At 64.0% G+C, this 115,343-nt stretch carries 85 protein-coding genes, 1 tRNA gene and 3 pseudogenes (1 of these 89 running past the window's edge); 39 read left to right on the top strand and 50 right to left on the bottom strand.

Annotated elements, in window-relative coordinates; genetic code table 11:
• Positions 1-235 carry the final stretch of an XdhC family protein gene (locus tag ACVIGB_RS18730; protein ID WP_456725141.1) on the top strand. Its footprint begins 602 nt before the window's first position, so the window shows 235 of its 837 coding nt (coding positions 603-837); the start codon falls outside the window, past its left edge; its stop codon occupies positions 233-235.
• An 8-nt stretch (positions 236-243) separates the two neighbouring features.
• Positions 244-756, top strand: a complete 513-nt coding sequence (locus tag ACVIGB_RS18725) for an SRPBCC family protein (RefSeq protein ID WP_456721523.1) — start codon at positions 244-246, stop codon at positions 754-756.
• Between the two features lie 164 nt (positions 757-920).
• On the opposite strand, the gene ACVIGB_RS18720 is transcribed toward ACVIGB_RS18725, so the two are convergent.
• On the bottom strand, positions 921-2,150 hold the full coding sequence (locus tag ACVIGB_RS18720; protein WP_456721524.1) for a tyrosine-type recombinase/integrase: 1,230 nt from the start codon (positions 2,148-2,150) through the stop codon (positions 921-923).
• Between the two features lie 161 nt (positions 2,151-2,311).
• Between ACVIGB_RS18720 and ACVIGB_RS18715 the strand changes: the two genes are divergently transcribed.
• Both ACVIGB_RS18715 and ACVIGB_RS18710 read left to right on the top strand, forming a co-directional pair.
• Positions 2,312-2,434 carry a hypothetical protein gene (locus tag ACVIGB_RS18715; RefSeq protein ID WP_456721525.1) on the top strand — a complete coding sequence of 41 codons (123 nt, stop codon included), beginning with the start codon at positions 2,312-2,314 and terminating at the stop codon, positions 2,432-2,434.
• Positions 2,435-3,270: 836 nt separating this feature from the next.
• On the top strand, positions 3,271-3,594 hold the full coding sequence (locus ACVIGB_RS18710; protein WP_456721526.1) for a DUF736 domain-containing protein: 324 nt from the start codon (positions 3,271-3,273) through the stop codon (positions 3,592-3,594).
• A 158-nt stretch (positions 3,595-3,752) separates the two neighbouring features.
• Here the strand turns inward: ACVIGB_RS18710 and ACVIGB_RS18705 are convergent.
• The 4 genes and pseudogenes from ACVIGB_RS18705 to ACVIGB_RS18690 form a co-directional block, all read right to left on the bottom strand.
• Positions 3,753-3,907, bottom strand: a pseudogene (locus ACVIGB_RS18705) (Y-family DNA polymerase); the annotation flags it as partial.
• Between the two features lie 65 nt (positions 3,908-3,972).
• Positions 3,973-4,698, bottom strand: a complete 726-nt coding sequence (locus tag ACVIGB_RS18700) for an SOS response-associated peptidase (protein ID WP_456721527.1) — start codon at positions 4,696-4,698, stop codon at positions 3,973-3,975.
• A 3-nt stretch (positions 4,699-4,701) separates the two neighbouring features.
• Entirely contained in the window at positions 4,702-5,151 is a 450-nt protein-coding gene (locus ACVIGB_RS18695) for a hypothetical protein (protein ID WP_456721528.1), read from the bottom strand.
• 47 nt (positions 5,152-5,198) lie between these two features.
• Complete coding sequence (locus ACVIGB_RS18690; protein ID WP_456721529.1) at positions 5,199-5,594, bottom strand: hypothetical protein; 396 nt, start codon at positions 5,592-5,594, stop codon at positions 5,199-5,201.
• A gap of 145 nt (positions 5,595-5,739) precedes the next feature.
• Here ACVIGB_RS18690 and ku (ACVIGB_RS18685) point away from each other — a divergent pair, with 145 nt between their 5' ends.
• Together ku (ACVIGB_RS18685) and ACVIGB_RS18680 are read left to right on the top strand one after the other, a co-directional pair.
• A complete protein-coding gene (gene ku / locus ACVIGB_RS18685; protein WP_456721530.1) occupies positions 5,740-6,663 on the top strand; it encodes a non-homologous end joining protein Ku in 924 nt (307 codons plus the stop codon).
• Between the two features lie 35 nt (positions 6,664-6,698).
• Positions 6,699-7,376 carry a hypothetical protein gene (locus tag ACVIGB_RS18680; protein ID WP_456721531.1) on the top strand — a complete coding sequence of 226 codons (678 nt, stop codon included), beginning with the start codon at positions 6,699-6,701 and terminating at the stop codon, positions 7,374-7,376.
• Positions 7,377-7,390: 14 nt separating this feature from the next.
• Here ACVIGB_RS18680 and ACVIGB_RS18675 read toward each other — a convergent pair whose 3' ends face one another.
• Positions 7,391-7,648 carry a hypothetical protein gene (locus ACVIGB_RS18675; protein WP_456721532.1) on the bottom strand — a complete coding sequence of 86 codons (258 nt, stop codon included), beginning with the start codon at positions 7,646-7,648 and terminating at the stop codon, positions 7,391-7,393.
• A gap of 955 nt (positions 7,649-8,603) precedes the next feature.
• Here ACVIGB_RS18675 and ACVIGB_RS18670 point away from each other — a divergent pair.
• From ACVIGB_RS18670 to ACVIGB_RS18660, 3 genes are all read left to right on the top strand, one after another.
• The gene (locus ACVIGB_RS18670; protein ID WP_456725142.1) at positions 8,604-10,616 is read left to right on the top strand and encodes a chromosome partitioning protein ParB; all 2,013 of its coding nucleotides are present in this window, start codon (positions 8,604-8,606) and stop codon (positions 10,614-10,616) included.
• Positions 10,617-11,324: 708 nt separating this feature from the next.
• Complete coding sequence (locus ACVIGB_RS18665) at positions 11,325-11,636, top strand: DUF736 domain-containing protein (protein ID WP_456721533.1); 312 nt, start codon at positions 11,325-11,327, stop codon at positions 11,634-11,636.
• A gap of 876 nt (positions 11,637-12,512) precedes the next feature.
• Entirely contained in the window at positions 12,513-13,895 is a 1,383-nt protein-coding gene (locus tag ACVIGB_RS18660) for a serine hydrolase domain-containing protein (protein ID WP_456721534.1), read from the top strand.
• Between the two features lie 64 nt (positions 13,896-13,959).
• On the opposite strand, the gene ACVIGB_RS18655 is transcribed toward ACVIGB_RS18660, so the two are convergent.
• Entirely contained in the window at positions 13,960-14,355 is a 396-nt protein-coding gene (locus ACVIGB_RS18655; protein WP_456721535.1) for a hypothetical protein, read from the bottom strand.
• Positions 14,356-14,434: 79 nt separating this feature from the next.
• Between ACVIGB_RS18655 and ACVIGB_RS18650 the strand changes: the two genes are divergently transcribed.
• Positions 14,435-14,665, top strand: a complete 231-nt coding sequence (locus ACVIGB_RS18650) for a helix-turn-helix domain-containing protein (RefSeq protein ID WP_456749180.1) — start codon at positions 14,435-14,437, stop codon at positions 14,663-14,665.
• Positions 14,666-15,071: 406 nt separating this feature from the next.
• Here the strand turns inward: ACVIGB_RS18650 and ACVIGB_RS18645 are convergent, their stop codons facing one another.
• The 7 genes and pseudogenes from ACVIGB_RS18645 to ACVIGB_RS18615 all read right to left on the bottom strand — a co-directional run bounded on the left by ACVIGB_RS18645 (position 15,072) and on the right by ACVIGB_RS18615 (position 27,438).
• Positions 15,072-15,434: a hypothetical protein gene (locus tag ACVIGB_RS18645; RefSeq protein ID WP_456721536.1), complete on the bottom strand. Its 363-nt coding sequence runs from the start codon at positions 15,432-15,434 to the stop codon at positions 15,072-15,074.
• 332 nt (positions 15,435-15,766) lie between these two features.
• Positions 15,767-17,065, bottom strand: coding sequence for a hypothetical protein (locus tag ACVIGB_RS18640; RefSeq protein ID WP_456721537.1), 1,299 nt, complete (start codon positions 17,063-17,065; stop codon positions 15,767-15,769).
• 757 nt (positions 17,066-17,822) lie between these two features.
• Complete coding sequence (locus tag ACVIGB_RS18635; protein ID WP_456749179.1) at positions 17,823-18,098, bottom strand: hypothetical protein; 276 nt, start codon at positions 18,096-18,098, stop codon at positions 17,823-17,825.
• A 74-nt stretch (positions 18,099-18,172) separates the two neighbouring features.
• Entirely contained in the window at positions 18,173-22,153 is a 3,981-nt protein-coding gene (locus ACVIGB_RS18630) for an nSTAND3 domain-containing NTPase (RefSeq protein WP_456721539.1), read from the bottom strand.
• A 64-nt stretch (positions 22,154-22,217) separates the two neighbouring features.
• Positions 22,218-25,196: a TrlF family AAA-like ATPase gene (locus ACVIGB_RS18625; protein WP_456721540.1), complete on the bottom strand. Its 2,979-nt coding sequence runs from the start codon at positions 25,194-25,196 to the stop codon at positions 22,218-22,220.
• Positions 25,197-25,215: 19 nt separating this feature from the next.
• Positions 25,216-25,890 (bottom strand): annotated as a pseudogene (locus tag ACVIGB_RS18620) (DUF4143 domain-containing protein); the annotation flags it as partial.
• Positions 25,891-26,880: 990 nt separating this feature from the next.
• Positions 26,881-27,438: a hypothetical protein gene (locus ACVIGB_RS18615; protein WP_456721541.1), complete on the bottom strand. Its 558-nt coding sequence runs from the start codon at positions 27,436-27,438 to the stop codon at positions 26,881-26,883.
• Between the two features lie 474 nt (positions 27,439-27,912).
• On the opposite strand from ACVIGB_RS18615, the gene ACVIGB_RS18610 reads away from it, so the two are divergent.
• Positions 27,913-29,673 carry a UvrD-helicase domain-containing protein gene (locus ACVIGB_RS18610; protein WP_456721542.1) on the top strand — a complete coding sequence of 587 codons (1,761 nt, stop codon included), beginning with the start codon at positions 27,913-27,915 and terminating at the stop codon, positions 29,671-29,673.
• A gap of 128 nt (positions 29,674-29,801) precedes the next feature.
• Here ACVIGB_RS18610 and ACVIGB_RS18605 read toward each other — a convergent pair whose 3' ends face one another.
• From ACVIGB_RS18605 to ACVIGB_RS18595, 3 genes are all read right to left on the bottom strand, one after another.
• Positions 29,802-30,491, bottom strand: coding sequence for an AbiU2 domain-containing protein (locus tag ACVIGB_RS18605; RefSeq protein WP_456721543.1), 690 nt, complete (start codon positions 30,489-30,491; stop codon positions 29,802-29,804).
• Between the two features lie 465 nt (positions 30,492-30,956).
• Positions 30,957-31,032: transfer RNA gene (locus ACVIGB_RS18600), tRNA-Ile, on the bottom strand.
• Positions 31,033-31,236: 204 nt separating this feature from the next.
• Positions 31,237-32,205 (bottom strand): Bug family tripartite tricarboxylate transporter substrate binding protein, encoded by a 969-nt coding sequence (locus tag ACVIGB_RS18595; protein WP_456721544.1) that lies wholly within the window; start codon positions 32,203-32,205, stop codon positions 31,237-31,239.
• Between the two features lie 119 nt (positions 32,206-32,324).
• Here ACVIGB_RS18595 and ACVIGB_RS18590 point away from each other — a divergent pair, with 119 nt between their 5' ends.
• Positions 32,325-33,293 (top strand): TAXI family TRAP transporter solute-binding subunit, encoded by a 969-nt coding sequence (locus tag ACVIGB_RS18590; RefSeq protein ID WP_456721545.1) that lies wholly within the window; start codon positions 32,325-32,327, stop codon positions 33,291-33,293.
• 139 nt (positions 33,294-33,432) lie between these two features.
• Here the strand turns inward: ACVIGB_RS18590 and ACVIGB_RS18585 are convergent, their stop codons facing one another.
• Positions 33,433-34,644 (bottom strand): ABC transporter substrate-binding protein, encoded by a 1,212-nt coding sequence (locus ACVIGB_RS18585; protein ID WP_456721546.1) that lies wholly within the window; start codon positions 34,642-34,644, stop codon positions 33,433-33,435.
• Between the two features lie 183 nt (positions 34,645-34,827).
• On the opposite strand from ACVIGB_RS18585, the gene ACVIGB_RS18580 reads away from it, so the two are divergent.
• Positions 34,828-35,949, top strand: coding sequence for a molybdopterin-binding protein (locus ACVIGB_RS18580; RefSeq protein WP_456721547.1), 1,122 nt, complete (start codon positions 34,828-34,830; stop codon positions 35,947-35,949).
• A gap of 9 nt (positions 35,950-35,958) precedes the next feature.
• A complete protein-coding gene (locus ACVIGB_RS18575) occupies positions 35,959-37,908 on the top strand; it encodes a molybdopterin biosynthesis protein (RefSeq protein WP_456721548.1) in 1,950 nt (649 codons plus the stop codon).
• A gap of 866 nt (positions 37,909-38,774) precedes the next feature.
• Here ACVIGB_RS18575 and ACVIGB_RS18570 read toward each other — a convergent pair.
• Positions 38,775-39,110, bottom strand: coding sequence for a hypothetical protein (locus tag ACVIGB_RS18570; RefSeq protein WP_456721549.1), 336 nt, complete (start codon positions 39,108-39,110; stop codon positions 38,775-38,777).
• 532 nt (positions 39,111-39,642) lie between these two features.
• Positions 39,643-42,204: a fused MFS/spermidine synthase gene (locus ACVIGB_RS18565; RefSeq protein ID WP_456721550.1), complete on the bottom strand. Its 2,562-nt coding sequence runs from the start codon at positions 42,202-42,204 to the stop codon at positions 39,643-39,645.
• Positions 42,205-42,436: 232 nt separating this feature from the next.
• Between ACVIGB_RS18565 and mobB the strand changes: the two genes are divergently transcribed.
• The 4 genes from mobB to ACVIGB_RS18545 all read left to right on the top strand — a co-directional run bounded on the left by mobB (position 42,437) and on the right by ACVIGB_RS18545 (position 45,644).
• A complete protein-coding gene (gene mobB / locus ACVIGB_RS18560; RefSeq protein ID WP_456721551.1) occupies positions 42,437-42,964 on the top strand; it encodes a molybdopterin-guanine dinucleotide biosynthesis protein B in 528 nt (175 codons plus the stop codon).
• A 56-nt stretch (positions 42,965-43,020) separates the two neighbouring features.
• A complete protein-coding gene (locus ACVIGB_RS18555; RefSeq protein WP_456721552.1) occupies positions 43,021-43,290 on the top strand; it encodes a sulfurtransferase TusA family protein in 270 nt (89 codons plus the stop codon).
• A gap of 333 nt (positions 43,291-43,623) precedes the next feature.
• Positions 43,624-45,276 (top strand): OFA family MFS transporter, encoded by a 1,653-nt coding sequence (locus ACVIGB_RS18550; protein WP_456721553.1) that lies wholly within the window; start codon positions 43,624-43,626, stop codon positions 45,274-45,276.
• An 89-nt stretch (positions 45,277-45,365) separates the two neighbouring features.
• On the top strand, positions 45,366-45,644 hold the full coding sequence (locus ACVIGB_RS18545) for a hypothetical protein (RefSeq protein ID WP_092116219.1): 279 nt from the start codon (positions 45,366-45,368) through the stop codon (positions 45,642-45,644).
• Positions 45,645-45,961: 317 nt separating this feature from the next.
• On the opposite strand, the gene lon is transcribed toward ACVIGB_RS18545, so the two are convergent.
• The 3 genes from lon to corA all read right to left on the bottom strand — a co-directional run bounded on the left by lon (position 45,962) and on the right by corA (position 49,951).
• A complete protein-coding gene (lon, locus tag ACVIGB_RS18540) occupies positions 45,962-48,337 on the bottom strand; it encodes an endopeptidase La (RefSeq protein ID WP_456721554.1) in 2,376 nt (791 codons plus the stop codon).
• An 11-nt stretch (positions 48,338-48,348) separates the two neighbouring features.
• The gene (locus tag ACVIGB_RS18535; protein WP_092116215.1) at positions 48,349-48,756 is read right to left on the bottom strand and encodes an Hsp20/alpha crystallin family protein; all 408 of its coding nucleotides are present in this window, start codon (positions 48,754-48,756) and stop codon (positions 48,349-48,351) included.
• 178 nt (positions 48,757-48,934) lie between these two features.
• Positions 48,935-49,951, bottom strand: coding sequence for a magnesium/cobalt transporter CorA (corA, locus tag ACVIGB_RS18530; RefSeq protein ID WP_456721555.1), 1,017 nt, complete (start codon positions 49,949-49,951; stop codon positions 48,935-48,937).
• Positions 49,952-50,215: 264 nt separating this feature from the next.
• Here corA and ACVIGB_RS18525 point away from each other — a divergent pair, with 264 nt between their 5' ends.
• Entirely contained in the window at positions 50,216-50,491 is a 276-nt protein-coding gene (locus ACVIGB_RS18525; RefSeq protein WP_092116213.1) for a hypothetical protein, read from the top strand.
• Position 50,492: 1 nt separating this feature from the next.
• A complete protein-coding gene (locus ACVIGB_RS18520) occupies positions 50,493-50,657 on the top strand; it encodes a hypothetical protein (RefSeq protein ID WP_171947520.1) in 165 nt (54 codons plus the stop codon).
• 9 nt (positions 50,658-50,666) lie between these two features.
• On the opposite strand, the gene ACVIGB_RS18515 is transcribed toward ACVIGB_RS18520, so the two are convergent.
• The 6 genes from ACVIGB_RS18515 to ACVIGB_RS18490 all read right to left on the bottom strand — a co-directional run bounded on the left by ACVIGB_RS18515 (position 50,667) and on the right by ACVIGB_RS18490 (position 55,018).
• Positions 50,667-51,428 carry a slipin family protein gene (locus ACVIGB_RS18515; RefSeq protein ID WP_092116211.1) on the bottom strand — a complete coding sequence of 254 codons (762 nt, stop codon included), beginning with the start codon at positions 51,426-51,428 and terminating at the stop codon, positions 50,667-50,669.
• Positions 51,425-52,822: an NfeD family protein gene (locus tag ACVIGB_RS18510; RefSeq protein WP_456721556.1), complete on the bottom strand. Its 1,398-nt coding sequence runs from the start codon at positions 52,820-52,822 to the stop codon at positions 51,425-51,427. The genes ACVIGB_RS18515 and ACVIGB_RS18510 overlap by 4 nt, the downstream gene beginning before the upstream one ends.
• 119 nt (positions 52,823-52,941) lie before the next feature.
• A complete protein-coding gene (gene dapA / locus ACVIGB_RS18505; protein WP_456721557.1) occupies positions 52,942-53,883 on the bottom strand; it encodes a 4-hydroxy-tetrahydrodipicolinate synthase in 942 nt (313 codons plus the stop codon).
• Positions 53,884-53,895: 12 nt separating this feature from the next.
• Positions 53,896-54,150 carry a hypothetical protein gene (locus ACVIGB_RS18500; RefSeq protein ID WP_456721558.1) on the bottom strand — a complete coding sequence of 85 codons (255 nt, stop codon included), beginning with the start codon at positions 54,148-54,150 and terminating at the stop codon, positions 53,896-53,898.
• 114 nt (positions 54,151-54,264) lie between these two features.
• The gene (locus tag ACVIGB_RS18495) at positions 54,265-54,540 is read right to left on the bottom strand and encodes a hypothetical protein (protein ID WP_092116205.1); all 276 of its coding nucleotides are present in this window, start codon (positions 54,538-54,540) and stop codon (positions 54,265-54,267) included.
• A gap of 13 nt (positions 54,541-54,553) precedes the next feature.
• Complete coding sequence (locus ACVIGB_RS18490; protein ID WP_456721559.1) at positions 54,554-55,018, bottom strand: hypothetical protein; 465 nt, start codon at positions 55,016-55,018, stop codon at positions 54,554-54,556.
• Between the two features lie 495 nt (positions 55,019-55,513).
• Here ACVIGB_RS18490 and ACVIGB_RS18485 point away from each other — a divergent pair, with 495 nt between their 5' ends.
• From ACVIGB_RS18485 to ACVIGB_RS18455, 7 genes are all read left to right on the top strand, one after another.
• Positions 55,514-55,603, top strand: coding sequence for a K(+)-transporting ATPase subunit F (locus tag ACVIGB_RS18485; RefSeq protein WP_016846764.1), 90 nt, complete (start codon positions 55,514-55,516; stop codon positions 55,601-55,603).
• A gap of 119 nt (positions 55,604-55,722) precedes the next feature.
• Complete coding sequence (gene kdpA, locus ACVIGB_RS18480; RefSeq protein WP_092116200.1) at positions 55,723-57,426, top strand: potassium-transporting ATPase subunit KdpA; 1,704 nt, start codon at positions 55,723-55,725, stop codon at positions 57,424-57,426.
• A gap of 24 nt (positions 57,427-57,450) precedes the next feature.
• Entirely contained in the window at positions 57,451-59,562 is a 2,112-nt protein-coding gene (gene kdpB / locus ACVIGB_RS18475; RefSeq protein ID WP_456749178.1) for a potassium-transporting ATPase subunit KdpB, read from the top strand.
• 113 nt (positions 59,563-59,675) lie between these two features.
• Positions 59,676-60,281 (top strand): K(+)-transporting ATPase subunit C, encoded by a 606-nt coding sequence (locus ACVIGB_RS18470; RefSeq protein WP_092116196.1) that lies wholly within the window; start codon positions 59,676-59,678, stop codon positions 60,279-60,281.
• Positions 60,282-60,320: 39 nt separating this feature from the next.
• On the top strand, positions 60,321-63,032 hold the full coding sequence (locus tag ACVIGB_RS18465; RefSeq protein ID WP_456721560.1) for a DUF4118 domain-containing protein: 2,712 nt from the start codon (positions 60,321-60,323) through the stop codon (positions 63,030-63,032).
• The gene (locus tag ACVIGB_RS18460) at positions 63,029-63,718 is read left to right on the top strand and encodes a response regulator (protein ID WP_092116192.1); all 690 of its coding nucleotides are present in this window, start codon (positions 63,029-63,031) and stop codon (positions 63,716-63,718) included. Before ACVIGB_RS18465 ends, ACVIGB_RS18460 begins: the two co-directional genes overlap by 4 nt.
• 252 nt (positions 63,719-63,970) lie before the next feature.
• Positions 63,971-64,210, top strand: a complete 240-nt coding sequence (locus ACVIGB_RS18455; protein ID WP_456721561.1) for a DUF6496 domain-containing protein — start codon at positions 63,971-63,973, stop codon at positions 64,208-64,210.
• 115 nt (positions 64,211-64,325) lie between these two features.
• Here ACVIGB_RS18455 and ku (ACVIGB_RS18450) read toward each other — a convergent pair whose 3' ends face one another.
• A complete protein-coding gene (gene ku, locus ACVIGB_RS18450; RefSeq protein ID WP_456721562.1) occupies positions 64,326-65,213 on the bottom strand; it encodes a non-homologous end joining protein Ku in 888 nt (295 codons plus the stop codon).
• A 124-nt stretch (positions 65,214-65,337) separates the two neighbouring features.
• Between ku (ACVIGB_RS18450) and ligD the strand changes: the two genes are divergently transcribed.
• On the top strand, positions 65,338-67,962 hold the full coding sequence (gene ligD / locus ACVIGB_RS18445) for a DNA ligase D (RefSeq protein WP_456749177.1): 2,625 nt from the start codon (positions 65,338-65,340) through the stop codon (positions 67,960-67,962).
• 163 nt (positions 67,963-68,125) lie between these two features.
• Here ligD and ACVIGB_RS18440 read toward each other — a convergent pair whose 3' ends face one another.
• Positions 68,126-68,290 (bottom strand): DUF3309 family protein, encoded by a 165-nt coding sequence (locus ACVIGB_RS18440; protein WP_456721563.1) that lies wholly within the window; start codon positions 68,288-68,290, stop codon positions 68,126-68,128.
• Positions 68,291-68,456: 166 nt separating this feature from the next.
• On the opposite strand from ACVIGB_RS18440, the gene ACVIGB_RS18435 reads away from it, so the two are divergent.
• Entirely contained in the window at positions 68,457-68,765 is a 309-nt protein-coding gene (locus ACVIGB_RS18435) for a polyhydroxyalkanoic acid system family protein (protein WP_092125961.1), read from the top strand.
• Positions 68,766-68,774: 9 nt separating this feature from the next.
• Here ACVIGB_RS18435 and treY read toward each other — a convergent pair whose 3' ends face one another.
• The 6 genes from treY to ACVIGB_RS18405 are packed head-to-tail and all read right to left on the bottom strand — an operon-like array spanning position 68,775 to position 82,802.
• On the bottom strand, positions 68,775-71,561 hold the full coding sequence (treY, locus tag ACVIGB_RS18430) for a malto-oligosyltrehalose synthase (protein WP_456749176.1): 2,787 nt from the start codon (positions 71,559-71,561) through the stop codon (positions 68,775-68,777).
• A gap of 4 nt (positions 71,562-71,565) precedes the next feature.
• Positions 71,566-73,320: a malto-oligosyltrehalose trehalohydrolase gene (gene treZ, locus ACVIGB_RS18425; RefSeq protein WP_456721564.1), complete on the bottom strand. Its 1,755-nt coding sequence runs from the start codon at positions 73,318-73,320 to the stop codon at positions 71,566-71,568.
• Positions 73,317-75,389, bottom strand: coding sequence for a glycogen debranching protein GlgX (gene glgX / locus ACVIGB_RS18420; RefSeq protein WP_456721565.1), 2,073 nt, complete (start codon positions 75,387-75,389; stop codon positions 73,317-73,319). The genes treZ and glgX overlap by 4 nt, the downstream gene beginning before the upstream one ends.
• A 3-nt stretch (positions 75,390-75,392) precedes the next feature.
• The gene (glgB, locus tag ACVIGB_RS18415; protein ID WP_456721566.1) at positions 75,393-77,540 is read right to left on the bottom strand and encodes a 1,4-alpha-glucan branching protein GlgB; all 2,148 of its coding nucleotides are present in this window, start codon (positions 77,538-77,540) and stop codon (positions 75,393-75,395) included.
• Positions 77,537-80,842, bottom strand: a complete 3,306-nt coding sequence (treS, locus tag ACVIGB_RS18410) for a maltose alpha-D-glucosyltransferase (protein WP_456721567.1) — start codon at positions 80,840-80,842, stop codon at positions 77,537-77,539. Before treS ends, glgB begins: the two co-directional genes overlap by 4 nt.
• Before the next feature lie 10 nt (positions 80,843-80,852).
• A complete protein-coding gene (locus ACVIGB_RS18405; RefSeq protein ID WP_456721568.1) occupies positions 80,853-82,802 on the bottom strand; it encodes an alpha-1,4-glucan--maltose-1-phosphate maltosyltransferase in 1,950 nt (649 codons plus the stop codon).
• Between the two features lie 203 nt (positions 82,803-83,005).
• Between ACVIGB_RS18405 and malQ the strand changes: the two genes are divergently transcribed.
• The gene (gene malQ, locus ACVIGB_RS18400; protein WP_456721569.1) at positions 83,006-84,952 is read left to right on the top strand and encodes a 4-alpha-glucanotransferase; all 1,947 of its coding nucleotides are present in this window, start codon (positions 83,006-83,008) and stop codon (positions 84,950-84,952) included.
• An 18-nt stretch (positions 84,953-84,970) separates the two neighbouring features.
• Complete coding sequence (locus ACVIGB_RS18395; RefSeq protein WP_456721570.1) at positions 84,971-86,779, top strand: glycoside hydrolase family 15 protein; 1,809 nt, start codon at positions 84,971-84,973, stop codon at positions 86,777-86,779.
• A 43-nt stretch (positions 86,780-86,822) separates the two neighbouring features.
• Here ACVIGB_RS18395 and ACVIGB_RS18390 read toward each other — a convergent pair whose 3' ends face one another.
• From ACVIGB_RS18390 to ACVIGB_RS18355, 8 genes are all read right to left on the bottom strand, one after another.
• Positions 86,823-87,629: a Cof-type HAD-IIB family hydrolase gene (locus ACVIGB_RS18390; RefSeq protein WP_456721571.1), complete on the bottom strand. Its 807-nt coding sequence runs from the start codon at positions 87,627-87,629 to the stop codon at positions 86,823-86,825.
• A complete protein-coding gene (locus tag ACVIGB_RS18385; RefSeq protein WP_456725143.1) occupies positions 87,626-88,114 on the bottom strand; it encodes a gluconokinase in 489 nt (162 codons plus the stop codon). Before ACVIGB_RS18385 ends, ACVIGB_RS18390 begins: the two co-directional genes overlap by 4 nt.
• 54 nt (positions 88,115-88,168) lie before the next feature.
• Positions 88,169-88,921, bottom strand: coding sequence for a 6-phosphogluconolactonase (gene pgl, locus ACVIGB_RS18380; protein ID WP_456721572.1), 753 nt, complete (start codon positions 88,919-88,921; stop codon positions 88,169-88,171).
• Between the two features lie 2 nt (positions 88,922-88,923).
• Positions 88,924-90,417, bottom strand: coding sequence for a glucose-6-phosphate dehydrogenase (gene zwf, locus ACVIGB_RS18375; protein WP_456721573.1), 1,494 nt, complete (start codon positions 90,415-90,417; stop codon positions 88,924-88,926).
• Positions 90,418-90,437: 20 nt separating this feature from the next.
• Entirely contained in the window at positions 90,438-91,421 is a 984-nt protein-coding gene (gene gnd, locus ACVIGB_RS18370; RefSeq protein WP_456721574.1) for a phosphogluconate dehydrogenase (NAD(+)-dependent, decarboxylating), read from the bottom strand.
• 12 nt (positions 91,422-91,433) lie between these two features.
• Positions 91,434-94,280, bottom strand: coding sequence for a bifunctional transaldolase/phosoglucose isomerase (locus tag ACVIGB_RS18365; protein ID WP_456721575.1), 2,847 nt, complete (start codon positions 94,278-94,280; stop codon positions 91,434-91,436).
• 218 nt (positions 94,281-94,498) lie between these two features.
• Entirely contained in the window at positions 94,499-94,948 is a 450-nt protein-coding gene (locus ACVIGB_RS18360) for a DsrE family protein (protein ID WP_456721576.1), read from the bottom strand.
• A gap of 41 nt (positions 94,949-94,989) precedes the next feature.
• Positions 94,990-95,607: a hypothetical protein gene (locus tag ACVIGB_RS18355; protein WP_456721577.1), complete on the bottom strand. Its 618-nt coding sequence runs from the start codon at positions 95,605-95,607 to the stop codon at positions 94,990-94,992.
• Positions 95,608-96,105: 498 nt separating this feature from the next.
• Here ACVIGB_RS18355 and ACVIGB_RS18350 point away from each other — a divergent pair, with 498 nt between their 5' ends.
• The 5 genes from ACVIGB_RS18350 to ACVIGB_RS18330 all read left to right on the top strand — a co-directional run bounded on the left by ACVIGB_RS18350 (position 96,106) and on the right by ACVIGB_RS18330 (position 102,427).
• Entirely contained in the window at positions 96,106-98,049 is a 1,944-nt protein-coding gene (locus ACVIGB_RS18350) for a PrkA family serine protein kinase (protein ID WP_456721578.1), read from the top strand.
• Positions 98,050-98,160: 111 nt separating this feature from the next.
• Positions 98,161-99,429, top strand: a complete 1,269-nt coding sequence (locus ACVIGB_RS18345) for a YeaH/YhbH family protein (RefSeq protein WP_229167870.1) — start codon at positions 98,161-98,163, stop codon at positions 99,427-99,429.
• A gap of 4 nt (positions 99,430-99,433) precedes the next feature.
• Complete coding sequence (locus tag ACVIGB_RS18340; protein ID WP_456721579.1) at positions 99,434-100,978, top strand: SpoVR family protein; 1,545 nt, start codon at positions 99,434-99,436, stop codon at positions 100,976-100,978.
• A 72-nt stretch (positions 100,979-101,050) separates the two neighbouring features.
• Entirely contained in the window at positions 101,051-101,194 is a 144-nt protein-coding gene (locus ACVIGB_RS18335) for a hypothetical protein (RefSeq protein WP_456721580.1), read from the top strand.
• A 42-nt stretch (positions 101,195-101,236) separates the two neighbouring features.
• Positions 101,237-102,427, top strand: coding sequence for an ABC transporter substrate-binding protein (locus ACVIGB_RS18330; RefSeq protein ID WP_456721581.1), 1,191 nt, complete (start codon positions 101,237-101,239; stop codon positions 102,425-102,427).
• Positions 102,428-102,863: 436 nt separating this feature from the next.
• Here ACVIGB_RS18330 and ACVIGB_RS18325 read toward each other — a convergent pair whose 3' ends face one another.
• From ACVIGB_RS18325 to ACVIGB_RS18310, 4 genes are all read right to left on the bottom strand, one after another.
• Positions 102,864-103,919 carry a 2-oxoacid:ferredoxin oxidoreductase subunit beta gene (locus tag ACVIGB_RS18325; protein ID WP_456721582.1) on the bottom strand — a complete coding sequence of 352 codons (1,056 nt, stop codon included), beginning with the start codon at positions 103,917-103,919 and terminating at the stop codon, positions 102,864-102,866.
• The gene (locus ACVIGB_RS18320) at positions 103,916-105,763 is read right to left on the bottom strand and encodes a 2-oxoacid:acceptor oxidoreductase subunit alpha (protein WP_212310675.1); all 1,848 of its coding nucleotides are present in this window, start codon (positions 105,761-105,763) and stop codon (positions 103,916-103,918) included. The genes ACVIGB_RS18325 and ACVIGB_RS18320 overlap by 4 nt, the downstream gene beginning before the upstream one ends.
• Positions 105,733-107,532, bottom strand: coding sequence for an FAD-dependent oxidoreductase (locus tag ACVIGB_RS18315; protein WP_456721583.1), 1,800 nt, complete (start codon positions 107,530-107,532; stop codon positions 105,733-105,735). Before ACVIGB_RS18315 ends, ACVIGB_RS18320 begins: the two co-directional genes overlap by 31 nt.
• A 289-nt stretch (positions 107,533-107,821) precedes the next feature.
• Positions 107,822-108,493 carry a hypothetical protein gene (locus ACVIGB_RS18310; RefSeq protein WP_456721584.1) on the bottom strand — a complete coding sequence of 224 codons (672 nt, stop codon included), beginning with the start codon at positions 108,491-108,493 and terminating at the stop codon, positions 107,822-107,824.
• Between the two features lie 195 nt (positions 108,494-108,688).
• Here ACVIGB_RS18310 and ACVIGB_RS18305 point away from each other — a divergent pair, with 195 nt between their 5' ends.
• From ACVIGB_RS18305 to ACVIGB_RS18295, 3 genes are all read left to right on the top strand, one after another.
• Positions 108,689-110,989, top strand: coding sequence for a caspase family protein (locus ACVIGB_RS18305; protein ID WP_456721585.1), 2,301 nt, complete (start codon positions 108,689-108,691; stop codon positions 110,987-110,989).
• 80 nt (positions 110,990-111,069) lie between these two features.
• The gene (locus ACVIGB_RS18300) at positions 111,070-112,569 is read left to right on the top strand and encodes a DUF1800 domain-containing protein (protein ID WP_456721586.1); all 1,500 of its coding nucleotides are present in this window, start codon (positions 111,070-111,072) and stop codon (positions 112,567-112,569) included.
• Between the two features lie 15 nt (positions 112,570-112,584).
• Positions 112,585-113,778 carry a DUF1501 domain-containing protein gene (locus ACVIGB_RS18295; RefSeq protein ID WP_375788149.1) on the top strand — a complete coding sequence of 398 codons (1,194 nt, stop codon included), beginning with the start codon at positions 112,585-112,587 and terminating at the stop codon, positions 113,776-113,778.
• A gap of 150 nt (positions 113,779-113,928) precedes the next feature.
• On the opposite strand, the pseudogene ACVIGB_RS18290 reads toward ACVIGB_RS18295, so the two are convergent.
• Positions 113,929-115,285, bottom strand: a pseudogene (locus ACVIGB_RS18290) (amidohydrolase family protein).
• Positions 115,286-115,343 lie beyond the last annotated feature (58 nt).

The raw sequence follows: 115,343 nt of genomic DNA, 5'->3' as shown, positions 1-115,343 counted from the left end.
GGCAATCGATGCGGCCTATCACGCCTTTGTCGGCAGCAAGCGCAAGATGGCGGCGCTCCACGACAAGCTGGTCGCCGCGGGCCTCGAGCCAGCCGCGATTAATCGCATCAAGGCGCCGGCCGGGCTCGATCTCGGTGCCATCACGCCGGAGGAGATCGCGATGTCGATCCTCGCTGAAATCACCGTCGAACGCCGCCGTGGTCAGCGTTCTGTCAACCCTGTTGCAAGGAGCTGAGTGCCAATATGCAGATGAACGACAGTCAACGGATTCCGGCCACAAGAGAAAAGGTGTGGACTGCGCTCAACGATCCCGACACCCTCAAGCGGTGCATTCCCGGCTGTCATTCGCTCAAGATGACCTCGCCCAATGAAATGACCGCCACCGTCGTGCTCAAGGTCGGGCCGGTGAAGGCGACGTTCAGCGGCAAGGTCACGCTATCCGATCTCGATCCGCCCAACAGTTATCGCATTTCAGGCGAGGGCGCCGGCGGCATCGCCGGTTTCGCCAAGGGTGGCGCGACCATTACGCTTTCGTCGGAAAGTTCTGCTGCGACTGTTCTCACTTACGCTGTTGATACACAGATCGGCGGCAAGCTCGCGCAGCTCGGCGGCCGGTTGATCGACTCGACCGCGAAAAAACTTGCTAACGAGTTTTTCAAGTCCTTCAGTGAGATTGTTGGTGGCCGAGCGGACGAGCCCGGAGCCTTGGAGGGTTTCAGCGGCAACGACGATGTTTCCACCGAGAATGTGCGTTGAGCTTCCGCACCCGCGCGCGAACGGCTGCTTTCGGCGAACTATCGAGGCCCGGCGTTCCAAGCTGGGCTGCTCCCCGGTAAGAAAACAGGGTCTCAAATAGTGGGTTTCGTGATGTGGTGGCCTCCCAATTTCGAGCCCCCACAAAGGTTGGAGGAGCGTATTGTCTACCGCTGTAGTGGGAGCACTTTGTCTGGAATTCCCCCGTTACGCTCGGCTCTCATTTCGCGCTTGCCTATTTTCCCGACCGCATCAGAAAGATAATCAGGGTGATGATGGCCGTAGGTGTTGAGTAGAACTTCCAGCGACATTCCCAAATAGCCGGCCGCCTGCCACGGGTCCGCGCCGCGCTGCATCAACCAGGTCGCTGCCGTGTGCCGGAGTGTATGAGGCGAGATGCCTGTGCCCAGGCCAGCCAGTCGCACTGCGCTCTTGAAGGCCGTCTTTACAGAGGTTACAGGCCTTCCATTGAATTCGACGAAATGCTTGGCATGGGCGTCGGTTCGGTGCCAACGGCGAAGGTGCGTGAGCAGGCGCGGTGGGATCGGGACCGGTGGTTGCCGCTTGTTCGTCCTCGCGTCGCCTTGTCGTCGTCGATAATAAATGCCGCGATCCAGATCGACAAACGCGCGACCGACAGCCGGGATCGGTGAGGCCGCCGCGATCGCACCAGCTCGGGAGCCGCTGTAAATGCCGATCAGGATGAATCGTGCCAGATGCCGCAAGGGCCGCTTCCCCGTCGCTTCCTTTTCTCCCTTCCGCGGGCCGCGTGACATCTTCTGTATCTCTCGATAGCGGCAACAGGCCCAGATCAGCTTCGCGGCATCGGATCTTGTGAGCCATTTGTCGCGAGGTTCGCCCTTTGCGGGCAGTGTGATCTTGACGATTCCCCGATGATAGCCTTCGCCTGCGTGGTGATTGATGGCTGCGCGCAGATCTTCGAGGTCACGTCTTGAGCCGCCTTTGTTGCCGCGTTCTTTCGCGTATTTGCGGCACTGCTCGCCGTCAACATCGGCAAGCATTGTCGCGCCCCACCAGTCGTTCAGCCGCCCGATCCGGTTCTTGAATTTGCGTATGCCTGGAATTGTCTCTTCATCGTCTTCAGTGACCTTGAATCGATCGCGGAGCTTGGCGAGTTCCGCGTCGAGGTAGATGGACAGCACATCCCCGATCGGAATCGATTCAATGTCCTGGGCCTTGCGTTTGGGGGTGTATTTCGACGCAATGTAGTCTTTCAGCGCTTGCTCGGCGGCCGTAATTTCATCTGCAGCGCAGCCTGTGCTGATATCCCTGCCGCTGTCTCGGATGATCCACGTTGCTCTGTGAGTGATCCTGTCAGCCTTGTCCCGTCGAGCGGCTTTGAGTTGGAGCCTGGCCCCCTTGCTTCGACGCGGCATAATTCCCTCATTCTCTCTATATGAAAGAGTGTCGTATAGTCCTTGCCGGCAATACGCTCGATGATGAGCCTTCCGCGCGCGTTTTCTCTGCGCAATCCGGAAGCTGTCATCGAACCATCGGGAAATGCCACGGCCGCTGCCACAGAAAGACGGAGTGGGTCGTGCAGGCCTATGCGTTCCCGGCGCTTTGGCAGATCGATCATTTTAGCGACATCGCGATCTGCGAAGCACCAATGATGACCGAGTTCTATGTGATCGAAACCGTTGCCTTTCTAACCGTCTGAATTGTGTGTTTGTCTTGAGGTCTCGAGCGGCGACAGAAGTTGGGAATATGTGGCAGCGCCGATCGAGGATAGCACTCCACTTAAAGCGACCATTTTGAAGGATCGTTCCAGGTGTGCTGGACGTATCGAGATCGTCAGTGCCCATTGGCACATACAACCAACCCGTGGGTGACAACTCAATTGCGACAAGCAGCAGCTTGAGCCGGCATGGGCGGGCACGGAGAATGCGAGGGACGGTCGCGCCAACATCATCCTAGGTACGGATATCGATCACTTTTGCGATATGCCTCATTCACGTGTTGCGGTCCAAGTGAATTTGTCATTGACCAATGCCCGCAGCCGTCGCTCGCGCAGACGAAATACGTGGGCCATCGATTGGCCGCTGACTGCGAACCATGCGCCAGCCAACAGACCTCACCAGTCCCGTGCAGCGATATTCGTCGGTTGCTGGACATAGCTCGCGGGATTCTATTGGGCCGGATGTCTTGCCGATACTGGTAGATTTGACAGGTGGTGGATTGGCCTCGACGAGCCGCGTGGGATGCCTCGGTGCGGGGTCTCCCGATGCGGTCAATGTCTGTCCCGTGGCTGCCTCCGTGGACGATTCCCTGCTTATGGACGTGACGACCTATGGGAAGCGCCCCGCCATCTGAAACCCTCGCCAGCTCCTTTTTTCCCCGCCGGCAAACCGGCTCCTCGCGGCCGCTTCGCTGCAAAAAAAGCGCGAGCTCGGGTGCGCCGCTGCGCTTCGCCCCTGACGGGTTCGGTGGCGTTTCGCTCCCCATGACGGTCTCGCCATCGCAGGGGATCGGCCCTGCGGAACAAGGAGACAGACCATGACTGCGATCGGATTCGTCACCCGTACGGACAATGGCGGCTTCAGGGGTGAGCTCAAGACCTTGTCGATCCGTGCCCACATCGACATTGTCCCCAACAGCGGTAAGTCGACTGGGGCTCAGCCGGATTTCCGCATCATCGCGCAGGGAGTCGAGATCGGAGCCGGCTGGGTCCGGCGCGGCGAGAGCAGCGGCAAGGATTACGTCAGCCTGTCACTTGCGGCACCTGAACTTGGGTCCCGCAAGCTCTACGCTAACCTTGGCCGAGCCGTCGGCTTGGGCGATGACAACGGCTTCTTCCTGATCTGGAACCCTGGAGACTAGCTCAAGATTTTCGGCTCCCGCGCTCCACGCGGGAGCCCTTTCTTGTCTCCTGGAGGACAGCGATCGACTGACGTGCCCGTGGACCGAACGAAATTTTCTGCTCGATCGCGCGTTCCGCGCGGGTGCTTTGGAGGAGTTTTCCCATTCTTGTCCACCATGACTGACGGCATGGCCGAACTCACCCGCGAACTTCTTGGCCTCATAGTTGGCCGTCGCTACGACGCCGCGTTTTGCGGGACGATCCAAGGGCGACCGGCTTGCCACGGAGGTCTGGATTGTCCCGTTGTTCAACGGACGCATAAAGGGCGTCCATGTCGATATGGATGATCTTGCGCTGCCGGACCGGCGCAGTTGCCTGGTCGTCATCGTTCTCGATGGTCACGTCCCTAGCCCGGCTGTATCTTCCTTGACGCCGCGGGCGACGATTTGGAGGACTCCGTCGGCAAGCGGCCGCTGCAACTTCAGTGCCTCGTCCGGAGGTGCTGTCATCCAGGCCTCTACCTCGTCCGGCGATGTGAGGATCGCCGGCATCGCTTTCGGGTGAATGGCGCTGACCTCTGCATTGGGCTCCGTCGTGAGGAACGCGTAGAGGTCGTTGGTCGTCTCGCCTTCCTTGACTTTCCGAACGGACGTCCAATTGGTCCAGATACCGGCGAAGCAGGCGAGCGGACGAGTCTCATCGAGCGCGAACCAGATATCGCCACCCTCGGCCTTGTTGAACTCGCTGAAGGAGTTGAAGGGTACCACGCAGCGGTTTTCGGTTCCTAGCCATCTCGTCCAATGCTTGCTCTTCACGTTGCGGATGTTGGTCGTGCCGCCGTCCGGCTCCATTCGAAGCAGCTCCTTGAAATCAACCGCCTTACCCTTCGCTTCGAGCTTTACCACACGCTTCTTGGTTGCTTCCATCAGGGCGTGCTGCGATGACGGCATTCCCCACCGCGCCATCATGAGTTCGCGGCCATCGGCTCCATTGCGCACGATCGGCGCCTTGTAATCGGGAAAAACCCCGGGCATCGGCGCCAGATTACCAACATATCGGTTCACGACGCGAAACAGCGCGCTGATGGCGGCCTGGTTGGTCGTGATCGAGTAGAGATTGCACATCGGTCAGGCTTCGGTCCGCGGGTGGTGCGGTTGCGTAGCCAGTTGTACCAGAGTTGCGGAGGGACGCCGGCCCACCCTGGCACATTTGCGGCAGCGCAGCCGGCTTGCAAGATCATGCACGAAGGTGGTCGGCGGATGCTTCATTGCCGCGAGGTCGGCGTCACTTGGCGTCTTGCAGCGTTCGCATCTGATTTCGAGCCAAGGAAAGCCGCCATTCACGGCCTGGTCGATCGTTGGAGACGGATCGATCGGCTCTCCGTCGGACCACATGCGTTCGTTCCAACTCTCGCATAGCAGCTTGTCCGCCTGCTGGATGAGTGCTTTCCCCTTCGCCCGCATTTCTGCCGATCGGGTGGCCAGTATGATGGCCATTGCTCGCGCCTTGCCAAGCTCTTTGTTCAGAGCCCTGCGGTCGCCGCCCGACAGGGGCGTAGGGTGATACTTCGGGGCCATCCAGACATCCCGGTGCAAAGAGATCAGATCGGCGACCTGGAGCGGGGCTACGGCGTTTCGAATGCCGGCCAGCACCCGTCTTCCTCATGCCTGCCGGTTCGTTGCTGGCAGGTGTTGTCGAGCAGCCGGTGCGCGACATCCTTCCAGATCGCGTTGCGGCCATACAACCGGACTGCATCGGCGGTCTGGATTTCGACGATCCGCTCGCAGCGGTGGCAGGAGATGCGGAGGACGTGGCGCCGAACGTCGGAGAGACGTCGTTGCCGCATCTGGGCATCGGTCGTATCGGCACGAGGATCCTTGAGGACCGATTCCCAGTACTCGGCCGGGAGGGGTGCTTCTGGAGCCGAGGCGGGAATAGCCGGCCTGCGGGCGGCCTCGGCGGCCAGTTTTTCCATCTGCTTCGGGGTCGGCATGCGCCAGCTCGCGGGTCGGTCGGTCATGCCGAATTAGAACATAACAAGAACAAAAGTCGAGTCCGCTCAGGCGGTCGCGGAGAAAAATCGTCCCGTTGGGGACGTCAGGATGTCGGAACCAAGGCCTGCGGATCGTCTTGAATCCGGTATCAGTATCGGAGTTCCCACCACCATGGCCCCCCGCGCTAACTGGAAAGGCTTCCTGCGTCTTTCCCTCGTCACCTGTCCGGTAGCGCTCTATCCGGCCACGTCGGAATCCGAAAAGGTCTCGTTCAACCAGCTCAACCGGAAAACAGGCCACCGGATCAAATATGCCAAGGTCGACGCCGACACCGGCGAGGAAGTCGCCAACGAAGACATCGTCAAGGGCTACAAGGTCGACACCGACACCTTCATCGAGGTGACGAAGGAGGAGCTTGAGAACGTCGCGCTGGAATCGACGCGAACCATCGAGATCGACGAGTTCGTCGACCGCAGCGAGATCGATCCGCGATATCTGATCCGGCCCTACTACCTGTGTCCTGATGGCAAGGTTGGGCACGATGCGTTTGCCGTGATCCGAGAAACCATCCGCGAGATGAACAAGGTCGCTATCGGACGCGTGGTACTGACCAACCGTGAGCACATCATCGCCCTCGAGCCCATGGACAAGGGCCTGATGGGAACGCTGCTGCGCTATCCCTATGAGGTGCGATCCGCGGCCGAATATTTCGACGAAATCCAGGATGTCAAAGTCACCAAGGACATGCTCGATCTCGCCAAGCACATCGTCAATCAAAAGTCGGGTCGCTTCGAGCCTGAGAAGTTCGAGGATCAGTACGAAACCGCCCTCATCGACCTCATCAACAAGAAGCGGGCCGGCAAACCGATCACCGCGAAGGAGCGGCCGCGCGGCGAGAACGTCGTCGATCTGATGGACGCGCTGCGCAAGAGCATTGGCGGGGAGAAAGCAGCAAAAAACTCCAAACCGGCCAAGAAGCCACGCAAGGTCGCAAGCGGTCAGAAGGAAATGCTGATGCCGATCACCGGCAAGAAACCGGCGAAGGAAGCTGCGGCAAAGAAGCCGGCGGCAAGGCCGCAGCGGAAATCAGCGTAGGCCGTCCTGCCGAATTTTGCTGATATAGGTACGGCATGGCATTTCGTGTCCTGATCATCGGCGGCACGGGGCAGGTGGGCGCTGCGGTGGTGCGAGCCCTGGCTGCGGAGCCGTCCTGCGCTGAAGTCGTGATGGTCAATCGACGGGCGATCTCTGTGAGCGCTGATCCCCGTGTGCGGCAGGTGGTGCTGGATACGGCAGCTGCCGAGTTTCCGTCAGATGTGACCAAGCTTGTCCAGAGCATGATTGCGCAGGGCGATCCCGTCTTTGGCGCATGCTGTGTTGGTGTCGGTCAAGGTAGCCTGAAATGGAGCGAGGAGGAGCTAAAGGCGCTTGAGATCGGGGTGGTCGGTGGCTTTGCCCGCGGTTGCCGGGCCGGAGGTATCACGCGGTTTGCTCTGCTCTCGGCCGTGGGAAGCACCTCGAAAAGCAGGATTCGCTGCGTGCGGGTCATGGGGCTCAAGGAAGAGACGGTTCAAGCGGTAGGCTTTCAACGTCTTGCGATCTTTCGCCCGGGAATCATCGCGGGCAATGCGCACACGCCGAGCTATGTCGCCTGGCTCGGCCGTTTGATTCCGGGGAGGTTTGGCGCGATCGAGCAGGACGATATCGCTCGCGCCTTTGTCGCTGAGTTCGTCGGTGGGTCGACCCAAACCGGGGTCGTCCATTTCGAGAACGCGGCCATAAGACAGATGTCTCGTACGCTCAAATAGCCATCGCTTCCCGATCAGGGGCATTCCGGGCAGCTATCGCCGATCGAGTCCAGCACGTCGCGAACCTCTGCCACCGCTTCGTCAGCGGAGATGCCCGCTGGTGGATCTTTACGGGCGAAATCGATGGCGCGATCCCGCGCATGCGGATCGGCGCGATCCTGCATCCAGCCGTGCTCCTCGCACTCGCGGATGGCGCCCGCTTCGTGGAGCACGTGGATCGCCCATCCGCGCAACGTCGGTATCGCCGGCCTTCGTTCGCTCGTCATCAACATTGAAACCGCTCCTGACAGACGAATCGCTGTGTCCGCCATTCGTTCCCTTCCTATCACATGGCTGGGATTCGCGACGACGCGAGCTCGAGGATTGAAGTCCGATGAGCAGTGGCGCTCCGTTCGCTTCAGTCTTGCGCGTCTGCAGTCGATAACGACCGAAGACCGACGCTGCGAACCGGGAAAGCACCAGGCCAGGTGAGAAAGAGTTGAAGAGATTCCTTTCCAAGGCGCAAATCAGTGACGCGACGACAATGGCTCGCAACGAGATCCAGATTCGTCAAACTTGGTCATGGTGCCTTTGTCCAGGCGCGTGCGGCGATGGCCGCACCGGGCTCTTGTGAACCGAGCCGCGTGGCGTCTCGGCCATCCGGCTTCGATCCCTCGCGGAAACACATGACGATCACGTGCGCGATATATCGCAATATATAATGTGTCGCTCGCCGGAGGCACTCGCCCGCGGGCCCCGCCGTCATTGCATGCCGGCGTCGCTATCACTGTCCCGCGTTCGGGCGCCTTGTTAACCGGTCTCGCGACTGCAGTCGCCTCGGTGCCCGCGGTCATTGCATGCCCGCGTCGCTATCACTGCCCTGTCGGCGGCTGCCTTCCTGATTTTCTCACTCTTGCCTTGGGCGTCTTCTCTCTCGAGCTGCTCGCCACTCTCATGGTTGAGATCTCAGGGGCTCCGCCCCTCGCGCGCACCAGGGTGAAGCGCCGTCTGGCGCCGGCGCCGCCCCGAGCGGTCTCCCCGGTCTTCCGCGCTTTTCTCACTCCGCCGACTTTGGACGACAATGCGCGCGCTTGTGCAGACCCGCTTCTCGCGAAGCGGCCCTTATCGGGCGGGTGAACCCCCTCCGCTCGGGTCGCCCTGGCACTTGCTACCCCCGGTCTCGCCGACGGGCAGGGGCGCAGGCGCGGAGTGCGCCCTGCACCCATGGAAGCAAAAGGAAGAATGATCATGTCGGCAAAATCAGTTGAAATCATCTCCGCGAGCGGAACGGAGATTTTCATTCCGCTCAACAAGCTCAAGAAGTCGCCGAACAATGCGCGCAAAATGCCGCACAGCGAGACAGCGATTGAAGGCTATGCGGCGAGTATCGCCGCCAAGGGCATCCTTCAGAATCTGGTGGTTGAGCCGGAGTTCGATGGAGAGGGAGCGGCTACCGGGTTCTATCTCGTGACCATCGGGGAGGGCAGGCGGCTTGCTCAGCTCCTCCGGGTCAAGCGGAAGGAGATCAGGAAGACGGAGCCGATCCGCTGCATCGTCGATACCGCGAACGATCCGCACGAAATCAGCCTGGACGAGAACGTCACCCGCGAGAACATGCATCCCGCCGACCAGTTCGAGGCGTTCAGGAATCTGGCGGAAGAACGCGGGCTCGGCGTGGAAGAGATCGCAGCCCGCTTTGGCGTGACGGCGCATGTCGTGCGGCAGCGCCTGCGGTTGGGGGCGGTTTCGCCCAAACTGGTGCAGCTCTATCGCGAGGGCGATCTGACCCTCGAGCAGCTGATGGCCTTTGCCATCGTCGACGATCATGCCCGGCAGGCAGCGGTCTATGATCGGCTGTCTTATGACCGGGATGCCTCTACGATCCGTCGCCTGCTCACCGAAGCCCATGTCGCGGCCACGGATCGCCGCGCGCGTTTTGTCGGGCTCGAGGCCTATACGGAAGCGGGCGGCACGGTGCTGCGCGACCTCTTCACCGAGGATCGCGGCGGCTATCTGGAAGACGTTTCACTGCTTGATCTGCTGGTGACGGCAAGGCTTGGCCGCGAGGCGGATGCCTTGCGGGCGGCGGAGGGATGGAGGTGGACGGAAGCCCATCTCGACTTCCCGCATGCCCACGGCATGCGGCGCGCCTACCCGCATCCGGTCGAGCTTTCGGCGGAGGATGAGACCGCCCTTCAAGCCGCCCAAACCGAGTTCGACCGGCTGACCGAACAACATCAGACGGCCGAGGAGCTGCCTGACGAGGTGGACGCGCGGTTTGGCGAACTGGAAGCCGAAATCGAGCGGCTGGAAGCAAAACGGCAGGCCTACGATCCCGACGACGTCGCGCGCGGCGGCGCGTTCGTGGTCCTCAATCACGACGGCACGGTCCGGATCGAGCGCGGCTTTATTCGTCCGCAAGACGAGAAACCCGAGGCCGAAACCGGGCCGGAAAGCGATGCCGAGGCGCGGGATGAGGACGACCGGGGAGGCGAGGAAGCCGCGCCGGATGGCGAAGACGACGAGGGTGCGAGCGACGAGGAGGACGAGGACCAGCCGCTGTCCGATGCTCTTGTTCGCGACCTTACCGCGCACCGCACCTTGGGGCTGCGCCTCAATTTGAGTGAGCAGCCTGACGTCGCCATCGTGGCGGTCACCCATGCGCTCGTCGCGCAAATGTTCTATTTCGGGGCCAATGCCCATGTGGTCGCCATCCAGCCGGTGAAGACCGATCTCGCTGTACACGCGGACGGGATCGAAGACACGCCGGCAGGCAAGGCGTGGTCGGATCGCCATGCCAATTGGGCACGGCAGATGCCCAAAGACGTTGCCGGACTGTGGGATTTCGTGACCGAACTCGACCACGACAGCCGCATGGCGTTGTTCGCGCATTGCGTCTCCCTGACGGTCAATGCGGTCAAATTGCCATTTGACCGGAGGCCGCGTGCTCTGGCAGCGGCCCGCCGTTTGACCGAGGCCGTGGCCCTCGACATGACCTCCTACTGGCGCCCGACGGTGCGCAGTTATCTCGGCCGCGTCACCAAGGCGGGTATTCTGGAGGCCGTCCGCGAAGCCGTCAGCGAGGAGGCGGCCGAGCGTATGTCGGACATGAAGAAGGCCGACATGGCGCAGGCCGCGGAGCAGCTGTTGGCCGCAACTGACTGGCTGCCGTCGCTGCTGCGGACGACCGCGCCGCAGGGGCAATCCGCAATGCAAAGCGAGGCGCAAGGCGGTGTATCCCAAGCGGAAGCTGCGGAGTAAAACCAGAGCTGGGGCCACGTGCGTGGCCCAGCAAAGTCCAAATTTGCGGCCGCGCACCTGACGGTGCGCGGCCGATTCCTTGGATGCAAAGCGGCGATTTTCCACGCAAGCCCTTCCTTCGATCGGGCACGATTCCCGATCACCGCCGATTGCTGCAGCCGTGGTGGCTGTATCCCGGCTCCTTCGACCTTTACCGACGAGGCGTAGATCGGGCCGGGAAGTGCGGATCTTGGTCTTGCCGGCGCGCATCGAGCGCCCATTCCGGGGTAATTCTGGTGGTGCGATCGGTTCCTGTGCGAATATGTGGCCGGGTTCCTCGCGGTGATCCAGCTGCGTCCTCACTGCGATTGATGCGCGGACATTGGCTTTTCTTCGACCGATCCAGCCGCTGTCTGATGCTGCGAGGGGGGCGGTCGCCACGAAAATCTCGTTCAGATCAGTCATGGGCTCGCGTCCAACGCAGTCTCGATTGGGCTGATCAAGCCCGAGGGGCGGCAAGGGCCTCGATCGCCTTCCCGCAACGGCTGCGCCTGCTTTTTTCCCCTGCCGCCAAGCGGCGGCATTCCTCGCGAAAGACAAAAAAGCAGGCTTTCGCCGTCCTCCGCTGGCGCTGCGGGCCTTGTGGCTGCGGGCCGATCGCTCCCCGGGCAAGGGATCGCCATCGAGGCTGCGATGGACGCGGCCCGAGCAAAACAGACGGAGATTATCATGGCGACCATCGGCACTTTCACCGCTTCCGACACCGGCTACGCCGGCTCGATCAAGACGCTGACGCTCAACATCAAGGCAAAGCTCGTCGCATCCGAGAAGGACAACGACAAGGCTCCCGACTACCGCATCTTCGCAGGCGCAACCGAGTTCGGCGCCGCCTGGAAGAAGATCGCCCGCGACAGCGAGCGCGAATATCTCTCGGTCAAGCTCGACGATCCGAGCTTCCCGGCCCCGATCTACGCCTCGCTGGTCAAGGTCGAAGGCGATGAGGGATTTACCCTCATCTGGTCCCGCCGCAACGGCGACTGACCCTGACGGATCATCGGCCCCGCCTCCTCGGAGGCGGGACTTTTTTGCGTTTCTTGCGCCGCTTTGAAGGAAGGCAGAAGGGTATTCTTGCGTTCAGAAAAAGGGGCTTCGCCGCTCGAAATAATGCGATCGACCGGATCGATTTTGGGGCAGTGTCTTCGGCTGAGTGATCGGAATTTTGCGTCGGATCGAGCTCTGATTTTCGATTTCCACGCGTGCTATTTCGCTGGTCTAACGAGCCACCATGACGTGTCCACTCTTGCTCCGAGAGCTCGAATTGTCTCTCGTTTGTCGAGTGAAAGGCCTCAATTCATGTCGGTCCGACTGAACGTAGGGTGGATCGACTTGGCAATTTGAGCAAAGCCTGACCAACGAAGCCTGAGGAGGGAGCAGGTTAGGGCGCATGGCAAGATAAAAGCACTGTCGCCGAAGTCCGGCTAGGTGCTTGTCTGCACATCCAAGAGTTGTCGCCATTCGCGCGCTACGTATCGCCACAGCGTGCTCAAGTGGTGCAGTCTTTTCGTGAAATTCGTCTGCATGTTCCGTTAGGGTTTGTCGTGCGGAGAATTCCGGAATCTCGCCGGTCGCGGCGCAAGCGAGTATCTCGGAATGGGCCCTTCATGTCGACAGAGTGCGCCGCGCAACGGTCGCCTCCACGCCACGTCCAACTGTTCTCAGGACCGTTCGATCGGTCGCCAGGGTATGGCACCCCTCGAATCTTCTCGGAGTTGGCGTGCGGGCGCTCTTTGAAGGGCCGAGGGAACTAGAGTGATGAGACGCGGGCTTGAATCGATCGCTTGACCGCGCGTTCGATCCAGCCTGCAATATGTCGTAGAACGGCCCGTAGGCTTCACTTCCGATAGGTTCTAGGCATCCATGTCAGACTGGCTCTCTTCCGCGCTCGATTACATCCCCGCATGGATTGACTATCAGCGGGAACTATTCGATCAGCCCGGTGTTTCGCTGGCGATCGCTCACAAAGGTCAGGTGCTGCTCGAACACGCGAGCGGCATGGCCGATCTCGCAACCCGCGAACCACTTACCCCCCGTCATCGCTTCCGCGTCGCCTCGCACTCGAAGACGTTCACGGCGGCCGGGATCATGTTGTTGCGCGAGCGCAATAGGATCCGGCTTGACGACCGCCTGGGTGAGTATCTGGCAGATCTTACGCCGGAGGTTTCCGACGCCACCATTTCGCAGCTGCTCTCGCATGCCGCGGGCCTGACCCGCGACGGGCCCGACAGCGGTCAGTTCTCGGACCGCCGGCCCTTCCTCAGTGAGACGGAGTTTCGCGCCGATCTCTCCGCGCCACAACCGCTCGCGCCCGGCGTCACGTTCAAATACTCCAATCACGGCTTCGCGTTGCTAGGCAAAGTCATCGAGAAGGTGACCGGTGAGCCATATGGTCGGTGGATCTATGATCAGGTCGTCGTCTCGGCCGGCCTGACGGAGACGACACCCGACTTCGATCCGACCGTCTGCCGTCCATTCGCCCGTGGCCACTCGACGCGCCAACCCTATGGTCGGCGCTTCGTCATTCCCGGGGACAACGTGACGAATGACATGGCCTCGGCCACAGGCTTTACGGCGACCGCCGGCGACCTCGCGCGGTTTTTCGGCCAGCTTTCTCCCGGCGCCCAGTCGAGCATATTGACGGTGGCAAGCCGCCGCGAGATGACCCGGCGCCATTGGCGCGATGCCCACTCTCAGCTGGAGCGCTACTACGGTCTAGGCACGATTTCCGGTCCGCCGGGGCCGTGGAGTTGGGTCGGTCATGCCGGTGGTTTCCAGGGAACCTTGACGCGCACGGTGGTTCTGCCGGAGCAGGGTATAGCGATCAGCATCCTTACCAACGCCATAGACGGTCTCGCGAACGTCTGGTTCGAGAGCGTGATCCACATACTAAAGACCGTCCACGATCTCGGAGTCCCCGGACTCGAAACCGCTCACTGGCGTGGCCGCTGGTGGACCCTGTGGGGGCCGTTGGATTTGGTACCCGGCAAGGACAAGGTGTTGGTTGCGACGCCAGGCCAACTGTCTCCATTCCTGGATGCGACCGAATTGAGCCCGTCTGGTATCGACAGAGCGATCGTTGCGTCGGCGCAGGCATTTGGCGATCTCGGTGAGGCCTGCCGCCTAGTCCGCGGGCCTGCTGGCAACATCGAGGCAGTCAGAATCGGCAGCAAGCACCTGGTGACTGAACACGCGATCAAATCTGAAGTGCAACATCGGTATCAACCGAGCTCGCACGCAACTTAGACAGCGATCCGTTGTCGTTCCATCGCCTGTAAGGCTTCCTGAAGGCGAGGTCGGGTCAATAGTTTTATGCCCGATCTATGGCAGATCTTACCAAGGCTATCGCGCGTTCGAGCCGGCTGAATAGAAGTGCGAGGTCCTCCGGAGTTGCCTCTTCCATTCGCAGCGTTTCCGCACTCAACGTGTTTCTCACGAGTTCATCAATCGAAACGATGTTCTCCGTTGCGTCGCCAACTTCACCAAGAACATTCGATAGCTCTGGGACAATCTCGCCACGTGGCGTGATGCGTACCGACAGCCTAGTTTTCGAGAGTAAGATTTTCTCGACAGTCTCTGCCGGCAGATCGACGGCCGAAACAACTGCCCCGTCCAATCGATACCCAAACCGGTACACACCGGCGTGCAGCGAAGCCACATCGGGTGCTTCAATGAACGGCTCTAGGTCTGACACCTGAGGCTTCATGACGTTTCGATAGTTGCGCGCTGTCCATATCGCAAAAAAGAGACAATATGGACTATATTCCCTAGAGACTATATGCCCCATGGTGCCCGATCCTGCAATGCAGGATTGGTGCAGCATCGTAGGGGGAAATGTGCGACGGCTGCGGCAATCGAGGCGCATGACGCAAGAGGAACTCGCATTCGAGGCCCAAATAGATCTAACGTACGTCGGTGGCATTGAGCGGGGCCGTCGAAATCCCAGTTTGTTGGTTATGGCGAGAATCGCGCGGGCGCTCTCCGTTCCCCTCACTAAGCTATTTGTGGAATCCTGAAATCGGAAAAGGCAGCGAGGTTACGTGCACCTCTGCCGGACCTTGGTTGGCGCGCGCGCTACGTTTGTTCTCAAGGGGGCCAGGGTAGGCCTCCGAAAGCACGGGAGCTTTATTGGGTGGTTCGGTAGAAGGGGGGGCCTGTCCAGAACGCCTCACTCACGCCAGCGCTGGCCCCCTTTTTTCTGGATTGGCGTAGGGGCGATCCGCGGTAATTTTATCGGCGCCCGCGCTTTTCAATGATGAACCAAGCAAGCACCGCTGACGCACCAGAGGCCAAGGCACTTTGCTCAGTATGGGCGCGATCAAACGGTGAGAATGCCACCAGCAGACACATTAGAGCAAACCAAATTGCCCCGATGGTTTGGGCTGGGGCGCGCGGAACAAGTTTCATGTCAGCTCTTCTCGATTAATACGTTATATCCGCGCTCCTTTGACGGGCTATCCTGCGGGACAGATGCAGGATCGTGTTCGATGCGCTTTGATATGAATAATCATCTACGGAGTAGATGTAGGAGCCATCCTGAATCGTCGCCCTCTTGATAAGCTTTGCGCCCAAAAAGGTCGCTAAGTTTACCATCGTTTCTTCGAGCTTTTCGCGCTGTGGAATCCGTGCGTTCTCTGTAGTGGCTGCATATGTGCCTTCCATAACCACGACGATTTTTGCGCTTCTCTTCGCACTCACGTAAGCAACACTCCTCCGGGAAATAGCATCTGATGCCTGCGCCTGATCATCCCCAGCAACATACCGGCGGCTTGCGGCCATCGTCATCGCAACTTTTGTTCGATGAGGCATGAAGCCGCAATGGTCGGGCGAAAACCCTAACCATCGGATGTCACCGCGTAGGATCGAAAAGGGCGGCCGAGGGGAGTCGACTGCCCTAGAATTGTTCACACATGCGGCTCCGGGATCTCGATCCTGTGACGCTCGGCTAATCGATTACTGGCGGCGGTAATGGCACAGCCGCTAGAAACTTCATTTCCAAAAACATTCGTCAAGGGCGGAGTCGTCTTGGCGAGGCACGACGATATCGTGCTTGCTGCGAGTTACGGAATTTGGTGGGCGACGTCGAGGCCGCGGATATATCGAGAGGAATTGCGAATCTAGAGGGGAGCTACCCAGATGCCGTTGTTCAGTGCTTGCTTTTGGACGACGTCTATCCCGATTTTTAGATCGGCGGCCAAGTCGTAGACATCATTTTCCGTGAGGCGACCTCGATGGGCCTTCGCTCGGATTAGATTGCGCGGCGCCGTCAGTTCGGCAGCGAACGCGCGATTGGCTTGTTGGTCGCGGGTGACTGCAGACGTGAGGAGCCGACTTTCATTCTGTGTGTCAGCTGCCCAACCCGAGAAGATGGCGCGCGCTGCGGCAAAGCGCCTCTTGCTCTCGGTCCCTTGCAGAAGCGCCACCTTCAGCTCACACTCGTCGCGCGTGACCGCACCGGTAACGGTCAACTCATCGTCGTTCCGGATGCCTTCGGATCGGCGGCGGGTATCGACCTGGAGCAGCTCGAAAACTTTGCTGGCGCCGGAAGGATCGGTGTCTTTGATGTTGAACCTCCGCCTCAGTAGCTCGGCGGCACGAACTCCGCGACGATACGCCGGAGCCTCCACGACATCTTTAGGTGCTTGAAACGTCCCTAGCGGCAATAGCGTGGATATCGAGGCGTCCTTTGTTAGCGCTACAGCACGCTCCGCCACCGTCGCAACGGCCTCAAACGTTTGCTTAGTACAAACGAGGCAAAGGTCCATCAGTAGCCGGTCGCCTAGGGTCGGCAGCAATCGTTCGATGAGCTTTGCGGTGCGTTCTTCAACGTCATAAGGTGACAATCCGAGGGCGCCGACGTATCTACAGAATTCCGCTTCATCAGGGTCGGTACTGGAGATCAGATGCCATGCATCTTGCAGGTAGGTATCTTTGATTCGGAAGTCGTCAAGGCGAGCAACTACGTCGCCGACGAACTTTGCTAGTACTGTTTCAACAACGTCGCGCGGAAGTGTCTCGCGTGCTCCGTGCAGGAAACGAACGTCAGCCAGCTGAACGTCTCTCGCGCCCGCAGAAATTTGCACCGAGCGACCCATCGGGACGATCAGAAGCCGTGGAAGCGCGAAGCCGTGCTGTGCTGTGAGCAGCGAGTGACGCGAGAGGAAGTCAACGTTCGGCTCATCGTCCTCGCTCTTTCGAGGCTCCCAGAGCAGGGGCCACCAGTTTTCCGCGATCCATTCGGCAAGATAATACGCGGGGATTTCTAGGTGGCGGGACCGCTCACCATCGTCTTCCCTGAACTCGGTCACGAAGTGGCGTTCGAGCTGGATCTCGAGGCGAGACATAGTCGCCTCCGTTTCCGACATCCTGACATCGGAGGAAGGCTGCAACCACGATACGGAAATCTCAAAACTCATGCTGCAACCCTACCGGCAATCCGGCCGGCTCTACGGGGTAAGCGTGGTAGGTGCCGGCGGTTCCGGTATTGGTACAAGCTTCGTACCATTGATCTCCCTCCCTGTGCCAGACACGTCTTGGAAAGCCGTTAACCCAGTCCTCCGAGACGCGGCGAGCTCGTATAGCCTCCCGTAGGGCTCTCCCTGCCTCCGGCAGGCTAAATATCCGCGGGCACGGGGTCGCAGGCTTCACCCGACGGCGAAGCCGGCCGTTTTCAGGGCAATGGTACGGGCTGGGAGCATACTTGGCCCCTACAGCGGCAGTTTCAAGCTCCGTATCTGGCACCTGCCTAGCCAAGATCTTGTGTTTGTTCGGGAATTGCCCAATTCTTTGCTTTGGTCGTTTCACAGGCGTGTTCCACCCCACTCCAACCACCATAGGGTGCATGTTGGAACCGCTCCGGTAAAGCGGAATAAGAGCCGCGTGTGCAACCGTCTTTGGTATGCCGCGCCTCCGTATTGCGTATTGGGAAACTTTGGAAATTAAGGGAAATCTTACGTGCGGCACGCTGCCGGATCGAAATTAGTTCTAAGTGCTTGGTTTTGCTTCCGACCCTCGGAATCGAAATCCGTGGGTCGGCCGGCAGCTAGATCGCGTTGGATCGTTGGGAAGCCTGCCCAAAAGGCACTTAGTTGCCGGAAATGCACCCAAGCTCATCATTTACCTCCGCACCGTTGAAATCACCTAAAATGTGGTCCACTCCGACGGCTCCACAAATCACGCCATAGCACCTCCGCTCAGCGTGAAGCCCGCCCAACATCTTCGGTCTTGAACAGGCGGAAGCACCTCAGGGCTGAGCAGCGTCGCCTCGAACATTCGTTCGGTTCGTGAGCTGTGAAGAAGAGTTGGATCGGCGAGCGCGGCCTTCAGACGAGGCGCCGCATCGGCGAGGAATTTTTCGGCCGAAGCCGGATAGTTGAGGCTCAACCCGTGCCGCTGGGCGAACCCGGCGGCCAAGGCCAGCAGGTCGAAGGCCTTTTGAGGTCGATCCATGACTGCCGCGCCACGCAACACCTCCCTTCATTGTTAGGGCGCAGGCTCTCGCCGGGCTGAGAACGACGGGGGTTTCAATCCTTTGCGACTTTATCCTTGAGCCAACCGCGAACAGCCTTCCGAAAGCGGATATGGCCAAGATCGTCGAGCACTGTTTTCGGCAGCTGCTCGCCGTCGGCGAGATCGAGTAGCCGCCGCGCAGGGTGATCTGCTCCGAGTAACGCCAGCAGCCCGAGCGCGGCTGGGCGGTCGCGGTCGGCGAGGCCGCATGCGCCAAGCAGCAACAGCACGCGATGCCTTGCCGAGCATGCGACCCGCTCCATAGCTGCGACCACAGCTTCGACCCGACCATGAGTCGCGAGCAGGACGCAGGCGGAGGCAGCCAAAGGCGGCGCCAGTCGCAGAAGGAGCTCCGCCGTGATCCCATCGACGATCTCACTCTCGACCACATTGGATCGACTCAATGCGTCGATGGCGTCGACGCGGACCCAGCGGGGCTGGTCGATGAAAGACAGGGCCCAGATTTTCTTTCGGATTGCGGGACCACAGCATTGCGCAGCCGTGTCGAGCGCCACAATACCAAGTGAGCGGTCGTTCGTGCGCTCGGCCCGAGACAACAGGGCTTCCCCGATGCCATCCGAGAGGCTGCCGTAGGCGGCGAGCCCGCCAACCGCCTCGCGTGCAATCGGGTAAGATGGTTCTTCGTTGTGAAACGCTTCGGCATCCGACCAATCATCGTCGAGCAATTTGAGCAACACGCTCTGATGTTCGGCGCACAGCCGCGTCGCAAGGATCCGGACCAGGGCGCGCCTGGACCTGCTCCCCGGATCGCTCGACAAATCCAGCAGGCGCGGCGGAAGGGGATCTGGCAGGCGGCCCGCGAGATAGGGGACGGCAACTTCGCGAGCGTCTGCTCGAACATGACTAAGCGCTAGCCAGACCAATGCATCGTCCGCGATACGAATGGCCGCCTCAGCGGCGGCCTTTGCGAGACGATGGTCCGTGGTCTCAACGAGCCAACGCCGGATGGCCCATGACGGGGCGCCGCCACTGGCGATCATGATCGGCACAATCCCGCAGAGTACGGTGGGCGTGGCCGTTTCTGCCGCTCGGTCCAACAGGGACAGGGCCTCTGGGCCAACAGCCAATGGAGGCTTGTCGTTGACGGATAGGGCCCGGAATATCTCGGCGGCCACACCCGGAAGTGTCGCCAAGAGCTTTCGCATTCGCCGCGCACGTCTCTTGCTCGAAATGCGGCGCTGCGCTGCGTGCACGTCCACCAGAAGATGCGCAAACGAGGCGGGTGTTACCGCCAAACGGTCGAAGCAGCGGGCCAGCACGGCCGGCGCTTTGATCAACGCGCAATAGGCGAGCGCGCCGCGTAAGCTCTCGTCACCCGGATCGGAAAGGATCCGCTGTTCGAGGTCGGCGGACAGCGGAGCCTGCCAACGCTCGCGTGCGGCCTCCCAGGCGCGGTCTTCATCATCGGTGTCCAGCGTGACGGAGATGACGGCTCGAATTTCTTCCAGCGGAACCAATGCGCCTGCTCGCGCGATGTCATCGGCCCAAGCGCGGCCCAGCTCAGAGATCCGGGGATGAGCTGTCAGACTCGGCCAACGGCCGAGCAATCTGACTTGCCTTACATAGGCATCTACGAAAACGCCCGCCGCATAGCCGTCGTCCTCGTGTTGGGATTGGTAACCCTCCTGAACGGCTGCGTCGCATTCCCCGTCCTCGATTGCACGCCATTGTTCCTTGCCCTCCCGCTCGTAGGATCGACGAAGGCCTTTGAGCTCATCGAGCGCCGCCTCAAGAACTTCTTCATAGTGTTCGAGGTCTCGCACCGCACCCGCCGCCACCGCGCCGACATTCCTGTCGAAGCCGGAGGCGACCAGCTTGCGTGCCGCGGCGAGGAAGGCTGGCGTGAGGCCGGTCGCAATTCGATCGAGCTTGATTGGAAAACTGTCGCCAAAGCCGTCGCGCTCTTGCGGCAATTGCTCACGAACAAATCGATCGGCGATTGCGAACGAGCGCGGATCGGCCGCGACCCGTGCATACCAGGCGTCGTCGAAGTCCGGTGGCCGCCAGTTGTCGAGGAAGAGCTGGCCGCCGCGGCGCACACCCTGGATGAACCAGCGTGCAAGTTCCGATGGGGTTGATGCCCGCGTGCCGACGTCTGACGCCAATTGAAGCAGGGGGCGGAAATCGGCGCGCGGATCAACCAAGCCTTCTTCCAGCCAAGTATCGATCACAGCGCGACCGGCGCTGTCTGCTTCAAACTCCGCACCAAGGCCTTCAGCGCCGGCGACGAGATCGCTGATCGCCTTGAGCGAGCGGGCCGCAGTCTCGAGCGCCCAATCGCGTTGCGAACCGCTGAGTCGCGTTAAGGCGAAGATCAAGGACGCGAAGGCCGCTTCGCTCCGCGCCCAATTCTGCTTGATAAAGATCTCGAACCCGGCACGGACGCTTGGGTGCGAGAAGCTGACGGTCTGCCCGGGCTGGCGCAGATGGCGCGTCGAAACAAGCCGGTTCACCAGCTTCTCCAGCCCGTCAGCAAAAGTCGGCTCGGCGATCCGAAGTTGTCGGCCAAGCCCAATCAGCTGGCCGCGGTCAAACTGCGACCTTGCTGCAAGCAGCGCCCATATGATCGCCGAGCAGCCGGTCTGATCACTGGCATTCAGATAGGAAACGACGACGCCCTCTACGGCGTCGCGATGGGCCAGCGAAAGAAGCCGTCGGAAGAACATAGGATCGACTTCTTCCCGCTCTGGGCCATCTGCCATGTAGGTAAAAAATAGATCGATTTCGAACGGTGTCTCAAGCGCTTCCAGGGCATCGGAGCGGAAATCCAGCGCCTTGGCCTGGAGGTCCGTCGCCAGCAATTCCAGGCGTTTGTCGTAGATTCGTGCGAGCTCGCCATCTCGATATTGGTCCGCATCGAGCACGGCGGTCCAGCGTTTGAGACCCTCGTCAGCTTTGGCCTGACCGAGCATGTCGGTACGAGACGTGATAACGTACTGATGTCCAGGGTGTGCCTCGCGCAACAGCCGGGGCAGTTGCTCAGTCCAAGCCTCGGCGCCACCCCGCAGGCTAAACTGACCCCACGGATCCTCGACGTAGAAGAGCTTCGACCCAGTGTCGATCAAGGGCCGCGTGCTCGACGGGCCGTTGCTGACGTTGACCTGGATAATCTCAGGGGCGGAAGGCCGCCGGCGCGCCTGATCGACAAGCGCCAGCGCCGTCCAGGTTTTGCCCGTGCCCGACGGTCCGGTGATGACGATCCCGTTCCGCCGATCCAATAGAGCGCTGAGGGCCTGGTAGTTTGCCGGTGGCACGAAAGCCTCGAGTTGGGGTGCGCTCGCCAGATAGCCGCCGCAGCCTCGGATGACGCTCAGCAAGTCCTCACGCGTCCACACGCCTGGGCTCGTCCCGCGCATCCGCCGCTGAGCCTCATCTCGTAGCCGCGTGCGACACTCCGCTTGTCGGCTCTGGGGCACGCGCAGAAGGGAACCGAGGATGTCGTTGATCTCCAAATCTAGGAGACGCTCGGTGAGGACGCCCCAAATGGCGATCCGACCTTCAGGTCCATGGGGGAGCGTTCCCGACAGGCTGGGAGGAAAAACTTGCTCTTGCGGCCATTCCTCGAGGCCTTGGACCAGCAGGTCGCGGGCCGCGCCGGTGGCGTCGGCGTTGGTGATCAGCAGATAGCGCGTCCCTGGATCGTCGAGGTGGTGTTTGGCCGGTCGACGGGTCGTGCCGCGTTTCAGCAAGGCCTCAAAATCGGCGATGGACCAGGGACCGCTGTTGCGCAGCTTCACCTGCACGACGAGCTTGTAGCCGTCCGCGACATTCGCGCTAGGTTGAACACGGCCAGGTGTCGCCGGTTCGAGGTCGGACTCCAGATCTTCCGCGTCGGCCGGTTCGAGTGTGATCCGGCTCGCCGATTTGGTGATGAGCATCAACCGCAGCGCCGCCAACACCGAGACGCTGAGCTGGTACTCGTAACCGTCGAGCGCAGCCTTGGCTCCGCCTGTCGCAGATGCTGGAGACACCATGGTCAAATCTCGACGTCCATTTGCCGCGCTTCACTGGCCCGCTCGCCGGCGAGGTTTGCCGTGCTCACCGCTCCAGCCTCACGCGCAATCTTCGGGCCCGTTCGCGGAACGCGGCCTCGCCGCCCTCTAAGATGTCGCACACCGCCTTGCGGATTTCCGCGCTCTCAAGACCGCCGGACGCATAGGTGATCGGCGGCAGGCCGCCCGAAGGATGCGGACCCGCCGATGCGACGATGATCTGGTCCGCATCTGTGTTGATGACGAGATTGGCGTTGTGCGTGACAATGATGACCTGGCGCTTCGCCTTAGCCGCGATGAACAGCGCCACGAGCTCGTCGAAGACGGACTTGGGATCGAGGTTCTCCTCGGGTTGGTCGATGATCAGCGGCCTGTCGTCGGTGTCGTCGAGCGCGAGATAGAGCAACAGGAGCACAATGCCGCGCGTCCCGGGCGACAGCTTGCGAATATCGACGCTGTCATAGGAGATTTCGTAGCGGACGGTAATGTGATCCGTGCCGAAAAGCCAGTGCGCGAACTGCTTCGACCAAGCGCGGAACTCAGCCTGCTGCGTCGGCGCATACGGCGCATGGGATAGAAGGTCCCGCAGATATCTCGCCATGAAGGCCGTCATGGCGGCTTGGACCTCGGCCGCCGATCCGGTCTCCCATGCAGGTTTGAGCGCTTCTTTCGCCGCCGCGATCAGGGAGCCGCGGCCATAGAATGGCCCGGTCTTGCGTCGGTCGAGAAGGTCCTCCTCCGCGACAGTGCCCCATGCCTGGACATCGGCGATCCTCCGGACCGAGAAGCTGAGCTTCCTCAGCGTGCCCGACGATGCAGCCAGCCGGGCCATGAGCGGCTGGTAGAGGCCAGCCAGCGCATTCTGCTCGTTGATGATTGCCTCGAACACCCGGCCGTATGTATCATCGCGCTCGGCTTGGAGATCCTTCCGGCGCGTGGCGGCGCTTTGTGCATCGGTCAGCCGGGTTTCGAGGGTTTGGAGCGCGGAATTTTCCTGGGCGATGCGTCCGGTCAGCGCCGCGTATTGATCCCGCACGAGCTTGTCGGCGCTGAACAGCGCCTCCAGACGCGTCATCTCGGCGGTGATTGGTGCGAGCGGTAGCGTCGAGACATCGGTAACGTCGGCGACCAGCGCGACGTTCGGATCGCCTGGCGTTGGCGGTACGCCGTTGAGCTTACGAACTTCACCGTCTGCCCAGGCAATGTAGGCCGTGAGGCTCTTGTCGACGTCGCCCTTGTAGATCAGCAGGAAGTCGTCCCACTGCTTGGCGTTGAGGCCGCTGTTGGTGTGCCGGGATTGGGCCTGACGGAGCATTTCGGGCGCGCCGGTCGCCCGCATGCTGCGGACCTCATCCTGCAAGGCGACAAAAGTGCGGCGTTGGTTACCGTAAGACTGGATCCTGTTGCGAAGCTTCTGGGCCGCCTCGCTGAGCTGGGTGTGGCGGGCAACCTGTGCCTCAGTGCCCTTGACGACAAGCTTCGCACGATCGGCCGTATGGTCCGCGATCAGCTTCTTCTTCTGTCCGACCTGGGTGGTAAGCGAGGCGACAAGGCTCTCCTTTTCGAACTCGGTCGCGATGCGATTTGAGATGTCTCCGATCGCCTCGGCTTCGCGCTCGCGGGCCTGGCGAAATCGGGTGGTCTGCTGCTCACGCAGTTCTGCGAAATCGAGCGCCCACTCGCGATCGTCCTGCGAGTGCGACTCGAAGATCACGCGCTCGATCTCGTCGACGAGACCGTCGGAAACGCCCTTTGCAGAGCAGAGTTCTTCGACAAACTGCTGGGACAGATAGCGGGCACGTGGGAACGACATGTGGCCGTTGGCGTCGCTGCCGTTAAGCGCGCGTGTCACAATTGCACCACCAGCCCAGGTTAGCGTCGTCGTTGCGTTGCCGACAAGCCTACGCGCCCGAGCCAGGAACGATGGGCTGATGTTCTCGTCCGCGTCCCAACCGGCTGACGTAATCGCGTCGCAACCCGCCGCGATCACATCCGCCAATGCCGTCTTTCCCGACCCGCGCGCGCCGATGATGGCGACGAGGCCGGGGTTGAGGGGAATGTCGGGCGTGGTTGCCCAATCCGCGTCGTCGATCCGGACGTGCGAAATTACCTGCGACGGCATAGCCGAGCTTGGCGGCTGCTCACCGACATAGGCGCGCCCGTCGGGATCGATGCACGCCTGACGGAGCGCGTCGAATTCGAGTTCGCCCTTGATCCACGAGAAACGATTTCCGAATGGCGACGCCACGTCGTCGAGCTTGTGGGCGTCGCTCCCATGCAAGCACGGCTTCAGGCCGCCGTACCGGGCGCGGATCTCATCGGGCCCCAGGTCCTTCTGCCCCAGCCAGAATTCGCGCTGCGCTGGGCTGCCCGCAAGGATTACGTGGGCGAAGCCCTCGATCTCACGGCGGATCGTCTGATCGGCCGCTTCGCGCACGCCCGAGGTGCCATCCGTCGCGCCGCCGGCCACCGCGATCAGGATGTTCTTCTTCGCCCATCCGCTTTCGGAGAACACCTCGCGGAGCTTCTGGAAATTGACCTTGAACTGATTGACGCCGTAGGCCAGCGCGGTCCGCTCGTCCGTGATCGTGGAATCGGCTTTCCTGCCGAGCCGGATGAGATCGGCGCGCGTGCAATCGAAACGATCCTGCATGACGTTGAACTGCAAGCGTGACAGCAGGCGCCGCAGCTCCTCGAGATGCTGCGGGTCCTCCGGGCTAACGAACAGGTGGAGATTGACGAAGCCCCCTTTCGCCGTCGCGACGTCAAGCCGGAGCTCGACGTTCGGAAAGACCAGCTTGGCGCTCGGTAAACGGCCAGCGGCCTTGTGCCGCAACACCTCTTCGTAGGTATCGGTCACGTAATAGTCCGTGACAGCGATCGCCTCGATAGCCGGCGTAGCCTGCTCAAGCGCGGTCAGATAATCGCTCCAGGCGTTCGGGCCGTTGAACTGATTGTTCATGACCGTACCTGGCGCGTGAATATGCGGTTCCCATCTCCGCCATTCTGACCCTCTGCTGAGCATCGCTTCCCCCTTCCGCCGGCTAATTCGACTTGCCAGTCTTGTTCGCCTGCTTCTCTCCGTTCCAAAGACTCGACAAGGGTGCCGCCGCCAGCTTGTTGCCGAACGGCACGACGTCCGCGCTGTCGTAGAGGACGACGGCAAAGGCGAAGCGGTCTCCACACGTCTCGGCCAAGGCCCAGAGGCCGCCGAAATCACCGGTTTTGACCGTGGCGCTAGCCTTCACCTCGATGCCCGCGAGCATCCTGTCATCGCGCTCCAGCACGGTGTCGACCTCCCGCATGTCCCGATCGCGGAAGTGATGAACCGTCAGTCGCAGGTCCGAGGCCGTCATTAATTTCAGCACCTCCGAAAATACGAAGCTCTCAAGTAGTGCGCCGAACGCGCGGCGATCCGCCTTCACCCGGTCGAAGTTGAGTCCGCGCACACTTGCCAGCAGGCCGGAGTCGACGAAATGCAGCTTGGGTGTCTTGACGATCCGCTTCAGCACGTCGGTGAACCAACGCCGCATCGTCGCGATCAGGAACACCTGTTCGACCAGCTCGACATGGCGTTGCCCGGTTTTGTAGCTCACGTTGATCGCACCGCCGAACTGCGAATAGTTCACCAATTGGCCGGAGTGCTCGGCCAGCAGGCGCACGAATTTCGGAAGCTCGGTCAGCTTCTCCACATCGGCGATGTCAGGCAGATCGTGGGTCATCTCGAAGCTACGTGTTGACGATACGCGTCGATCATCGCGGTCGTGACGTCATGCGGGTAGCAGATCGGAGCCGCGCCGCCCGGCCGTGAGTAAGCGCTCCTCGCACCACAAGAGCGACCGTTGCGCATTGTGTCATCCGGACATGCGCAGGGCTTCCCCGTCGCATGGTACTGATCCCGGCTCGCCTTGATCAGGATCGCGATGATGGCGGCGGCGGTCAGTGCGGCCTCGACCTTGCGCTTGGGCTCGGGCCGCGGCGCGACCTTATCAGGTGGACTGCCCGTGTTGGCTGGTGCGGAACTTGGGATGGATGATGGCGGCGATGCGGTGACTGTCGCCATTGGCGGTGCGGCAACGACCGGTGGAGCGGTGAAGGCGAGGGGCTTCGCTATGGCAGCGGACCGCTGCGCAACCGGAATCGTGGGCGCGCTTGTCGGCGCACCCTGACGACCAATCGAATACGCTCCGAGGGCCGTAACGGCCAAGAGCAAAATAAGAACCCCGCCCCGCATAGTTCCTCATTGAAGCGCAATCGAACGAGCTACGCAAGCTGAGGTTGAGACCCGTTGTCCCCATGCTTCTCCGGATATGCGCTCGTATGGTCCCGCACTATGTATGCCGCGCTAATGGACATTCTGCGTGAATTGATTTTTATCTGGGGACTTCGCGGTTGTCGTCGCGGTCGCTGTGGCAGGCCGGGGCCGCAATCCGCTTGGTTGGCTCATCCTCGCCTGCGTCATCCAGCCGTTGCTTGCTCTCCGAGTCTGACGAGAAGTTGCCAAGTGGCTGCGAACGACATCCGCAAGGCTGCGGCTATCGCTACGCTTGATTGGCTAGGGATCCTCCGCGACCGGACGAAGCCTACTTCGAAGTTGTGGACGTGTTTTTGAAGCGAGCAAAATCGCCGACATACTGATGCTTGGCTATTTCGAGTTTCGCTTACTCTAGAGGCTTAGCCAGTGAGCTGTGGCCGCCCGATATCTTGCTTCAGTTCTCGCAGGCGCGACGAACCTCGGACCCTACGCGCTGCTGCAGATCGTTGGGATACTGGCCGTCCTTCTCAAAAGCGATCATGCCGGCGCGCGTGAGGTTGGCCGTAAAAATCGTCGCAAAGCACTCGCACTGACTTGCTGCGCGGGCCGGTAATTTTCCATCGAAGCCGACGGTTTTGAGGGCTTCCGCTTTGCAGGCCTGTTCGAAGCCGGGGCGGACGACCTCGGTCTTAAAGCGCTCAAGCTCGACGTCCGAAAGCGTCGAGACGCTGAACGTCTTCGTCGATGGGTACGCCGCCTTGTGCCAATCGAAATTCGCATCCCATACGTAGTATGCGCCCATGACCGCGAGGATGAGAAAACCGAGCTGGCCAATGAAGGGGATGCAAGCAAATAGGATTGCCCCGACGAGCGCACCAAACCAGGACCATCCAAAAAGATGCATTAATGCGATGACGTTCAGCGGCAGCGAAAAGAGCGCGAAGGCGCTGATCAGCAGGCCGAGCGTCGAGCCGACTAGGCCGGAGATCACACCGAGAACCGTCTCGACCATACCTCGCCGCTTTGTCGGCGCTGGATACCGTGGAGCATCTTGCGTCGGAGCACCTCCATATCGCGTCCGCGCGGGTTGGGGGGCCGGCGCTGGACGTGGCGTGACCGGCGCCGCGGTCGGCGTGGTGGGGCGGGGCTGTTGCGGTGCCGGCGCAGGACGCGGAGCTGGTGCAGGCGCAGGTGGAGAGACGGGGCGCGTCGGCGCCGGCTGCGGGCCCGGAGCCGGGTCCTGTGGGACTTTAGGATAGAGTGGCTCGAAGGGGGCCGGCGCAGGAGATGCGGGCGGCGGCGTCCGGGGACTTGCGAGAGGTGGGGCCCTTGGCGCGGCCGGCTCATCGCAGACATGCTGCTGGTCCCCTTCAAAGGCCACCCATTGGCCGTGCGGCATCTGCCGCAGGTTGATCCTGCGCCCGCAATGCCTGCACGGTCTGGTGTAGCTGGACATCGCCCCCCTGTTCAGCCGGGAGTACCACCGATGGTAGCAACGCTTCAAGCTGTTGTGATAATGTGCGGGCTGGCTGCAGGGAGGCATTTTTCGGTGTCGCGCCAATATGCGAGTTGGTCGATTGCGCAACTCGAACAGGAATTTGAGCGCGCCCAGGACGGCGGCGACAGAGCGGCAGTAGAAAGAGTTGTCAGCGAACTCGGCTTCCGGACGACCGCGAAGGCCCGTTCGCTGCTTCAGGCCGCGGAAAAATTCCTGGGCCTTGCCGAGAAGCCGCGCAGTGAGCCACGGGGCTCGGCGAAACCGTCGCCGAACGCGAAGACGGGCCCGGCGCCGAAGCCCTCTCCCGCCGCGAATGGCACGTCATCGCGTAAGCCGACAGCGGAGCAGCAGCAGGCCATCGATCAGTTTCGGCGCGGCGGATCGGTAAAGATCAACGCCTACGCCGGTACCGGCAAGACCTCGACGCTCGAATTCTTGGCGCACAGCACGACCAGGCGCGGTCAATACATTGCGTTTAACCGGAGCATTGTCCGGGATGCCGAAGAGAAATTCCCCAATACGGTGAACTGTGCGACGAGCCACCGGCTCGCCTTCCGCGCGGCGCCGGCGGCCTACCGAAACAACTCCGACAAGATGACGGGGAAGGTCAACGCCAATCAGCTCGCGGAGATGCTGAACCTGAAGCGGTGGAACGTCGACGGCCGGCACGTCCTGCAACCGCGGTCGCAGGGGTATCTCATCCTTGATACGTTGCGCCGCTATATGCAGAGCGCCGATGCCGAACTGGCGGCGCATCACATTCCTCGACACGGTTCACTGCTTGCCGCTCCCGAGGCCACGATGCGGGCTGTGACGGAGTTCGCGCTCCACGGCGCCAAGCATGTGTGGGGTCGCATGCGAGGCGAGAATGATCCCATGCCGCTCGGTCACGACGGCTACCTGAAACTGTGGGCTCTCAGCAATCCCAGGATTGCCGCCGATTTCATTCTTCTCGACGAGGCGCAGGATACAAATCCGGTTGTGCTCGATGTGCTGCGGAAGCAGCCCGCCCAAATGATCTATGTGGGCGACAAGTACCAGCAAATCTACGAATGGCGCGGCGCTGTAAATGCCATGGAAAAGATTGAGACCCAGGGTGAGACCTACCTCACTACTTCGTTCCGCTTCGGCCCTACCATCGCGGAATGGGCCTCGAAGCTCCTGGTCTTTCTCGGCGAAAAGCGGCCACTCAAGGGGAATATAGCGGTCAAGAGCCGGGTCGGGAGCGTTGAGCCGCAGACCATCCTGGCTCGAACCAACGCCACCACCATTGCCGCAATCATCGAGTGTCTGGATGAAGGCAAGAAGCCCCATCTTGTCGGCGGCACCGATGAACTGATGGACATGCTGCGCGGCGTGCAGGATCTCAAGGAAGGCAGGCAGAGCACGATCCCGGACTTCTTCGGCTTCGACAAGTGGGAGCAGGTCGTTGAATTTGCTAAAAGCGGGGAGGGGGACCATCTACTGTCATTCGTGAACCTGGTCGAGTCGCGCGGCGAGCGTCAGTTGATGTGGGCCCTCAACCGCACCGTCGACGAAGAGCGAAGCGATCTGACCATCTCGACCGCCCACAAGGCGAAGGGCCGCGAGTGGAGTACCGTCCGGCTCATGGATGATTTTCTGCGCAGCCAGCCGGAAAAGCCGACAAGCGGCCCTGATCCTGCCGAGGTACGTCTCTTCTATGTCGCCCTTACTCGCGCAAAAGAAGCCGTCGAGGTTCCGCAGAACATCTTGTCGCTGATCAGATGATTGCGCCCTCGTTTCGGTGTCGGTCGTCCGCGGGTATTCCGTCCATCTAAATCTAGTTCAGCTAGTACAATCATATCGGCGAGCTGGTGCCGTTGAGCATGCTAGCAACTTCATCGTGGCATCGGCCTTTAGACATCATCGGCCTTCAGGTCTTCCATTCGATACTCTCCATCCTCGATCCGCTTGTCGCGCTCATCGCGGGCTTTGATCCCGTCATTCAGGATGAACAGGAAGTCCAGAGCGCCGTTTATTCTGACTGGGCGATCGTACCCTGTCTCGGAATCGAAATAGTGAGCGTCCAGCGCATTCATGACATCAGCGATGGCCTTCAACGCGTCGTTGACCTGCTTTCGGCTCGCCTCGGCAAGAGGGGTTGCCGGCGCGCCCGTCGCCAACGCCAGATCAAGATGACCGATCCGTCGGTTGCGCCAATCGCGACAGAACGTCGTAGCGTCGAGAGCGGTGTCAACTAAAGCCGTGACCTTTGCTTTGAGCGTCGCGTCATCGATGAGACTTGGCAGATTGCGAATTGTGAGGTTGTCTTTGCCCACACTTTTGGGCGAGTCCGTGATGCGGGCGAGGTGCATCAGCCGATTATCCCAGAGTTCTTCTTGCAGCATGTGGAAGAACGCCGGAGCTGCTTGGTTCATGAGGTCTATGCGGGAGGGCTTGGTCCCGAACAGCTCCTTGTATTCCGCCCAGTAGAGGTGCAAGACGGCCAGCTCCTGCCACAGCGCCGAAAATTGGCTTCCAAGTGCTGGACCCATCCGCTCGATATTGCGCTGCTTCACCTGTTCCGCCGTGTAGTGCTCGGACACGTGGTTACCTCCCCTGTAAGCTTTAACATCGGACGCGCAGTTTAGCTTTCACAGCGCTATCATCGGCTCCACTATGCTTTACGGGTACTGCCCCAGTCTCCGCAACGAAAGGCGGTAGCGTTCCCGTGCTTCGAACCCTCGACCCCTTATCGTTTGCTCGTCCAGACTTGCTCAAGAATTTGCCTCGTCCAGTTCCGACAAGGGGAAATCAAATTGGAGGTCCAATGCACGCTCTACGAGCCATTTGTCGGAACAGCCGTTAATTTTGCTGCCAATCATAACCCTCCTAACAGCGGCTCTGTGGGGGCATCTCCAACCGATGAGTGGGTGACGACTACATTCGCCACTCGAGGAGATTGCAGTGCGCGAACTTGCGCGCGAACGAAAAGAGCACGTATCTGGTGCGGTTTCTGGTGCGGCCGTCGCGCTACGGGCAACGAGGACCCAGTAAGACATTGATACTCTTGGTGGGCCCGGCAGGACTCGAACCTGCAACCAGACCGTTATGAGCGGCCGGCTCTAACCATTGAGCTACAGGCCCCGCCGCCTTGCGGGGCCGCGGGGCGCGGCCGGCAACGGTGCGGGCTCCGTTTACAGGGTGCGTAGGGTTTCGGCAATGCCACCCCGGGCCCAGCGCCACCGCCGCCGTGCGGTCACGTCGCACGGACGGCATTGCTGGAACACCGGCCAGGCAGCCATCTTCCGTTGCGATCCTGACCGTCCGGCGCGCTCCACGATCGGGGCCTTAGTCCACCGAGACGCCGGCGAACGCCACCACCTTGCGCCATTTCTCGGTCTCGTCGGCGACCAGTTTGCCGAATTCGGCCGGGGTCATCGGCCTCGGGATGCCGCCGACCTCGGCGAGGCGGGCCACCAGCTTGGGGTCCTTGAGGGCCTCGCCGACCGCCTTGTTGAGGGTATCGATGACTTCCGGCGGCGTGCCCTTCGGCGCCGATATGCCGTAGAAGCCGACTGCCTCGAAACCCGGCACGGTCTCGGCGATCGCGGGCACGTCGGGTACGCCCGGCCAGCGCTGCGGCGAGGTCACGCCGAGCGCGCGGACGCTGCCGCCGCGCGACTGCTCGAGCGCCGACGGCAGGTTATCGAAGATCAGCTGCACCTTGTTGGAGATGATGTCGGGGAAGGCGATCGCGGATCCCCGATACGGCACGTGCTGCATGTCGCATTTGGTCATCGCCTTGAACAGTTCGGCCGACATGTGCACCGAGGTGCCGTTGCCGGACGAGGCGTAGGCGATCTTGCCCGGATTGGCCTTGCAGTAGTCGATGAACTCCTGAACCGTCTTCACCGGCATCGCGTTCGAGACCACCAGCATGTTGGTGAGCTGCATGATGCTGGCGACCGGGGTGGTGTCGCGCAGGAAATCGTAGGGCAGCTTCTTGTAGAGCGAGGTCGAGATCGCGTTGTTGGGCGCGACGAACAGCAGCGTATAGCCGTCCGCCGGTGAGTTGATCGCAGCGGCGGCTGCGATGTTGCCGCCGGAGCCGGCGCGGTTCTCGACCACGAATTGCTGGCCGAGATGATCCGACAGCCACTGGCTCATGATGCGTGCCACGATGTCGACCGGGCCGCCTGCGGCGAACCCGATCAGCCAGCGCACCGGACGGTTCGGATAGTCGGATGCGGAGGAGGGGGCAACGGAGGCAAGGTAGCAAACCAAACCAAGCAGCGCGGCACGTGCGAACCGGAACATCGTCTCTCCCGTCATTTTCTTGTGACTGTTGCCTTCATGGTTTCACAAAACGCTGCCTTTGCCTACGACCCCGCCCGTGCGACGATAGTCGCGCTCATGTGCAATGCTTGAGGCTCGGGATGAAATTCGCTGTTATGATTTGCGCCGGCGCGCTGCTGCTCGCGGGCGGCGCGGCGGCGCAAGAGGGGAGCAAGACCATTTCCAAAACCACAATCAGTTTCGCCACGGCGACGCCGGGTGGCGGCTTTCCGCTCTATGGCAATGCCTTCGCCGAGGTGATGAACGCAGCCGACGCGACGCTGTCGATCGAGCCGCGCAACACCAAGGGCTCCAACGAGAACATTCCGCTGCTCGAGGCCGGCAGCGTCGACATCGCAACCGTTGCCGGCGAGCCGTCCTACGAGGCCTTCATGGGCATCGGCCGGCCGCCGGCCACCAGACTGAAGATCCTCACCGCGATGTATTCGAGCCCGGGCATGTTCGCGGTGCGTGCCGACAGCCCCTACAAGACGATCCAGGACCTGGTCGGCCAGCCCGTCGCGTTCGGCGCCAAGGGCTCCGGCCTGCCGATCCTGTCGCGCTACATCCTCGACGGCATCGGGTTGAAGCAGGACGAGGACTTCAAGTCGATCTATCTCGATCGCGCCGGCGATGGCCCTGCGATGGTCGAGGACGGCCGTGCTGCGGCGCTGTGGGGCGCCGGCATCGGCTGGCCCGGCTTCAGCAAGATGGCCGAGAGCGCGACCGGTGCTCGCTTCATCGCGCCGACCGCGGACGAGATCGCCCGCATCCGCGCCAGGCACACCTTCCTGAAGCCGCTGACGATCCCGGCCGGCAGCTACCCGAAGCAGACCGCGGCGATTTCCTCGGTCGGCTCCTGGAGCTACATCCTGGTGCGCGAGACGTTGCCCGACGATGTCGCCTACCGGCTGGCGAAGACGCTGCACGGCGTCGAGGCTGATTTCTGCAAGAAGCTCGCCCAGGCTTGCGAGACCACGGCAGCGAACACCGTCGCTGCCGCGCCTGAGATCAATCTGATCCACCCTGGCGTGCTCAGATATTTTCGCGAGATCGGGGTGGCGCGCTAGCGCGGTGCGAGGCATGTCATTGGCACAGTCGTTCCGGGGCGCGCATAGCGCGAACCTCAGGGGCGCAAATGCGCCCTGGGGAACCTCGAGATTCCGGGTCTGGTCCTTCGGACCATCCCGGAATGACGACCTTCGGTCGTCACTTCTTGATCATCGGACACGCCGGGTCCGGCGGGCCGAACGCGTCCTCGCCGGAGATCTTGGCCAGGATCTTGTAGTAGTCCCACGGATACTTTGACTCGGCCGGGGTCTTGACCTGCACCAGCCAGAGATCGTGCACCATCAGATTGTCTTCGCGCAGTTTGCCGTTGCGGGCGAAGAAATCCTCGACCGGCTTCTCGCGCATCTTGGCCGCGACCTTAAGCGGATCGTCGGTGCCGCTGTCCTTGATCGCGTTCAGATAGGCGGTCACCGAGGAGTAGACGCCGGCCTGCCACATCGTCGGCATCCGGTTCATCTTGGCGAAGTAGCGCTTCGACCATTCCCGGGTCTTGTCGTCCATGTCCCAGTAGAACGAGGTGGTCAGCAACAGGCCCTGCGCGGCCGACAGCCCGATCGAGTGGATGTCGGTGATCAGCGCCAGCAGCGCGGCCATCTGCTGCCCGCCGGCGAAGACACCGAACTCGGCGGCGGTCTTGATCTCGTTGGTGTTGTTCGGCGGTCCGCCGGCAATGCCGATGATCTTGGCCTTCGAGGCCTGGGCCTGCAGGATGAAGGACGACAGATCGGGCGTCGCAAACGGCGGCCGCACCGCGCCGAGCACCTTGCCGCCGGTCTTGGTCACGATCGCTGAGGCGTCCTTCTCCAGCGAATGGCCGAAGGCGTAGTCGTCGGTGATGAAGAACCAGCTGTCGCCGCCGCGCTTCACCACCTCCTGGGCGGTGCCGACCGCGAGCGCGCGGGTGTCGAACACCCACTGCATCGCATAGGGCGAGCAGAACTTGCCATGGAAGTCGGTTGCGCCGGTCGAATGCGTGATGAACAGCTTCTTCTTCTCGTTGGCGATGTTCTGCACCGCGAGCCCGACCGCCGACACCGGCACGTCGACGATCAGGTCGACCTGATCTACGTCATACCAGCGCCGCGCGATGGTCGCGCCGATGTCCGGCTTGAGCTGGTGATCGCCGACGATCACCGAGATCGGCTTGCCGAGCACCTTGCCGCCGAAATCGTCGACCGCCATCTGCGCGGCGGTGACCGAGCCCTGTCCGGTCGGCGTCGAGGCCGGGCCGTTCATGTCGGTCAGCACGCCGATCTTGACGATGTCGTCGGATACCTGTGCCGATACGGCCGAGGAGGCCAGCAGCGCGGCTGCGAGCGTCCCGAACATGGCTAGTCTGGTGGCGATCATTCTGTCTCCCTCCTGAATTGGCGCATTGGCCATTATGGTTGTGCCTGATCTCCGCGACCCGGTCATATTGGTTTCTTTTGCAACTAGTTTGGGGTCCGCGTCAACGCGCCATCGGTCTAATGGCGGTGCCCCGGCACGGCGCAAGCCGGTTTCTTTCGGGGCCGATTCAGTCCATAGCGGGCCATGATCACCGCCCAGCGCCTTCCGGCTTCGCTCACCCCGCTCGATGCGGCGCTGGCCGCCATGCTGCGCGACCTCGTGCCGATCCAGCCGATCGAGCTGCCGCCGGCCGACGCCTTGCGCTGCATTGCAGCCGAGATGCCTGCCTTGCGCGCCTATCCGCCGCACGATGTCGCCGTCAGCGATGGCTGGGCGATGCGCGCCAATGATTTGGTCGGCGCGTCGTCCTATGCGCCGCTGCCGCTGGTCGGACTTCCGGTCTGGGTCGCGGCCGGCGCGGCTATGCCCGACGGCACCGACTGCGTGGTCGATGCCGATGCCGTCGACACCTCCGGTCCGCTTCCGCAGGTGCTCGCCGAAGCCATCCCGGGGCAGGGCGTCCGGCGTACCGGCAGCGACATTGCGGTCGGGCGTGCCGTGGTCGCGGCCGGCGAGCCGCTGCTGCCGCGCGGTCTGCTGCTCGCACGCGCGGCCGGACTGGAGCTGTTGCGCGTGCGGCGGCCTCGGCTTCGCATCGTCAACATCTGCAACGGTCAGCTGACCGCGCAACTGATCGCCGACACCGCACGCCTCGCGGGCGCTGAGATCGTCTATGCCGAGGCGGCGCCCGATGTGGGGGCGATTGCAAACGCGCTCGAGGCAGATGGTTGCGATCTCATCATCACGATCGGCGGCACCGGCGTTGGTCACACCGATGCGGCGGTGAATGCGCTGGCGAGGTGCGGTGCGTTGCTCGCGCATGGCATTGCGCTGCAGCCCGGGCGCACCGCAGCGGTCGGCCGGATCGGTGCAACGCCGGTCGTCGCCTTGCCGGGCGCGCCGGATCAGGCTTTCGCCGCCTGGTGGGCGATTGCGCTTCCGGTGCTCGACCGCCTGTCGGGCCGGCGCCCGCGCAAAACGCTCGCCCTGCCGCTGGAGCGCAAGATCGCCTCTGGCGTCGGCATCGCCGAGGTCGTGCTGCTGACGCGTCAGCAGGGTCCTCAGCAGGGTTCCTGGGCGGTGCTCGCGATCGCGGACCTGTCGCTCGATGCCATCGCGCGCGCCGAAGCCCTTCTGATCGTGCCTGGCACTGCCGAGGGCTTCGCTGCGGGCACGGTTGTCGATGCCTATATGTTGCGGGAGTGAGTTCCCGAGATGACCAATATTTTCACGCCGAAACCCAACCCGTCCGTCGAGCAGGATCAGTTCCTGACCATCCTGTCGCGCGAGGAGGCGATCGCGCGCTTCGAGGCGGCGCTGTTCCCGCGCCGCTTGCCGTCCGAGACGCGGCTGCTCGCTGATGCGCTCGGCCGTGCGCTGGCGGAGGACGTGGTGGCGCCGATCGACGTGCCGCCGTTCGATCGCTCCAATGTCGACGGCTTTGCGGTGCGCTCCGCCGATCTTGCGTCCGCCGGCGAAGCAACGCCGGTGCAACTCGCACTGAACGACGAGATCATTTCGTGCGGCACCGCGCCGACCCGGCCGGTGCTGCCGGGCACCGCGACCGCGGTTGCGACCGGCGGTCCGGTGCCGCGCGGCGCCGATGCGATCGTGATGGTCGAGCACACCCAACCCGCCGGCAATGGCGCCATCGAGGTTCGCCGCGCGGCGTCGCCCGGGCAGTTCGTGTCCTATGCCGGCTCCGACATCGCGCGCGGCGAGGCGCTGTTGCGCGCGGGAACGATGATCGGGTCGCGCGAGATCGGCATGCTCGCGGCCTGTGGCATTGCCGACGTTCAGGTGGTGCGCCGTCCGCGCGTTGCGATCCTCTCCACTGGCGATGAACTGGTGCAGCCGGGTGAGACGCTGCGGCCGGCCGCGATCTACGACACCAATGGCGCGATCGTCACCGCGGCGATTGCCGAGAATGGCGGTGATGCGGCGTTCCTCGGCGCGATCGCGGACAATGAGGCGATGCTCGAAGCTGCGATGCGCAAGGCGCTGGCGGACAGCGACATGCTGGTGCTGTCGGGCGGCACCTCCAAGGGCGCAGGCGACGTCTCGCACCGGATCATCACGAGGCTCGGCAAGCCCGGCATCATCGCGCATGGCGTGGCGCTGAAGCCGGGCAAGCCGTTGTGCCTTGCGGTCTGCGACGGCAAGCCGGTGGTCATCCTGCCGGGCTTTCCGACCTCGGCGATGTTCACCTTCCACGACATGATCGTGCCGGTGCTGCGGCGGATGGCCGGCCTGCCGCCGCGCTCCGATGCCAGGGTGGCGGCGAAGGTGCCGGTGCGGATCGCCTCCGAGCTCGGGCGTACCGAGTTCGTGATGGTGTCGCTGGTCGAAGGCGCCGACGGCCTGATCGCCTATCCCGGCGGCAAGGGCTCGGGCGCGATCACCTCGTTCGCCCAGGCCGACGGCTTCCTGAAGATCGAGGCGCTTGCGGACCAGCTGCCGGCCGGCAGTGAGGCCGAGGTGACGCTGTTCACGCCGCATGTGCGGGTGCCCGATCTCGTCATTGTCGGCAGCCATTGCACCGGGCTCGATCTCGTCACCGCGCCGCTGGCGCATGCCGGTCTTGTGGTGCGTTCGATCGCGGTCGGCAGTCTCGGCGGGCTCGCCGCCGCCAGGCGCGGCGAATGCGATCTCGCTCCGATCCATCTGTTCGACGACAAGACCGAGACCTACAACACGCCGTATCTGGCCGACGGCCTCGAGCTCGTGCCTGGCTGGCGGCGCATGCAGGGCATCGTGTTCCGCAAGGACGACACGCGCTTTGCCGGCTTGAGCGCAGAAGAGGCGGTGCGCGCCGCGCTCGCCGATCCCGCCTGCATCATGGTCAACCGCAACCAGGGCGCCGGCACCCGTATCCTGATCGATCGCCTGCTGGCAGGCCGCCGGCCCGACGGTTACTGGAATCAGCCGCGCTCGCACAATGCGGTTGCGGCCGCGGTGGCGCAGCATCGCGCCGACTGGGGCATGACCATCGCCCCGGTCGCCCGCGCGTCCGGGCTCGGTTTCATTCCGCTCGCCGAAGAGCACTACGACTTCGCGCTGGTGACGGCGCGCAAGCAGCGGCCGGCGGTACAGGCCTTTCTCGACGCGCTGGCATCGGACGAGGGGCGGACTGCATTGACGGCGGCGGGGTTCAGGCCGGCGTAGCGGCGATCCGCGCCAGCTCCACCGCTGTCGTCCCTGCGAAAGCAGGGACCCATAACCACAGGGTCGTGTTGTTGAAGAGAGCTGTGGCCCCAGCGTCGCGCAACAACTGAGATTTGGGGTAATGGGTCCTGGCTTTCGCCAGGACGACAGTGAATGTTTGGCATCGCCTACATCCACAATCGTCGTCCCTGCGAAAGCAGGGACCCATAACCACAGGGTCGTGTTGTTGAAGAGAGCTGTGGCCCCAGTGCCGCGCAACAACTTCCATTTGTGGTTATGGGTCCCGGGTCAAGCACGGGACGACGCTGAATTTGTTGCACGGCCTGTGAGTCAAACATTCGCATTCTCGCGACATGATTTGTCCGAGTTTTGCATCTAGCTTCGCCCTCTCTTGAAGAGGGCGCAGGGAAAGCCGGGTGCCGATCGCACCCATGGGCCCCGTGCAAAAGGTAGAAAGCACGGGGGTAGGACCACAGGTGTAACCGGAAACACTCCGGCTTTCCCTGCGCGATGGGTTACGGCTTACTTCGTGCTCTCCCCGGCGAGACTGGGCTTGCTTGTCACCGTCTTCACAACGCGCATCGCGCAATGCGAAAAGACACCTGCCGCTAGGGCGTCAGGACCACACGACTTCACCGTCCGCATCACATGCTTTCGTCGCTGGCATGATCCGCGTCCACCGCATCTCACCGCAACACCCGTGACGATGCGCAGCGCCCCTCGATCGGGTGAGACGGCCGGATTCATAGCACTGATTTGGTTTTCTGATAAAGCGAAATATTTTTTGCGCGCGAGGATTGACAGGTTTTTGCTGAGTTGCCCGTCGGGTTGTTTTGCCGCCGTCTCGGCGCGACTGCGGATCCGGCTCAGTGCCGCATGGCCATCTCGACGAACTCCAGTACGGAGCGCGGGACCTCATCGTATTCGACGAAACGGCGCCGCAGCTCGTCGGCAATATCGGTCGTGACGTCGCGCGACCATCCTTCGCTGGTATTGAAGGCCACGATGCGGACCGGATGGCTGTAATGGTCATCCAGCAGGCGGCGGATCAGCGTTTTCCGGTCGCTGCCTTCTTCATCGGTTTCGCACCAGGCGCGGCCAAGCCGGCCAAAATCGTTCAGCACCAGATAGGTGTCGTGGTCGATTTGGTGCGGCACGATCGAAGGCGAGCGAGGCATGGCTGGTGCTCCGGCGCTGCACATTATCGTGTTCCGGTCGCCCCGTGCATTGGAAACTTCGAGGTATATCCGCTGGATAGTCGGATGACGCCTGATGTGAGACGAAGGTGCAATGGTTCTTTTGGAGCAAAGCGTGCGGTCGTTGGTTATCTTCCGTCACCGACATGAGACCTGTCGAAGGCGTCGGTAACTGAGCTACCAATGGGGCTCCCACCCGCTCAGGGAGCGGTGCGATGTTAAGAAGGCTTCGCTTTAGGAACACAACGTTGGAAGAGGTGCTGTCGGTCGAGACGCAGCGCCCGCGAAAGCGGTTCCGGGTGCGTGGCCAGCCCCCGAGAGAGAGCCGACCGGTAAGGCTTGCCAAGCCGGGGCGACCCGTCGGTCACGGACCGACTGATCCTGCAGGATAACGAGCCCACGCGGGGTCAGCCCGAGCCGGGCGGCGGCCCGTGAACTGGTTCGAGGATATCGCGACTGTGGCCTGATCGCGTTCGCGCTGCTGTGGGCGCAGCTGCTCCAGGAGTTTCCGAAGGCGGTCCTCCAGGAGGTTGCCCGGTCACTCGCGCAGCTTGCGGTCCAGGAAGCCGACATAGGAATTGTCCGGATCCAGTTTGACGGCCAGGCGAAGCGCGGCACGGGCGGCGGACTTGTCGCCCTCAGCCGTGGCTTGGTGCTCATCCAGAATCGCATTGGCCACCGTGCGCGCGGTGTCGAGACGGGCTTCCTCGATCGAGCGGTCGGCAAGATAGGCTTCCACCGGCTCGCGCAGGCGCTTCAATTCGTCCACGCTGATCGAACTCAGCGGATACCAGTTATAATATTCGAGGCGCGGCCGATCGTCCGTGAGGCTCGGCACATTCCCGACAAAGGCCGCGAGCTTTTCATCGGCGGCGATGAATGTCGCCAGGAAATCCTCGGGCGAGCGCAGGCCGTTTGCTGTCAGGTCTTCAGCCACCCCAGGCTTCGACATGCGCGTGGCGAGCAGGCGAGGATCGATTTTCAGCGGTTCATCGGAGGCGATGGCCACGCCTTCCATTCTGGACGGCAACCACAGGGAGACATGCTTGAACTGGCCCATCATCGCCTTGAGGATCATCTTCGGAAGAATGCCGCGGTTGAAATCCAGCGGCACCCATTGCGCGAGAACGCCGCCGGGGCGCATCTTCTGCTTTGCGAGCGCATAGAATTCCTCTGTGTAGAGGTTGATGACGCCGGCGTCATGGGGCGGCGGGGGCTCGAGGGTGATGACGTCGAATGTCTCGTTTGTCCCCAGCAGGAAATGGCGTCCGTCCGCGACGATCTGATGGACCTTGGGGTTTTGATAGAACTGCTTGTTGATCGGCACGAAGCGGGGCGCAAACTCGAAAACCGTCGAGGCCAGATCGACCGCGTCGATGGATTGTAATTCCTGATGGGTGCTGACCGCACCCACTGTGGTGCCGGTCCCGATGCAAATCACGACCGCCGTTTCAACCGGGCCCGGGTGCAGCAGAATGGGATAGTGCCCCATCGCGGCCATGTAGCGTCGGCCCTCGGGACGGTTGTTGGCATAGCTCTTCGAATTCACCACCAATTGCTGATAGGTGCCCGCCGCCTTCTCGCGATATTCGACCACCGCAAATGTTGCTTGCTTGGTCTCGCGCAGCTCGAGGACATTGCCGCCTTCGATCGAGGTCAGGACCCGTTCCAGATAGTGCGGGGTGAAGAGCAGGAGCGCTGCGGCGATGATGCTTGCGGCGACTGCCCCTTGCCGCCACAGGCTCCTCTCTCTCAGAAGACCCGGTTGCGATACGGTCGTCGCGACGAAGAGCAGAACGTTCAGAACAATCAGTGCGGTGAGCGCGCCCTGGCTGCCCAGATAGGGGATCAGAAGAAACCCGGCCGCCAGGGAGCCCAGCACGCCGCCGATCGTGTTCAAGGCGTAAAGCGTGCCGATCCGGCGGCCCAGCGCGCTCATCTGCATCACCGTCAGTTCGCTGGCCAGCGGAAAGCTGACGCCGATCAGCGTGGTCGGCAGCAACAGGGCAACGGCACAGATCAGGAAGAATGAAACGTCACCTCCCAAGAGCTCCTGCGCCGGGACTGGAACCAGGCCCGATACGATGGGAGACAGCACGGCTTCTACGGTGCGCGCCTTGCCGAGAATTCCGACGGTCAGCGTGGCCGCAACCGCGATGAGCAGCTGTGTTACGGCGAAGTATCGCAGCAGTTGATCCTTGCGGGGTGCGAGCAGCCTGGCGCAGATCAGGGCGCCGATCACCAAGCCCAGCAGGTAAACGCCGAGCATGCCGGAGAAGGCGTAAACGCTCGAGGTGCTGACATTGGTCAGGAAGCGGAACCAGACGACTTCATAGGCGATGGACACGAAGCCGGAGCACGCGAAGATCGCGATGAGGATGGACGTCCCGCGATGCGCCGGCCCGGCGGCTTGCGCCGGCGCTTCCGCCGTGACCGGCGACAGGGGGCTTGCGCCGCGCGCAACGAGCAGGGCGACGCCGCCGACGCAGACATACAGGGCCGCCGCAACCAGGCTCGATCCGGTGATCCCCCAGAGGCCCATCAGGGCAAAGCCGACAGCCAGGGTGCCGATCGCGGCGCCCAGGGTGTTGAACCCGTAGAGCAGGCCGATGCGATTGGCGAGGTCGGTTTGCGAGCGGGTCAGGAATTTCACGAGAAAGGGCAGGGTTGCGCCCATCAGCATCGTCGGCAGCGACAGGATGGCGAGCGACAGCGCGACCATGAGAGGCAACCGGAATGGGGACTCCAGGTCCAACATGGGCGACAGCCAGCCCACCCATGTCGACCAGTGCGACAAGAACGCGGTCACCGCCAGGGAAACGACCGCGAGCGCGAGTTCGAGAAAGCCGTAGATTTTCAGGGGGCGGCTGACGGTGTCGGCGATCCGGCCCCCGAAAGCGCTGCCCAGGGAGAGACCGAAGAAGAAGCTCGCCACCGTCACGCTTACGGAGACGGTCGCGCTTCCCAGCACGAATTGCAGTTGCTTGAACCAGAGGACCTGAAGGATCAGGGATGCCGCGCCGGATGCCAAAAAGATCGTGGTGACCAGAACCTTGTTCTTCAGGCTTATGGCGTCTCGAACACCATCACGATTGGGCACTGGACAGGCCTCCCATTGATCGGGAGAACTGGTACGGCAAATGCCGTTAATATTGCCCTTATGGGGCGGTCCGGTCGCGTTCGCGCTGCCGTGGGCGCAGCTGCTCCAGGGGTTTCCGAAGGCGATCCCCTTGGGGGCCTGATCGATCGCCATCTGCCGGCGGGGCTGGCATGACATTGCGTCAAGGCTGATATAAGCAGCATTGGACGTTATATGTCTGCGGAGATTGCGTATGAAAGTGATAGGCCTCGCGGGCTGGAGCGGTGCCGGCAAGACCACGCTGCTGTCGCGGGTGATCCCCTATCTGCTGGGCCGGGCCTTGCGCGTCTCCGTGATCAAGCACGCCCATCACGAATTCGATGTCGACATTCCCGGCAAGGACTCCTGGGTGCACCGGCAGGCCGGCGCGACCGAGGTACTGGTGTCCTCGACCCGGCGCTGGGCGCTGATGCACGAGCTGCGCGACGCCAGCGAGCCGCGGCTGCCAGAACTGCTCGCCAAGATGGCGCAGGTCGATCTGGTCGTGGTCGAGGGCTTCAAGCGCGAGCCGGTCAACAAGATCGAGGTGTATCGCGCCGCCAACGGCAAGCCGCTGCTGTTCCCCGACGACCCGCGCGTGGTCGGGATCGCCAGCGACGTCGCGGTCGAAACCAGGCTGCCGGTCGCGCATCTCGACGACATCGAGGACGTCGCCGAACTGATGCTGCGCTCCGCTATTCCGGTCGACGACGTGCTGGCTTCGGCCGCGGCGGAAAGCTGACAGGGTGAGAAAGTGCCTCCGTTGACGATGCATGACGGCTTCGCCATGGTCGAACCATGACCACGACAAAGCTCGATCTCACCGGCCTGAAATGCCCGCTGCCCGCGCTGAAGACGCGCAAGGCCCTCAAGAGCGTGACGGCGGGGGATTTCCTCGAAGTGCACTGCACCGATCCGCTTTCGGTGATCGATATCCCGGCGCTCATCCAGGAGACCGGCGACAAGGTCGAGATCACCGAACGAAGCGACGTCCGGATCGTTTTCCTGATCGAGAAGGCGAATGGAGCGATAGATAATTCAAATGCTGCAGCGCCGCGTACGCGCTAAATCCGGCTTGATATCTACCTTTTGCCAATCGACACCTATTTTCCATTCTGCGCGAATTGATAATCTCCGCCCGGTTGCGGAGATGGAGCTGTGCCCGGATCTGGGCCCATCGGCGCACGACGGCCGGCCTGCGTCCAGATCACCGGCTGCACGGCTGGGCATATCCGGTCGTATTGGGGGTTAGCATTTGCGGAATGCGCGTGGTTGGTCCCGGCGCATCGAGGAAATGTGCGGAGCAGTCGCCTGACGGTGGCCGCAAAGGGCTGAGACCGGGCTGAGACGGGATCGAAGACGCAGACGCGCCTGACAACGGCGGCTGCAGGGGAGGAGTCAATGACCACAGTGAGCAGCGCCGCACGCGTATCCGCGGCAGGTGCAGGTTTCCTCGACAAGGAACACACGATCGCGACCGCCGGCTTCAACCGCTGGCTGGTGCCACCGGCGGCGCTGTGCATCCACCTGTGCATCGGCATGGCCTATGGCTTCTCGGTGTTCTGGCTGCCGCTGTCGCGCGCGATCGGGCTGACCGCGCCGAAGGCGTGCCCCGATATCTCGCTGGTGCAGGAACTGTTCACGACGACCTGCGACTGGAAGGTCGCGAGCTTGGGGTGGATGTACACGCTGTTCTTCGTGGTGCTCGGCGTGTCGGCGGCGGTGTGGGGCGGCTGGCTCGAGAAGGTCGGGCCGCGCAAGGCCGGCTTCGTCGCGGCGCTGTGCTGGTGCGGCGGCCTCGTGCTCGGCGCCATCGGCATCATCACCCATCAGCTGTGGCTGATGTGGCTCGGCTCCGGCGTGATCGGCGGCGTCGGCCTCGGCCTTGGCTACATCTCGCCGGTGTCGACGCTGGTGAAATGGTTCCCGGATCGCCGCGGCATGGCGACCGGCATGGCCATCATGGGTTTTGGCGGCGGCGCGATGATCGGCGCGCCGCTCGCCGACAAGCTGATGAACTACTTCAAGACGCCGACCTCGGTCGGCGTCTGGGAGACCTTCCTCACCATGGGCGCGATCTATTTCGTGTTCATGATGATCGGCGCGTTCCGCTATCGCCTGCCGCCGTCCGGCTGGCAGCCGGACGGCTGGACGCCGCCGGCCAAATCCAACGCGATGATCTCGACCAAGAACGTTCACCTCGACAACGCGCACAAGACGCCGCAATTCTGGCTGATCTGGGGGGTGCTGTGCCTGAACGTGTCGGCGGGCATCGGCGTGATCGGCATGGCCTCGCCGATGCTGCAGGAGATCTTCGCCGGCAAGCTGATCGGGCTGCCCAGTGTCGGATTCAATGCGCTCGATGCGGCGCAGAAGGCGCAGATCGCGGCGATCGCCGCCGGCTTCGCCGGTCTGCTGTCGCTGTTCAACATCGGCGGCCGTTTCTTCTGGGCCTCGCTGTCGGACAAGATCGGCCGCAAGAACACTTATTACACGTTCTTCGTACTCGGCATCGTGCTCTATGCGCTGGCGCCGACCTTTGCCGCGATGGGCTCGAAGCTGTTGTTCGTGCTCGGCCTCGGCATCATCCTGTCGATGTATGGCGGCGGCTTCGCCACCGTGCCGGCCTATCTCGCCGACATGTTCGGCACCCAGTTCGTCGGCGCGATCCATGGCCGTCTGCTGACGGCGTGGTCGACCGCCGGCATCATCGGTCCCGTCGTGGTGAACTACCTTCGCGAATTCCAGCTCGCCGCCGGCGTGCCGCGCGACCAGCTCTACAACACCACGATGTACATCCTGTGCGGCATGCTGATCGCGGGCTTCATCTGCAACTATTTGATCAAGCCCGTCGATCCGAAGTGGCACATGAGCGACGCCGAGGTGGCCAAGCTGCAGGCCGCGACGGCGACCGGTGGCAACGGCGCGACCGGATCGTTCGGCATCGGCAAGGGCGGTCTGGATGGCAAGGCGGCGCTGTTCTGGCTGTTCGTCGGCATTCCGCTGGCCTGGGGCATCTACATGACGCTGCTTAGCGCGGTCAAAATCCTCTGATCGCGACCATCATCGCCGCGGGCCGCCGATTCCCGGCGCCCGCGGCATTCGCTCTATTCCTTGAACAGAAATCGGATTGGGGGATTTCAATGTTTCGCACCCGGATTTGCCTTGCCGCCGCGCTGCTCGCCCTGGGACTGCATGCCGCGTCGGCCCAGACCGCGGCGCCGACCGCGCCGGCACCGGCCGCCACCACCACGGCCAAGCCGTCGAAGATCAAGCTGACGATGGAGAAACTGAAGGCCATGAAGGAGCAGTGGCGCGCCAACAAGCCCAAGCTCAAGGCCTGCCGCAAAGAGGTGAAGCAGAAGGGACTGACCGGCGACGACCGCTGGTTCTATATCTCGGACTGCATGGCCAAGAGCTGAGCGCGACCGCTTCCAATGCGTTGAACTTGAGCGGAGAGAGTACGCCGCGCGGTACCCCTCTCCCTAACCCTCCCCCGCAAGGGGGGAGGGAACCCTTCCGCCGGTGACTCCCTTACGTTCGGGGCTGTGTTGGTCGTTAGCGCTGTGAGACGGTGAACGGCGAGAACAAACCAATCATTGTCGTCCATCCATTGATCCAATGGGACCATCTGCATGTGAGGTGAGCACGCTCGTCAGGCTCCCTCCCCCCTTGCGGGGGAGGGTTGGGGAGAGGGGTAAGCCCAGGGCGAGATGATTGATGCGAGGCGTGCCGCGGATCACTCCGCCGCGGCGGGGGTTGCCTTGGCGGGCTCCAGCGCCGCGGCGATCGCCTCGTCGACGCGTTCGAGCCAGATGAACTCGAGCTTGGCGCGGGCGCCGGCGGGGATGTCGTCGTAGTCGCGCTTGTTGCGCGCCGGCAGCATCACCCGGGTCAGGCCGGCGGCCGCGGCGGCGACCACCTTTTCCTTGATGCCGCCGACCGGCAGCACGAGGCCGCGCAGCGAGATCTCGCCGGTCATCGCGGTGTCGCTGCGCACGGTGCGATCGGTCAGGAGCGAGGTGAGGGCGGTGAACATCGCGACACCCGCGCTCGGGCCGTCCTTCGGCGTGGCGCCGGCGGGAACGTGGACGTGGATGTCGCTCTTCTCGAACACCACGGGGTCGATGCCGAGCTGGGAGGCGCGGCTCTTCACCAGCGTCAGCGCGGCCTGCACGCTCTCGCGCATCACGTCGCCGAGCTGGCCGGTGATCATCAGCGCGCCGCGGCCCGGCGTGCGCGAGGCCTCGATGAACAGGATGTCGCCGCCGACCGGGGTCCAGGCAAGCCCGGTGGCAACGCCGGGGATGCTGGTGCGCATCGCGATCTCGTTCTCGAACCTGGGCTGGCCGAGCAGCGAGACGATGTCCTTCGGGGCGATCGTGACATGGCTGGTGCTGCCATCGGCGATCTGCACTGCGACGTTGCGCAGCACCTTGCCGATCTCGCGCTCCAGATTGCGGACGCCGGCCTCGCGGGTGTAGCTCTTGATGATCAGCCGCAGCGCGTCCGGATCGATCTCGACCTGCTCGGCCTTGATCCCGTTGGCCTCGAGCTGGCGGCGCACCAGATAGCGCTTGGCGATCTCGAGCTTTTCGTCCTCGGTGTAGCCGGGGAGGCTGATCAGCTCCATGCGGTCGAGCAGCGGGCCGGGGACGCCGTCGAGCATGTTGGCGGTGGCGATGAAGACGACGCGCGAGAGGTCGAACGGCACGCCGAGGTAATTGTCGCGGAAGGTGCCGTTCTGCTCGGGGTCGAGCACTTCGAGCATCGCGGCCGACGGATCGCCCTGGATGCCGCGGCCCATCTTGTCGATTTCGTCCAGCATCATCACGCAATTGCGCGCGCCGGCCTTCTTGATCGCCTGGATGATGTTGCCGGGCAGCGCGCCGATATAGGTGCGGCGATGGCCGCGGATCTCGGCCTCGTCATGCACGCCGCCAAGGCTGACACGGACGAACGGCCGCGACATCGCGCGCGCGATCGATTGGCCGAGCGAGGTCTTGCCGACGCCGGGCGGTCCGAGGAAGCAGAGGATCGGCGCCTTGCCGCCGGGCGCGAGCTTGCGCACCGCGAGATATTCGATGATGCGGCTCTTGATCTTCTCCAGCCCATAATGGTCCTGGTCGAGGATCTTGCGCGCTTCCGCGATGTCGATCGGCTTCTCCTCTGGAAGGCTCCAGGGCAGGTCGATCAGCCAGTCGAGATAGCTGCGCACCATGCCGGACTCGGCCGCCGCCTCCGGCATCCGCTCGTAGCGGCGCAATTCCTTCTGCGCCTGGCTCTCGGCCTCCGGCGGCATCTTGGCTTCTGCAATCGCCTTGGTCAGCTCGGCAACCTCGGCGGCCTTGCCGTCGCCTTCGCCGAGCTGGCGCTGGATCGTCGCCATCTGCTCGCGTAGGATCGCCTCGCGCTGCCGCTCGTCGAACACGGCCCTGGTCTTCTGCCCGATCTCCTGGCTCAGCCTGAGCACCTCGATGCGCTCGGCGAGATGCCGCGAGACCTTGTCCATCCGCGCCACGAGGTCGACGGTTTCCAGGATGTCCTGCTTTTCCGCCGGCTTGATGTCCATGTAGGAGGTCGCAAGATCGGCGAGCGTGGCCGGCGACGTCGTGCCCTGCAGCGCGGCAATCAATTCGGGCGGCGTCTGCGGCAGCAATTGCGCGGCCTCCAGCGCCTGGCGCTGCAGATTAAGGAAGCGCGCCTCGATCTCGGGCGAGGTCGTGGTCGGCTCGGGGATCTGCAGCACGCGGGCGGCGAGGAACGGCGTGCCGGGCAGATAGTCGAGCACGCGCATGCGCTGCACGCCCTGGCAGACCAGATGGTGGCTGTCGTCGGCGCCGGTGATGTAGCGCACGATGTTGGCGACGGTGCCGACCCGGTAGAGCCCGTCGGGGCCGGGATCGTTGGTCTCGGGATCACGCTGCAGCAGGATGCCGATCGGCCGCTGCTCGCGCACCGCCTGCTGGGCGGCGGCAATCGAGGTCGCGCGCGCGATCGTGATCGGGATGATGACGTCCGGAAACAGCACGGTGTTGCGCACCGGGACGATGATCGTTGCGTCGCTCGGGATCGGCGCCGAGCTCGCCGGATTTGAGACGTCTGTTGCAGCCATGTCGAAATCCCTCAGCTCGATTTTCCGAGCCGCAGGCCGACGCAGCCATGCGCGGCAAAGCGGCTGATGGTGTAGCGGCCGGTCGGCAGCGCGATGCGGCGCTCGAACCGGCCCTGCGGCAGTTCGAGGCGCAGGATGCGGGCGTTGCGGAGCTCGGCGGGCAGGATGCGGCGGCCGGAGATCACCAGCGTGCCGCCGTCGAGCGCGGCCTCGACCTCGTCGGGATCAACCCCCGGCAGCGCGACCAGGATCAGGATTTCCTCCTCGGTCTCGATCACGTCCATCGGCGGTTCCCAGCTCGGCTCGCTGCCCTCCCCGCGCGGGTGCAAATTGAGGAAGCTCTGGTGCAACCGTTCGGCGCGGGCGAGCGCCTCGATCGCATCCGTCAGCATCCAGTTGGTCTGATCCTTGGGCCGCATGGGCACTCTCCACGTCGCATTGGGAGGCGACGTTACCGGTCTTGCCGCCGACGGTAAACCGGCTTCGGGCGGGGTCGTTCGAGGGAAAAATTGTCCAAATTGTTGACGATTTGCACATGGTCGCGCTGCGCCGTTGTGCTTTGCCCAGACCAGACTGGCTCGATGTTCGGATCGCCGCCTACAGCCAGCCGGAACGCCTGAATCGCCAGAACAGCCCGGCGCATGCGGCCAGCATCAGGCCCATCACGACGAAATAGCTGTACTCCCATTGCAGCTCCGGTATGTACTTGAAATTCATACCGTAGATACCGGCGACGGCGGTCGGCACCGCAACAATCGCCAGCCATGAGGCGAGCTTCTTGGAGATCGCCGTTTCCTGCGCCTGACCGACCAGCAGGCTTGCTTCAAACGCAAAGGCAAGCACCTCGCGCAGCGAGTCGATCCGTTCCTGGATGGTGCGGACGTGATCCGTGACGTCGCGGAACAGGGGCCGCATCGTGTCGCGCACCATCGGCAGATCGTCGCGTTCCAGCCTGCGGCAGACCTCCACGAGCGGTCCAATCGCGTTGCGCAGCCGCAGCAGGTCCCGCCTCAGCAGATAGAGCCGCTCGATCTGCGCCCGCGTCATTGCGCTCGCCAGCACCTCCGCCTCCATCGCCTCGACCTCGTCCTGGATCGTCTCGAGCACCGGCGAGTAGTTGTCGACGATGAAATCGAGGATGGCATAGAGGATGTAGTCCTCGCCCCGGGCAAGCGCGCGCGGGCAGCTCTCGCAGCGCTCCCTGACCCGCGTGTAGGACGTCGAGGCGCCGTGTCGGACCGAGACGATGTATCCCTCGCCGACGAACAGATGCGTCTCGCCGAATGCGATACTTTCGCCTTCGAGCTGCGCGGTGCGGGCCACGATGAACAGCGCATCGCCGTATTGCTCGATCTTCGGCCGCTGATGCGCGTGATCCGCATCTTCGATGGCGAGGTCGTGCAGCTGGAATTGCCGCTGCAAGCTGCTGAGTATTGCCATATCGGGTTCGTGCAGGCCGATCCACACGACGTGATCCGGCCTGTTGCGCCAGTCCGCTGCTTCATCGATCGCGATATTGGCAACGCGTCGTCCCTCGACGTAGACTCCTGCCGCGATGACGCCATCGGCGTGGACGGGCCCGGCGGTTGCGACAGTTGGCGATGCGAGGTTCATGATCTCCACCCTCGACGCGGTTATCGAATCCGCTTGACGACAATTCACGATCAAAAGGCTAGCACCGAATGGGCGCTGGTCAACACGCGCGGGTCCGTCCTGTTCCGACGGTCCGGGGGCGCCCCGTCACAGCAGGCGGCGCGGCCGGTCTTTATACGGCGCCTATGCCGCACCGCGGCGGGTCCTCTCGAATTCCTACGGCCTTCCCAGCATCTTCTGGGGTGACGCGGTGCGTTCGCGCGCCGCCTACCAGGAAGGTGGGACATGACCTTGCTCCATGTACACGATGCCCGGCCGCACGGTTCGGCCGGTGCCATGCCGGCGACGCTGCGGCGGACCATCCGGCGGATCGGTCTTGCGTTCAGGACTGTTCACCGCGCCATCGCGGCCGCCAAGATCCATCGGCTGCGCAATGAGCTGTTGCTGCATCGCGGCCACGAGGATTGGGCGCGCAGCCATCTCCATGTCGGCATGCTCGGCGGCGATGCCGAGAAATATCCCCGGGCGCCGGTCGTGCTCGGCGAGAAGTGGGATTACTGAGATGCGCGCCGCTTCATTCATCGCTGCCCTGCTGCGCCGCGCCGCGGAAGGCATGCTCAAATTCCTCGCCTGGATCGGCGAGGAGCCGATCAGCGGCTACCGGCCCGAGGCGCATTATATGCGCGGCCCGGGTCCGGCGTGGCGGGCCAAACATCACGGGCACTAGCAAACCGGATTACGTCGTTCCACCGCGCGGCGTCAGGTAATCGAGCAGGTTCATCGGGAGCGGGAAGACCACGGTCGATGAGCGTTCGCCGGCGATGTCATGCAACGCGGCGAAATAGCGGAGCTGCATCGCCTGCGGCTCCTGAGCGAGGATCCGGCCGGCCTCGACGAGCTTCTCGGCGGCCTGCTGCTCGCCCATGGCGTTGATCACCTTGGCTCGCCGCAACCGTTCCGCCTCGGCCTGCTTGGCGATCGCCCGCACCATGGTTTCGTTGAGATCGATATCCTTGATCTCGACCGCGGTGACCTTGATGCCCCAGACGTCGGTCTGCTTGTCGAGGGTTTCCTGGATATCGGCGTTCAATTTGTCGCGTTCCGCCAGCATCTCGTCGAGCTCGTGCTTGCCAAGCACCGAGCGCAGCGTGGTCTGGGCAAGCTGGCTGGTCGCAGCCATGTAGTCGCCGACCTTGATGATGGCGCGCTCGGGGTCGACGATGCGGAAGTAGAGGACGGCGTTGACCTTGACCGAGACGTTGTCGCGGGAAATCACGTCCTGCGGCGGCACCACCTGCACCATCACCCTGAGGTCGACCTTCACGATCTGCTGCACCACCGGAATCAGGATGATGAGCCCCGGTCCCTTCACTCCGGTGAAGCGGCCGAGCGTGAAGATGACACCGCGCTCGTATTCGCGCAGGACGCGCACGGCCTGGGTCAGGAAGATGATGACGAGCAGAACGACCGCCGCATAGGTGAAATAATCAAGCATCATGCTGTACCTCCTTCGCCGGCGGAAACCGGCGCACGCCGTACCACCAGCGTCAAATCGACGATGTTGGCCACCTCGACCGTCTCTCCCGCCTTGAATGTCTCGGTGCCGCGCGCCTGCCAGCGTTCACCATTGGTGAAGACGTGACCCGTGGTCTCGGACCAGTCGAGCACCTCGGCCGGTAGCCCGCGCATGGCTTGCGCACCTGTCCGGAGCGGACCGTTGCGCGCGCGGCGCAGCGCCCCGAGCACCACCAGAATGAGGCCTGCGAACATCGCCGCGACGATGCCGATGAGCGGCCATGACAGGTGGTATCCGGGCGCCTCGATCCGAAACAGCATGGCGGCTCCCAGCACAAAGGCGACGATGCCTCCGAGGCCGATCACGACGGTCGGGTTGAAGGCTTCGATCGCGAGCAGCGCCATCCCGACCAGCATCAAGGCGAAGCCTGCGTAGTTGATCGGCAGCATGTTCAGCGCGTAGAGCCCGAGCAGCAGGCAGATCGTGCCGACAACTCCGGGCGCCAGGGCACCTGGCGACATGAACTCGAAGATCAGGCCGTAGATGCCAACCATCAGGAGAACGAATGCGATGTTGGGGTCGGTGATCACAGCAAGCACGCGCGAGATCCAATTGGGATCGATGGCTTCGATCAAGGCATCCTTTGTCGCCAGCCGTTGTGTCTTGCCGCCGGCAAGCTCCACCGTCCGGCCGTCGACCTGTCTGAGCAGGTCGACCGGATCATGCGCGGTGAACTCGATGACATGGGCCTGCAGCGCGGCGTTGGCGGAGAGGGTGGCGGCGTCGCGGACCGCCTTCTCGGCCCAGTCGGCATTGCGGCCGCGCAGCTCGGCGAGGCTGCGGATGAAGGCAACGGCATCGTTCGTCATCTTCGCCGTCATGGTATCCTTGGTCGTGGACGGGTTGCCGCCGTCCTTCTGGTCCTTGCCGTCCTTGTCCGGGGTGCTGCCCGGCAGACCCGGCATCGGGCCGCCGATCTGCACCGGCGTCGCGGCGCCGATATTGGTGCCGGGCGCCATGGCTGCGAGATGGGTCGCATAGAGAATGTAGGTCCCGGCGCTCGCGGCATGGGCGCCGGAGGGCGCAACATAGCCGATGACGGGAACGGGCGAGGCCAGCACGTCGGTGATGATCTCGCGCATGCTGGTGCTGAGACCGCCCGGCGTATTCAGGCGCAGAATGACGATCTCGGCGTGCCGCTCGGCGGCCTTCGCCAGGCCGTCCCTGACGTAGCTGGCCGATGCCGGCCCGATCGCTCCATCGATTGAAATGGTCAGGGCAAGACGGTTGTTGTCCGCGGCCGTACCGGGACCAATGGAAACAACCAGAGCGACCAGGGCGATCGCCACAACGAGAGCCGCCTTGAAGGTCTGCACGGCAAGCACTCCCTTGCCGTGGATATGGGATGCCGTTCCGGAACCTCAATATGGCGCGGTGTCACGGACGTGGTGGGCTGACTCCATTGTGCGTTGCGATGGCCTGCGTTGTGGCACGCTCAGTGCGCGACGGCCAGATATTCGTCGGCGATTTCGGTCATCGCCTGCGCGATCTCGGCCTTCGCTGGTCCGTTGAGCTGAACGATCGGCAGCCGCGTCGCCGGCTGCATGAACCCCAGCAGCGCCAGTGCGAATTTCAGGGCGGCGGGGTGCTCGCGCTCCAGCAGCGTCGCGAGCGGCACCAGCCGCTGATGCAGCTCGCGCGCCTGATACAACCGGCCCTCACGCAGATGCCGGGCCACTGCCACGCACAAATCGGGCGCGACGTTCGAGACCGACGAGATGCAGCCATCACCGCCGGCGGCCATATAGGCGAGCGACATGGTGTCGTCGCCGGTTAGCATCCGGAATGTCGCTGGCAGGCGTGGACGCAGGCGCCTGAGGCGGGCGACATCGCTGCTGCCATCTCGGAGTCCAATGATGCGCGGGGTGTGCGCCAGCTCCAGCAGCGTCTCGTCCGCGAGGCCTTTCGCCGTCCGCGCGGGAATATCGTGCAGGATCACGGGCAGTGTCGTGGCCGCGGCGACGGCGCGGAAATGCGCCGCCATGCCCTGCGGCATCGGCTTGTTGTAATACGGCACGACCGACATGATGGCGTCGGCGCCGGCCGCTTCCGCCGCGCGCGTGAACGTGACGGCGCGATCCGTCGCGTTCGATCCGGCGCCGGCGATGATGCGGACCCGCTTGCGCGCGACACGGGCTGCGATGTGAACTAGCTGCGCGCGCTCCGCAGGCTGAAGCGTCGAGCTTTCACCCGCGGTCTCGCCGACCACTAGCGCCGTGGCGCCGGCCGCGATCTGACGCTCGCACAGCCGGCCGAACGCCTCGGTGTCGAGTTCGTCCCGGTGGTTGAAGGGGGTCGGAAGGTCGGGGATGAAGCCCGACAGCCATGCCGCCGAATCCGCCTTCGCAGCCGTTTTCAAAGTGACTTTCGCAGTCATGAGGTGAGTGGCTCAGGCCACGCGGATGGTGGGGAGGCTTGCGGTCTCGCCGCGCATATCGAGCTCGAGCTCGCGCGACAGCTCGACGATCATTTCGGGGTGCTGGCCGTTCTCGAACAGCGCGTATTTGACAGCCTGGGCGCGGTTGACGAACAGGCCGCCATAGAGGCCGCTTTGCTGCTGGGCGACCCACTGGCCGCGGTGATTGCGACCGATGAAGACAATGGTGGACACAGCGCTACACGAGGGAGGTTCGACGAGTTTCACGGTGATAGTCCTTCAGGTGGAAGTCACGCGTTCAATGTCTGTTTTGCCGGATATGAAATCGAGCGCGGAGGACGGCCGACTTCATAGGAGCGGCATAGGATTTGAGGGGCGGGCCTAGATGTGCTGGACGATGCCGGTGCCGAGCGCGCACAGCGCGACATAGGCGGTCATCTCGTCCCAGTGATTGAGGTTTGCCGCGAACGGCATCTCGCGCTTGACGAGGCCAGCGAGCGCGCAGATCAGCGCCGACATCCAGAGCAGCGTGACGAGGCCCCTGCCGAAGCCTGCGCCGGCGAAGACGGCAAAGCCGATCATGATGGCAAGCCGGAAACCGAACCGGACCATGACCTGGACCGACTGCAGCTGCTGCGGCAGTTGTTTTGCGTTCACGACGGCGCCGCCATCAGCCGATATTGTCGACGAGCATCGGCTCGTAGAGCGAGCTGATGCCGCGACGGACGGTGGGCACCCTGGTGCGGTTCTCGGGCGCCACGATCCGCTGCGCCTCGACGAAGGCGCTGAGGATCGCGAGCGCGAGATCCGCATGGTGGGCCTCGATCGATTGGTCGAGCCAGTCGGGCAGCTCGCGTTCGCGCGACAATGCGCAGTACCACTCGCCTTCGTCATAGACCAGGCGGCGGATCTGCCATTGCGGCAGCTCGAGATCGAGCAGCGCGATCGCGGCGTCGGTCCATGCGCTGGACCGGATCAGGTGCTCGATACGGGAGGTCTTGCCGCTCTGTCCGGCCGAGGGAAAGCGCCGGCAGGTCTGGCTGATGATGTCGGCCATGAACTCGGCGGTGACAGTATAGGCATCGCGCAGTCGGTCGCCGAGGTCGGCGGAGGTGTTTTGGGATAGCACGGACATAACGTCATCTCGTCTTGCGCGCGGCTCAAGGTATTGGCCGCACGCCCAAAATGGCCGGATAGCCATTGGAAAACGAGATGAGGCGAGGGGCGGAGATATAGGGATTCCATAAAGATTATGCGTCGTCCCGGCGAAGGCCGGGACCCATAGCCACAGGGCCGAGTTTTGCGATGGCTGGGGCCCCAGCGCGCCGCCACAACTGAATTCGGTGGTTATGGGTCCCGGCCTTCGCCGGGACGACAGCTGAGAGTGTTGGCGGCACTGAGGCCTTTATAGGATTCCTATAACGTCCTTATGCGTCACATCTCGAAAACCTATGCCCCGGATGGCACCTCACGGTCATCCGGCGCGGAGCGCTTATACGGTCGTCCCGCGCCCCTCGGATGCATAGGAGTCTCTCATGATGGACATTCTCATGGCGGCGCTCGCGATCGGCTTCTTCGCGGCCGGCATCGGCTACGCCTACGCCTGCGAACGGCTTTAAGGGAGGCGGCGATGATCTTCGATTACTCGCTCGCCGGCCTCGTCTCGCTTGGCCTGCTGTTCTACCTCACCTACGCATTGCTGCGGCCCGAACGCTTCTAGGCGGCCCGCGATGTCAGCGCTTTGCACAATTCTGTTGGCCGACGCGGTGCTGACCGGGCTGTTGCTCGGCATGTTCGCGTCGCTGCTGCGCTTCGCACCCATTCGAAAGGTTTGACGCAATGACCGTCATCGGTTGGATTCAAATTATTCTGTTCTGCGCGATCGTGGTCGCGCTGGTCAAACCGCTCGGCTGGTACATGACCCGCGTGTTCAACGGCGAGCGCACCTTCCTCTCGCCCGTGCTGCGCCCGGTCGAGCGCGGCATCTACTGGGTCGGCGGCGTCGACGAGCGGCGCGAGCAGCACTGGCTGACCTATACGGTCGCCATGCTGCTGTTCCATGTCGGCGGCTTCGCCCTCATTTACGGCCTGATGCGGCTGCAGGCGGTGCTGCCGTTCAACCCGGCCGGCCAGACGGCGGTTGCGGAGGATCTCTCCTTCAACACCGCGATCTCCTTCATCACCAACACCAACTGGCAGAACTACGGCGGCGAGAGCACGCTGTCCTATCTGGTCCAGATGCTCGGCTTGACCCACCAGAACTTCCTGTCGGCGGCGACCGGCATCGCGCTGGCGATGGCGCTGATCCGCGGCTTCACCCGTTCGTCGATGCGCACGGTCGGCAATTTCTGGGTCGACGTCACGCGCTGCACGCTTTACGTGCTGCTGCCGATCTGCATCGTCTATGCGCTGTTCCTGGTCTGGCAGGGCATGCCGCAGACGCTCGGCGCCTATGTCGACGCCACCACGCTGGAGGGCGGCAAGCAGACCATCGCGCTCGGGCCGGTGGCCTCGCAGGTTGCGATCAAGATGCTCGGCACCAATGGCGGCGGCTTCTTCAACGCCAACGCTGCGCATCCGTTCGAGAATCCGACCGCGCTGTCGAACCTGGTGCAGATGATCTCGATCTTCGCGCTCGGCGCTGCGCTGACCAACGTGTTCGGCCGTATGGTCGGCAACGAGCGCCAGGGCTGGGCGATCCTGGCCGTGATGGGCATCCTGTTCGTCGCCGGCGTCACCGTCACCTACTGGGCGGAGGCCAACGGCACCTCGGCGCTGCAGGCATTGGGTCTCACCGGTGGCAACATGGAGGGCAAGGAGGTCCGCTTCGGCATCGTCGCGTCCTCGCTGTTCGCCGTCGTCACCACCGCGGCGTCCTGCGGCGCGGTCAACGCCATGCATGACAGCTTCACCGCGCTCGGCGGCATGATCCCGCTGATCAACATGCAGCTCGGCGAAGTCATCATCGGCGGTGTCGGCGCCGGCTTCTACGGCATGCTGCTGTTCGTCGTGCTGGCGATCTTCGTTGCCGGCCTGATGGTCGGCCGCACGCCGGAATATGTCGGCAAGAAGATCGAGGCGCGCGAGGTCAAGATGGCGATGCTCGCGATCCTGGTGCTGCCGCTGATGTATCTCGGCTGGACCGCCGTCGGCGTGGTGCTGCCGTCGGCGGTGGCCTCGATGGCCAATGCCGGCCCGCACGGCTTCACCGAGGTGCTTTATGCCTACACGTCCTCGACCGGCAATAACGGCTCGGCCTTCGCGGGCCTCACCGGCAACACCCTGTTCTACAATCTGACGCTGGCTTCGGCGATGTTCGTCGGCCGGTTCTTCATGATCGTGCCGGCGATGGCGATCGCGGGATCGCTGGTCGAGAAGAAGTCGATCCCGGCCTCGGCGGGTACCTTCCCGACCACCGGCGGGCTGTTCGTCGGCCTCGTCATCGGCGTGATCCTGATCATCGGCGGCCTGACCTTCTTCCCGGCGCTGGCGCTCGGGCCGATCGTCGAGCACCTCGCCATGAACGCCAACACCCTGTTCTGATCGAATACGTCCGGAGTGACATCCATGGAAACCATGAAACTGCAAAAGCAGGTGACGGCGTCGACCATGCTCGACCCGAAAATCCTGGTGCCGGCGATCTGGTCGGCTTTCGTCAAGCTCGATCCACGGCTGATGATGAAGAACCCCGTGATGTTCGTGGTGGAGGTGGTGGCCGCATTGACCACAATCATCTTCGTGCGCGATCTCGTCACCGGCGGCGCCAACCTCGGCTTCACCTTCCAGATCATCCTCTGGCTCTGGTTCACGGTGCTGTTCGCCAATTTCGCCGAAGCCGTCGCCGAGGGCCGCGGCAAGGCGCAGGCGGAGTCGCTGAAGAAGACTCGCACCGAGAGCCAGGCCAAGCTGCTCGCCGGAACGGATCGCACCTATCGCATGGTGCCCGGCACCTCGCTGAAGGTCGGCGATATCGTCTTGGTCGAGGCCGGCGACAACATCCCGTCCGACGGCGAGGTGATCGAAGGCGTGGCCTCGGTCAACGAAGCCGCCATCACCGGTGAATCCGCACCGGTCATTCGCGAGTCCGGCGGCGACCGCTCGGCCGTCACCGGAGGCACCCAGGTGCTGTCGGACTGGATCCGCGTCCGCATCACCGCGGCGCAGGGCTCGACCTTCATCGACCGCATGATCAGGCTGGTGGAGGGTGCCGAGCGGCAGAAGACGCCGAACGAGATCGCGCTCAACATCCTGCTCGCGGGCCTCACCATCATCTTCGTGTTCGCGACGGTGACCATCCCGAGCTATGCGGCCTATGCCGGCGGCTCGATCTCGGTCGTGGTGCTGGTGGCGCTGTTCGTCACGCTGATCCCGACCACGATCGGCGCGCTGTTGTCGGCGATCGGCATCGCCGGCATGGACCGCCTGGTGCGCTTCAACGTGCTGGCGATGTCCGGCCGCGCGGTGGAAGCCGCCGGCGACGTCGACACGCTGCTGCTGGACAAGACCGGCACCATCACGCTCGGCAACCGCCAGGCAACCGCGTTCCGTCCGATCCGTGGCGTCTCCGAGCAGGACCTCGCCGACGCGGCGCAGCTCGCCTCGCTCGCTGACGAGACGCCGGAGGGCCGCTCGATCGTGGTGCTCGCCAAGGAGAAATACGGCATCCGCGGCCGCGACATGCACGAGCTTGCCGCGACCTTCGTGCCGTTCACCGCGCAGACCCGCATGAGCGGCATCGATGCCGGTACCTCGTCGGTCCGCAAGGGCGCGGTCGATGCCATCCTCGCCTATGTGGACGGTGGCTCGCCCCGCACCGTCGCCTCGGGCAACACCGTCCGTGCGGTAGCGGCGACGATGAGCGCGGAAGCGCGCGAGATCCAGTCGATTGCCGACGAGATCGCCAAGGCCGGCGGCACGCCGCTGGCGGTCGCCAAGGACGGCAAGCTGCTCGGCGTCGTGCACCTCAAGGACATCGTCAAGGGCGGCATCCGCGAGCGCTTTGCCGAATTGCGCCGCATGGGCATCCGCACCGTGATGATCACCGGCGACAATCCGATGACCGCGGCCGCGATCGCAGCCGAAGCCGGTGTCGACGACTTCCTGGCGCAGGCAACGCCCGAGGACAAGCTGAAGCTGATCCGCGACGAGCAGTCCAAAGGCAAGCTGGTCGCGATGTGCGGCGACGGCACCAACGACGCGCCGGCGCTTGCGCAGGCCGATGTCGGCGTCGCCATGAACACCGGCACACAGGCGGCCCGCGAGGCCGGCAACATGGTCGACCTCGACTCCAACCCGACCAAGCTGATCGAGGTGGTCGAGATCGGCAAGCAGCTCTTGATGACCCGCGGCGCGCTGACCACGTTCTCGATCGCCAACGACGTCGCAAAATACTTTGCGATCATCCCGGCGATGTTCCTCGCGTTCTATCCGCAGCTTCAGGTGCTGAACATCATGCACCTGGCGAGCCCGCAAAGCGCGATCCTGTCGGCGATCATCTTCAACGCGCTGATCATCATCGCGCTGATTCCCTTGGCGCTGAAGGGCGTCAAGTATCGCGCGGTCGGTGCCGGCGCGCTGCTCAGCCGCAACCTGATGATCTACGGTCTCGGCGGCATCATCATCCCGTTCATCGGCATCAAGGCGATCGACCTCATCGTCGCCGCCCTGGGCCTGGCTTAACCACAACCGTCATTGCGAGGAGCGAAGCGACGAAGCAATCCATCGATCCCCGTGCTGAACCGTGGATTGCTTCGCTTCGCTCGCAATGACGAAGCAGACTGAGGAGACCGACAATGCTTAGAGAAATCCGCCCCGCCATCCTCGTGCTGGTCCTGCTGACCGCGATCACGGGCCTTGCCTATCCGCTCGCCATGACGGCGATCGCCGGCGTCATCTTTCCGAAGCAGGCGCAAGGCAGCCTGATCGAGAGGAACGGCAAGGTGATCGGCTCCGCCCTGATCGGGCAGGAGTTCAAGGAGGATAAATACTTCCACGGCCGGCCGTCGGCGACGGTCGCGCCCGATCCGAACGATTCCACGAAGACCGTGCCGGCGCCCTACAACGCGGCCAATTCCGGCGGCTCCAACCTCGGCCCGACCAGCAAGGCGCTGAACGACCGGGTCAAGGAGGATGTCGAGAAGCTGAAGGCGGAGAATCCGACTGCCAGCGTGCCGGTCGATCTCGTCACCACCTCGGCCAGCGGCCTCGATCCCGACATCTCGCCGGACGCCGCGCTGTTCCAGGTGCCGCGGGTTGCCAAGGCGCGCAGCATGTCCGAGGACGCGGTGCGCGAGCTGGTGACGCAGAACACGCAGGGCCGCTTCGCCGGCATTGTCGGTGAGCCCCGCGTTAACGTTCTTGCGCTCAACCTGGCGCTCGACGCGGCAAAGGCGAAATAGGGGAGTAGGCCCGCTCTCGCAGGATGACTATATTGCGGTATGGCCAATCAGCGTGACCCCAACAAACGACCCTCGCCGGATGCGCTGCTGGAGGCGGCGCGCCGGGAGACCGATCGATCGGGGCGGCTGAAGATCTTCATCGGCGCCGCCCCCGGCGTCGGCAAGACCTACGAGATGCTCTCGAGCGCCCACGCCCGCCTCAAGGCGGGCGTCGACGTCGTGGTCGGCGTCGTCGAAACCCACGGACGGGTGGAGACCGAGGCGCTGCTGAGGGGTCTCGAGGTGATACCGCGGAAGCGGCTGGCCTATCGCGACCAGATACTCGAGGAGATGGACCTCGACGCCCTGATCGCGCGGCGGCCGCAGCTCGCGCTGGTCGACGAGCTCGCCCACACCAACGCGCCGGGCAGCCGGCACCCCAAGCGCTATCTCGATGTCGAGGAGTTGCTGTCGCACGGCATCGACGTCTACACCGCGATCAACATCCAGCACATCGAGAGTCTCAACGATGTCGTCGCGCAGATCACCCATGTGCGGGTGCGCGAGACCGTCCCCGACTCGGTGGTCGATCGGGCCGATGCCATCGAGCTGATCGACCTCACGCCCGACGACCTGATCCAGCGGCTGAAGGAGGGCAAGGTCTATGTGCCCAAGCAGGCCGAGCGGGCGCTGGAGCACTATTTCTCGCCGGGCAATCTCACCGCGCTGCGCGAGCTGGCGTTGCGCCGTACCGCCGAGCGGGTCGACGAGCAATTGCTCACCCACATGCAGGCCAATGCCATCCAGGGGCCTTGGGCGGCGGGCGAACGCATCCTGGTCTGCCTGAGCGAGGATCCGCGCGCGGCCGGGCTCGTGCGCTATACCAAGCGCCTGGCCGACCGGCTGCATGCGCAATGGACCGCCGTCAGCATCGAGACGCGGCGCAGCCTGCAACTGAACGACGAGCAGCGCGACCGGCTTTCTGACACCATGCGGCTCGCGGAATCGCTCGGCGGCGAGGCGCTGACCCTTCCCGGCGTCGGCCGCCGCATCGCCGATGACGTCATCAATTTCGCCCAGGCCAACAACGTCACCCAGATCATCATTGGCAAATCGACGCGCTCGCGCTGGTTCGAGCTGACGCACGGCTCGGTGGTGCACGATCTGGTGCGCCGCGCCGGGAATATCAGCGTCAACGTGATCGCCGGCGACGAGCTGCCGGTCGGCAAGGCGGCGGTGCAGACCGCGCAGCGGCAGGAGCCGTTCAATCCGCAGCCCTATCTGATGGCGCTGCTGCTGACGGCCATCGGGCTCGGCGCGGCCAAGCTGATCCAGCCGTTCTTCGGCATCGAGAATGTCGACCTCGTGTTCATCACCGCGGTGGTCGGCGCGGCGGCGCGCTACGGCCTGTGGCCGTCGCTGCTGGCCAGCGTCGCGGCCTCGCTGTGCTACAATTTCTTCTTCCTGCCGCCGGTCTATACCTTCACCATCACCGACCCGACCAATGTCGCGGCGTTCTTCTTCTTCATGCTGATCGCGCTGCTGGTCTCCAACGTCGCGGCGCGGGTGCGCGTGCAGGCCGACACTGCGATCGGCCGCGTCCGCACCACCGAGTCGCTCTATGCGTTCAGCCGCAAGCTCGCCGGCACCGCCACGCTCGACGACGTGCTGTGGGCGACCGCCTACCAGATCGCGCTGATGCTGAAGGTGCGCGTGGTCCTGCTGCTGCCGGAGGGCGGGATGCTGACCGTCAAGAGCGGTTATCCGCCGGAGGACCAGCTCGACCAGGCCGATCTCGCCGCCGCCAACTGGGCCTGGGGCAACGATCGCCCGGCCGGCCGCGGCTCCGACACGCTGCCGGGCGGCAAGCGATTGTTCCTGCCGATGCGCACCGGCCGCGGCCCGATCGGCGTGATCGGCATCGACGACGACCGCACCGGGCCGCTGTTGACACCGGACCAGCGCCGGCTGCTCGATGCGCTGGTCGACCAGGGCGCGCTGGCGATCGAGCGCGTGCTGCTGGTCGAGGACATGGATCGCGTCAAGCGCACGGTCGAATCCGATCGGCTGCGCGGCGCGCTCTTGACCTCGATCTCGCACGACCTGAAGACGCCGCTGGCCTCGGTGCTCGGCTCCGCCTCGGCGCTGCGCGATCTCGGTACCAGCCTGAGCGATGCCCAGAAGCACGATCTGCTCGCCACCGTGATCGATGAATCCGAGCGGCTCAATCGTTTCATCGCCAATCTGCTCGACATGACCAAGCTGGAATCCGGCGCGATCGTGCCGAATACCGCGCGGCACGATGTCGGCGAGATCGTCGGCAGCGCGCTGCGCCGCGCCGCCAAGATCCTGGTGCATCACCGGGTGTCGCTCGAGCTCGCCGCCGACCTGCCGATGCTGGAGCTCGACGCCGTGCTGTTCGAGCAGGTGCTGTTCAATCTGCTCGACAACGCCGCCAAATACGCCCCCTCGGACACCACGATCTCGATCCGCGGCGCGCGCGACCGCGACACCATCGCGCTGCAGATCCTCGACGAGGGCAACGGCATTCCGGCCGCGGAGCTCGATAGCGTGTTCGACAAATTCTATCGCGCCGAGAAGGGCGACCATGTCCGCCCCGGCACCGGCCTCGGCCTTGCGATCTCGCGCGGCTTCGTCGAGGCGATGCGCGGCAGCATCGCGGCGGCCAACCGCTCCGACCGGAGCGGCGCCATCATCACCATCCGCCTGCCGATCCCGGCCGACACCAACGCGCTGGACACTGCTGCATGAATGCGACGCCGATCAAGGTCCTGGTCATCGACGACGAACCGCCGATCCGCAAGCTCTTACGGATGGGGCTAAGTACGCAGGGCTACGACATCCTCGAGGCCTCCAACGGCAGAAACGCGCTGGAGATGCTGGGCGAGGGGCCGGCACTGATCATCCTCGATCTCGGATTGCCCGACATCCAGGGCCACGACCTCTTGCGCATGATCCGCGGCCGCAACGAGAGCGTGCCGATTGTGGTGCTGTCGAGCCGCGGCGACGAGGCCGGCAAGGTGCAGGCGCTCGATCTCGGCGCCGACGATTATCTGACCAAGCCGTTTGGCATGGACGAATTGCTGGCGCGGCTGCGCGCGGCGCTGCGCCACCAGCTGCAGGTGCAGGGCGAGCGGCCGGTGTTCCGCTCCGGTGATCTCTCGGTCGATCTGGTGCGCCGGATCGTCAAGGTCGGCGACAGGGAGATCAAGCTGTCACCGAAGGAGTATGATCTCCTGCGCGTGCTGGTGCAGCATGCCGGCAAGGTGCTGACCCACCGCTTCCTCTTGAAGGAATTGTGGGACGAATTGACCGACGCGCAATATCTGCGCGTTTATGTGCGCCAGCTCCGCCAGAAGATCGAGGCAGACCCCGAGCGTCCGCAATTCGTGCTGACCGAGACCGGCATAGGCTATCGGCTGCGCGCGGCGGATTAGCATGTAGCCCGGATGAGCGAAGCGATATCCGGGGCATCTCCCGCATGTCGCTGTGCTCATGCGGGCTACGTACTGCGCGCCGCAGATTGACCTGTCATGCCCCGCTTCAAGCGGGGCATCCAGTACGCCGCGGCTTCTCCGCTCAACCACTGGCGTCTCTGGAATACTGGGTCGCCCGGTGGAGCCGGGCGACGACATGGTCGGAACTTTCATCCCGATCGAGGCTTGTTTTCCGTTAGCGGGAGAGATGCCATGGCAAGAAAATACTCGCGGAAGGCATCAAGCGATGTCGAGCGTGTGATGAAGAAGCGCAAGGCCGGCACGCTGCGCAGCGGCCGCTCCAAGAAGAAGGTGAAGAGCCGCAAGCAGGCGATCGCGATCGGTCTGTCCGAGGCGCGCGCCAAGGGACGGAAGGTGCCGAAGAAGGCGTCCAAGAAGACGGCGAAGACGCGCAAGACGTCGAAGAAGCGGAAGAGCTCGAAGAAGAAGTAGGACGCCAAACGTATCCTGTCGTCATTGCGAGCGAAGCGAAGCAATCCATCTGTCCACGTCTGCGGAAAGATGGATTGCTTCGTCGCTTCGCTCCTCGCAATGACGCGGAGAGGTCTCACCCCGCCTTCCGCGACCGCGCACTCGACCGGTGTGCCTTCTTGGTAGGACGGCGGTGCGAGGCCGGGCGCCGCGCGGTGGCGCCGGATCGCCGCGCGCCGCTCTTTCCGCTCTTCAGGCTCTGCTTCAGCGCGTCCATCAGGTTCACCACATTGCTCGGCTTCTCCTCGCGCGCGGCGGCCTTGATCGGCTTGCCGGCAGCCTTGCGGCGGACCAGCGCCTTCAGCGCGGTCTCGTACTCGTCCCTGAATTTCGACGGATCGAAATGCGCGGCCTTGCTGTCGAGGATGTGGCCGGCGAGCTCGACCATGTCCTTGGTCACCTTCGGGCTCTTGATGTCGTCGAAATAGTCGCCGGCATCGCGCACCTCGTAAGGATAGCGCAGGGTGGTGCCAAGCATGCCCTTGTCGAGCGGTTCGATCGCGATCACGTGCTCGCGGTTGGTCAGCACGATCCGTGCCAGCGCGACGCGGTCCTGGTCCTTCATGGCGTCGCGGATGACCGCGAACGCGTCGACGCCGGCCTTGCCGTCGGGCCTGATGTAATAGGGCTGGTCGAGATAGCGCTTGTCGATCTCGTCCTCGGGCACAAAGCTGTCGATGTCGATGGTGTGGTTGCTTTCGATCTGGACCGCCTCGAGCTCGTCCTTCTCGATCTCGACATATTTGCCTTTGGTGACCTCGTAGCCGCGGCCCTTCTGGTCGCCCTCGACGACGTCGCCGTTTTCGGTATCGACCATCTGCTGCTTCAGCCGGTTGCCGGTCTCCCGGTTGATCATGTGGAAGCGGGTCTTCTCGACCGTGGTCGAGGCCGGGTAAAGCGCCACGGGGCACGACACCAGCGAGAGTTTGAGCGTGCCTTTCCAATAGGCGCGGGGAGCGGCCATGATCGTCTCCAAACAGCTTGAGTTTGGAACTTGAACGGATACCGTAGGTTTTGGTTCCTGATGGCCGCACGGAGGCGGCGGCCGCCGATCGCGCCGAGGCCTGGATGTGTCGCTGAGAAATCACGTGTCGCTGAGAAATCTCACCACCTATCGCAAGAAGCGCGACTTCGGGAAGACCAATGAGCCGTCGGGCGACATCAAGGTGGCGCCCGGCAAGCAGCGGCGCTTCGTGATCCAGAAGCATGACGCGACGCGGCTACATTATGATTTCCGGCTGGAGTTTGACGGCGTCTTCAAGTCCTGGGCGGTGACGCGCGGGCCCTCGCTCGACCCGCATGACAAGCGGCTGGCGGTCGAGGTCGAGGATCATCCGCTCGACTATGGCGACTTCGAAGGCACCATTCCGGAAGACCAGTATGGCGGCGGCACGGTGCAGCTCTGGGATCGCGGCACCTGGGAATCCGACGATCCCGAGCGCGGCTTCAAGAAGGGCGACCTGAAGTTCACGCTGCACGGTGACAAGCTGCACGGCAGCTGGGTGCTGGTGCGGATGAAGAACGACCGCTTCGGCGGCAAGCGCACCAACTGGCTGTTGATCAAGCATCGCGATGAATACGCCGTGGACAGCAACGGCGAAGCGGTCCTCGACGAGGACCGCTCGGTCGCCTCCGGCCGCTCGATGGCAGAGATCGCGGCCGGCAAGGGCCGGGCGCCGAAGCCGTTCATGCTGGCCAGGGGCAACGGCAAGGCCAAAGCAGACGCGGTCTGGCAGTCCAATCGCGGCATGGCCGCGGATGCGCGCGCCAGGACCAAGGCGCCGGCGCCCCAAGAAACATTGAAAGCGCAATTGAAGACGAGGCCGAAAGCGCAAGCGAAGCAAGTGGCGGAGATGCCGGACTTCGTCACCCCGCAGCTCTGCGCCGCGGTCGAGAGTCCGCCCAATGGCGCGGGCTGGTGCCACGAGATCAAGTTCGACGGCTACCGCGTGCAACTCCGCATCGAGGACGGCGAGGCCTTGGTGAAGACCCGCAAGGGGCTCGACTGGACCGACAAGTTCGGCGCGATCGTGAAGGAGGCCGGCAAGCTGCCGGATGCCCTGATCGATGGCGAGATCGTCGCGCTCGACGAGAACGGCATGCCGCATTTCTCGACGTTGCAGGCCGCGCTGTCCGACGGCAAGACCGAGAAGCTGATCTTCTACGCCTTCGACCTGCTGTTTGCCGGCAACGAGGATCTCCGCCCGCTGCCGCTCACCGAGCGCAAGGCGCGGCTGCAGGCGCTGCTCGCGGCGCGCAAGGGCAAGCTGATCCGCTATGTCGAGCATTTCGAGGAGCGCGGCGAGGCGGTGCTGGATTCCGCGCGCAAGCTCGGGCTGGAAGGCATCGTCTCCAAGCGGCTTGACGGCGCCTATCGCTCCGGCCGCTCGGACGACTGGACCAAGGCAAAGATCCGCGCCGGCCACGAGGTGGTGATCGGCGGCTGGAAGACCACCAACGGCAAATTTCGCTCGCTGATGGCGGGCGTCTATCGCGGCGACCATCTGGAGTTTGTCGGCATCGTCGGCACCGGCTTCGGCCAGGACACGGTCCGCCGCATCATGCCGGCGCTGAAGGCGGCAGCGTCCGACACCAGCCCGTTCGGCGGCAAGGATGCGCCGAAGAAGACCCGCGACGTGCACTGGCTGAAGCCGGAGCTCGTCGCCGAGATCGAGTTCGCCGGCTGGACCGACGCCGGCAATATCCGCCAGGCGGCGTTCAAGGGCCTGCGCCAGGACAAGCCGGCGCATGAGGTCGAGGCCGAGCGGCCGGTCGTAACCAGAGTGGTGAAGCCGATGGTGAAAGCAAAATCCGGCGCGGTCATGGGCGTCGCCATCTCCCACCCGGATAAGGCGTTGTGGCCGGATGCAGGCGACGGCGCGCCGGTGACGAAGCTCGACCTCGCGAACTATTTCGAGGCGGTCGGCGAATGGATGATCTCCTACCTCAAAGGCCGGCCATGCTCGATCGTGCGCGCCCCCGATGGAATCAAGGGCGAGACCTTCTTCCAGCGCCACGCGATGGCCGGCACGTCGAAGCTCTTGAAGCTCGCCAAGGTCTCCGGCGACCGCAAACCCTATCTGCAGATCGACCAGGTCGAGGGTCTGGCCGCGGTCGCGCAGCTCGGCGGACTTGAGCTGCATCCCTGGAATTGCGCGCCCGATGCCTATGACACGCCGGGCCGCCTGGTGTTCGATCTCGATCCCGCGCCCGACGTCGCGTTCTCCGATGTGATCGATGCGGCCAAGGACATGCGCCAGCGGCTGACGGCGGTCGGTCTGGAGAGCTTCTGCAAGACCACCGGCGGCAAGGGCCTTCATGTCGTGGCGCCGCTGCTCGCAGGCGCGAAGGACAAGGTGACCTGGAAGGAAGCCAAGGCGTTTGCGCAAGCGATCTGCCAGTGGATGGCGCAGGATGACCCCGAGCGCTATCTGATCAACATGTCGAAGGCCAAGCGCACCGGAAAGATCTTCCTCGACTATCTGCGCAACGACCGGCTCTCGACCGCGGTCGCGGTCCTGTCGCCGCGGGCGCGTCCGGGCGCGACGGTGTCGATGCCGCTGACCTGGAGCCAGGTGCGCGGCGACCTTGATCCGAAGAAGTATACGGTGCGGTCGGTGCCGTCGCTGCTCGCGAAGAGCAAGGCGTGGGACGGCTACGAGGATGCGGCCTCGTCGATCAAGGCGGCGATGGAGAAGCTCGCGGCACGGTGAGAATCGCCAAGAGCGCGCGTTCTCCTCGTCATACCCCGCGAAAGCGGGGTATCCAGCGCGCCGCGGCTGATCCGTTCAATCGTCGATGTCTCTGTAATACTGGATCACCCGCTTTCGCGGGTGATGACAGTTGTTGATGCGGATTGTGCGCAACATCCGCAGGCTACAGGCGTCCGAGCAATAGCAGGATCAGCAGGATCACGATCACGAGGCCGAGACCGCCGCCGCCATAGTAGCCTGTGCCGTAGAACGGCCCGCCGCCGATGCCGCTGAAGCCGCCAAGCAGCGCGATGACCAGAACAATGAGAATGATCGTTCCAAGTGACATTGAGTCTCTCCTCAGCCCGTGGGCCCATTGATCTCTGCCCTTCGGGAAAGGAAACACGTGGGAACTACGAAGGTTCCGGATTCGGCGGCGCGATAAACCTGTGTGGTCCTTCCGTTTGCGCTGGAACACAATTACATCAGGGGAATCCATGGAGGAGTGCACCGCGATGTCGGCTCCGCTGATCGTCTCGATTCCCCACAGCCTCGGCCGCGACGAGGCGATGCGACGCCTGAAGACGGGCCTGTCGCGCGCAGCGGCGAACGTGCCTGTGATGAGCGTCGACGAAGAGCGCTGGGAGAATAACCGCATGAGCTTCCGCGTCCGCGCGCTGGGACAGGTCGCGGCGGGACATCTCGATGTCGAAGATACCCATGTCCGCCTGGAAGTGACACTGCCGTGGCTGCTGCAACGCTTCGCCGAGGTCGCGCAGGCCGCCATTCAGAAGAGCGGGCAGTTGCTGCTGACCAAGCGTTGACGCGCGACGTTAGCTGTGTGCGCGTGCGCGTCTTGGGGCTTGCTTCGGTCCAGCCGCAGCCTTCGCCTTCAGCACCGCGACCGGCAGCCTAGCGAACAGCGTCGAGAGCTGAAGCCTGCTGTCGCCGCCCGGGAGCGCGCATCCAGCCGGGTCGATCTCGCCCTCAAAGGCTTCGGGGCGCGGCCAGCTGCGTCCGCCCTGCGTGAACGGGGCAAATGATTTCGCCACCGCGACGATGACTGCCTCGCGGCCATGGCGCCGTGCGAAGGCGATGACATGATCGCGATGCGGGCCACTGACCGTGAGCGGCTGGTAGTCGCCGCTGCTGAAGACCTCGGGCAGCTCATTGCGCAGCCGCAGCAGATGCCGCGTCCAGGCGAACTTCAGACGGCCGTCGCGCCAGCTCCGCGCCAGCGCGTCCCAATCCGGCGCCTCCAGCGCCGCGAGCATGTTCGCGCGTGCGGCAAAGTCGACCGGACGGCGGTTGTCGGGGTCGACAAGCGAAAGGTCCCAGCTTTCGGTGCCCTGGTAGAAGTCCGGCACCCCCGGCATGGTCGCCTTCAGGGTGATCTGGCTGAGCGAGTTCAGCGCGCCGATCAGCGCGGTGCGCTCTGCCAGGGTCGCCAGCGCATCGAGGAATTCAGGTGAGGCCTTGCGATCGAGGATCCGCGCGATGAAGGTCTTCACGCCCGCTTCGTAAGCTTCGTGCGGATTGAGCCAGCTGGTCTCCTGCTTGCCCTCGCGCGCGGCCTTCAGGGCATAGGCCTGGATGCGCGCGACAAGCGACGTATCGTCGGGGTCCCAGGCGCCGAGCAGGGCCTGATACAGCATGTATTCGAACGTTGCCGATGGGGCGCGCATCTCGCCGCCGCCGAGCACCAGATGCGGCGCGTTGAGCACCTTCCAGCGCGCCACCGCACTGGTCCATTCGCCGGGGATCTCCGCAAGCGCCATGATCCGGGCGCGGGCGTCCTCGCCGCGCTTGGTGTCGTGGGTTGCGGTCGCCGTCATGCCGTGCGGCCATTCGCGGGCACGGGTCTGCATCATGGCGTGGAAGGTCTCAGGCGTAATCGCACTCGCCGCCGGATCGCCGCCGACCTCGTTGAGTGCCAGCAGGCGGTGGTAGCGATAGAAGGTGGTGTCCTCCAGCGACTTCGCCATCATCGGCCCGGTGAATTGCTGCACCTTCAGCGCGAAGCGCCGGATCCGTGGCGCGCCGTGCGGCGGCCGGCCGGGCTTCAAGAGGTCCATGGTCAGGGCATCGCGCAGGAAGTCGAAGATGCCTTCGTCGGCGGCGAACCAGTCGGCGCGGGCGCGCTCGATGGTCGCGCTGATCAGCGCGCGGTCATGCGCGGCTGGTCCCGAGGCGGTGAGATAGGTGCGGTAGACCGGGAAGTGCAGCACGTAGAGCTCGAGCGCCTGCCGCAGGCTGTCGGCGGAGAAGTCGCGGGTCGAATAGTGTCCGCTCGCGATACGCGCGAGCAGCCGCGCAAGCACGGTGAATTCGCTGGTCAGCAAGGTCTCCAGCACGCGGCGCTTGGCCTCGCGCAACACCGGCGTCAAATTCGGCGACTGGTTGCTGATCTGGCGCCAGATCTCGTTGAGCGGATCGAGGCCGCCGCCATCGACCAGCGCCTGGCTGATCGTGTTCATCCATTCATAGCCGGTGGTGCCATGGACGCCGCTGAACTTCGTTAGCCTTTCGTCCTCGCCGAGGATCTTCTCGACCACCATGTAGATCGGCTTTGCCTTGGCGCCCTGCGCGGAGCGGATCAGGCGGCGCAGGCGCTGGAAATACTGGGCGGGGTCGCGCAGGCCGTCGATATGGTCGAGCCTCAGCCCTTGCAGCCGGTCTTCCGCGATCAGCCGCTTCACGAGACTGTGGCTCGCCTCGAAGGTGGCGGCGTCCTCGACCCTGAGGCCGGCCAGGGTGTTGACGTCGAAGAAGCGGCGATAGTTGATGTCGCTGGAGGCAAGCCGCCAGTGGCCGAGCTTGTAGTGCTGGCGCTCCAGAAGGTGATGCAGCGCCAACGTCTGGGTGGGCCGGTCCTCACTGGTGCGATAGGCATCGAGCCCGCGCGCGATGATCTCGGCGCCGCCCTCGATCGCCTTGATCGCCGCCTTCAGGGCCGGCGCTTCCTTGCGGTTCGGGTGACGCAGCCCGCGATACCTGGCGGCGAGCTCGAGCAGCGCGCCCCCGGCGGGACTGTCTTCGGCGGCGGCCTCGCGGACGGTGGTTCGTAGCACCTCGCCATAGCGCTCCGGCGCGATCGGCAGGCGGTGCTCGAAATACCACGCCGAGAAGCTGCCCTCGTTTGCGTCGTAGCGCAGCTCGATCTCGCCGCGCTCCAGCGCCTGGCCATAGGATGAGCCGAGGATCGGCAGCAGCACGCCGCCGCGCGCGCGATAGGGCAGGAGGTCCCAGTCGATGTCGAAGGAGATCGCGTGGGGCGACACTGGTCCCCATTCCAGCACGTCGAGCCACCACGGATTGTCGGCAAAGTGCACGCCGACATGGTTCGGCACGAAATCCAGGATCAGGCCGAGGTCATGGCGCTTCAGCGCATCGCTGAGCCGCGCAAAGCCTTCTTCGCCGCCGAGTTCCGGATTGAATTTGGTGTGGTCGACGACGTCATAGCCATGGGTCGAGCCCTTGCGCGCCTTCATGAACGGCGAGGCATAGACATGGCTGATGCCGAGTGCCTTCAGATATGGCGCCACGGCGGCGGCGGCATCGAAGTCGAAATCGGCAGTGAGTTGCAGTCGGTAGGTTGCGATCGGGATCGCCGGAGGCATTGTGCTATCCGATGTGCCAGCGCACCGCCCAGCCGGGGAGGTCGCTCGACAACGCGGCGCCCCAGATCGCAGTTCCCTTCGGTTCCGCTGCGCCGGTGATATCCCGATCCGACAAATTGGCCGTGAGCCACAGCGTGCGGCCGTCACCCATCCGCCAATGCGCGGTCAAGAGATCGCCCGTGACGCGGTCGCCGCCGAAGCGTGCCCCGATGAGCCGCGGCGTGATCTCGCGCCGGCGCACGGCGAGCAGGTCGCGCACCAGCGTGAGCCGCGCGCGGGTGGGATCGTGGCCAAGCGCCGCCCAGTCGAGCACTGCCGATCGTACCGTCTCCTCGGCAAGCGGGTCGGGTATGTCGTCGCCGTATTTGGCATAGGCCCAGGCGAATTCCTTGCGCCGGCCGGCGCGAACGGCGTTGGCGAGGTCGCCCTTGAAATCGCAGAAGAACGGGAAGGGCGTTGTCGCGCCCCATTCCTCGCCCATGAATAGCATCGGCGTGGTCGGCGCGATCAATGTGACCGCCAACGCCGCCTCGATCGCCTCCGGCTTCGCGATACTTTCGAGCCGATCGCCCAGTGGCCGGTTGCCGATCTGGTCGTGGTTCTGCAGGAAGTTGATGAAGCAGGTCGGTGACAGCGCGCCGCTCGGCTCGCCGCGGGCCTTGCCGCCCCAGAACGCCGAAACTTCGCCCTGGTAGATGTAGCCTGACGACAGCGCCCGCGCGAGGTCCTGCTTCGGCGCGCGGTAGTCGTCGTAATAGCCTTGGGTTTCTCCGGTCAGCAGCACGTGCCAGGCGTGATGATAATCGTCGTTCCACTGGCCGCGGAATTTGCCGCGCGGCGGATCCTCGGCGGCATCGAGCAGGCTTGCGATGTTGTCGCCGTTTTCGAGCACGAGATTGATGTGCCGGCCGGTCTCGGTGGCGAGCTTGCCGGCGGCGTTGCTGAAGTCATGGAGGATGGAGATTTCGCCGGCTTCGACGATGGTGTTGACCGCGTCGAAGCGCAGCCCGTCGAAGCGATAGTCGCGCAGCCAGCTGACGACGCTGCCGATCGCAAACGCGCGCACCTCGGGCACGCGGTAATCGATCGCGCTGCCCCATGGCGTATGCGCGTCGCTGAAGAAGGAGGGCGCATAGCGGCCGAGGTAATTCCCTTCGGGGCCGAAATGGTTGTAGACCACGTCGAGCATCACCATCAGCCCGCGCAGATGCGCTTCGTCGATCAGGGTCTTGAGGTCTTCGGGCCGGCCGTAGGCGCTGTCGGGCGCATACCAGAGCACGCCGTCATAGCCCCAGTTGCGCTTGCCTGCGAAATCCGCCAGCGGCATCAGTTCGAGCGCGGTGATGCCGGTTGCCACCAGATGATCGAGCTTGTCGATCATGGCGCGATAGGTGCCCTCCGGCGTGAAGGTCCCGACATGGGCCTCGAGAATGACGGCCTCATGCCAGGGACGGCCGCGCCACCCGGTCGCGCGCCATTTGAAGGCTGAGTGATCGATCACCTCGCTCGGGCCGAACACGTCGTCCGGCTGGAACGCGGAGGCCGGGTCGGGCACGTCGACGTCGTCATCGATGCGGAATTTATAACGCGTGCCGGCGCGCGCGCCCGTGATCTCGGCGACGTACCAGCCGGCGGCATCGCGCGTGAGCGCGTGCGGCTTGTCGAGCAGGAGGTCGACACGCCTGGCCGCCGGCGCCCAGAGCCGGAAGCGCGCACCGTCCGCGGTCAGTTCGGGTCCGAAGTGCTGCGCACTGCTCATGCGGAGCCTGCGAATGCCAGCACCGAGCGCGGCGGTGCCGTGGTGTCGGCGCCGGCTGCAAACTGCTCGGCCGTTTGTTCTGCCTTGGTCGTGTTCAAGACCTGCTGCCAGCTCCTGTATTCCGCCATCCGCGGCATCCTGAACACGATCTCCTGCGGCGCGGCATTGAGCACGATAAAGATCGGCGCCTGGCCTTGTTCCATCGGCCCCAGCACGTAGGCGAGGAACCGGCTTTCCGGGAATTTCCAGTCGGACTCCTTCATTTCCTCCGCTGATGGCGTCAGCCAGATCACACCATAGCTGCCGTCGGCGCGACGGCCGTCGAGCCAGCTCTGGCAGCGGATCTGGCCGAAGCGCTGGCGGAGCGCTGTGAGGTGACCGATGAAGGCGATGGCGTCGTCGTCCGTGCCGAGATTCTCCCAGCCGATCCAGCCGGTTTCGTTGTCCTGGCAATAGGCGTTGTTGTTGCCGGCTTGCGTGTTGGCGACCTCGTCGCCGGCAAGGATCAGCGGCGTGCCCTGTGCGAGCAGCAGGCAGGCCAGCGCGTTCTTCCTGAGCTGGCGGCGCAGCGCGATGATGGCAGGATCGTCGGTCGGGCCTTCATGGCCGCAATTGTTGCTGTGGTTGTCGTTGGAGCCGTCGCGATTGTCCTCGCCATTGGCCTCGTTGTGCTTCTCGTTGTAGCTGAAGAGATCGGCGAGCGTGAAGCCGTCATGCACCGTGATGTGGTTGACGCTGGCGCGGGTCGCGCGGTTGTCGTGGTGAAACAGATCCGAGGACGCGGTCATACGGCCCGAGATGTCGCCGATCAGGCTGCCTTCGCCGCTCCAGTAGCGCCGCATCGCGCTGCGATAGCGGTCGTTCCATTCCGACCATTGCGACGGAAATGCGCCGACCTGGTAGCCGCCGAGACCGAGGTCCCAGGGCTCGGCAACCATCTTGGCGGTCGCCAGCACCGGGTCCTGGCGGATCGCGGTGAGGAAGGGATGGTTGCGATCGAAGCCGTTCGGCCCGCGCGCCAAGGTCGTGGCGAGATCGAAGCGGAAGCCGTCGACATGGCAGACCTCGATCCAGTAGCGCAGCGAATCCATCACCATCTGCAGCACGCGCGGATGGGTGAGGTTCACCGAGCTGCCGCAGCCGGTGAAGTCGTCATAGAAGCGCGGGTTCTCGCGGTTCAGCCAGTAGTAGGAGGCGTTGTCGATGCCGCGGAAGCACAGCGTCGGGCCCATATGGTTGCCCTCGGCGGTGTGGTTGTAGACGACGTCGAGCAGCACCTCGATGCCGGCATCGTGCAGCCGCGCCACCGTGGTGCGGAACGAGTCCAGCGCATTGTCCTGGGCGTAGCGTGCCTCCGGCGCGAAGAAGGCGATGGTGTTGTAGCCCCAGTAATTCGACAGCTTCTTCTCGACCAGGACGCGGTCGTCGATCAGGCCGTGGATCGGCAACAGCTCGATGGTGGTGACGCCGAGCCGCTTGAGGTGGTCGATCATCGCCGGCGACGACAGGCCGCCATAGGTGCCGCGCAGGTTCGGCGGCACGTCGTCGCGCTTCTGCGTCAGGCCCTTGACGTGGGCCTCATAGATGATGGTGTCTTGCCAGGGAATGTGCGGCCGGATCTCGCGTCGGCCCCAGTTGAAGGTCTCGTCGACCACCACCGCCTTCGGCATGCCGCGGGCATTGTCGCGCCGGTCGAAGGAGAGATCCTCGCGCGCGCTGCCGGTTCGGTAGGCGAAATGCGCATCGCTCCACACCAGCCGGCCGGCGAGCCGCTTGGCATAAGGGTCGAGCAGCAGCTTGTTGGCGTTGAAGCGGTGGCCGCGTTCCGGCGCGTAGGGGCCGTAGACGCGATAGCCGTAGAGCTGGCCCGGCGAGACGTCGTTGAGGTAGCAGTGCCAGACATCCTCGGTGCGCTCCGGCATCTCGATCCGCTCGAGCTCGCGGCGGCCCTGGCCGTCGAACAGGCACAGCTCCACCTTCTCCGCATTCGCCGAGAACAGCGCAAAATTGGTGCCTCTGCCGTCCCAGCTTGCACCGAGCCGTGCGGACGTACCCCCGGTCAGTCGCATGAATCAGCTTTCCGGTACGAGAAAGATCGCAGCCAGCGGCGGAATGGTCAGGCTCAGCTCGGGCGTGGCGCCCTCCGAGGCACGGACCTCGCCGATATTGCCGACATTGGTGCCGCCGTAATGGGAGGAATCCGAGTTGAACACCTCGTGCCATTTGCCCGCGAACGGCACGCGGACGCGATAGTTGCGGTAGACGTTGGGCGAGAAGTTCAGGACCACGAGGCAGCGGGCGCGCGCATCGTTGCCCTTGCGGATCCAGCCGAACACATTGTTGCCGGCGTCATCGGTGATGACCCATTCGAAGCCGGCCTGGTCGCAGTCGAGCTCGTGCAGCGCCGGCAGCGCGCGATAGAGCCGGTTGAGATCGCGGACCAGGTTCTGGATGCCGCTATGCCTCGGCTGTTGCAGCAAGTGCCAATCGATCGAGTGGTCGTGATTCCATTCGCGCTCCTGGCCGAACTCGCAGCCCATGAACATCAGCTTCTTGCCGGGATGCCCGAACATGAAGCTGTAATAGGCGCGCAGGTTGGCGAAGCGCTGCCAGTCGTCGCCGGGCATGCGGCCGAGGATCGAGCGCTTGCCGTGCACGACCTCGTCGTGGGACAGCGGCAGGATGAAGTTCTCCGAGAAGGCGTAGTGCAGGCCGAACAGGATGTCGCCGTGATGGAATTTGCGGTGGATGGGATCCTTGCTGATATACTTCAGCGTGTCGTGCATCCAGCCCATGTTCCACTTGTAGCCGAAGCCGAGCCCGCCATATTCGACCGGCCGCGACACCTGCGGCCACGCGGTGGATTCCTCCGCCGCCGTCATCGCCTGCGGGAAGTGTGCGTAGAGTTCGGTGTTGAAGCGGCGCAGGAAGTCGATCGCCTCGATGTTCTCCCGGCCGCCATATTTGTTCGGAATCCAGCCGCCGGCGGGACGGCTGTAGTCGAGATACAGCATGGAGGCGACGGCATCGACGCGCAGCCCGTCGATGCCGTAGCGATCGAGCCAGAACAGCGCGTTCGACACCAGGAAATTGGTGACTTCGGTGCGCCCGTAATTGTAGATCAGCGTGCCCCAATCGAGGTGACGGCCCTGCAGCGGATTGGCGTGCTCGTAGAGCGCGGTGCCGTCGAAATTGCCGAGACCGTGCGGATCATCGGGGAAATGCCCGGGGACCCAGTCGAGCAGCACGGCAAGGCCTGCGCCGTGGCAGGCGTCGATCAGCGCGGCGAAATCATCGGGCGAGCCGAAGCGGCTGGTCGGCGCGAACATCCCGGTCGGCTGATAGCCCCACGAGCCGTCGAACGGATGCTCGGTGATGGGGAGGAATTCGATATGGGTGAAGCCCATGTCGCTGGCGTAGGCGGGAAGCTGCTCCGCCATCTCGCGATAGGTCAGCCACTCATTGCGGCCCTTGCGGCGCCACGATCCGAGATGAACCTCGTAGATCGACATCGGCGAGCTCAGCGCGTTGACGCGATCGGGCGCCGGGCGCGGATGCGGGATCTTGCGCTCGTCGATCACGATCGAGGCGGTCTTCGGGCGCACCTCGGCGGCGAACGCCAGGGGGTCCGACTTCAACGGCAAATGCTGGCCGTTGCGCCCGATGATCTCGAACTTGTAGTGATCGCCGACGCGTGCGCGCGGGATGAACAGCTCCCAGTAGCCCGGGCCGCGCACCCGCATCGGATGCCGCCTTCCGTCCCAGAAATTGAAGTCGCCGACCACGCTGACCCGCCGCGCATTCGGCGCCAGCACCACAAAGCCGATGCCGTCGACGCCGTCGAGCGTCATCGGATGGGCGCCGAGCGTGTCGTAGACGCGCAGATGCGTACCCTCGCCGAGCAGATAGAGATCGAAATCGCTCAGGATCGGCGGAAAGCGGTAGGCATCTTCCAGTTCGACGACGTTGTCGCCGAAGCGGGCGCGGAGCTGGTAGCGCGTCGAACCGTTCGGCAAGGGACCCGCGAACAGGCCGGCGTCATGGATTTTGGCCAGCGGCGCCGCCTCGCCATGCTCCCCGATCGCCTCGACATTGCTGGCATCAGGCAGGAAGGCGCGCACGACGTTGCGATCCCCCTCGGCATGAAGCCCGAGATAGTGGAAAGGATCGGAGTGGCGGCCCTCGATGATAGCATAGGCCTCGGCGGGCAGTTTGGTCATGCAACCTCATGCGGCTGTTGGGCCAGGAGTCTCAACAGGCCAGTCAGTGGGACGCGGAGCCAATCCGGCCGATTGGCCAACTCATACTCGATCTCGTAGAAGGCTTTCTCAAGCAGGAAAAAGTTGAGTAGGCGATCGGCCGCCCTGGCGTCGGCGGGCCAAAGGCGCTGGCCGGCCATGGTCTCGCGATAGGCCGCCAGCAGGGCATCCGCGGCCTGGTCGCGCCATTCGGCCAAAGCGAGGCTTAGCCTGCCGCTCTCGTCGGGGGCGACCTTGAGCGCCCGTTCCAGCGCGACAGTCGCCGCATAGTCGATCGAGCGGATCAGCCCGGCGACGTCGCGCGCCGCCGGTGCCTTGCGGCGCCGCTCGGCGATGGTGCGGCCCGGTCCGCCGTCGAAATCGATGATGAAGACGTCGTCCTTGACGACCAGCAACTGGCCGAGATGCAGATCGCCATGATGGCGGATGCTGAACCCGTCGGTCTCGCGCGGCAGCAGCGCCTTGAGCCGTTCCGGAAGCATGTCGTGCTGGGACTGCAACTGATCGGCCAGCAGCCGGTCGGCCTCTTTCAGGGAGCCGCGCCGCTGCTTCAGCGTGTCGAACACGCGTTCGGCGCGCGCCATGATCTCGTCGCTCCAGCGCTGCAGATCTTCGGGCCTGGTCGGTTCGGGCGCGAAGTCCGGCAGGTCGCGGTTGCTGGCGAGCGCGATGTGCAGCTCGGCGAGACGTTTTCCGCTGTGCGACAGATGGCGCAGATAAGTCGCATGATCACCGTTCTCGTCGGGATTTTCGCTCGCCGCCAGCAGGCGCTGCCGCTCGACGAGGCGATCGAGGTGAGCAGCGGCCACGGTCCAGAGGTCGCCCTGGTTGACCACCATGGTGTGCAGCACCGCGATCGCGCTGCGATTGTCGCCCTCCACCAGTTCCGATGTGCCGAGCAATGCGGGTGTGTTGGGGAAATTGATCACTTCGGTGAGGAAGCGGCCCATCTCGATCTCCGGATTGATGCCGACCTCGAGCTTCCGGTAGATCTTGGTGACATACTCATTGTCGACCAGCGCGGTCGAATGCGGCTGATCGTTCTCGAAGACGCGGATCCGCTCGGGCTGCCGGACCGGGCGGTCCGAGAAGCGGCTGGTCGGCCGGAATTCGAGCTTCAGGCGCTGTTCGCCCTCGTCGACCGTGAGGTTTTCCCTGAGATTGCGCAGGAACAGGCCGGTGAAGATCTGGTCGGTGGCGACATCGAGCAGCGTGCCCTCGCGCGCGCCCTGACGGATCGCGGCAAAGGCGCGCGGGTTGTAGCGCTCGCGGTCGAAGCGCACCCATTCGATCTGCATCGGCAGCACGTAGCGGCTGGTGGTGCCGCGCTCCGTGGTTTCGAAGAAGATCAGCCAGGGCCGGTTGTCACCGATGTCGCAGAACGGGATCGCGGACACCAGCGTCGGCTGGATCGCTTTCGCGGAATGCTCCGGGTACCAGCGCGAGCGGGCGAGATGGCCGGGCAGCACGTCGTGTTCGAACACGCCACGCTCCCGCGCCAGCGACGTCCAGGTCGAACCGAGCGGCACGACCAGCGTCTCGAACTCCGGCACCGCCCGCGGCTTCACCGGCTCGGACTTGTCGCGCTCCTGCAGCTGGAACCAGTAGAAGCCGTAGGGCGCCAGCGTGATCATGTAGGGCAGCTCGCCGATCGCCGGGAAGCGCGTGCGTCCGAGCATCTCGAGCGGAATGCGGTCCTTGAAGGCGGAGAGGTCGAGTTCGGTGGCCTGCGCCGAGCGCGACAGATTGGCGACGCACAGGATTGCCTCGCCCTGGTACTGCCTGACATAGGCGAGCACCGAGCGGTTCTCGGGGCGGATGAAAGTCATGGTGCCGCGCCCGAAGGCAAGCGTCGACTTGCGCACCGCGATCAGCCGCTTGGTCGCCGACAGCAGCGACGAGAGGCTGCGCGACTGTGCCTCGACATTGACCGATTCGTAGCCGTAGACCGGGTCCATGATCATCGGCGCGTAGAGCCGCGCCGGGTCCGCGCGCGAGAAGCCGCCGTTGCGGTCCGGCGACCACTGCATCGGCGTCCGCACGCCGTTGCGGTCGCCGAGATAGATGTTGTCGCCCATGCCGATCTCGTCGCCGTAGTAGATGATCGGCGTGCCGGGGAACGACAGCAGCAGCGAGTTCATCAGCTCGATCTTGCGCCGGTCGTTGTCCATCAGCGGCGCAAGACGGCGGCGGATGCCGACATTGATGCGGGCGCGCGGGTCGTTGGCGTAGGTCGACCAGAGATAGTCGCGCTCGACGTCGGTGACCATTTCAAGGGTCAGCTCGTCGTGATTGCGCAGGAACAGCGCCCACTGGGCGGCTGCCGGAATGTCGGGCGTCTGCCTGAGGATGTCGGTGATCGGAAAGCGGTCTTCCTGCGCGATCGCCATGTAGATGCGCGGCATCAGCGGGAAGTGATAGGCCATGTGGCATTCGTCGCCATGGCCGAAATATTCCTGCACGTCCTCCGGCCATTGATTGGCCTCGGCCAGCAGGATCTTGCCCTTGGCATAGGCGTCGAGCTCCTGGCGCAGCCGCTTGATGATGGCATGCGTCTCGGGCAGGTTCTCGTTGTTGGTGCCGTCGCGCTCGCACAGATAGGGAATGGCGTCGAGCCGGAAGCCGTCGACGCCGGTGTCGAGCCAGCGCTTCATCACCTGCACGATGGCGCGCACCACGCGGGGATTGTCAAAGTTCAAGTCTGGCTGGTGCGAGAAGAAGCGGTGCCAGTAGAACTGGCCGGCTTCCGGATCCCAGGTCCAGTTCGACTTTTCCGTGTCGGTGAAGATGATGCGGGTATCGAGGTATTTCTGGTCGGTGTCGCTCCAGACATACCAGCTGCGCGCGCTCGAATTCGGCGGGCTGCGGCGCGCGCGCTTGAACCAGGCGTGCTGGTCCGAGGTGTGGTTGATGACGAGCTCGGTGATGACGCGCAAGCCGCGCTTCTTGGCCTCCTGGATGAAGCGCTTGAAGTCCTTCATCGTCCCGAAATCGGGATTGATGTCGCCATAGTCGCCGATGTCGTAGCCGTCGTCGCGGCCGGGCGAGGGATAGAACGGCAAGAGCCACAGCGCGGTGACGCCGAGCTCCTGCAGATAGCCGAGTTTATCCGTCAGGCCTGCGAAGTCGCCGATGCCGTCATTGTTGCTGTCGGCGAACGCCTTGACGTGCAGCTGGTAGATGATGGCGTCCTTGTACCACAGCTGGTCCGCGGTCTCGGTCGCGACCTTCTCCTGGCTATTGACGGAGGAGAATACGTTCATGACGGCTCCTTCAGGCGACACAGCGCAACAGCAACGCGGGATCGCGCGCAGGATCCAGACGCAGGCGGATGCCTCCCCATTCGAGCGCATGACGCGCGCCGGTGACAAGGTCTTCCACGGCCGTGACGGGGCGGCGGGCATCGCCAAGGCCGACCGTGACGTCGCCGAGCGGAAGCCAGACGTCGCGGGGCTCGGACGATAACGCAATCGCGGCCGCGATCACATTGCCCTGATCGGCCGCCTCCTTGACGAAGCCGATCACGCCGCCGTCATCGACATTGATAAAGCGCAGATCGGCGAATTGTTGCAGGGCCGGATTGCCGCGCCTGATTTGGTTGAGGGCCGCGATATAGGGCTTGATGTTCCCGGCCTGGTCCCAGTCGCGAACCCTGATCTCGTATTTCTCGGAGTTGAGATATTCCTCGCGGCCGGGGACCGGCGTGTGCTCGAGCAATTCGAAGCCGCTGGTGATGCCGTAGCTGCTTGAAAGCGTCGCGGCCAGCGCGAGACGCGACTTGAACATCCAGGATTCGCCGCTTTGCAGGTGGAAGGGCAGGATGTCAGGTGTGTTGACGAAGAAATTCGGCCGAAAGAAGTCGCGATCGGGGTAGGATATCAACTCGCCGAGATACTGTTCGAGCTCGGAACGCTGCGTGCGCCAGGTGAAGTAAGTGTAGGACTGCGTGAAGCCGAGCTTGGCGAGACCCTTCATCAGTTTCGGGCGTGCGAAGGCTTCGGAGAGGAACAGCACGTCCGGATCGCGGTCCTGCACCTCGCGGATCAGCCATTCCCAGAATGCCAGCGGCTTGGTGTGCGGATTGTCGACCCGGAAGATCGTGACGCCCTGTTCGACCCAGAACAGCACCACATCGCGCAACGCGCGCCACAGTGCTGCGGCATCCTCGGATCCGAAATCCGGATTGATGACATCGTCCCAGCGCTGCGGCGGATGTTCGGCCGTGCGCATCGATCCGTCCGGACGCCGCTTGAACCATTCCGGATGCTCGGTCAGCCAGGGGTGATCGGGCGAGCATTGCACGGCGAAATCGAGCGCGACCTCAAGGCCGTGGGCGTGGCATGCCGCCACGAAGGCGCGGAAGCCGTCGAGCGTGCCGAGCTCCGGATGCACCGCGTCGTGGCCGCCCTCGGCCGCGCCGATCGCATAGGGGCTGCCGGGATCGCCGGCCTGCGCGACGGCGGCGTTGTTGCGGCCCTTGCGATGGGTCCGCCCGATCGGGTGGATCGGCGCCAGCAACACGACGTCGAAGCCCATCGCGGTGATATCGGGCAGCCGCGCGATACAGTCGTTGAAGGTCGCGTGCAGGCCCGATGTCTTGCCCTGGCTGCGCGGAAACATCTGGTACCACGCGCCGCTGCGCGCCCGCGGCCGGTCCGCGGTCAGGGGATAAAGCTGCGATCGCACCAGGTCGCGGCGAAACTGGCTGCCGGCCATCGCCTCCCGCAACTCGGGTGCGAGCAGCGCGCCCGGCTCGCCGGTCTGCAAAAAGATTTCACACTGCCTGATGATGATTGCAGCCGCGGCCGGGCCACCGGCCTGCGCCCGGGTCAGCATGCCCGCGCCTTCGACCGCATCCAGCGTGTGGTCGCCACCGTCGCGCTGCTTCTGCTCGAAGCGATGCCGCCAGCTGGCGAATTCGTCGGTCCAGGCCTCGATCGCGAAGCTGTAGCGGCCGGGCCGGTCGGGCACGAAGGCGCCGCCCCAGCGGTCGTCGCTGTGCAGCGTCATCGGCGCGTGTTGCCATTCGCCGTCGCCCTCATGCCGCCACACCAATGCCGCTGCGATCACTTCATGTCCGTCACGGTAGATGTCGGCCCACACCTCGACAGGTTCGCCCGCGATGCGCTTGACCGCAAAGCGGCCGCCATCAACCGACGGATAGACATCGGTAATATGAAAAGTGCTGTGGGCACTCTCGACAGGCCGGGCGGTTTTGTTCACGGTGATGCCGCCATTGAATAGGCAAATGAAGTCCCGGCGCCGGGAAGGAGGCACGCCAGACCCATATAGAAAGCCGCTCGCCGGGCAATGGTTCCCGGGGGGAACGCCGGATAGGGTAGAGCGTTGAACATCAACTATCCCTTTCCCGTATCTGTACAATTTAGCAACGATCCCAATACCGTTGCGAGCAAGCAGCGTGCCGAATGGACCTTTACGCCAAAGCCCAGACCCTGGGAATCCAGACCGAGTATATCGATGGTAGCGGTCACCGCCGTGTGACAACCCCCGAGGCGCTGACGGCGATCCTCGCGGCACTGCCGCCCCAGACGCCGCGGCGGATAATCGCCGATCCCGTGGTCGTCAGAGGCGGCCATGGCGGACAGACGCAGCTCGCCGAGGCGGCCCGGCTTCCGGTGCAATGGAAGGTCACCAACGGCACTGCGGTGCTCGCGCAAGGCGAGGCGCATGAGCGGAGTGTGACGTGGCCGTCGGGCCTGCCCGAGGGCGTGCACCGGTTGCAGCTCAAGGACGCATCGGGCAGCGAGGAGCTGCCGCTTCTGGTGGCGCCGGACGGCGCATTCGGCGGCGCGTTCGACCGCTGCTGGGTGATCGCGGTCCAGCTCTATGGCGTGCGGTCGGCGCGCAACTGGGGCATCGGCGACTTCACCGATCTGCAGGGCCTGCTCGAATTCGCCCATCGGCTCGGCGCCGACGGCATCGGGCTCAATCCGCTGCATGCGCTGTTCGACGATCGGCCTGGTGATTGCAGCCCATACTCGCCGAACAGCCGGCTGTTCCTCAACGCGCTTTATATCGACGTCGCGAAGATTCCCGAATTCCACATCGACGCGGAGACGCAAAGCGCGCTGGCGCAGCTCCGCAGCCGTGACATGGTCGACTATGTCGGTGCCGCGGCGCTGAAATGGCCCGCGCTGCGCGCGGCTTTCGCGGCCTTCAAGGCCAATCCCGGCCTCGGCCGCTGGCAGGATTTCGAGGCCTATCGCAAGGAGCGGGGCGTGCTGCTGTCGCGCTTCGCCTGCTTCGAGGTGATGCGGCACAAATTCAACACGCCGTGGTGGGAATGGCCGGACGAGTGGCGGCAGCCCAACGATACGGCGTGCGCGAAATTGCGCCGGGCGCGCGACACCGCCACGGAGGTTGAATTCGTCGAATTCGTGCAATGGACCGCGGACCGGCAGCTCGGCGCCTGCCAGGCGCTCGCGCACAAGCTCGGCATGCGGGTCGGGCTCTATCTCGACGTCGCCGTCGGCGTGCAGTCGGATGGCTTCGACGCCTGGAATGAGCAGGTCGCGATCTCGCGTCATCTCGGCGTTGGCGCGCCGCCCGATCCTCTCAACACCGCGGGCCAGGATTGGGGGCTTGCCGGCTTCAATGCCGCGGGCCTCGAGCAGCGCTCGTTCGAGCCGTTCAGGCAAATGTTGCGCGCCTCGATGCACCATGCCGGCGCGATCAGGCTCGACCACGCCTTCGGGCTGAAGCGGCTTTATCTCGTGCCGCGCGGGTTCGGCCCGGCCAATGGCGCCTATGTGCTGATGCCGTTCGAGGCGTTGCTGGCGGCGACCGCGCAGGAGAGCGTTGCGAGCCGCTGCGTCGTGATCGGCGAGGACCTCGGCACCGTGCCCCCGGGGTTCCGCGAGCAGATGAACGGCTGGGGCATCTGGTCCTATCTCGTGATGATGTTCGAGACCGACGACCAGGGCGTGTTCCGCAACGCGGACTACTATCTGCCGAACGCGCTGGTGACGTTCAACACCCACGACCTCTCGACCTACGCCGGCTGGCGCTCGTTCAGCGACCTCAAGACCAAGCGCGCGCTCGGGATCGATCCCGGCGAGACCGACCAGGGGCGCTGGGATGCGCTCGGCCATCTCGACGACGTGCTGCGCCGGCACGACATCCACCACAATGATTTCTATTCGGTGGTGAACTTCATGGCACGGACGCGGTCGCGGATGATGGCGGTTTCGATGGAGGATTTGCTCGGCATCGTCGAGCAGCCGAACATCCCGGGCACCGTCTACGAGCATCCGAACTGGAAACGCCGGCTGCCGGTCTCGATCGAGCATCTCGCGTCGGCGATCGACGTCGACGCACTCAAGCGTGCAACCCGCGAGCGGTCGCACGCCTGACAACGCGGAGCACGGCGCGTGGCCTCTCGGATCGAAGACTATGGATTGATCGGCGATTGCGAGACCGCAGCGCTGGTCGGCCGTGACGGCTCGATCGACTGGCTGTGCTGGCCGGCGTTCGATTCCGACGCCTGCTTTGCGGCGCTGCTCGGCACGTCGCGGAATGGCCGCTGGCTGCTGGCGCCGGCCGGGGCGATCAGGCAGACCTCCCGCCGCTATTGGGACGACACGCTGATCCTCGAGACGCGGTTCGAGACCGAGGACGGCGTGGTCGCGCTGATCGACTTCATGCCGCCGCGCGGCAATGCCTCCGACGTGGTCCGCCTGGTTCGCGGCATCAGCGGCCGCGTCAAGATGCACATGGAGCTGGTGATCCGCTTCGGCTTCGGGGTCGATGTCCCCTGGGTGAAGAAGAACCCCGACGGCGAGGGGCTGCTGGCGATCAGCGGGCAGGACATGACCGTGCTGCGCACGCCGGTCAAGACGTCGGGCAAGGACCTGACCACGATCGCCGAGTTCGAGGTCGGCGAGGGCGACACCGTGCCGTTCGTCCTGACATATGGTGCGTCGTATCAACCGGTGCCGGAGCCGATCGATCCCGAGGCGGCGCTGAAGGATACCGAGGCATATTGGAAGGAATGGTGCAGCCGTTCGACCTTTGACGGCAGCTATCAGCGCGGCCTTGTGATGCGCTCGCTGATCACGCTGAAGGCACTGACCTTTAGGCCGACCGGCGGCATCGTCGCGGCGCCGACCACGTCGTTGCCGGAAAAGCTCGGCGGCGCGCGCAACTGGGACTACCGGTTCTGCTGGCTGCGCGACGCCACCTTCACGCTGCTGGCGCTGATGAATTCGGGCTATACCGAGGAGGCGGCGGCCTGGCACAACTGGCTGCTGCGGGCCGCGGCCGGTGCTCCTGCCGACATGCAGATCATGTACGGCATCCTGGGGCAGCGGCGCCTCTTGGAATGGGAAGCCGGCTGGCTGCCCGGCTATGAGGGGGCGCAACCGGTCCGCGTCGGCAATGCCGCACATGCGCAGCTGCAACTCGACGTCTATGGCGAACTGATCGACGCCTTCCACCAGTCCCGCATGGCCAAGCTGAAGCTCGATGATGAGGGCTGGTCGCTCGAATGCACCGTCGTCGCTCATCTCGCCGACGTCTGGGACCAGCCGGATCACGGCATCTGGGAGCGCCGTGGCACGCCTAGACACTACGTGTTCTCCAAGGTGATGTGCTGGGTTGCCTTCGACCGCGCCATCAAGAGCGCGGAGCGGTTCGGCTTCAAGGGGCCGCTGGTCAAATGGCGGGTCTTGCGCGAGGCCATTCATCGCGACGTCTGCCTGCGGGGCTTCGATCCTGGTCTCGACAGTTTCGTCGAGAGCTATGGCTCAAAGCTGCTCGACGCCAGCCTTCTCTTGCTGCCGTCGGTCGGCTTCCTGCCGCCGTCTGATCCGCGCATCCGCGGCACGATCGCGGCGGTCGAGCGGCACATGATGCGCGACGGGTTCGTGCTGCGGCACGATCCGCGCGAGGTGTCCGACGAAATCCAGCCGATCGAGGGCGCGTTCCTGGCCTGCAGCCTGTGGCTTGCCGACGCCCATGTGCTGGCAGGAAATCTCGACAAGGCGCAAACCATGTTCGACCGCGTTGTCGCCGTCGCCAACGATCTCGGGCTGCTGGCGGAGGAGTTCGACTCCGGCGTCGGCCGGCAGACCGGCAACTTTCCGCAGGCGCTGACCCATATCGCGCTGATCAACACGGCGCACAATCTCAGCGCCGCCAGGGCCGATGCCGAGAAGCCCGCGGTGCAGCGGTCGACCTGATCGTAGCATTTGTTTTGCGTACGATCTTCTTAGAAGGCCCGCCTTAACGACCCATCGTCAGCACCGTGTCCATCGCGCGCGCGAAACCGTCGTGCTCGTTGGTTTCGGTGACATGCGTGGCGCGCGCCTTCACGTCATCGCTGGCATTGCCCATCGCGAACGAGACGCCGCTTCTCGCGAACATCGGCAGATCGTTCTGCATGTCGCCGATCGTGGCGACATTCTCCAGTGCCACGCCGAGGCGCCTCGCGATGCCCTCGACGAAGGTGCCCTTGTCGTGGCCGGGCGGGGTGACGTCGAGATAGTAGGTCTGCGAGCGGACCGCGGTCGCGTCACCGCCGACCATCTGCTGCATCTCCGCCTCGCAGCGCTGCAGCAGAGGCGCATCCGAGCTCGCGCCGACGATCTTGCAGGCCTGGTCGAGATAGGGCGTGAAATCGCTGACGATGGTCGGATCATGCTTGATCGCGCGCTTTTCGTGCGCGTTGTACTCGCCGTCAGGATTTCGGGTCAGCCAGCGGTCGTTGGTGAACAGCCAGATGTCGACGCCGCGCTCGCGGAGCAGGTCGACGCTGCGTTTGGCGACGGCAGGGGGGATCAAATGCTGTTCGATCGGCTTCAGTTGCGGATCGACGATCGAGGAGCCGTTGAAGGCGCCGATCGGCAGCGTGATCGCGAGCGGCCCGACCAGGAAGCCCATCCCGATCGTCGGCCGGCTGGAGACGATGGTGAAGCCGATGCCGGCCTCGTGCAGTCTGCGCACCGCGGTCAGGGCGCCGTCGGTCAGGGTCTTGTCCTTGGTGAGCAGCGTGCCGTCGACATCGGATACGACAAGGGCGATGCGGGTCATGGGCGGTCCAGCTTCAGTTGATTGACGATGTCTTCGACGATGGTATCGACCGAACGGTCGATCGCAACCGTGATCGGGCGTTCATCCGACGTCGGCGGCTCCAGCGTCTTGAACTGGCTGGCGAGCAGCCCCGGCGGCATGAAATGGTCCTTGCGCGCGGCCAGCCGTGTGGCGATCAGCTCCTGCGTGCCGTCGAGGAAGACGATGCGGATGTCGTCGCGGCCGTGCACCAGGATGTCGCGATAGGCGCGCTTCAGCGCGGAGCAGGCGATGACGGCGCGTTCGCGGACGCCGCAGGTGCGGTCGATCTCGTTGGCGATGGCACGCAGCCAGGGCCAGCGATCCTCGTCGGTGAGCGGCTGGCCGGAATGCATTTTCGCGACATTGCTCGGCGGATGAAAACTGTCGCCGTCCTCGAAGCGCCAGCCGATCCTGATCGCAAGGCGGTCGGCGATGGTGCTCTTGCCCGAGCCCGAGACGCCCATCACGACCAGCGCGCAGGGGTTTTGCCCGTCACCCAAGAAAGTCACCCAAGAACATCATCCAAGAAAATCCTCCGGCAGCGCGGCCTGATCGATCAGCCAGACGGTTTCGCCCAGCGATCGCGCGCGGTTTGCCGGCAGGTTCTCGCCTGCGAACAGGCGCGTCAAGATCGCGCGCTTGTTTTCGCCCGCCACCTCGAACAGCATCTCGCGGCAGGAGGCGAGGGCAGGCAGGGTCAAGGAGACTCGCGGCACGAATGGCTCGACATTGGCCTTGGGCACCCCGACCACCCAGCGCTGGGTTTCCTCGACCGCGGGATAGCCGGGAAACAGCGAGGCGGTGTGGCCGTCGGGCCCGATGCCCATCAGCACCACGTCGAACAGCGGCCGCTTCGGATCGAGCTGTTCGGCGCCGTAGAAGGCCATCAGCTCGTTCTCGTACAGCGCCGCGCTGACGTCTGGATCCCTGAGATCGGCGGTGTCGGTTGCGATCGGATGGACATTCGCGGCCGGAGCGCAGCGGTCGAGGAAGGCCTGGCGCGCCATGCTCATATTGTGCAGCTTGTCCTTGCGCGGCACCAGGCGCTCGTCGCCGATGAACCAGTCGATGCGATCCCACGGAATCCGCCGGCGATAGTCCGGTGTCGCCAGCAGCTGGTAGAGCGCCTTGGGGCTGGAGCCGCCGGTGAGGCACACCGCGACCCGGCCGCTGTTCTGGTCGATCCTGGCGATCACCCGTTCGGCGGCCGTCTGCGCCAGTGCGGCCGGATCGGCGACCGTGATGATCTTGCGCTCGCCGCTCGTGGTCATGGTCAGCTGAGCTTCCGCCAGCTGCGGCCATCGCGCGTCAGCAGCGCGTTGGCAGCCTCCGGGCCTTCGCTGCCGGCCTTGTAGGGCTGCAGGCCACGCCCTCCGGCAGTCTTCCAGGCGTCGAGGAAGGGCTGCACCGCCTGCCATCCGGCCTCGACGCTGTCGGCGCGCTGGAACAACAGATTGTCGCCGATCATGCAGTCGTAGATCAGCGTCTCGTAGCCGGTCGACGGCTCGGCCTTGAAATAGTCCTTGTAGCGGAACTTCATCTCGACGCCGTCGATGTTGATGGCCGGGCCGGGCACCTTGGTGTTGAATTGCAGCTCGATGCCTTCGGTCGGCTCGGTGGAGATGACCAGGTAATTCTGCGACAGGCGGTCAACCGCGGTATCGCGGAACATCGCGAACGGCGCCTGCTTGAACTTGATCGCGATCTCGGTGCGCTTGGTGGTCAGTGCCTTGCCGGTGCGCAGGTAGAACGGCACGCCGGCCCAGCGCCAATTGTCGATCGTCAGCTTCAGCGCGGCATAGGTCTCGGTGACGCTGTCGGGCCTGACATCGGGCGTCTTCAGATAGTCCTCGATCTCGGCGTCGCCGATCCTGCCGACGCGATACTGGCCGCGCACCGAATTGGACAGCGCCTCCTGCGCGCTCTGGATCTGGATCGCGCTCAGCACCTCGGCCTTTTCCGAACGCACCGCATGGGCGTCGAAGCGCGCCGGCGGCTCCATCGTCACCAGCGATAGCAGCTGGAACAGATGGTTCGGCACCATGTCGCGCAGCGCGCCGGTGGCGTCGTAGAAGCTGCCGCGATGGCCGACGCCGAGCTTCTCGTCCACGGTGATCTGGATGTGGTCGATATGGTTGCGATTCCAGATCGGCTCGAACATGCCGTTGGCAAAGCGCAGCACCAGGATGTTCTGGACGGTTTCCTTGCCGAGGTAATGGTCGATCCGGTAGATTTGGTGCTCGTCCATCAGCTTCAGCAGCGCGGCGTTCAGCGCCCTGGCCGACGCCAGATCGGTGCCGAACGGCTTTTCGATGATCAGCCGCCGCCAGGCGCCGTTCTCCTCCAGCATGCCGGTGCGTCCGAGCTGCTCGCTGATCGGCAGGAAGGCGTTCGGCGGGGTCGCGAGATAGAACAGCCGGTTGCCGCCGGTGCCGCGTGCCGTCTCGAGCTTGTCGAGCCGTTCGTTCATGGCGTCGAACGAAGCGGGATCTCTGGGATCGGCCTCGATCGAGGTGACGCATTCGAACAGCCGCTTCGCGATCGCCTCGTCGACGGGGCGGGTAGCGAACTTGCGAAGCCCCTGCATCAGGCTGTCGGTCAGCTGCTCGCTCGACATGCCCTTGCGGACAATGCCGACGACGCAGAATTTCTCCGGCAGCAAATTCCCGGCGGCGAGATTGTAGAGCGCCGGAACGACCAGCCGGTGTGTCAGATCACCGGTGGCGCCGAAGATGATGAAGGAGCAAGGATCGGGTTTCTTCTGCACGTGACCTTCCGTGGTTCGTTTTAAGCCTTCTTCGGCGGCTCCTTGTGGCCGCCAAACCCTGCGCGCATCGCCGAGAGGATCTTCTCGGCGAAGGTGTGATCCTTGCGCGAGCGGAAGCGGGTGTAGAGCGCCGCCGTCAGCACCTCGGCCGGCACCGCCTCGTCGACCGCGGCATTGACGGTCCAGCGGCCTTCGCCGGAATCCTCGACGAAGCCGGAGTAATTGTCGAGCGTGTGGTTCTGCGCCAGCGCCGAGGCCGTGAGGTCGAGCAGCCAGGACGGGATCACGCTGCCGCGCCGCCAGACTTCGGCGATGTCGGCGATATCGAGATCGAAGCGATGGTCCGGCGGCAGCGCCTCGATATTGGCGTTCTTCAGGATGTCGAAGCCTTCGGCATAGGCCTGCATCAGGCCGTATTCGATGCCGTTATGGATCATCTTGACGAAATGCCCGGCACCGATCGGACCAGCGTGGATGTAGCCCTGCTCGATGCGCGGATCGCGGCCATCGCGGCCGGAGGTGCGCGGGATGTCGCCGATGCCGGGCGCCAGCGTCTTGAAGATCGGGTCGAGCCGGTCGACGACGGGTTTGTCGCCGCCGATCATCATACAGTAACCGCGCTCGATGCCCCAGATGCCGCCGCTGGTGCCGACATCGACGTAATGCAGCCCGCGCTCCCGCAGCGCCTTGCCGCGGCGGACGTCGTCCTGCCAGAAGGTGTTGCCGCCGTCGATGATGACGTCGCCGGGCTGCATCAGCTTCGACAGCGCCTCGATGGTGGCTTCGGTGATCTTGCCGGCCGGCAGCATCACCCAGGCGGTGCGCGGTGCTTCCAGCTTGAGGACGAAATCCTCCAGCGACGAGGAACCGGTGGCATTGTCGGCGACCAGCGCCGCGACCGCCTTCGGATCTTTGTCGTAGACCACGGTGGTGTGGCCGTTGCTCATCAGGCGGCGGACGATGTTGCCGCCCATCCGCCCGAGGCCGATCATGCCGAGTTGCATTGCTCGCCTCCGTCAGTTCAGTGCGGCCGAGATCGCGGTATCGAGTGCCGCAAGCCCGGAGGTGAGATCGCCCTTGAGGTGCACGCGCAGCGCCCGCCGGCCGCGCTCGGTGAGCACGTCGAAATCGCCGCGCGCCTGCGCCGCCTTGATCACGCCGAAGCTCGCCTTCTGGCCGGGCACCGGAAGGTCCTTGCTGTCGTCGGTCGTGACCTGCAGGAACACGCCGCTGTCGGGCCCGCCCTTGTAGGCCTGTCCGGTCGAATGCAGGAAGCGCGGGCCGAATTCGGCGCAGGTCGCAAGGTGTTTCGCATCGCGCACCTTCAGCCGCATCGCCTGCATGGCGTCGATGGTGTCGCCATCGCGCTCGATATAGGCGAGCAGGGCGACATAGTCGCCGCGGCCGGAGCGCGAGAGGTGGGCCTTGATCCAGGAATTGAGGTCGCCATTGGCGCCGGCCTTGCGCAGCTCCCCGGCGTTCTGCGCGTCGGTGTAGAGCTCGACGCCATCCGCCGACACCACTGGCTGCTCGGCCGGCAGCGACCCGGTCTTCTCGAACGCAGCCGTCAGCTCGCGCGTCTTGATCTTGGCGGCCTCGACGTCGGGCTGGTTGAAGGGGTTGATGCCGAGGATCGCGCCCGCCACCGCGGTTGCGATCTCGAAGCGGAAGAACTCCTGGCCGATATGGTCGATCGATTTCATCACGATCCGGACCACGGGATGGCCGGCGGCCTCGAGCGCGGCGAGCTTGGCCTCATGCGCGGCGTCGTGCTCACCCTCGGTGTGCAGGTCGATGAAGAACCGGTCGTTGCCGTAGACCGCGGCGTCGCCGATGGTCTCGCCCTCGATCGGGATCAGGCCCTTGCCGTCCTTGCCGGTCGATTCCGCGATCAGTTGCTCGGCCCAGGCGCCGAAATCGGCGACCTCGGGGGAGGCGAAGATCGTCACCTTGTCGCGGCCTTCGAGCCCGGCGATGCCCATCGCCAGCCCGAGCTGGACACCCGGGTTTTCCTGCGGCGGCACGTCGGCGCCGCAGGAGCGCACCATGGCGAGCGTATGGCCGAGCAGGCTGCGGACGTCGATGCCCGCGGCGGCCGCCGGCACCAGGCCGAACGGCGACAGCACGGAATAGCGGCCGCCGATCGCGGGGTCGCCGTAGAAGATGCGGGCAAAGCCCTGCTTGATCGCGACCTTCTGCAGCGACGAGCCGGGATCGGTCACCGCGATGAAGCGATGGCCGGCCTTGTCCTTGCCGATCGCCTTGGCCACCCGGTCGAAGAAATAATCCTTCATCACGTTCGGCTCGGTGGTGCCGCCGGATTTGGAGGAGACGATGAACAGCGTCTTCGCGATGTCGACATACTCCTCCATCGCGCGCACCTGCGCCGGATCGGTGGAATCGAGCACGTGCAGCCGCGGGAAGCCGGACTTGTGCGGGAAGGTCTGGGCCAGCACCTCCGGCCCGAGGCTCGATCCGCCCATGCCGAGCACGACGGCGTCGGTGAAGTTCTGGCCCTTCACGCGCTTGGCGAAATCCTCGTAGTCGGCGACGTCGGCGGTTGCCGCGCTGGTCAGCCAGCCCAGCCATTTGTCCTCGTCATCGCCGGTCCAGACCGACTTGTCCTTGTGCCAGAGCCTGCGGATCTTGGCCGATGCGCGCCATTCCTCGGTGCTTTTCTCGACCGCCTTCTGGATACCTGCGCCGAGCGCAAGCTTCTGATGGTCGATGCCGCCGCCGAGCGAGGTCGCGCGCTTGTGGGCGACCGCGCCGTACAGCTTGTCGGCCGCGTCGGCGAACAGCTTGACGCCGCCCTTGACCAGCTCCTCGGTGATCGCATCGAGCGAGATGCCGGACTTCTCCAGCTCCTCCAGCACGTGGCGGGCGTCTTCGACATTCTCCTCGAGGCTGTCGCGGACCTTGCCGTGGTCGCGGAACGCATCGAGCGTTGCCGGCGGCACGGTGTTGACGGTGTCGGGGCCAATCAGCTCCTCGACATAGAGCACGTCGCTATAGTCCTTGTTCTTGGTGCCGGTCGACGCCCACAACAGCCGCTGCGGCTTGGCGCCCTTGGCCGTGAGCTTGTCCCAGCGCGGGCCGGAGAACAGGCGCTTGTAGTCCTGGTAGGCGAGCTTTGCATTGGCGATCGCGACCTTGCCCTTCAAGGCCGCGAGCCGCTCCTTCTCGGACGGGTCGTTGGCGCGGGCGATCTTCTCGTCGAGCTGCTTGTCGACGGCAGAGTCGATGCGGCTGACGAAGAAGCTGGCGACGCTTGCCACATGGGAGGGATCGCCGCCCTTGGCGACGTACTTCTCCAGGCCCTTGAGATAGGCCTCCGCGACCTGGCGATAGACCTTCTGCGAGAACAGCAGCGTGATGTTGATGCTGATGCCTTCGCCGATCAGATACTCGACCGCCGGCAGGCCCTCCGGCGTCGCCGGCACCTTGACCATCAGGTTCTTGCGGTGGACATCCTTCCAGAGCCGCTCGGCCTCCGCGATCGTGCCCTTGGCGTCCATCGCGAGATAGGGCGACACTTCGAGGCTGACGAAGCCGTCGCCGCCATGGCTCTGGTCGTAGACCGGGCGCAGCACGTCGGCGGCGTGCTGGATGTCCTCGACCGCGAGGTGTTCGAACAGGTCGGCGACCGAGCGGTCGCCCTTCTTGAGGGCCTTGCCGATCGCCCCGTCATACTCGTCCGAACTGCCGATCGCCTTCTCGAAGATCGACGGGTTGGACGTCACGCCTTTGACGCCGTCAGTCTCGATCAGCCGCTTCAGGTCGCCCTTGGCGACGAAGCCGCGGGCAAGGAAGTCCAGCCAGACGGCCTGGCGGTGATTTTCGAGTGCTTTGACGGGGTTCATGGGTGCCTGTTCTCGTTCGATCGAGGGTCGATTTTTGGGTTCCCGGGCAGCTTTCGGGGGTGGAGGCGGATTGTCAACATGGCTGGGGGCCCGGGCGGACTATCAGCATTCCCAAGGGATAACGCCATTCACAACAGTTCGATCCCCTCGGACGCCGGTGCGAGCAGACCCTGATCTCGGCACATTTTTATGACGCGTTGCGGGCGCGCGGCTGCGCGTCAGGGCCGCAGGTAGAGGTAGCCCTGGGATTGCAGCTCGGCGAGGCGGACCACGCCGCCGTGCTCGGCGGCGACGAAGCCGGGAAGCAGGTCCTTCACGCCGATGTTCTGCGATTTCATGGTGTTGCTGCAGGCGGCGAGCTCAATCCCGTCCTTTGCGAACTGCCCGACATGCTTCGACAGGTCGGGATTGGCGGCCGCCGAATGGAACGCTTTCAGCGCCTGGCCATGCACCACGAGCGCGAGCGTCACATTGCCGGGGCCGCCGACGCCGTCGAGATGGTTCTGGATGTTGCCGATCACGAAATTGACCTTGCCGAGGTCGTCGAGGTGATAGACTACCTTCAGCTTTCCCAGTGGTTGGGTCTCAGTAGCGGCGTTCGCCCGTGACGCCGCAAAGCCAGCGCCGATCGCCGAGAGGGTGCCCCACAGGATGCTGCGTCGGTGCATGGCGTCCCTTGCGCAATGATTGTCGACCGGCGCAAAGCCTATCACTTGTGGCGGAGCGCAGCGAGTTCCTTGCGGTCGGTCACAAGTTCGGCGCATTCGCCCAAGTCTGCCCGATCGACGCGAAAGATCTTGTCGTCGGCGCCGGCGAGCAGCGCTTCGCCGGCGTCGTCGTCGGGCTTGTTGCGATTCCACACCACGATGCGGCCAAGGCGCGCGATCGCGGATTTGTCGTCTTTCGACAACGCCAAGGTGATACCGCCGCCCTCACAATCCACGCTGCATTCGAAGCGTATCTCGTGTCCGGATTCGGTCGCGATCGCGTGGTTGCAGTAGCCGCTGGAGTCGAAATTGCCGGGGCGGTGGCGGTAAGCGACGCCGAGCCGGAACGAGTAGTTGGTGGTCTTGTCTTCCGGCGCAAATTCGGCGGCGACGAGCAGCTTCATCGCGCTGACCATCTGCTTCGGATGCTGCGCCAGATGATTTGCATCGTATCGCCGCACGAAGCAGCCATAGGCTTTCGCGCCGGGCGGGCCTGCGAACATCCTGTTGTCGAAGGCGGCCGCCTTGGCCTTGTCGACGCTTTCCTGCGCCTCGACGGCTAACGCCGCGCCGGCGCAGGCTGCGGCGGCAAGTGCGACAACAAGGAGCGCCTGCTTCATGACCGCCTCGGGAATAGCCCGTGCCTCCAAGGTGTCATCTTTACAGCGCGGCAATGGTGCCGCGTGGAACTGCGCGGGCTCGTTGCCTTAGTCGCGGCGACAAGGAGGCACGTTCAACCTCGTCTGACAGTTTGTTCATGCGAGTCTGTGACGTACACATCTTGACGCCAAGGCAGGACAGCCACACCTTTTCAGGGAGCCCAACGTTCATCGCCGGACGGGGAAGTTGCCCCGCTCGGATGTCCGCTTCGAAGGCCTGGGCCCCGGTAAACCACGGATGTGGCGAGGGGGTTACAGACACCAAAAACAAGGGGATATTGATGAACCATTAAGCTTCCTGCCTGTTGATAAGGCAGAGGCTGCACGCGCCGTGCATTGCCGAAATGAGTCGGTCGAGTGTCCAATGGACCCAGCGTGCCGACGCTGATTCGATCCTAGGACGCTCTGGTTGCGACTCGTGTCAGTCGTGCGGCGATACATATCGTGGAGAGAGGGATCATGTACAACGATTCTTTGTTCAACGCCTTCGCAAGGTCGTTTGAAGCGCGAAGCCAGACCGACATGTCGATGGCCGAGTATTTGGAGTCGTGTCGAAGTGATCCGATGCGATACGCCAATGCGGCCGAGCGGTTATTAGCGGCAATCGGTGAGCCACAGATGATCGACACGGCCAGGGACCCACGCCTTGGCCGTATCTTTTTGAACCGTACGATCAGGTCGTATCCGGCCTTCGCCGGCTTCTTCGGCATGGAGGACACGATCGAACGCCTGGTCGGCTTCTTCCGCCACGCCGCACAGGGCCTCGAGGAGCGCAAGCAGATCCTCTATCTGCTCGGACCGGTCGGTGGCGGCAAGTCGTCGCTCGCCGAGCGCATCAAGGCGCTGATGGAAATTCATCCGATCTACGTGCTGAAGGCGGGTGACGAGCTGTCGCCGGTGTTCGAGAGCCCGCTCGGGCTGTTCGACCCCGAGCAGCTCGGGCCGATGATCGAGGAGAAGTACGGCATTCCGCGCCGCCGGCTGAGCGGGCTCATGTCGCCCTGGGCCTACAAGCGGCTCGAGGCCTTCGGCGGCGACATCTCGCAATTCCGCGTCGCGCGCATCCAGCCCTCCCGGCTGCGCCAGATCGCGGTCGCCAAGACCGAGCCCGGCGACGAGAACAATCAGGACATCTCCTCGCTGGTCGGCAAGGTCGACATCCGCAAGCTCGAGACCTACGCCCAGAACGACCCGGACGCCTACAGCTATTCCGGCGGCCTCAACCGCGCCAACCAGGGCGTGCTCGAGTTCGTCGAAATGTTCAAGGCGCCGATCAAGATGCTGCACCCGCTGCTGACGGCGACGCAGGAGGGCAACTACATCGGCACCGAGAACATCGGTGCGATCCCGTTCACCGGCATCATCCTCGCGCACTCGAATGAAGCCGAGTGGCAGAGCTTCAAGACCAACAAGAACAACGAGGCCTTCATCGACCGCATCTGCGTCATCAAGGTCCCGTACTGCCTGCGGGTCACCGAGGAGCAGAAGATCTACGAGAAGCTGATCCAGACCTCCGAGCTTGCCGCCGCGCCGTGCGCGCCGGCAACGCTGGAAACGCTGGCCCGCTTCTCGGTGATGTCGCGGCTGCGCAAGCACGAGAACTCGACGCTGTTCGGCAAGATGCGGGTCTATGACGGCGAGAGCCTGAAGGAATCCGATCCGAAGGCGCGCAGCGTGCAGGAATACAAGGACGCTGCCGGCGTCGACGAGGGCATGGACGGCGTCTCCACCCGCTTTGCCTTCAAGGTGCTGGCCTCGACCTTCAATCACGACACCACCGAGGTCGGCGCCGACGCGGTGCATCTGATGTATGTGCTGGAGATGGCGATCCGCCGCGAGCAGCTGCCTGACGAGACCGAGAAGCGCTATCTCGAATTCATCAAGGCCGACCTCGCGCCGCGCTATGCCGAGTTCATCGGCAACGAGATCCAGAAAGCCTATCTGGAGTCCTACTCCGACTACGGCCAGAACCTGTTCGACCGCTATGTCGACTATGCCGATGCCTGGATCGAGGACCAGGACTTCAAGGATCCCGACACCGGCCAGCTGATGAACCGTGAGCTGCTGAACCAGGAGCTCACAAAGATCGAGAAGCCGGCCGGCATCGCCAACCCGAAGGATTTCCGCAACGAGGTCGTCAAGTTCTCGCTGCGCTCGCGGGCACACAACAACGGCAAGAACCCGAGCTGGACCTCCTACGAAAAGGTTCGCGACGTGATCGAAAAGCGGATATTCTCGCAGGTCGAGGATCTGCTTCCGGTCATCTCGTTCGGCTCCAAGAAGGACGGCGAGACCGAGAAGAAGCACGGCGAGTTCGTCGAGCGGATGGTGGAGCGCGGTTACACCGAGCGCCAGGTCCGCCGGCTCGTCGAGTGGTACATGCGGGTGAAGCAGGCCGGCTAGTGCACGATCCGGAGAGCCGGCAGCGGCTTTCCGTCTCGTTCCGTCCCGTCCAATAAAAATGCGATGCGACTGTCATGATCGCATCCGGCGTGAGGCAGATGCAACGTGGTCATGCATATCGTCGATCGGCGGCTGAACCCGGGTAGCAAGAGCCTGGAGAACCGTCAGCGCTTCCTGCGGCGCGCCAAGGCGCTGGTGCAGGGTGCCGTCAAGAAGTCGTCGCAGGACCGGGACATCAAGGATGTCCTGGAGGGCGGCGAGGTGACCATCCCGCTGGACGGCATGGATGAGCCACGGTTCCGGCGCGAGGGCGGCACGCGTGACATGGTGCTGCCCGGCAACAAGAAATTCGTCGAGGGCGACTGGCTGCAGCGCCCGAACCAGAGCGGCGCCAAGGGCTCCGGCGCGGGCGAGGGCGACAGCGAGGACGCATTTCGCTTCGTGTTGAGCCGCGAGGAGTTCGTCGACCTCTTCCTCGACGACCTCGAACTGCCTGACCTTGCCAAGCGCAAGCTTGCGGAAACCGAGAGCGAGGGCATCCGGCGCGCGGGTTATGCGACATCCGGCTCGCCCGCCAACATCTCGATCAGCCGCACGGTGAGCCGGGCGCTGGCGCGACGCGTGGCGCTGCGCCGGCCGCGCAAGGACGAGATCGAGGCGCTCGAGGCGGAGCTTGCGGAATGCGACGACGAGACGCGGCGCCGCGAGCTGCTCACGCTGCTCGAAGCACTGAAGGCCAAGGTCAAGCGGATCCCGTTCATCGATCCGATCGACATCCGCTATCGCCGCTTTGAGACGGTGCCGAAGCCGGTGGCGCAGGCCGTGATGTTCTGCCTGATGGACGTCTCGGGCTCGATGTCCGAGCACATGAAGGATCTGGCGAAGCGGTTCTATATGCTGCTCTACGTCTTCCTGAAGCGGCGCTACAAGCATGTCGAGATCGTGTTCATCCGGCACACCGATCGCGCCGAGGAGGTGGACGAGGATACGTTCTTCCATGGACCGGCGTCCGGCGGCACGCTGGTGTCGAGCGCGCTGGTTGCGATGAACGACATCGTCCGCACCCGCTTCCGTCCCGCCGATTGGAACATCTACGCCGCCCAGGCCTCGGACGGCGACAACATGACCTCCGACAGTGCGGTGACCGGGCGTCTGTTGACCGACAAGATCCTGCCGGTCTGCCAGTTCTTCGCCTATCTCGAGGTTGGCGAGGCCGCCAACTACACCTTCGACATGCCGGACTCCTCGCTCTGGACCCTCTATGAGCGCCTGCGCAACGACGGCGAGCCGCTGTCGATGCGCAAGGTGAGCGAGCGCGGCGAGATCTTCCCGGTGTTCCAGGACCTGTTCAAGCGCCGCACCAGTCAGGAAAGGGTATAGTTTAATGGGGTCTTCCGGCGAACGGCTGTTCGAGGGCGCCGATTGGGATTTCCAGACGCTGCAGCGGATTCACGACGCCTGCGAGGAGGTCGCGCGCAAGGAGCTCGGGCTCGACGTCTATCCCAACCAGATCGAGGTGATCACCGCCGAGCAGATGCTCGACGCCTATTCGTCGGTCGGCATGCCGCTGTTCTACAAGCACTGGTCGTTCGGCAAGCAGTTCGCCTTCCAGGAAGCGTCCTATCGCAAGGGCCTGATGGGCCTCGCCTATGAGATCGTGATCAATTCCTCGCCGTGCATCTCCTATTTGATGGAGGAGAACACCGCGACGATGCAGACGCTGGTGATCGCGCACGCGGCGTTCGGGCACAATCACTTCTTCAAGAACAATTATCTGTTCAAGCAGTGGACCGATGCCGACGGCATCCTCGATTATCTCGAATTCGCCAAGGGCTACATCGCGGTCTGCGAAGATCGCCACGGCCGCGAGACGGTGGAGCGAACGCTCGATGCCGCGCATGCGCTGATGTCGCATGGCGTCGACCGCTACCCCGGAAAGAAGACGCTCGACCTGCGTGCCGAGGAGAAGCGCGCCGGCGAGCGCCGGCAGCACGAGGAAGCCGTGTTCAACGATTTGTGGCGGACGGTGCCGAACACCAAGGCCAAGAGCAAGGCTACACTCAGCGCCGAGCGACGCCACGCCCTGCTCGGTCTGCCGCAGGAGAACATCCTCTACTTCCTCGAGAAGACCGCGCCGCGCCTGCAAGGCTGGCAGCGCGAGCTCATTCGCATCGTGCGTCACATCGCGCAGTACTTCTACCCGCAGGGCCAGACCAAGGTGATGAACGAGGGCACCGCGACCTACGTCCATTACCGCATCATGAACCGGCTGCATCAGCAGGGCCGGATCACCGACGGCAATTTCCTCGAATTCCTGCAGTCGCACACCAATGTGGTGTTTCAGCCCGAGTTCGATGATCGCCGCTATTCCGGCTTCAATCCATACGCGCTCGGCTTTGCCATGATGCAGGACATCGAGCGGATCGTGAAGAATCCGGAGGACGAGGACCGCGCCTGGTTCCCCGACATCGCCGGCAGGGGCGACGTCGAGGGCGTGCTGCGCGAGATCTGGGCCAACTACCGCGACGAGAGCTTCATCAACCAGTTCCTCAGCCCGGCGCTGATCCGGCGCTTCCGCATGTTCCATCTGCACGACGACCCCGCCGAAAGCCAGGGCATCAAGGTCGATGCGATCCATGACGAGCGCGGCTACCGCCGGGTGCGCCGCGAGCTGGCGCGGCAATACGATGTCGGCTTCGTCGACGCCAATATCGAGGTCGTGGATGTCGATCTCGACGGCGATCGCCGTCTGATGCTGCGTCACACCACCGTGAAGGGCGCGCAACTCAACGAGACCGACACGCGGCGCGTGCTGCAGCATCTCGCCGATCTGTGGACCTACGACGTGGCACTCACCGAACTCGACGGCACCGACAAGGTGCTGAAGGAATACGTCGTCAGCCCGCGCGCGGCTGCGGTCGCTGCCTGAGGAGTGCGCTCACGCAGCGATCAGCGCGCGGTGACCGTCGCGCGGAATGCGAGTCTTGCTTGGTGAACCTTGGTGTCCACCGAAGGCTCGCATCATGAACATCCCGGCAACATTCCGGATATTGAAGCGCATCATGTTCCACGCGCGAACGTGATTGCCGGCATGCGGAAACCTCATTGCAGTCTTCTTGGTGATTGCCTGCGCGGGCGCGATTGATAATGTGCGCCGCGTCAAGAAAACCAAGAAAAGGATACGCTCTTGTCAACTCGCTCCCGCCTGGCGGGCTTTCTCGCCTTCACCGCGCTCGCAGCCTCGTCGATCTCGCCGTCCGTTGCAGCCGATTCCGCGATCAGAATAGGAAACACCGCACCCTATAGCGGCCCGGCGTCCGCCTACGGCACGATCGCTCGTTCCGAAGCCGCGTATTTCCAGATGCTCAACGATCAGGGCGGCATCGGCGGCCGCAAGATCGACTTCGAGAGTCTCGACGACGCCTATTCGCCGTCGAAGACCGTCGAGCAGACCCGCAAGCTGGTCGAGCAGGACGAGGTGCTCGCGATCTTCAGCGCGGTCGGCACCGCGCCCAACATCTCGGTGCAGAAATATCTGAACATCAAGCACGTGCCTCAGCTGTTCGTGTCCTCCGGCGCGACGCGCTGGAACGATCCGAAGCAGTTCCGGTGGACGGTCGGTTTCAATCCGACCTACGAGCTCGAAGGCCGGCTCTATGCAAAGTACATCCTGAAGACCAGGCCGGACGCGAAGATCGCCGTCATCACGCCGAACGAAGACGCCGGCAAGGACTATCTCAGGGGCTTCAAGGACGGGCTCGGCGAGCATGTCGGCCAGATCGTTGCGGAGACCACGTACCTGACGACCGATCCGACCATCGATTCCCAGATGGTGACGATGCGCGAGTCCGGCGCCGACGTGTTCTTCGCCGAAGCGACGCCGAAATTCGCGGCGCAAGCGCTGCGCAAGGCGGCGAGCATGGGCTGGAAGCCGCTCACCATTCTGCCGACCGTCTCCAACTCCGTCTCTGCGGTGCTTGAACCCGCCGGGCTCGAGAACGTCATCGGTGTCGTGACCGGGCTCTATCTGAAGGACCCGACCGATCCGCGCTGGGCCGACGATCCGGCGCAGCAGGAGTTCTCGGCCTGGATGAAGAAGTATCAGCCGAATGCGAGCGCGGGCGACCTCTTCAACGTGCAGGGCTACACCGTCGCGCAGGTCATGACGGCGGTGCTGAAGAACTGCAACGGCGATTACAGCCGCGACAACATCATCAAGCAGGCGACCAATCTGAAGGCGCTCGAACTGCCGATGCTGCTGCCGGGCATCAAGGTGCAGACCGAGCCCGACAATGTGACGCCGATCCGCCAGATCCAGATGGCGCGGTTCGACGGCAAGTCGTGGGCTCTGTTCGGCGACGTCTTGAGCGACAAATAGCCGTCCCTAACTCCGCTGTCGTCCCTGCGAAAGCAGGGACCCATACGCCGCGGCTTCTGTTGTGAACGGGACTCGTCGTTCCAGCGTAGCCCGACAATCTGCCTCGGTGGTTATGGGTCCCTGCTTTCGCAGGGACGACACACAGCCCACCATCGCGAGCAGGGCGCGTGAAGGTTGGCGCGACGCTACTCCTTTGCCTACCCTACGGCGCTGAGCGACAAGTAGCCGTCACCAACTCCGCTGTCGTCCCTGCGAAAGCAGGGACCCATACGCCGCGGCTTCTGTTGTGAACGGGACTCGTCGTTCCAGCGTAGCTCGACAGTTTGCATCGGTGGTTATGGGTCCCTGCTCCCGTGCGCAATTGCGCACCAGGCAGGGACGATACCGAGTTTGTCGCACATCCTTGCCACGTCATCGTGACGGCGAGAATGAGTGCTCAGCGCAGGCTGGCGTTGATCTTGTCCAGCACGCTCGAGCCGGGGCAGAGCGCCTGTTCGTCCAGCGTGTTGAGCGGCGTCTCGACGGTGTCGAGATGGGTGTGCAGGTCCTCGGCATCCGGATCGACGTAAAGGAGCCCGGTGACGATCTGGCCCTTGGCCGCGTGCTTCTGCAGGAAGGTCTGTGCTCCGAGCCGATCGTGCGGATCGTAGTCGGCGTCGAGCTTGCGCAGCGCGAGCCGCGTGCCGTCATGCTGCTCGACCACCTGCACGGTGCCGGGCGCGTAGTCGACGCTGATCGGTTCGCGGCCGACCAGCACGTCGAGACGGTTCACCGCGTCATTGTGCTCGCGGACATAGTCGAAGCTCTTGGTCGAGCCGGCGTGGTTGTTGAAGGCGATGCAGGGGCTGATCACGTCGATGAAGGACGCGCCCTTGTGGCGGATCGCGGCCGCGATCAGCGGCACCAGCTGGGTCTTGTCGCCGGAGAAGCTGCGCGCCACGAAGGTGGCGCCGAGTTGCAGCGCGATCGCGACCAGGTCGATCGCATTGTCGGTGTTGGTGACGCCCTTCTTGGACTTCGAGCCGCGGTCGGCGGTCGCCGAGAACTGGCCCTTGGTCAGACCGTACACGCCGTTGTTTTCGACGATATAGGTCATGTTGACGGCGCGCCGGATCGAATGCGCGAACTGGCCGAAGCCGATCGAGGCGGAATCGCCGTCGCCGGAGACGCCGAGATAGATCAGGTCGCGGTTGGCGAGGTTGGCGCCGGTCAGCACCGACGGCATGCGGCCGTGCACAGAGTTGAAGCCGTGCGAATTGCCGAGGAAATAGTCCGGCGTCTTCGAGGAGCAGCCGATGCCGGAAATCTTCGCCACCCGGTGCGGCTCGATCGAGAGCTCGTAGCAGGCTTCGATGATCGAGGCGGTGATCGAATCGTGGCCGCAGCCGGCGCACAGGGTCGAGATCTTCCCCTCGTAGTCGCGATGGGTGTAGCCCAGCTCGTTCTTCTTCAGGCCGGGATGATGAAACTTCGGCTTTGCAATGTAGGTCATGTCACGGCCTTGCGGAGAGGGGTCACCTTGAGATGATCCTGGTGGTCGCCGATCGAGTTGGCGATGAAGCGCGCGGTGATCGGCGTGCCGTCATAGTGCAGGATCGGCACCAGCCGCACCGGGTCGATGCCGTTCTCGTTGACGATCAGCTGACGGAGTTGCGCGTCGCGGTTCTGCTCGACCACGTAGACGAAGTCGTGATCGGCGATGAAGCTCGCGACGCTGGAGTGGAACGGGAAGGCGCGGATGCGCATGCGGTCGAGCTGATGGCCGCGCGCCTCCAGGATTCCGATCGCTTCGTCCATCGCGGGCGAGGTCGAGCCGAAATAGAGCACGCCGTACTTGGTCGGCTTGGCCGCATTGGCTTGCAGCGGCCGCGGGACCATGTCCTGTGCGGTTTCGAACTTGCGCACCAGGCGCTGCATGTTGTCGGCGTAAACGGCGCCTTCCTCGGAATAGCGCGCATAGCGGTCGCGCGAGGTGCCGCGGGTGAAGTAGGAACCCTTGGTCGGATGCGTGCCGGGATAGGTGCGATACGGGATGCCGTCGCCGTCGACGTCGAGATAGCGGCCGAAGTCGCGGCCTTCCTCCAGCATCTCCGCCGTCATCACCTTGCCGCGGTCGTATTGCTTGGCGTCGTCCCACTTCAGCGGGCGGCACAGCCGGTGGTTCATGCCGATGTCGAGATCGAGCATCAGGAAGATCGTGGTCTGCAGCCGCTCGGCGAGATCGAAGGCGGCGGCGGCGAATTCGAACGCCTCCGCCGGATCTTCCGGGAACAGCAGCACGTGCTTGGTGTCGCCGTGCGAGGCATAGGCGCAGGCGATCACGTCGCATTGCTGGGTGCGGGTCGGCATGCCGGTCGAGGGACCGGCGCGCTGGATGTTCATGATCACGGCCGGAATCTCGGCGAAGTAGGACAGGCCGATGAACTCGGTCATCAGCGAGATGCCCGGACCCGAGGTCGCAGTGAAGGCCCGCGCGCCGTTCCAGGACGCGCCGATCACGATGCCGATCGAGGCGAGCTCGTCCTCGCCCTGCACGATGGCGTATTTCGCCTTGCCGGTCTCGGGATCGTGGCGGTACTTCTTGCAGTGGCTGGTGAAGGCCTCCGCCACCGACGACGACGGCGTGATCGGATACCAGGCGCACACCGTGGCGCCGCCATAGACGGCGCCGAGCGCGGCGGCGCTGTTGCCTTCCACGAAGATGCGGTCGCCGACCTTGTCGGACTTCTTCACCCGGAGCCCGATCGGGCATTTCAAGTTTTGCAGCGCCCAGTCGCGGCCGAGATGCAGCGCATGGACGTTGGAGGAGAGCAGCTTCTCCTTGCCCTTGTACTGCTCGCCGATCAGCTGCTCGACCAGCTTGGGGTCGAGGTCGAGCAGCGCGCAGAGCGCGCCGAGATAGATGATGTTCTTGAACAGCTGGCGCTGCCTGGGATCGGTGTAGGTCGAGTTGGTGATCGCGGTCAGCGGCACGCCGATCACCGTGATGTCCTCGCGGAACTTCGACGTCGGCATCGGCTTGGTCGAATCGTAGAACAGATAGCCGCCGGGCTCGATCGAGGCGACGTCCTTGTCCCAGGTCTGCGGGTTCATCGCCACCATCATGTCGACGCCGCCGCGGGCGCCGAGATGGCCGTCCTCGGTGACGCGCACTTCATACCAGGTCGGCAGGCCCTGGATGTTGGAGGGGAAGATGTTGCGCGGCGACACCGGCACGCCGTGGCGCAGAATCGAGCGCGCGAACAGTTCGTTGGCGGAGGCCGAGCCCGAACCGTTGACGTTGGCGAAGCGGACGACGAAGTCGTTTACGCTGCTGATCGGGCTTTGGACTGACATGTTGATCCCGCTTGAACCATATCGATGAGGTACTTCTGCATGTCCCAGGCGCCGGTCGGGCAGCGCTCGGCACACAGCCCGCAATGCAGGCAGACGTCTTCGTCTTTCACCATGACGCGGCCGGTCTTCAGGTCGCCGGAGACGTAGAGCGCCTGGTCGTGATGCGGCGAGGGGGCTTTCAGGCGCTGCCGCACCTCATCCTCCTCACCATTCTCGGTGAAGGTGATGCAGTCCATCGGACAGATGTCGACGCAGGCGTCGCATTCGATGCAGAGCGGCGTGGAGAATACCGTCTGCACGTCGCAATTCAGGCAGCGCTGCGCCTCGCCGAGTGCGAGCTTGAGGTCGTAACCGAGCTCGACTTCGGCGCGGATGTCCTTCAGCGCGATCACCTTGTCGCGGTGCGGCACCTTGAAGCGCTTGTCGGCGGAGATGTCGTTGTCATAGCTCCACTCGTGGATGCCCATCTTCTGCGAGGAGATCTGCACCTCGGGCAGCGGACGCTCGTTGATGTCCTCGCCTGACAGCATCCGGTGAATGGACAGCGCGGCATCATGCCCGTGCGCCACCGCCCAGATGATGTTCTTCGGCCCGAACGCCGCATCGCCACCGAAGAACACCTTCGAATTGGTCGAGACGAACGTTTTGGGGTCGACCTTCGGCATGTGCCACTTGTCGAATTCGATGCCGCAATCGGCTTCGATCCAGGGGAACGCGTTCTCCTGGCCGACCGCAACGAGCACATCGTCGCAGGACACGGTCTCGTCCGGCTCGCCCGAGGGCACCAGATTGCGCCGGCCCTTGTCGTCGTATTCCGCCTTCACCTTCTGAAAGGTGACGCCAATCAGCTTGCCGGCCACATGCTTGAATGCCACCGGCACCATGTAGTTGAGGATCGGGATGTCCTCGTGAAGCGCGTCCTCCTTCTCCCACGGCGAGGCCTTCATTTCCTCGAAGCCGGAGCGGACGATCACCTTGACGCTCTCGCCGCCGAGGCGGCGCGCGGTGCGGCAGCAATCCATCGCGGTGTTGCCGCCGCCGAGCACGATGACGCGGCGGCCGATCTTTTCGACGTGGCCGAACGACACGTTGGCCAGCCACTCGATGCCGATATGGATGTTGGCGGCGGCCTCCTTGCGGCCGGGAATGTCGAGCTCGCGGCCGCGCGGGGCGCCAGAGCCGACAAAGACCGCGTCATAGTTCTCGGAGAGCAGCTGCTTCAGGCTGTCGACGCGCTGGCCGCCCTTGAACTCGACGCCGAGGTTGAGGACGTAGTCGGTCTCCTCATCAATCACGTTGTCGGGCAGGCGGAATTTTGGAATCTGGCTGCGCATCATGCCGCCGGCCTTGGGATCGCCGTCGAACACGGTGCAGTGATAGCCGAGCGGGACGAGATCGCGCGCCACGGTCAGTGAGGCGGGGCCGCCGCCGACCAGCGCGATGCGCTTGCCGTTCTTCGGCCCCGGCTTCGGCAGCCGGTGCTTGATGTCGTCCTTGAAGTCGGCGGCGACGCGCTTCAGGCGGCAGATCGCGACCGGAGTGTCCTCGACCCGGCCGCGGCGGCACGCTGGCTCGCATGGACGGTCACAGGTGCGCCCGAGAATCCCGGGGAACACGTTGGACTGCCAATTGATCATGTAGGCGTCGCTGTAACGCCCCTCAGCAATCAACCGGATGTACTCGGGAACGGGGGTGTGTGCGGGGCAAGCCCATTGGCAATCGACTACTTTATGAAAGTAATCCGGCGCCGAGATATCAGTCGGTTTCATTCCTACCTTTGACCCGCGCGAAAAATGCCTGCCCGCGCGGCCTTATCGTTGACGACGAACGCTCACGTGGCGTTGTTCTGGTTTTTGAATTGGATCATAGGCTTATCTTATTAGAGCCGTTCCAGAGAACGCAAAGGCTAAATTGTCCGATCATCAGCTTTCGCGCGGCTGATGCGCGTCCAGCGTTAATCTCGTTTGCGTTATGTGGCGGTGCAACATGGTCTGCACCGCATACCGCTCGTGTTTGAGCATGATCTCCGCACAAATGCTGCGCGCTTGTCGCGCTGCTTCAGCCGCGCGGAAGATCGCTCTTCGCGACATCCCACAACAGCCGGTAGACGCCGCTGGTGACCACCAGCGGCTTCAAGGCTGCATTGCCGGTGATGCCTGCCGTGGCTGCGGGGACCGCACCGACATCGGTGGCGTCGATCAGCACGAACCAGTCGCCGGCACCGGGATCGGCTTTCCCGGCGTCCGGCGTGAGCGGTTTCGACAGCACAGGGTCGTTCTCGAGCAGATGCATCGAAATGATGCCGTCGCGCGAGGCTGGATCGAATTGCTCCCGCAATGCAGCGCGGAGTTTGTCCGCCCCCTCGGCCGGCGGGCGCAGGCGGATGATGCCAAGCGCTGCGCCTCGGCCGACGCCGCGGCTGATCGTGATGCGCGCAACCCCGCGGATCATGTTCTGGAAGCGCGCGATGTTGGCCTTCGACCAGTCGGTCTGGTTGGCGAGTGCCTTGCGGTAGGCGGGGCTCTCAAGCACCTCGAAGGTCGCGGTCGAGTAGAGGCTGAGATATTTCGGCTTGCCGTCATGGGCGACGTAGCGGCGGGCCTCCAGGAATCCGTCGATCGCGACCCGTTCTTCGAGATGTTCGCGATCGTACCAGCGGTTGAATTCAGCTTCGTGTAAGCTGTCGATATCCATCGAGGTCAGCAGCATGCCTTGTCCGGCGATCGGCATCGAGTGTTCCTTTTTTGCCTGTTTTATCCGCGTAATATCGCCTGATCGCGCGCGTCCGGGAAGCCGTTTCCGGGGTGCCCGCGACCGTGCAGACCAAGGATTGCCACAATTGCCGCAATCCTGTTCAGCGCGCATTCACGGAAGTAGCCTTTCCATCCGTAACGCCAACTCTCGAGAAGAAAAGGGACGACCACTATGACGCGCATTCTGTGGGCATTGATCGTCGGTCTGGTGTCGCTCTCGTCGCTTCCCGTCCATGCGCAGGATCAGGAGAAACGTCTCGCGCTCGTGGTCGGCAATGGCGCCTATCAGGCCGGCGCGTTGCAGACCGCTGCAAACGATGCCGGATTGATCGCGCAGACATTGCAGGCCGCAGGCTTCGACGTGGTCGGAGCGCGCGATCTCGATAGCGAGACGCTGCGCAAGTCGTTCCGCGATTTCATCCAGAAGGTGCAGGACGCGGGGCCCAATGCCGTGGCCTTCGTCTATCTCGCCGGCTATGGCGTGCAGCTCACCGGCGAGAACTACTTCGTGCCGGTCGACGCCAAGATCGCCCGCGACACCGACATCCCGGTCGAGGCGATTCGCATCTCCGATTACAGCCATCAACTCTCGGCATTGCCGATCAAGGCCGGCGTGATCGTGCTCGATGCGGCGCGCAGCAATCCCTTCGCCAAGGACGGCCAGCCGCTGGCCGGCGGCCTTGCGCTGGTCGATCCCGATCCGAAGCTGCTGATCGCCTTCAATTCGGCGCCCGGCACCGTCGCCCCTGACGGTGCGCCGCCTTACGGGCCCTACGCGCAGGCGCTGGCGGAAATGATTCGCGCCGGCGGCCTGACCTTGCCCGAGGTGTTCGACCGCGTTCGCCTGCGCGTCAACGAGATGACCAAGGGCGCCGAGATCCCGTGGAATGCCCAGAAGGTCGACGCGCCGTTCATGTTCTTCGAGCGCAAGCCGGATGCACCGCCGCAGCAGGTCGATGCCGGACTGCGCACCAAGCCGATCCGCGATTTCCCGGCGCACGACGCCTATGCCGCCGCGCTGGAGCGTGACACGCTGCAAGGCTACGAGGATTATCTGCAGGCCTATCCGACCGATCCGCTGGCCAGGCGCGTGCGCGCGATCGTGGCGGCGCGGCGCGAGGCCATCACCTGGCGGCGCACCTACAACGCCGACACACCCGATGCGTATTGGTCGTATCTGCGGCGTTATCCGCGCGGCCCGCATGCATACGACGCCCGGCGCCGGCTCGCCTATCTGTCGGCCGCGCTGGAGCCGCCGCCGCAGTTCACGGCGCTCGACTACGACGTGCCGCCGCCGCCACCCGACGAGGTCGTCTATGTCGACCGCCCGGTGCTCTACTACAGCGATCCGGTATTCGACTTTGCGCCGCCCCCGCCGCCGCCGGTGTTCTTCCTGCCGCCGCCGCCGCCCGACTTCGTCGTGCTGCCGCCGCCGCCGCCGCCGATCGGACTGTTCGTGCTGCCGACGCCGTTCTTCGTGGCGATGCCGGCCTATGTTGCCGCACCGGCCTATGTCGTGCCGCCGCAGAACAACATCGTGTTCAACAACATCCACAACACGACAGTGATCAACACGGTGATCAACAATCCCAACCCGACGCCGGCGCAGCTCCATGCAGCCGGGGTGACGGCGGCGATGGGCGGCGCACCGGTCACGGCGGCGCCGCAACTGCCGGCCGCGGCGATGCAGCGCGCCAATCTGGCACAGCCGGGCGGTCCGCAAGGCGTGGCCCCGGCACAAGGTGCGGCCATGGGCGCGCCCGGCGCTGCGCCGAACGCAGCCGCCGCGCCGAACGCGATGGGTGCGCCGGGTGCGCACACTTTGCCGGGCGCCAAGAATGGACCGCCGCTGCCGCAGTCGGCGACCGCGCCGGCCAACCCGACGCAGCAGCATGGCGCCGTGCAGCCGGGCACCGTGCAGCCTGGCGCCGCGCAGCCGGGGGCAAAGCCGAACGCGGTGACACCAGGCAAGCCCGCGACAGCCATGGCGCCTGCCAATGCGCAGCCGGCTCCGCCGACCAAGCCCGGCGTTGCCCCCGTGACCAACGCGCCGGCCTCGCCCGCGACCGCCGGCAAGCCCGGGAGGCAGCAACCGCTCTCGCATGCCGCGACCGCGCCGACCACAAACGTGAAGCCCGCAACGGCGCCGTCGCCGGCGAGCCGCACGCCGCCAGTACGGCAGACGCCGGCGGCGCGTTCGGCACCGGCACATGCCGCGGTGTCGCCGGCACCGGTCTCCCGGCCTGCGCCGGCGCGGGTCGCAGCTCCGCCCCGCGCGGCTCCCCCGCCGCCCCGCGCCGCAGCCGTTGCGCCGCATCCGGCACCGGCTCCGCGTGCCGCGCCGCCGCCACCACGGCCGGCTGTGCAGGCGCAACGCGCAGCACCGCCGCCGCCGCGGCCGGCACCGCCGCCAAGGCCCGCAGCAGCACCCCGCGCCGCGCCGGCATGCCCTCCCGGCAAATGCAAACACTGAGGGCATGACACCATGAGCCGGGCAGGTCAGCCTTCATGAGCATCACGGCCAGACTCGGAGCGCGGACAGCCGCGAAACTGATGATCGGTACGATCGCGGGGCTGGTGGCGTTCCACCAGCCGGCGCGGGCGGCCGAACTCGCAGCGCAGGACATCGCGCTGCTCGACCGCCTGACCTGGGGCGTCAGCGCCTCGAGCGCGGCGCATCTGCGCGAGGTCGGCACCGAACGCTGGCTGCAGGAGCAGCTGCATCCGGCCAACGCCGCATTGCCGGCCGCCGTCCAGAAGCAGATCGAGGCGATGCCGGATGTGCATCGCTTCCCGTTCGACATTGCGGCCTCGTTCGACCAGCAGGGCAAATCCGCCAGCCAGGTCGCCGATCCGGAGCAGCGCAAGGCGGCGCAACAGGTCTATCAGCAGGCCATGAACGACCGCGCCAGGCAGGCCGCGGCCCGCACCATCCTGCACGCGCTCTACGCGCCGGATCAATTGCGCGAACGCCTGACCTGGTTCTGGTTCAACCACTTCAATGTCCACCAGTACAAGGCCAACATCCGCGTGCTGGTCGGCGACTACGAGGATCGCGCGATCCGCGCCAACGCGCTGGGCAAGTTCCGCAACCTGCTCTCGGCAACGCTGCATCATCCCGTGATGCTGCGCTATCTCGACAATGCCGATAACGCGGCCGGTCATCTCAACGAGAACTACGCCCGCGAGATCATGGAGCTGCACACCATGGGCGTCGGCTCCGGCTACACCCAGGCCGACGTCGAGGCGCTGGCGCGGATCCTCACCGGCGTCGGCATCGACTTCAAGTCGGAGGATCCGAAGCTGAAGCCCGAGCAGCAATCCCAGCTGGTCCGCGAGGGCGCCTTCGAGTTCAATCCGGCGCGCCACGATTTCGGCGACAAGACCTTCCTCGGCCATCAGATCAAGGGCCGCGGTCTCGCCGAGGTCGATGAAGCCCTCGACATTCTCTGCCGTCATCCCGCGACCGCCACGCACGTCGCAAAGCAGCTTGCGACCTATTTCGTGTCGGACAATCCGCCGGCCGCGCTGGTGCAGCAGATGGCGCAGACCTTCCAGAAGACCGACGGCGATATCGCGGCCGTGATGTCGACGCTGGTTCATGCGCCGGAGTTTGCCGCGAGCCTGAAGGGCGGCGCCAAGTTCAAGGACCCGATGCTCTATGTGATGTCGTCGGTGCGGCTCGCCTACGACAGCAAGGTCGTCCTCAATACGCTGCCGATCCAGGGCTGGCTCAATCGCCTGTCCGAGGGCCTGTTCAATCACGAGACGCCCGACGGCTATTCGATGCTGTCGGCGGCCTGGAACGGTCCCGGGCAGATGATGCTGCGCTTCGAGATCGCGCGCGCGATCGGCTCGGGATCGGCCGGCCTGTTCAAGCCGAACGAGCCCAACGCCGTCGACCAGCCGGCGTTTCCGCTGGTCATGAACGGGCTCTATTTCAGCAGCATCAAGCAGACGCTGAGCCCGACCACGCTCGCCGCGCTCGACCAGGCCGTCTCGCCGCAGGACTGGAATACGCTGTTTCTGTCGTCACCCGAGTTCATGCACTGAAAGGGAGGTTCGGCAATGAACCGCCGCGAACTGATCAAGGCCTTCGCCGCTTCCGCTTCGCTCACCCTTGCCGGCCGGGTCTGGGCCGCGCCCGCGACCGACGCACGCCTGCTCGTGGTGTTCCTGCGCGGCGCCTACGACGCCGCCAATGTGGTCGTGCCCGTCGGCAGCGAGTTCTACTACGCCTCGCGCCCGACGCTTGCGGTCGCGCGGCCCGACGCCGGCAATCCGAATGCGGCGCTGGCGCTCGACGCCGGATGGGGGCTGCATCCAAGCTTGCGCGATTCGATCTATCCGCTGTGGGCCAAGCGCGAGATTGCATTCGTTCCCTTTGCCGGCACCAGCGACGACCTCTCGCGCAGCCATTTCGAGACCCAGGACACGATCGAGCTCGGGCAGGCGGTCGGCGGCAGCCGCGACTACCGCTCCGGCTTCATGAGCCGGCTGGCGACCGAGCTGACGCGGGTGAAGCCGATTTCCTTCACCGACCAATTGCCGCTGATCTTCCGCGGCCAGAACCAGATCCCGAACATCGGCATCGCCAGCGTCAGCAAGCCGGGCGTCGACGACCGGCAGGCGCGCCTGATCCGGGAGATGTATGCGAAGGGCGACCTCGCCAATTCGGTGTCGGAAGGCTTTCGGGTCCGCGACGACGTCTACAAATCGGTCTCCGAGGAGATGATGGCGGCCAACCGCGGCGCCGTGTCGCCGCGCGGCTTCGAGCTGTCGGCAAGGCGGATCGGCCGCCTGATGCGCGAGCAGTTCAACCTCGGCTTCGTCGACGTTGGCGGCTGGGACACCCACGTCAACCAGGGCGCGGCGACCGGCTATCTTGCCGACCGTCTCGGCGAACTGGGCAGGGGCCTCGCCGGCTTCTCGGAAGAGATCGGCCCGGCGATGTGGCGCGACACCGTCGTGGTCGTGATCTCCGAATTCGGCCGCACCTTCCGCGAGAACGGCGACCGCGGCACCGATCATGGCCATGGCAGCGTCTACTGGGTAATGGGCGGCGGCATCAACGGCGGACGCATGGCCGGAGAACAGGTCCAGGTCGCGCAGGCGACGCTGTTCCAGAACCGCGATTTTCCGGTACTAACCGACTACAAGGCGTTCTTCGCCGGCCTGATCCAGCACGTCTACGGCCTGCAGCAGGCAAGCCTCGAACGCATCTTCACCGGCATCAAGCCGAAGGATCTGAATTTGGTCTGAGGAGGGCGCTACCAAAATATCGAAGACAACGCCATGCAAAGGTGCCGTCGATTGCCGCGGTTCGACACGGCAACTTGACGCGTCGGGCAAATCAACGACATTTTTGAAGCGGCTGCATGGCCGTCGAACGGGTTGGTGGTGGCTACCGTTTCAACTCTCGTTCTTGTAGACTTTGCCGTCCTTCATGATGACCTTGAAGTTCTTGGCGGGGTCGGCGACCAAATCGATATTTTCGAGCGGATTGCCGTCGACCAACAGGAGATCGGCCAGCGCGCCCTGTTCGACGACCCCGCGCTTGCCGGGATACGGATTGCGTTTGCCGGACAGAGCCAGCAATTCGGCGTTGGTCGACGTCGCCATGACCAGCGCTTCGTCAGGCGTGTACCAGCGGGTGAGCGAAGCGAGGATTGCGCCCTGCCGCTTGGCCAATGCCCCGGAGAACAGAACGTCGGTGCCCCATGCCGTCTTGATCTTATACTTCTTTGCCAGTTGGTAGGTCCTGGCGATGCCGGGCCAGACTTCATCGGCCTTTGCCCGCTGCACCGATCCCATCGCCAGGCCGGTCCGCATTTCTTCGGGGAGCGGCTGTGTGCTGAGCCACACGCCCTTGTCCGCAATCAGTTTCGCGGTCGCCTCGTCCATCAAGAAGCCGTGCTCGATGCATTTCACCCCGGCCGCGATCGATCGTTGGATCGCCGCGGGGGTGAATGCATGCACCGCGACGTAAGTCCCCCAGTTCTCGGCCGCCTCGACCGCGGCGTGCAGCTGCGCCTCCGTGAAGGTCGACACGTCGATCGGACTGAAGGGCGAGGAGACGCCGCCGCCGGCCGTTAGCTTGATCTGGGAAGCGCCCTGCATGAGTTGCTCGCGGACGCGCACGCGAACTTCATCTGGACTGTCGGCGACCATGCTGCCTCCGACCTGTTCCATGCGCGTCAGCATGCCGCCGATCGTCCGCGGCAAATCGGATAACTGGCGGAAATCGCCGTGTCCACTGGTCACGGTGATCATCGCGCCCGAGGGATAGATGCGCGGTCCGGCGATCAATCCTTGGTCGATGGCGTCCTTCAGGCCGAAGGTCGGGCCGCCGAGGTCGCGGATCGTCGTGAAACCCCGCATCAATGTGTCGGTCGCCTCGACGCCGGCGGCGATGTTGTTGAAGCCGACGTCGCCCATCGCCTGAGCGGGATTGGTCCGGATCAGCATCGCATGCCAATGATTGTCGATCAGGCCTGGCATCAGGGTCCGCCCGTTGCCGGCAATCACGGTGCTACCGGGCTCGGCGGTGATCGGCGTCGCCGAGATTCGCTCGATGATGTTGCCTTTTACAAGCACATGTGACAGCGCGCGAGAGCGAGTTGCCCTTGCCCTCGAAGATGCGCACATTCTGAAACAACGTCGTGCTGATGGGCGCCGGCGGAGTGCCCTGGGCGCAGACCGCGGACGCCAGACCGAGGGCTAGAAGCGGAAAGGTGGCACGAAAGGCTCGCAAGGATAAGGCAGCCATCGCAGATACCTCACGGATGGAATCCAGCAGAATGCCGTGAGCGCCGCGTCTGACAGTA

This window comes from Bradyrhizobium sp. USDA 4341 (genome assembly GCF_054063755.1).
Note: the sequence above shows the minus strand (reverse complement) of the source record. Positions and strands in the feature narration are given on the sequence as shown.

Coding starts and splice junctions, on each gene's coding strand:
- ACVIGB_RS18725 (WP_456721523.1), top strand. CDS start 244: ATGCAGATGAACGACAGTCAACGGATTCCGGCCACAAGAGAAAAGGTG.
- ACVIGB_RS18720 (WP_456721524.1), bottom strand. CDS start 2,150: ATGCCGCGTCGAAGCAAGGGGGCCAGGCTCCAACTCAAAGCCGCTCGA.
- ACVIGB_RS18710 (WP_456721526.1), top strand. CDS start 3,271: ATGACTGCGATCGGATTCGTCACCCGTACGGACAATGGCGGCTTCAGG.
- ACVIGB_RS18700 (WP_456721527.1), bottom strand. CDS start 4,698: ATGTGCAATCTCTACTCGATCACGACCAACCAGGCCGCCATCAGCGCG.
- ACVIGB_RS18695 (WP_456721528.1), bottom strand. CDS start 5,151: ATGGCCCCGAAGTATCACCCTACGCCCCTGTCGGGCGGCGACCGCAGG.
- ACVIGB_RS18690 (WP_456721529.1), bottom strand. CDS start 5,594: ATGACCGACCGACCCGCGAGCTGGCGCATGCCGACCCCGAAGCAGATG.
- ku (WP_456721530.1), top strand. CDS start 5,740: ATGGCCCCCCGCGCTAACTGGAAAGGCTTCCTGCGTCTTTCCCTCGTC.
- ACVIGB_RS18680 (WP_456721531.1), top strand. CDS start 6,699: ATGGCATTTCGTGTCCTGATCATCGGCGGCACGGGGCAGGTGGGCGCT.
- ACVIGB_RS18675 (WP_456721532.1), bottom strand. CDS start 7,648: ATGTTGATGACGAGCGAACGAAGGCCGGCGATACCGACGTTGCGCGGA.
- ACVIGB_RS18670 (WP_456725142.1), top strand. CDS start 8,604: ATGTCGGCAAAATCAGTTGAAATCATCTCCGCGAGCGGAACGGAGATT.
- ACVIGB_RS18665 (WP_456721533.1), top strand. CDS start 11,325: ATGGCGACCATCGGCACTTTCACCGCTTCCGACACCGGCTACGCCGGC.
- ACVIGB_RS18660 (WP_456721534.1), top strand. CDS start 12,513: ATGTCAGACTGGCTCTCTTCCGCGCTCGATTACATCCCCGCATGGATT.
- ACVIGB_RS18655 (WP_456721535.1), bottom strand. CDS start 14,355: ATGAAGCCTCAGGTGTCAGACCTAGAGCCGTTCATTGAAGCACCCGAT.
- ACVIGB_RS18650 (WP_456749180.1), top strand. CDS start 14,435: ATGGTGCCCGATCCTGCAATGCAGGATTGGTGCAGCATCGTAGGGGGA.
- ACVIGB_RS18645 (WP_456721536.1), bottom strand. CDS start 15,434: ATGACGATGGCCGCAAGCCGCCGGTATGTTGCTGGGGATGATCAGGCG.
- ACVIGB_RS18640 (WP_456721537.1), bottom strand. CDS start 17,065: ATGAGTTTTGAGATTTCCGTATCGTGGTTGCAGCCTTCCTCCGATGTC.
- ACVIGB_RS18635 (WP_456749179.1), bottom strand. CDS start 18,098: ATGGATCGACCTCAAAAGGCCTTCGACCTGCTGGCCTTGGCCGCCGGG.
- ACVIGB_RS18630 (WP_456721539.1), bottom strand. CDS start 22,153: ATGGTGTCTCCAGCATCTGCGACAGGCGGAGCCAAGGCTGCGCTCGAC.
- ACVIGB_RS18625 (WP_456721540.1), bottom strand. CDS start 25,196: ATGCTCAGCAGAGGGTCAGAATGGCGGAGATGGGAACCGCATATTCAC.
- ACVIGB_RS18615 (WP_456721541.1), bottom strand. CDS start 27,438: ATGGTCGAGACGGTTCTCGGTGTGATCTCCGGCCTAGTCGGCTCGACG.
- ACVIGB_RS18610 (WP_456721542.1), top strand. CDS start 27,913: ATGGTAGCAACGCTTCAAGCTGTTGTGATAATGTGCGGGCTGGCTGCA.
- ACVIGB_RS18595 (WP_456721544.1), bottom strand. CDS start 32,205: ATGTTCCGGTTCGCACGTGCCGCGCTGCTTGGTTTGGTTTGCTACCTT.
- ACVIGB_RS18590 (WP_456721545.1), top strand. CDS start 32,325: ATGAAATTCGCTGTTATGATTTGCGCCGGCGCGCTGCTGCTCGCGGGC.
- ACVIGB_RS18585 (WP_456721546.1), bottom strand. CDS start 34,644: ATGATCGCCACCAGACTAGCCATGTTCGGGACGCTCGCAGCCGCGCTG.
- ACVIGB_RS18580 (WP_456721547.1), top strand. CDS start 34,828: ATGATCACCGCCCAGCGCCTTCCGGCTTCGCTCACCCCGCTCGATGCG.
- ACVIGB_RS18575 (WP_456721548.1), top strand. CDS start 35,959: ATGACCAATATTTTCACGCCGAAACCCAACCCGTCCGTCGAGCAGGAT.
- ACVIGB_RS18570 (WP_456721549.1), bottom strand. CDS start 39,110: ATGTGCAGCGCCGGAGCACCAGCCATGCCTCGCTCGCCTTCGATCGTG.
- mobB (WP_456721551.1), top strand. CDS start 42,437: ATGAAAGTGATAGGCCTCGCGGGCTGGAGCGGTGCCGGCAAGACCACG.
- ACVIGB_RS18555 (WP_456721552.1), top strand. CDS start 43,021: ATGACCACGACAAAGCTCGATCTCACCGGCCTGAAATGCCCGCTGCCC.
- ACVIGB_RS18550 (WP_456721553.1), top strand. CDS start 43,624: ATGACCACAGTGAGCAGCGCCGCACGCGTATCCGCGGCAGGTGCAGGT.
- ACVIGB_RS18545 (WP_092116219.1), top strand. CDS start 45,366: ATGTTTCGCACCCGGATTTGCCTTGCCGCCGCGCTGCTCGCCCTGGGA.
- lon (WP_456721554.1), bottom strand. CDS start 48,337: ATGGCTGCAACAGACGTCTCAAATCCGGCGAGCTCGGCGCCGATCCCG.
- ACVIGB_RS18535 (WP_092116215.1), bottom strand. CDS start 48,756: ATGCGGCCCAAGGATCAGACCAACTGGATGCTGACGGATGCGATCGAG.
- corA (WP_456721555.1), bottom strand. CDS start 49,951: ATGAACCTCGCATCGCCAACTGTCGCAACCGCCGGGCCCGTCCACGCC.
- ACVIGB_RS18525 (WP_092116213.1), top strand. CDS start 50,216: ATGACCTTGCTCCATGTACACGATGCCCGGCCGCACGGTTCGGCCGGT.
- ACVIGB_RS18520 (WP_171947520.1), top strand. CDS start 50,493: ATGCGCGCCGCTTCATTCATCGCTGCCCTGCTGCGCCGCGCCGCGGAA.
- ACVIGB_RS18515 (WP_092116211.1), bottom strand. CDS start 51,428: ATGATGCTTGATTATTTCACCTATGCGGCGGTCGTTCTGCTCGTCATC.
- dapA (WP_456721557.1), bottom strand. CDS start 53,883: ATGACTGCGAAAGTCACTTTGAAAACGGCTGCGAAGGCGGATTCGGCG.
- ACVIGB_RS18490 (WP_456721559.1), bottom strand. CDS start 55,018: ATGTCCGTGCTATCCCAAAACACCTCCGCCGACCTCGGCGACCGACTG.
- ACVIGB_RS18485 (WP_016846764.1), top strand. CDS start 55,514: ATGATCTTCGATTACTCGCTCGCCGGCCTCGTCTCGCTTGGCCTGCTG.
- kdpA (WP_092116200.1), top strand. CDS start 55,723: ATGACCGTCATCGGTTGGATTCAAATTATTCTGTTCTGCGCGATCGTG.
- kdpB (WP_456749178.1), top strand. CDS start 57,451: ATGGAAACCATGAAACTGCAAAAGCAGGTGACGGCGTCGACCATGCTC.
- ACVIGB_RS18470 (WP_092116196.1), top strand. CDS start 59,676: ATGCTTAGAGAAATCCGCCCCGCCATCCTCGTGCTGGTCCTGCTGACC.
- ACVIGB_RS18465 (WP_456721560.1), top strand. CDS start 60,321: ATGGCCAATCAGCGTGACCCCAACAAACGACCCTCGCCGGATGCGCTG.
- ACVIGB_RS18460 (WP_092116192.1), top strand. CDS start 63,029: ATGAATGCGACGCCGATCAAGGTCCTGGTCATCGACGACGAACCGCCG.
- ACVIGB_RS18455 (WP_456721561.1), top strand. CDS start 63,971: ATGGCAAGAAAATACTCGCGGAAGGCATCAAGCGATGTCGAGCGTGTG.
- ku (WP_456721562.1), bottom strand. CDS start 65,213: ATGGCCGCTCCCCGCGCCTATTGGAAAGGCACGCTCAAACTCTCGCTG.
- ACVIGB_RS18440 (WP_456721563.1), bottom strand. CDS start 68,290: ATGTCACTTGGAACGATCATTCTCATTGTTCTGGTCATCGCGCTGCTT.
- ACVIGB_RS18435 (WP_092125961.1), top strand. CDS start 68,457: ATGTCGGCTCCGCTGATCGTCTCGATTCCCCACAGCCTCGGCCGCGAC.
- treY (WP_456749176.1), bottom strand. CDS start 71,561: ATGCCTCCGGCGATCCCGATCGCAACCTACCGACTGCAACTCACTGCC.
- treZ (WP_456721564.1), bottom strand. CDS start 73,320: ATGAGCAGTGCGCAGCACTTCGGACCCGAACTGACCGCGGACGGTGCG.
- glgX (WP_456721565.1), bottom strand. CDS start 75,389: ATGCGACTGACCGGGGGTACGTCCGCACGGCTCGGTGCAAGCTGGGAC.
- glgB (WP_456721566.1), bottom strand. CDS start 77,540: ATGACCAAACTGCCCGCCGAGGCCTATGCTATCATCGAGGGCCGCCAC.
- treS (WP_456721567.1), bottom strand. CDS start 80,842: ATGAACGTATTCTCCTCCGTCAATAGCCAGGAGAAGGTCGCGACCGAG.
- malQ (WP_456721569.1), top strand. CDS start 83,006: ATGGACCTTTACGCCAAAGCCCAGACCCTGGGAATCCAGACCGAGTAT.
- ACVIGB_RS18390 (WP_456721571.1), bottom strand. CDS start 87,629: ATGACCCGCATCGCCCTTGTCGTATCCGATGTCGACGGCACGCTGCTC.
- ACVIGB_RS18385 (WP_456725143.1), bottom strand. CDS start 88,114: ATGGGCGTCTCGGGCTCGGGCAAGAGCACCATCGCCGACCGCCTTGCG.
- pgl (WP_456721572.1), bottom strand. CDS start 88,921: ATGACCACGAGCGGCGAGCGCAAGATCATCACGGTCGCCGATCCGGCC.
- gnd (WP_456721574.1), bottom strand. CDS start 91,421: ATGCAACTCGGCATGATCGGCCTCGGGCGGATGGGCGGCAACATCGTC.
- ACVIGB_RS18365 (WP_456721575.1), bottom strand. CDS start 94,280: ATGAACCCCGTCAAAGCACTCGAAAATCACCGCCAGGCCGTCTGGCTG.
- ACVIGB_RS18360 (WP_456721576.1), bottom strand. CDS start 94,948: ATGCACCGACGCAGCATCCTGTGGGGCACCCTCTCGGCGATCGGCGCT.
- ACVIGB_RS18355 (WP_456721577.1), bottom strand. CDS start 95,607: ATGAAGCAGGCGCTCCTTGTTGTCGCACTTGCCGCCGCAGCCTGCGCC.
- ACVIGB_RS18350 (WP_456721578.1), top strand. CDS start 96,106: ATGTACAACGATTCTTTGTTCAACGCCTTCGCAAGGTCGTTTGAAGCG.
- ACVIGB_RS18345 (WP_229167870.1), top strand. CDS start 98,161: ATGCATATCGTCGATCGGCGGCTGAACCCGGGTAGCAAGAGCCTGGAG.
- ACVIGB_RS18340 (WP_456721579.1), top strand. CDS start 99,434: ATGGGGTCTTCCGGCGAACGGCTGTTCGAGGGCGCCGATTGGGATTTC.
- ACVIGB_RS18325 (WP_456721582.1), bottom strand. CDS start 103,919: ATGACCTACATTGCAAAGCCGAAGTTTCATCATCCCGGCCTGAAGAAG.
- ACVIGB_RS18320 (WP_212310675.1), bottom strand. CDS start 105,763: ATGTCAGTCCAAAGCCCGATCAGCAGCGTAAACGACTTCGTCGTCCGC.
- ACVIGB_RS18315 (WP_456721583.1), bottom strand. CDS start 107,532: ATGAAACCGACTGATATCTCGGCGCCGGATTACTTTCATAAAGTAGTC.
- ACVIGB_RS18310 (WP_456721584.1), bottom strand. CDS start 108,493: ATGCCGATCGCCGGACAAGGCATGCTGCTGACCTCGATGGATATCGAC.
- ACVIGB_RS18305 (WP_456721585.1), top strand. CDS start 108,689: ATGACGCGCATTCTGTGGGCATTGATCGTCGGTCTGGTGTCGCTCTCG.
- ACVIGB_RS18300 (WP_456721586.1), top strand. CDS start 111,070: ATGATCGGTACGATCGCGGGGCTGGTGGCGTTCCACCAGCCGGCGCGG.
- ACVIGB_RS18295 (WP_375788149.1), top strand. CDS start 112,585: ATGAACCGCCGCGAACTGATCAAGGCCTTCGCCGCTTCCGCTTCGCTC.